The sequence below is a fragment of the Thioclava sp. PTB-PU3-1 genome (assembly GCF_055666785.1).
The window spans coordinates 549,696-659,754 of the sequence record NZ_JBVNVL010000002.1; the positions used below are offsets into that span (position 1 = coordinate 549,696).

The following is a 110,059-nucleotide window of genomic DNA, read 5'->3' on the forward strand; positions in this document are numbered from 1 at the left end:
TCCGCTTTGGACCGCGTGAGAGGGAGACCCGCATGAGCCAGAGATTTACCCGCCGTGAGAGTTTCGTCCTTGCCGCCGGTGCCGCCGCCTTGGCCGCGCCGCCTGTGCTGGCCGCGGAGCCCGAGGTCACGCTGCGCCTGCATCAATTCCTGCCGCTGACCAGCTTCGTGCCCGCCCATATCCTCACCCCTTGGATAAAGGCGGTCGAGAAGGCGTCGCAGGGCCGGGTGCGCATCCAGCATTACCCCTCGATGCAGCTTGGCGGGAAGCCGACCGATCTTATCGATCAGGTCACTGACGGGGTTGTCGACATCGTCTGGACGCTGCCGGGCTACACGCCGGGGCGGTTCCCGCGCACCGAGGTGATGGAGCTTCCCTTCCTCGTCGCCGAGGCCGAGGCCGCGTCTGCCGCACTTTGGGAGCTGGCGCAGGCGGAGATGGTGGACACCGATTTCCGCGACATTCACCTGCTGGGGACCTGGGTGCACGGGCCGGGCGTGATCCACGCGAACAAGTCCGTGCGCGCGATCCCCGATTTCGAAGGGCTGAAACTGCGTGGCCCGTCGCGGGTGACGACGAAGCTGCTTGAACATTTCGGCGCGACGGCTGTCGAGATGCCGGTCCCGGCTGTGCCCGAGGCGCTCTCGCGCGGGACGATCGACGGGGCGCTCCTGCCTTGGGAGGTCTCGGCCTCGCTGCGGATCGGCGAGCTGGTCCATCATCACACGCAATTTGCAGGCCCCTCGATCTACACGGCGAGCTTCATTCTCGCGATGAACAAGGACCGCTACGCCGCGCTCGACCCCGATCTGCAGGCCGCGATCGACAGCGTCTCGGGCGTTGAGTTCTCGGCGCAGGCGGGACATCTGCAGCAGGCCGAGGATATCCCCTCGCGTCAGGTCGCGATGGATCTGGGCAATGAGATTATCACGATCCCGGCCGAGGATACGTCGATCTGGAAAGACGCCTCGCAGCCGGTGATCGACGCATGGGTTGCCGAGATGGAAGAGAACGGTGTGCCGGGTGAGAAGTTGCTGACCTCCGCCCGTGCTTTGATCGAGAAACATTCGTTCTGAGGTTGGGGCGCAGTGAGCTGGTTCGTGGGCGCCGATCTGCTCCGCATCGCGCTGACCGTGGCGGTCCCGGCGCTGGCGCTTCTGCCACTCTGACGCAGCTCCGCAAAAGAGCGGTGATTTCTGCGCGCTTCTGTGCGAGCATGATGCCGAGGAGGACCGCCCATGACCGAGATTACCAGCGATTTCAAAGGGCAGACCGTGATCTGCACCTTCGAGATGACGCCCGCCACAGCCGATGAGTTGATGGAGAAGCTGCAAGCCGCCTATTCCGAGGTGATCTCGAAAGCGCCCGGTTTCATCGGCGCGGGCCTGCATATGAACGACGCGCGCACGCGGATCGCGACCTATTCGAAATGGAACGAGCGGGGCGACTATCAGGCGATGCTGCGCAGCCCCGAGATGATCTCGCGCAACCGCGTGATCTACACGCTGTGCCGCAACTTCGAGCCGGTGATGTACGAGGTTTCCGCCGATTTCTGACGGACCGGCATGCGTATTGCTGCGCTGCCGAATTGGTCGCGTGGAGAGGGAACTTCGGGGCGCTCTTCGCGTTGTTGTGAAAAGACATATCGGAGTGACATCATGGAAAGCGTTCTGCAAGCAATCGGCACGGTCGGGCTGATCTTTCTCGTGCTCGCAGGTCTTCTGGCGGGCTGGATCGCGAGCGTCGTATCGGGCGGGCGTCACAAGGCTGCCTATCTGGCGATCGGTGTGGTCGGCGCCCTCATCACCCCCTTCATCGTGGCCCTTCTGGGTGGGGCAGTGCTGGCTGCGGGCGGGCTGCTTGCAATCATTGCCATCGCGCTTGTCGGCGCGGTCGTCGTGCTGGTCATCGGCAAGATGATCCTCGACTGACTCAAGGCGCGCGCCTCAGGGCGAAGGCCCACCGCGCGCCAGCCACCATCCCAGCTTCAGATAGGCGAACCCTTCGCGGGCGCGGGCCTTCGCGCTCGCCCGATGCGGCGGGCAGTCCGCGCGCGCCCGCAGCCCCATCCGCCGCGCGATCATCACCGCGCGCGGAGCGTGATAGGGATCGGTGACGATGATCACCTCGTCGCTCTCCAGATGCGCCCGGGCGAAGCCGATATTCTCGTAAGTGCTGGTCGAGCGGTCTTCGAGAGAGATCGCCTCGGCCTCCACGCCTTCCGCGCGCAAGATCCGGGCCATCACCTCCGCCTCGCTCGGCGGATGCCGCCCGACACCCCCGCAACAGATCACCCGCTCCGCCGCGCCTTCGTGCCAGAGCGATGCCGCGTGACGGGTGCGCCGCTGCAAGCTGGGCGAGGGGAGGCCATCTGCCCAAACCGCTGCACCAAGGATCAAAATCGCTCTCATTTCGTTGAGCTAAAGGTCCACACCGCCGGCGACAAGGCTGGCAGTCGTGTTATGATCACGAAAAAGGGAGGTTAACATGCGTTTCATTTTTCTTGCCGCGCTGCTGGCTGCCGCGCCTGTTTTGGTCAAGCCCGCTTTCGCCGAGCCGGTCAATATTCGCCCCGACGTCATGTCCGTCACGGTCGACACTGCCAAGGGCCCGGTCGAGATCAAGCGGATTCAGGATAACGAGAACAAGCTGGAAGGTGACTGGGCCAAGACCTCGCGCCCCTGTCCGAGCTTCTGCATCCAGCCGATGATCCCGGCCCCCGGCGTGACCCCGGTGGGGGAGCTGGAGATGATGGAATTTCTCAAGGATCCCAATGTGGTTGTCATCGATGGGCGCGTGACGCGCGACTTCGAGGGCGGCGCGATCCCCGGTGCGATCAACATCCCCTATATGGAAGCGCCCGACCGTCTGGGCGAGCTTGGCTGCCAACCCGATTTCGAGGGCTTCATCTGCGACGGCGAGGACGTGAAATCGGTCGCGCTTTACTGCAACGGCCCGTGGTGCGGCCAGTCGCCCACCGCCGCCCGCCGCATGATCGAAGCCGGTTTTCCGGCGGAAAAGATCTATTACTACCGCGGCGGGATGCAGCAGTGGCGGCTGCTGGGGCTGACGGTCAGCGGGGGCTGAACCTCAGTCTCCGGGCTCTGTGCAAGGGTAGGCTTCGCCATCGGGTAGCCGGCAAAGCGCGTCGAAGAAGCTGCTGGAAAGCCGATCATAGCTGAGCATTCTGTGTTCCCGGTCGCGGGACTCGAGATAATCGCTGCACGACGCGAGGTAGTATAGCTCGCGTCGTGCATCTTTCGCGTACCACTGGGTGAAAGCGGCGCTGGCCGCGCTGATGAGATCGTCCGAGCGGCCCATTTCTGTCTCGAAGGCTGCGGCGATATCGTCCTGCATCGGCCATCCTGCAAGCGCGTCCCAGGCGTCGGGCATCCCGGCTTCGCGCAGATCCCAAGCCACAGCGAGGCTGAAGGTCGTCGCATCCGCCTCCATCGCGAAGATCGCGCGGGCATTTTCCTTCATCGACAGGTTCGGATCGGGACAGGAACCGTGGAATTTCTGCTCCAGATGGCGCAATTCGTGAATCAGAACTGCCTTTTGCAGGGCGGGTGCCATGTCGGTGGCGATCACGAGCCGGGAGGAGCGCGGCTCGAAATATCCCCGCGCATCGTGCAGCGTGTCGGCGAGACACAGCTCGCCAGCGTCTTGAAAGAGCGCGACATGCAGGCTCGGCCAGCGGTCGAGGGCGGGACGCAGCTGTGTGACGAGCGCAGCGATTTCGGGTGGCTTATCGAAGGGTGGGGCGGCACAAGTGAGGATCTGGGCGTGCGCCGGTCCGGTCATCACACCGAGCCAGGCGCTCAGGGCAATGTGCCGGGCGAGCCTCACCGCCCCTTCTTCCGCTTAACACCCCCGCGCTGACCCGGCCGTCCGGCAGTCGACCGGCCCTGCGCCTTGACCGCGGCCTCGCTGGCCGCCTCTACCGCCGATTGCCGCGCGAGCGGGTCGTCGTGGACGGCGAGGTCCACCGCCTCCAGACGTTTCACCTCGTCGCGCAGACGGGCGGCTTCCTCGAATTCCAGATCCTCGGCGGCCTTGCGCATCTTGGCGCGCATGTCGTCGAGATGCGCCTGCAGGTTCGCGCCGGGTTTGACCGCATCGACCTTGGCGGTAACCCGCGACATGTCTGTGTCGCCCTGATAGAGCCCGGCCAGAACGTCATCGACATTCTTCTTGATCGTCTCGGGCGTGATGCCGTGTTCCTCGTTATAGGCGATCTGCTTGGCGCGGCGGCGGTCGGTCTCGTCCATCGCGCGCTGCATCGAGCCGGTGATCCTGTCTGCATACATGATCACGCGGCCTTCGGAGTTCCGCGCGGCGCGGCCGATGGTCTGGATCAGCGAGGTTTCCGAACGAAGGAAGCCCTCCTTGTCGGCATCGAGGATCGCGACCAGCCCACATTCGGGAATGTCCAAACCCTCGCGCAAGAGGTTGATCCCGATCAGCACGTCGAAGGCGCCCAAGCGCAGGTCGCGCAGGATTTCGATCCGCTCGATCGTGTCGATGTCGGAGTGCATGTAGCGTACGCGAACGCCCTGTTCGTGCAGGTATTCGGTCAGATCCTCGGCCATGCGTTTGGTCAGCGTGGTGACCAATGTGCGATAGCCGCGCGCCGCGACGGTGCGGATTTCGTCCAGCACATCGTCCACCTGCGTCTCGACCGGGCGGATCTCCACGACCGGGTCCAAGAGGCCCGTGGGGCGAATGACCTGTTCGGTGAAGACGCCGCCGGTCTGTTCCAGCTCCCATGCCGCGGGCGTCGCCGAGACGAAGACCGATTGCGGGCGCATCGCGTCCCATTCCTCGAATTTGAGCGGGCGGTTATCCATGCAGGACGGCAGGCGGAAGCCGTGTTCGGCCAGCGTGAATTTGCGCCGATAGTCCCCGCGATACATGCCGCCGATCTGCGGCACGGTGACGTGGCTCTCATCGGCGAAGACGATCGCGTTGTCGGGGATGAACTCGAAAAGGGTGGGCGGCGGCTCGCCGGGTGCGCGGCCGGTGAGGTAGCGCGAGTAGTTCTCGATCCCGTTGCAGACGCCGGTCGCTTCCAGCATCTCCAGATCGAAATTCGTGCGCTGTTCAAGGCGCTGCGCCTCCAGCAGCTTGCCTTCCTCTTCCAGCTGCTTCAGCCGGAGCGCCAGCTCCTTGCGGATGCCCTTTGCGGCTTGCTGCAGGGTCGGGCGCGGCGTGACGTAGTGGCTGTTCGCATAGATGCGGATTTGGTCGAAACTGTCGGTCTTCGCGCCCGTCAGCGGGTCGAATTCGGTGATCGCCTCTAGCTCCTCGCCGAAGAAGGAGAAGCGCCAGGCGCGGTCCTCCAAGTGGGCGGGCCACAGATCGACCGTGTCGCCCTTCACGCGGAAGGCGCCACGCTGGAAGGCCGCATCGAGTCGCTTGTATTGCTGCGCCACCAGCTCGTTGATGAACTTGCGTTGCTCGATCAGATCGCCGGTCTTGAGGTCCTGCGTCATCGCCGAATAGGTCTCGACCGAGCCGATACCGTAGATGCACGAGACCGAGGCCACGATGATCACATCGTCGCGCTCCAACAGCGCCCGGGTGGCCGAGTGGCGCATCCGGTCGATCTGCTCGTTGATCTGCGATTCCTTCTCGATATAGGTGTCCGAGCGCGGCACATAGGCTTCGGGCTGGTAGTAGTCGTAGTAGGAGACGAAATATTCCACCGAGTTGTCGGGGAAGAAGCTCTTGAACTCACCGTAGAGCTGCGCGGCCAGCGTCTTGTTCGGCGCGAGGATGATCGCGGGGCGTTGGGTTTCCTCGATCACCTTGGCCATGGTGAAGGTCTTGCCCGTGCCGGTCGCGCCCAGCAGCACCTGATCGCGTTCCTGCGCCTCGACACCGGAGGACAGTTCCGCAATCGCGGTCGGCTGGTCGCCGGCCGGGTTGAACTGAGTCTGCATCACGAACCGCTTGCCGCCTTCCAGCTTGGGGCGGGTGAGCACGTCGGGGCGTTCGGAGGGCAGATTGGTATTGTTGTGAGGCATCGCGCAGACCTTTTGCTTGCCCCCCAAAGTTGTCCTCTTTTCGTTCGCATTCAAGGGTTTGCGAAAGGCGTTACGGAAGGCTTAACGCGGAGTTTCGAATTGTCTATATTTAACAGGGGCTTGCGTCTCAGTTTGGCTTGAATGCATGGCGGGTCGCGCGCATCTTGCCCTTTGCAAGCAGCATCAGACTGCCGGCCGGCGCACCACCCCCACCTCTTGCTCCCCAGCCGGTCGGCAGTTCCTCAACTTACGGGTGCTCCCGGTATCCTCCCGGCGCGGCGGGCGGCGGTGTTCTCTCCGGGTCCGGCATGTCATGCACAATCGCCTCGCATCTTTCGGCTTTGCGCTCCGGGGCTTGCGATTTGGCTCAGATGCACTAAGAAAAGCGAGAGGTATCGCAGAGGAGTTTGCCCATGCGCGCGCGCATCTACCAACCCGCCCGCAACGCCATGCAATCGGGCACCGCGAAAACGCGGTTCTGGTATCTCGACTATGTTGCCTCCGACGCGCGTGAGATCGACCCGCTGATGGGTTGGACCAGCTCCAACGACACGCAGGCCCAAGTGCGGCTGCGCTTCGAGACCCGCGAGGCGGCCGAAGCCTATGCCAAGGAAAAGGGCATCGATTACGTCGTGACCGAACCGCATAAGCGCGCTCCGAATGTCCGCGCCCGCGGCTATGGCGAGAACTTCGCCACCGACCGCCGCGCGAACTGGACGCACTGAATATTTGCGATTTCGGCGAAAGCTTTCCCGGCTGAGGGAGAGTTTTCCGTATCGCGATCACCCGTTTTCCACGTGAATGAAGCTGGGGCGTCAGGCTGCGTTTCGGTTTCTTCCTGCGTTCCAACCTGTGCCACCGACGGTCTCGCGCAGGTTCCAACGTGGCCCGAATTTCCGACGTAGCTCTGCGTTCCATCCAAAGAGCCCATCGTTTTGTTCCTTGGCATTATCGCGCTCACGATTTTCGACGTTTGAGCAGAGTTTTTCCGAGCCTGCTCGCGCTCAGGAACGGTGATCTTTCCGCAGTGTTCTCTCTCTGCCGGCTGACGGTCGGCGCATGAAATGCAAGGAGAACACTATGACCTACACCATCAAGTCGATCGCTCTCGCAGGTATTCTGGCCACTGCCGCGCCCGTTGCGGCCCTGGCTCAGGCTGACGTATCCACCGGAACGGACGCTGGCGCATCGGTCTCGGCGCAGGCTGCAGGCGCTGATGTCGGCGCAAGCGCGGATATGGGCGCATCGACGGACGCCGCAACAACTGCGGGCTCGAATGGTGGAATGGGCCAAGATGGGTCGGTGAAGACCTATGGTCAGCTCGTCGCGGACCTTCAGGCCAATGGCGCTGCGTCCACCGACCAGTTCGCCGATTATGAAGTGGGAACCGATGGCGAAGCCAAGATCGTCGCTCTGTCCGATCTGAAGGGCGAAGGCGCAGAGAACGGCTCCGCGGCTCTCGAGAACGCAATGGGCGCTGACGTGGATGCCGATTACAGCCAGCTTCCGTCCAGCGTCTTCGACGGCACCGACTACACGCCCGAGGATGTCGCTGCCGCGTATATCAACGCCGAAGGCAATCTGATCGTCGTGGTCGACAACAACGCCTGATCACCTTCGACGATACATGATCCCGAAGCCCCCTGTCCTCCGCGGCAGGGGGCTTTTTTGTGCCTGACATCTACTGATAATGCAGCGCATCGATCGGATCGAGCCGGGCCGCCCGCCGCGCAGGAAAGTAGCCGAAGACCATACCCACCACGGCGGAGAAGCCGAAGGCGAGGGCGATGACGTTCAGGCTGGGCGAGAAGGGGATCGCCATGATCTGCGCCGCGACATAGGCGAGGCCGAGGCCGAAGAGAATCCCGATGATCCCGCCCAGAACCGACAGCACCACCGCCTCGACCAGAAACTGCATCAAAACCTGATGCGCCTGCGCGCCGACCGAGAGGCGGATGCCGATCTCGCGGGTGCGCTCGGTCACCGAGACGAGCATGATGTTCATGATGCCGATCCCGCCCACGAGCAGGCTGACCGCCGCGACGGAGGAGAGCAGGCCGGTGAGAACCGAATTGACCGAATTCAGCATCGAACTCAGCTCGGCCATGTCGAAGACCGAGAAGTCGTCGTCTTCACCGATGGCGATGCGGCGGCGTTCGCGCATCAGGGCCTCGATATCGGAGGTCGCCCGCTCCACGGAGGCCGTCCGGGCCACCTGAAGCGAAATCGAAGAGACGTCCTGACTGCCCATCAGCCGCCTTTGCACCGTTCGGACCGGCATCAGCACGAGGTCGTCCTGATCCTGCCCGAAGGACCCGGCGCCTTTGGATTTCAGCACGCCGATCACCTCGCAGGAGATCGACTTGATGCGGATCTTCTCGCCGGTCGGATCGGTCGCGCCGAACAGGGTTGTCCGCACGGTCTCGCCGATGATGCAAAGATTGGCGCCGCTGCGGTCCTCCGCCGGGGTAAAGCTGCGCCCGAGCGCGATCGTCCAGCCTCCGATCTCGAGATAGGGCGACGTCGTGCCGGTGATCGATGTCGTGCGATTGTTGTTGCCGAAGACCGCCGTGGCTGCGGTCGAAACGACAGGTGCGACCGCCGAGAGGCTGCTCAGGTCCTCCAGCGCTTCTGCATCCGAAAGCTTGAAGGGCGGGGCGGTATCGCGCGATCCGGGCCCCATCATCCGCGCCCCCGAGCGCAGGACCAGCACATTCGTGCCGAGCGATTCCACATTGGCCGAGACCTGTTCGGAGGAGCCTTGCCCGACGGTCACCATCGCGATGACGGCTGCAACCCCGATCACCACGCCCAGCACGGTGAGAAAGGATCGAAGCGCGTTGCGGATGATCGCGGTGAGCGCGAGGCGGATGGTTTCCCAGAGCATCACAGTGCTCCTTCGTGCATCTTCTCGTCGCGCACGACGCGGCCATCGGTGAAGACGACGAGGCGGGAGGCATAGGCGGCCATGTCCTCTTCATGTGTGACCATCACGATGGTCAGCCCGGACTCGCGGTTGAGGTCCTGCATCAGGTTCATGATCTCGACGCTGCGTTTGGTGTCGAGGTTGCCGGTGGGCTCGTCGGCGAGCATCACCATCGGCTCGCCCGCCAGCGCCCGCGCGATGGCGACGCGTTGCTGCTGACCGCCCGAGAGCTGCGACGGCGTGTGATCCTCGCGCCCCTCGAGCCCGACCCGCGCCAGAGCCTGCCGGGCCCGCGCCACACGCTCAGCCTTGCGCATCCCCTTGTAGATCAGGGGAAGTTCGACATTTTCCAGCGCGGTGGTGCGTGGCAGAAGGTTGTAGCCCTGAAAAACGAAACCGAGGTAGTGCCTGCGCAGCAGCGCGCGTTGATCGCGGTTCAGGGTCGCGACCTCGACACCGTTGAACAGGTAATTCCCCGCAGTCGGCCGGTCGAGACAGCCGATGATGTTCATCGCGGTCGATTTTCCCGACCCCGAGGGCCCCATGATCGCAAGGAATTCCCCCGGTTCGACGCGAAGATCGACGCCGTCGAGGGCGCGCACGAGGGTTTCGTCGTGGCCATAGTGGCGCTCGATCCCGCGCAGCTCGAGAAGCGGCTCACTCATCGCGATGCATCCCGCTGATCGGTGATAACCTGATCGCCAATGGCCAGATCGCCCTCGGTGACGATCGTGAACTTGCCGTTCGTCGCCCCCGGTGTGACCGCCACTTCGACGGGGGTGCCGTCGCGCAGCACCCAGACGGATTTCCCGCTCGCGGTGCCGCTCTCCGAACTCGGTCGGCTCGGCATCACGAGGCCGACGAGCCCGCTCGCGCCATTGCCCGCATCTTCGACCTCTTGCGGGGGCGCGTAGCGCAGCGCCGCATTCGGGATCAGCAGCGCGTCCTTGGCCTCGTCCACGGTGATCGTCGCCGTCGCGGTCATGCCGGGGCGCAGGAGCAGATCGGAGTTGTCGACCGCCAGCACGCCCTTGTAGGTCACGACATCGTCGGTGGTCTCGGGGGCGTAGCGCACCTGTGTGATCGTCGCCGGGAAGGAGCGACCGGAATAGGCGTCGACGGTGAATGTCGCGTCATTGCCGACCGCGACCTGACCGATATCCGCCTCGTCGATATCGACGAGCAACTGCATCCGGCGCAGGTCCTCGGCCAGCGTGAACAGGGTGGGCGCGGACAGCGAGGCGGCCACGATCTGACCGGCCGAGACATTGCGGTCCAGAACGACGCCGTTGATCGGGGAGCGGATGACCGATTTCTCCAGATCGTCCTTCTCCAACGCCAAGTTCGCCTCGGCCAGCGTCAGCGACGCTTTCGCAGCCTGAACGGCGGCCACGGCGCGATCGCGCTGCGCGATATAGGTAACGAAGGTGCTATGGGTCGAGACGCCGCGCCGGTCCAGCTCGGCCTGTGTCTCATAAAGCGCCGTCGCTTCCTTCTGGGTGGCTTCGGCCTGTGCGAGCTGCGCCTTGGCGGCGGCAAGCGCGGCTTCGGCATTGGCGACCTGCGCCTTGAATTTCGTGTCGTCGAGCCGCGCGAGGACCTGACCCACTTCGACCTCGTCGTTATAATCGACATCGATGCTATCGAGCGTGCCCGACAGCTCCGAAGAGACTTCGACTTCCGTCGTGGGCTGCACCGTGCCGGTCGCGGTGACCGTGACAGTGAGATCGCCGCGCGCGACGGCTTGTGTTACATAGCTCGTGCCGGTGGTGTCGCCGGAGGGCGCGAGCCAAAGCCACGCGCCGATCGCGATCACAACAGCACCCGCGCCGAAAGCCCAGAATCGCCAAGGGCGTCCACTCTTCGCGCTGGACAGCATTTTTTCGATTTCATCGCGGCTCTGGCTTGGCATCGTTCATCCGTTCCGGTTTCTCTCCCCGCAAGCTCGGGCGGGAGTAATACGTCCGAGAAAATGAACCCCGTCGCCCGCTATGGCTTTGCTCTAGAACAAGAAAGGAAAAAGAAACGCGCTTGTGATCGCTGGGGCGATGAATTTGTGACCTGTCTTCGCCCGCTGCGCGGAAAGCCTGCGCAGGAGAGTGTCACAGGACAGTGCGCGTCAGTTTCCGGATCACCATCTCCGACTGACCGCCCAAGGTGCTCAGCTCCAGATCGAAGCGGCTGCGGCTCCCGTCGGGGGCGAGGACCGTGAGATCGTTGATATCCGAGGCGCGCTCCATCTGGTGGCGCGTATATTTCGCGCCGCGCAGGTTCGGTGGCAGCTTCGCGTTGATGAGCCCCGCGATCTCGTCCGCACCGGTCAGCACGCCGAAGGGAGAGGCGGTCGACCAGACCCCGTCGGGATGAAACAGCTTTGCGGCCGCCGCACCGTCGCGCCGGTCCACGCAATCCAGAAAGCGCATCAGCAGCGAGCGCTCGGAATGTCTGGCGGCGTAATGGGTGTGGAGCAGACGATGCGCCGTCGGGGAGTTCGGCGCGCCCAGTTCCGAGGCATAGAGCGCCTGCACATCCGCATTCTCATAGGAGCGGCGGCGCGGCGCCTTCGCATCCACACTGTAGATTGCCTTGGCGCGTTTTTGCAGAATATGCGGGTCCATGGATTTTGGTTCGCCGCCGCCGCCGAGGCAGCCGCCGACGCAGGCCATGACTTCGATCGCGACATAGTCGTCGCGCCAGGCCTCGTCTTCCAGCATGCGCTGGGCCGAGGCGATCCCGTTGCACACGGCCACGGTGCCGACGCCGGGAATGGTCGCGGTTTTCACGCCCTCACGGACGCCGCGCAGCGCCTCCCATTCCAGCGGCAGATCGTGCTCGACCCCTTTGAAATGCGCAGCCGTGCGGACCATCGCCTCCATGACGCCGCCGGAGGCGCCGAATATCTGGGCGGCCCCGGTGCTTTCGCCCAGCGGGCTGTCGAATTGCCCGTCCTCGGAGAGCGCCCCGAACGGGATGCCCCGCGACCGGATCATCCGCGCCAGCTCTCGGGTCGTGAGCACATGATCCACATCGCCGGAGATGCCGGGGCGCTGGGCCTCGTCCTTCTTGGCGGTGCAGGGCATCACGCTCACGACATAGGGCTCGGTTTTGCCGTCCGCGAAATCGGGCCCCAGAGACCGTGCAAAGCGGCCCCGTTTGGCGATCGCGCCATGCATCTGCTGGGGGGATTTGGTCGTGCTCAGATGCGGTAGAAGATCGGGACGGTTCAGCTCGACCCAATTCACCCAACCCGGACAGCAGGAGGTGAAAAGCGGCAACTTCGTCCCGGCTTCGAGCCGCGACAGCAGTTCGGTGCCTTCCTCCATGATCGTGAGATCGGCGGCGAAATTCGTGTCGAACACGTAATCGAACCCCAAAAGCCGCAGCGCATTGATCAAGCGCCCCGTGCTGACGGTGCCCGGTTCCAGCCCGAATTCCTCGCTGATGGCGATGCGGGTCGCCGGGGCCACCTGAACGACGGAGACGCGCCGATGGGCGTCGAGCGTTTGCAGCACCGCGTGCCAATGGGGCGCCTCGATCAGCGCGCCAACCGGGCAGACAAGCGTGCACTGGCCGCAGGAGATGCAATTGGTCTGCGACAGCGGCACGTCGAAGACCGTGACAGGGCGGCGGTCAAAGCCGCGATTGGCGAACCCGATGACATTCTGGTTCTGCACGCTGTCGCCGCAGACCTCCGCACACAACCCGCATTCGATACATTTCGACAGGTCGCGCCAGATGCTGGGGGAGGTGTGATCACTCGCGAGCTCTTCCGAGGCGGCGGGCGCCCCGGCGGGCATCTTCGGCCAACGCTCCTCCCACTGGTTCTCATGGACGAGGCGCTGGAGCTGGCACGCCCCGTTCACCTCACAGCGCATGCAGTCATTGGGGTGGCGCGCGAGCAGCCATTGCGCATCGGCTTTCCGAAAGGCCGCCAGCGCCTCGGTGTCCGTCGCCACGACATCGCCCTCCTTCGCCAGAGTGCGGCAGGCCGGTTGCGGATTATGGCTGCCCTCGATCTCCACGAGGCACATGCGGCACACGGCATGGGCGGGCAAGCCGGGGTAATAGCACAGGGTCGGGACATGGATGCCAGCCTGCTTCGCCGCCTCCAGCAAGCTGGTGCCGTCATCGACTTCGACGTGCCGCCCGTTGATCGTAAGCGTGATCATGCGAAGGGACCTCCCGTCTCATTAGTATAGCAGAGGCATGGCTCGCGGCAGAAGTCCCGCCTTCGGCCCGCCCGCAGTCGCGTCCTTTCCAGCAGTTTCCCAATTTTCGGGTCAGTCGTGCTACACTGAAAGCCGATGGTGCTCGAAAGGACGACGTAAATGGCCCGAGCCACCCGGATATTTCAGCCTGCCTCACACTGGGGTCTCGGCAGCTACTGGCAGGGCGACTGCCCGCCTTGGGTCGCGCTCGTGGTGGTGCTGATCGGCGGACGGTTGGCTGTCGCCGAGCTGTGGCAAGCCATGTCGTCGCCGCTCTTGATGCCGCTTTTCGCGTTGCTGTTCCTCGCGGATATGACACTGGCGCTGTGGCAGCTGGTGGGGGCGTGGCGCAGCCTGTCGCATTGGATCGATGCGCGGGCGCGGGGGCATGTGCTGCTCGCGGGGCGCGTGGCGGTGGTGGCGGTCGCGGTTGTGACGGTGACCCATGCGCTCGATCAGGCCGCGCGGCAGACCACTGCCCTGGCGCCGATCGCCTACGCGGGTCCGCAGCCGCTGGAGGTGCGCAACGGCGTCGCTTATCTGACCGGTGATATCGGCTACGATCTTCTGGCGCGGTTCGAGGCAACCCCGGCGACGGGCGTCTCGGCGGTCGATCTCGACAGTGCCGGCGGGCAGGTCTTCGCCGCGCGGGCGCTGGCGCAACGCGTGCTGGCGCGGGGGCTGAGCACGCAGGTGACGAGACGCTGCTATTCCGCCTGCACGCTGATCTTCATGGCGGGCGCGCATCGCGATCTTGGCCCGGAGGGCACGCTGGGCTTTCACGGTTATAGCTTGAAAGCCTATCCGCTGCCGATAGACGTCGCGAAGGAGGAAACGATCGACCGGGCCTTCCTGCGCGATCGGGGCGTGAGTGCCAGCTTCTCCACACGCGCCTTCGCGACACCGCATCGCGATATCTGGCGCCCGGACCGCGAAGTGCTGGCCGCCGCCGGTGTGCTGCGCGACTAAGGCTCGGCCTCGACGTCGCTCTGGCGCCATGCCGGAATTCCCGCTAATTTTCAGTGATGAAAACCCTCCTCTCAGCCCTGTTTTTCTGTGCCCTCGCGGGGGCGCTGAACGCGCAGCCTGCGCGGGCGATGATCGGGCCTCCGGCGCCCGATCTGCGCTGCACCGAGGACGGGCGCCGCTGCATCGGGTTGAAAGATTATTTCGCCGATACCTGCGGGCTTATCGAAAACGCGGCGCAAGAGGCGGGGATCGACCCGGGCTATTTCGCACGGCTTCTCTGGCGCGAAAGCCGGTTCGATCCGGCCGCGATCAGCCCGGCGGGGGCGCAGGGGATCGCGCAGTTCATGCCCGGCACGGCGCGGCTGCGCGCGCTTGCCGACCCGTTCAACCCGGCCGAAGCGATCGAAGCCTCGGCGCGCTATCTGGCGGAGATGGCCGCACGCTTCGGCAATCCCGGCCTCGCGGCGATCGGCTATAACGGCGGCGAGGACCGTGCGGCGGGGTTCATCGCCAAGACCGGCGGGCTTGCGGGCGAGACCCGCGCCTATGTGCGCGCGATCACCGGCCATTCCGCGGAGGCTTGGCGCGACACGCCGCCCGAGGAGGTGGATTTCCGGCTCGATGGGAAGACGCCTTTCCTTGCGGCCTGCACCAAATTGGCGAAGGGCAGGGCGATCCGGGAGTTCCGCGATCCTGTCCCGCCCTGGGGCGTGATCGTGGCCGCCGGGCGCACCCAGAGATCGGCTGAGGTGTTCGGGAAACGGGCCGCCGCGCGTCATTCCGGCGCGATTGGTGACGCCAAGCTGCGCTTCGTGCGCGCGGTGATGCCGGGTTTTGGGCGGCGCGCGCAATACACGGCGCAAGTCCCGGCAGGTTCGCGCAAAGAGGCGCTGGCGACCTGCGAGGAAATCCGCGGGCAAGGCGGGTTCTGCAAAGTCATCCGCAACTAAGGCGTTTTCGCGCTGGAGGCTCGCGCGCGCCGCGCCTAATCTGCCGCCGACACGGATGAGGACGCCCCATGGAAGACACGATCGAAATCGCGCGCGAGACCCCGCTGGGCGCGGATCTTGCAGAGCTTCACGCCCGCCACACGGCGGCGATGCACGAAGATACGCCGCCCGAGTCGATCCATATGCTGCCGCCAGATGCGCTGGCTGCGCCCGGCATTTCCTTCTTCGTGATGCGGCAGGCGGGGCGCCCGGTGGGCATGGGCGCGCTGAAGCGCATCGCGCCCGATGAGGGCGAGATCAAATCGATGCATATCCTCTCCGAGATGCGCGGGCGGGGTCTCGCGCGGCGGATGCTCGAGCAGCTGATCGACGCCGCGCGCACTGACGGCATTGCGCGCCTCTATCTCGAGACCGGATCGCAGGACTCCTTCGCCCCGGCGCGCCAGCTCTACCTACGGGCGGGCTTTGCGGAATGCGGGCCCTATGTCGGCTACCAGCCCGATCCGAATTCCGTCTTCCTGATGCGCGCGATCTGAACTTGCACCGCGCGCGCCGATCGCGCATTTAGGGGGCCACGCGGTCCCTTAGCTCAACTGGATAGAGCAGCTGACTTCTAATCAGCAGGTTCGGGGTTCGAGTCCTCGAGGGATCGCCAAAATCCTCGCTTCTTGCGACGCGGCCTCCGCCTGCGACTTATTCAACCTCATTGTCCGAAAACAAGGAAACGCGCTCTGAATCGCGGCAAGCTTCTTTTACGCCCGGATGTCAAAGACATGCGGCGGAGCTACCATGGAGGTTCAAAATGCGTATTTTTCTTCTTGTTCTGCCTGCGGCGCTGAGCGTTGCCGCCTGCAACCCGACGCCGGGTCCCTATGCGAACGGTCCCTATACCGGTCCGGGTCCCGGCCCGCGCACCACCTACAGCTATGACAGCATCGAATATGGTCGCATCGTTTCGGTGCAGCCGGTCACGATGCGCCGCACCAGCGACGGCGACCAGATCGTCGGCGCGGTCACGGGCGGCCTCGTCGGCGCGGTGATCGGGCACCAGTTCGGCTCCGGAACCGGCAAGGACGTGATGACCGGCGCGGGCGCGATCGCGGGCACAATTATCGGCAGCAACGTCGCCAGCCAAGGCGGCACCTACACGTCCTATGCGTGGACCGTGCGGCTCGACAATGGTGGCTCGATCACCGTCATCCAGATGTCGAACCAGTTCCGTGTCGGCGACAGGGTGAGCGTCGTGCGCAGCGGCAATCAGGTCTATCTGCGATAACGCCACTGGGCACAGGCTTGAGTGAGGGTGCGACGTCGTTTTGCGTCCTCACTTGGGCCTGATCCTAAGGGCGCGCAGGGCGTTCAGGATCACGGCAACGTCGATCGCCTCCTGCAAGATGGCGCCCTCCACCGGCGTGAGGTAGCCATAGGCGGCTGCGATCATGCCCAGCACGGAGAGGCCGATCCCGGCGGCGACGCTCTCGAAGGCGATCCGCCGCGAGGATGCGGCGATTTCGATGCCCGCGCGCAACTGATCGATCCGGTCGACGAGAAGCACCACATCGGCCGCTTCGGCCGAGGCGGCGGCCCCGCGCGCGCCCATGGCGACACCGACATCTGCCGCGGCAAGCGCGGGCGCGTCGTTCACGCCATCGCCCACCATCATGACCGGCCCGTGCTTGCGCTCGGAGAGCACGAGGAGAACCTTCTGGTCCGGTGTGAGCCCTGCGCGCAGCCCGTCGAGGCCGAGCCCCTCGGTCACGCGTTCGGCCACATCGGTCCGGTCGCCGGTGGCGAGCAGAATCCGTTCGATCCCCTCGTGGCGCAGCCCGTCGAGCATGGCGCCCGCATCGTCGCGCAGCGGATCGGCCATCACCAGATGCCCGGCCATGCGCCCGTCCACGGCGACCGCGACGAGAACCGCCCCGGCGGCCATCGTCGGGTGATCGCCCGGTTTGCGCCCGACACGTGCCGCCACGAAGTCGTCGCCACCCACGATGACCTTGCGCCCATCGACATGGCCCACGACGCCTTCGCCCGCGATTTCCGCCACATCCGACGGGACAGGCAGGGTGAAGCCGCGCTCTTTCGCGGCGGTGACGATCGCCTGTGCCACCGGGTGTTTCGAGGCCTGATCGAGGGCTGCGGCGAGGCGCAGGATCTCATCCTCCTCCATCCCGTCGTGGCTATCGATGGAGACGATCTGCGGGCGGCCTTCGGTCAGGGTGCCGGTCTTGTCGAGGACCAGCGTGCCGATGCGCGCCATCGTCTCGAGCGGTCCCGCCCCCTTGATCAGCACGCCGTAATGCGCCGCGCGCGAAAGACCCGCCACCAGAGCGACCGGCACTGCGAGGATCAGCGGACAGGGGGTGGCGACCACGAGAACCGCGACGGCCCGGATCGGGTCTCCGGTGAACCACCACGCCGCGAAGGCGATGGCGAGCGTGACCACGAGAAAGCCCAGCGACCAGCGATCCGCGAGGCGCGACATCGGCGCCTTGGAGGCCTGCGCTTCCTCGACCAGCCGGACGATCCCGGCATAGGTACTGTCCTTCGCAGGCCGCACTGCCAACAGATCGAACGCCTCACCTGCATTGGTCGAGCCGCTCATTATGTCGGCCCCATGCGCCAGACGTACCGGCAGAGACTCCCCGGTCAGTGCCGATGTGTCCAGAAAGGCCGTCTCGGAGGCCAATGTTCCGTCCACCGGCACCACGTCGCCTTGATGGATCAGCAGCCGATCCCCGGGGGCGATCTCGTCGAGTGGGATATCCTCCAGCCCGCCATCGCGATGCCGGGTCGCGGTCCGTGGAACACGCGAGAGAAGGTCGTGCATCTCGCGCCGGGCGCGGCCTTCGGCGAAGCTCTCAAGAAAGGTGCCGCCGGAATACATCACCGCGACGACCGCCGCGGCGAGGGTCTCGTCGAAGACAAGCGCGGCGGTCATCGAGAGCGCGGCCACGATATCCAGACCGACTTCGCCGCGCCGGAGGCTGCGGGAGATCTCAAAGACAAGCGCGGCGAGCGTGGGCACGACGCCGATGATCCAGCTGGCTTTCGCCAAGGCGTCCGCGCCAACCGCCCAGAAGGCGAGGCCCACCACCAGCGCCGCTACGGCGAGCGCGAGGAGGGCGAGTTTCAGACGGTCGGTTCCGCGCTGTTCCATCCGGTCTGTGGTCCTTCTGCACGTCTCACTGTCGGTGGCGCCTCACATCTCCAAAGCGTGCGCGCCGTCACCGTGATAGCGCATCCCGGTGATCGGTCCAGCCTCCAATTCGGTTTCGCGGGAGTGCTTCGGTCAGCGCAAGGGCGCGCGACTGCGATCGGGAGTGAAGACGAGCGCGATCACAGCGATCAAACCCGCCACGAGCATGTAAAGCGCGGGGGCGGTGACCATGCCGGTCGCGGCGATGAGGCTCGTGGCGATCATCGGCGTGAGGCCTCCGAAAATGCCGAGGCCGATATTGAAGGCGACGGAATAGCCCGAGAGCCGGTCCCGCTCGGGGAACATCTCCGCGAACAGGGCGGGGCCGGAGCCTAGCGGCACGGCCAACAGCAGGAAGGTTACCGCATGTGCGACGACCACGGGCAGCCATGCGCCGCCCGACACGAGCATCCACTCGTGCAGCGGCCATGCGACAAGTGCCAGCAACCCGATCGCCAGAGCGATCCAGACCCGGCGCGTCACCCACCGGTCGCCCACGATTGCCGCCAGCGGCATCGCGGGGATCACGAGGACCGTCATCGCGGTATTGATCAGCAGCGCCGTGTCCCGCGCCATCAAGCCTTGGCCGGATAGCCACTCCGGAAGATAGACGAAGGCGATGTAGTAGCAGGTGCCGTAACTGGCCGCGAAGGCCACCGCCAGAAGCGTTTCCCTGCGGTTCGTCGTGAAGGCTTCGAGCAGGGGCGATGTGTCGTCGCGCCCCTCCTGATGCTGCTGGAAATGCTCTGATGTGTGCAGGTTGCGGCGGATCAGGATCGCCACCGTGCCAAGGACCGCGCCGCCGAGGAAGGGCAGGCGCCATGCCCAATCTGCAAGCGTCTGCGCATCGAAGAGGTTCGTCACGAGCGCCGCCGCCCCGACCCCCAGTAGCGAGCCCGACATGGAGCCGATATTGGCCCAGCTCCCCGTCAGGCCGCGTTTCTTCAGGGGCGCGGTTTCGACAAGATATGTGGCCGAGGACGAGAACTCCCCACCGACCGACAGGCCCTGCAGCAGCCGCACCAGAACCAGAAGCGCCGGCGCCAGAACGCCGACCTGCTCATAGGTCGGCAATATGCCCAGAAACAGCGTCGGCATAGCCATCATCACGACCGAAATCTGCATCGTGCGCGCGCGCCCATAGCGGTCGCCGAACCAGCCGAACACCGCTGCGCCAAGCGGGCGCATCAGGAAACCGGCCGCGAAAATCCCGTAGGTCGCGATCAGGCCCGCGGTCGGGTCGTTGGACGGAAAGAAGACCGGGGCGATGACGCCTGCAAGATAGCCGTAGAGCGCGAAGTCATACCATTCGACCACGTTGCCGATGAAACCGGCCATGATCCGATGCCGAAGCTCCGCCGGTTTTGCTGTGCTTCCGTCCGGTGCCATGGGGCGAGCCTCGCGATTTTCTTTTTATCTTCGCGATATAGGTAGCCTTTTCTTCGGGCCGGACGCAAATCGTGGCCCAACAGCCTCGGACCGCAGGTGCAGCTCCGCGCCCGGCGGTCTCACGGCATCTGCGCTACCATGGTCAGATCGAGATCCAACGCCGCGACCAATCCTTCTGGCGTGAAATCGCGCGAGAAGCTACCGCCTAGCGAGGTGGACACGGTGAGCCGACAAAGCGATGTGCCGAACCCTTTGTTTTCGTCCTTGCCGGATCCCGCTTCGGTGATGCCGGGCTCTTTCCATGCAAGCCTGAAGCGCCCGTCCTCGATCTCCGCGCTAATCTCGACGCCGTGGCCGCTCTGCGACAGGCCCCCATATTTCACCGAATTCGTCGCAAGCTCGAAGAGAACGAGGGTCAGCGGCGTGATCGCAGCAGGGCGCACCTGAATATCCGGAAGCGAGGTCTGGACGCTCGCCCCTTCGCTGAAGGGTTTCAGGATGGTGCTGACGAGATAGGACAGCGGCATGCCATCGGGTTGTTCACCCGAAGGGTCGTTCACGGTCATCGAGTTGAGCGACGCGATCGCGTGAAGGCGGCTGCGCATCTCTCTACTGAGTTGCTCCGCGCTGTCCGCCTGTCGCGCGGCAACGGCAATCAGCGACGCGGCCACCGCGAAGGCATTGCCGACCCGGTGGCGCATCTCGGACAGCAGCAACCTTTGCTGCTCCGCCAGTTGATGCTGCAAGGTGATGTCGCGTGCGATCTTCGACGCGCCGACGACTTGGCCATCGGCGTCGCGCACGGGCGAGACGGTCAGCGACACCGGAACGGGGCTGCCGTCCTTGCGCTGCCGGATCGTTTCGTAATTGGCGATCCGCTCGCCGCGCCGCAGACGGGCGATGAAATCGACCTCTTCATCCATCCGGTCGTGGGGAAAGATGATCGTGATCGGCTGACCGATGGCTTCTTTGGCAGTGTAGCCGAACAGGTTTTCCGCGCCGCGATTCCAGCTCAGGATGATGCTGTTGAGGTCCTTGGTGACAATCGCATCTTCCGAGCCTTCCACGATCGCAGCCAAGTGCTGTTGGATGCTTTCTGGTGAGTCCATGACAGGTCTGGCCTCCGTGCTCCTCGGGGGACACACATACTAAAAGGTGCATATCAAGTATAGCCCATCGCGGTCGGGGCGGGAGCGCGCGCGATGGCTTTGAAAAATCACATCATTTCGCCGGGGTCAGCGGTGGTGCGCTCACGGCCGTTCCAGAACGAAATCCGGAACGATGCCGCAGGAGGAGATGGCCGCCTGCGCGTCCTCGCCGCCGAAGAAACCGTATCCCGCGATCAGGGCAGAGCGGATTCCGGTCGCCTGTGCGCCGAGAATGTCGGTGTGCAGGCTGTCGCCCACCATCAGCACGCGCGCGGGATCGACCGGACCGAGACGCGCGAAGGCGATGTCGTAGATATTGGTGAAAGGCTTGCCGTAGAACTCCGGCGCCACACCCGTCGCATCGGCGAGCCTATGCGCGAAGTGACCCGGCTCCTGCGAGAAACCGACCTCACGGGGGGCGACGATATCGGGATTGCCGACCCAGACCGGGCGCGGGTTGTCGCGGATGGACGCTTCGAGCAGGTCTTGCCGCTCTTCGGTCCAGTCCGCCGCGCCGATCAGCAGGAAGCCTTCGGCCGCGTCATAGGCGGCACGGTCTTCAGCGAGCCATGTGACGTCGAACTGATCCAGCTCGTCATCGCCCGTCGTTTGGCTCGCCATCAGGCCCCAGGCCCGGGCAGGCGCTTCGCGCAGGGCTGCAACGAGAGCGGTGCGACTGGTGACGACATCCTCGGGCGCGAAGTCATAGCCGAGCCGTGCGTATTTCCGCATCAGGCTGTCATGCGGGACGCCCGCCGCGTTCGACACGACCATCACCCGCTTGCCCTGCGCTTGCAGCGCCGCGACGCGCTCGGGCGTGCCTTCGATCGCGGTCTCGCCGATATTGAGCACGCCGAACGCATCGAGCAGGAAGACGTCGAACAGATCGGCAAGTTCCGAGAGATCGCGGGCCATCTGGCTTGTCGTGCCCGCGCCCGGGGAGGGCAGTCGATGGCGCGCGCGCTCATAAGCTACGAGCGCTTCCTGCGCTGTCATTGTCATCAGAGGGTCGTCCCTTGCACCTTCGCCGATATCCGTTCGCTTACCACTACTGCAGCAAGGATCACCAGCAGGTTCAGGCGTGCGGCGCGCTGGCATTCCTGCCCTTGTCAGAGGTGTCACTTCGCGAGTAACACCTCCACGGCGTTCTCGCGCAGCGCCTCTTTCAGATCGGCGGGCGGCGCGCGGTCCGCCACCACCGAGGCGAGCGCGTCGAGCGTGGCGGCGCGGGTGAAGCCGTGAATGCCGAATTTCGACCCAAGGATCAGCAGCATTCCGGCCTGCGCCTGCGCGAGCATAACGCGCTTGATCGCGGCGAAGCCCGGAATGGTCTCGGACACGCCCTCGGTCGAGAGCGCCGTGGCCCCGATCACTGCGCGGTCGACGTGATGGCGCGACAGGAATTCGAGCGTCTCTTCGCCCACGACCGCCGATTCCGTCGGCAGGTAATTCCCCGGGGCAAGGATCACCTCCGCCCCCTCGCTTCCGCCCAGAAGCATCGCGATGGGCAGGGAATTGGTGATGACGCGGCAGGGCGTGCCCGCCATGGCGAGAAACCGGGCCATCTGCTGCGTGGTCGAGCCGGAGTCGATCATCAGCGTCTCGCCGGGCGCGACCTGTGCTGCAGCCATGCGCCCGATCCGCTCGCGCTCCTGAAACTGGTCGCGTTCGCGCTCGTCCAGCGTCGGATAGTGACCCGGATGGGGGCGCGAGGCACCGCCATGCGCGCGGTCGATCAGCCCCTTCTCCTCGAGCGCATCGAAATCGCGCCGGATCGTCTCCGTTGAGACCCCGAACCGCGCCGCGAGTTCCGAGATCCGCAGATGGGGGCGCAGCTTCAACTCGAACAGGATCTGCTCGCGCCGGTCGCGTTTGCGCAGTCGCTGTCCCTCTTGTTTCACGCTCGCATCCATCGCTTTTCCCGAAGGTGAGAAAACTCACCGAACCTTAAAATTGATGTGGCCTATGTCGCATAAATTCAAGAAAAATGTTGCGAACCCCACATTTTGATGCAGTTTAACGGGGTAGAACCGCGTGGCCTTGGAGGACTTCCGAAGCCAAACGCGGGATTTGGGAGAGCTTATGATCTATTTCCTGATCAATCTCGCGGGCGCGGTGGCGCTGCTGCTCTGGGCGGTTCGTTTGATCCGCACCGGGGTCGAGCGCGCCTTCATGGCCTCGCTGCGCCAGTTCCTGCGCCGCACGGCCGGGACGCGGATCAGCGCGATGGCTGCGGGGACGGGGGCGTCGATGCTGCTGCAAAGCTCGACCGCCGTCGCGATCCTGACCGCCGGTTTCGCCGCGAGCGGGACATTGGCCGCCGTGTCGGGCGTGGCGCTGGTGCTGGGCGCCGATCTGGGCTCGTCGATCGTGGCGCAGATCCTGCTCTCGCCGATCCATGTTCTGGTGCCCGCGCTTCTCGTGATCGGGGTGACGCTGTTTCTCAAATCAAAAGCCCGCCGTCCGCGCCAAGCGGGGCGTATCTTCGTTGGTCTGGCGCTGGTGCTGCTCTCGCTCGGTCTGATCGGCGAGGCGACGGCGCCCCTTCGCGACAGCGAACTGGTAGACGCGGTGCTGACCCGGCTGGGCAGCGATCTCGTCTCGGCCTTCGTCCTCGGGGCGTTGCTGACTTGGGCGATGCATTCCTCGATCGCGGCGGTCTTGATGTTCGTGACTTTCGCGGGGCAGGGCCTTTTGCCGGGGACGGGCGCCGCGGCGATGGTGCTGGGCGCGAACCTTGGCGGGGCGATCATCCCGGTGATGCTGACGCTGTCGGCCGATCCGATCCCGCGCCGCATCATGGTCTCGAATTTCGTCCTGCGTGGGGGTGGAGCTGCACTGGTGCTTATCGGTCTGATGGCCTTCCCGCATGCGCTCGATTTTCTGGGCGCGACGACAGCGCGGCAGGTGATCAACCTGCATCTGGTCTTCAACCTCGGCGTCGCGATCCTGTCGCTCCCGCTGATCCCTGGGGTGTTGCGCCTTGCCGAGGCGGTCGTAGTCGAGCGCAAGGATCTGTCGCCCTCCCGGATCACCGCGCTCGATGAAAAGGGGCTGGGGGACGCGGGTCATGCCCTTGGCAATGCGGCGCGCGAGTTGCTGCGCATGGGCGAGCAGGTCTTGGAGATGCTGCAGCCGGCGCTCGGTCTTTTCGTCCGTTGGGACCCGGAGGTCGCCGCCCGCATCAAGCGCAACGAGAGCGAAGTCGATCGGATGCATTACGAGATCAAGCTCTATGTCGCGCGGCTAAACGAGACGCGGCTGAGCACCGAACAATCCCGGCGCGCGATGGAGATCGCGATGGTGGCGAACCATCTCGAGGATGCGGGCGATCAGATTTCGACCAATCTTGTCGATCTCGCGCAGCGCATCCACGAACGCGGCCTGACCTTCTCGGAAGAAGGGCTGCGGGAGCTGACCGATTTCCATGACCGCGTCACTTCGAACACGCGTCTGGCCCTAAACGTTTTGATGTCGGGGGAGATCGACGATGCGCGCCAGCTCGTGGAGGAGAAAGACCGCACCCGCGCCGCCGAGGCCGAGTTGCAGGCGGCCCACCTTGCGCGGCTGCGCGCGAATAACAGCGCCTCGATCGAGACCACGAATATCCATCAGGAAACCGTGCGCGCGCTGAAGCAGATCAATACGGACGTGACCTATGTCGCCTATCCGATCCTCGAACAGGCAGGCGATCTGCGCGCGACGCGCCTGACCGGGTGAGCTAAGCGGATGGAGATGTGGGGACGTGGCTGCTGTCTGCGATCAGCTTGCCTGCCCCGAAAGCTGCAGCAGCTCTTCGCGCAATCTAAGGGCAAGCGGCGAGAGCGGGCGGCGGCGCAGACCCAGCAGGTAATAGGACGACACCCGAAATTCCTGCTGGATGCGCAGAACCGCGAAGCCCGCATTGACCGGGTCCCGGATAAGAAGCTGCGCGACCTCTTCCGAGACGGCGGCCACGGCGTCGCTTTGCGCGAGATAGGCGATGGTGAACAGCAGTGACGGGCTGTTCACGCAGTCGCGCGGCTCGGACAGGCCAAGCGCCGCGAAGGCCTCGAAGGTCGCCTCGCGGATCGGCGCGCCGCGCTGTTGCAGGATCCATTCGTAATCCCCCAGTTCGGTCATCGTGACGAAGGGCGAGCGGGCCAGCGGGTGATTGGCGCGCACGAGAAAGACGATTTTCTCGTCGCGCATCGGGGTGATGTCGAAAAGCTCGCTGTCGAACTCGGGCAGAACCCGGGCGAGGATGAAATCCATTTCTCCCGCCGCGAGATAGCCCAACAGATCGCGTGACGGCAGAACCTCCACGGAGATATCGCTCTCGGGCGAGGCGCGTTTGACGGCGCGGATCGCGGGCACGAGATAGCCCACCGCAGGCCCGGTCACCGCGCCGATCCGCACGCGCCCGGCATGACCGCTGCGCAGCGCCTCGATGTCGGAGCCCATGCTCTCGAGTTCGCGCAGAACGGCGCGGGCACGGCGCAGGACAGCCAGCCCGATCTCTGTCGGCTCCATCCCCTTGGGCTGCCGGGTGAACAGCGGTGCGTCGACCCGCCGCTCCACCTCGGCCAGCATCCGGGACGCGGCCGGCTGGGTCATGGCGCAGCTTTCAGCGGCGAGCTGGAGTTGCCCGGACTCTGCGACCGCCCGGATCAGGCGCAGCTGCGCCGGTTTCAGCATCAGGTGAGAAAGAGGCATATCACTTTCGGTATGCAGATTGCGTTGAATGTAATTTTATCATCATGCTCCCACATTGCTAGTGTTTCTCCCACGCCCGGTATCGGGCTGCGCGAGGAGGACAGACGGGTCGCGCACCGTCATAGGGAGGACACCATGAAAATCAAAACCGCCGCCGCAGTGCTGGCGATCGGCACCGCTTTGCTCGGTTCCGGGGCTTGGGCCGAAACCGTCGGCATCTCGATGCCGACCAAATCGTCGGCTCGCTGGATTTCTGACGGCAACTCGATGGTCGAACAGTTCCAGGAAGCTGGCTACGACACTGACCTGCAATATGCGGAAGACGATATTCCGAACCAGCTCGCTCAGGTCGAGAACATGATCACCAAGGGCGTGGACGTTCTGGTGATCGCGGCGATCGACGGAACGACGCTGTCGAACGCTCTGGCCAACGCGAAGGCCGCCGGTATCAAGGTGATCGCCTATGACCGCCTGATCCGTGACACGCCGGATGTCGACTATTACGCGACCTTCGACAACTTCAAGGTCGGCGTGGAGCAGGCCAATTCGCTGGTGCAGGGGCTCAAGGAGCGTTTCCCCGACACGAAGCCGTGGAATGTCGAGCTGTTCGGCGGCTCGCCGGACGATAACAACGCCTATTTCTTCTATAACGGCGCGATGTCGGTGCTGCAGCCGCTCATCGACTCGGGCGATGTCGTGATCCCGTCGGGCCAGATGGGCATGGACACGGTCGGCACGCTGCGTTGGGACGGTGCCGTCGCTCAGTCGCGCATGGATAACCTTCTGTCGGCCAATTACACCGACAAGCAGGTGCAGGGCGTGCTCTCACCCTATGACGGGCTGTCCATCGGTATCCTGTCCTCGCTCAAGGGCGTGGGCTACGGCTCGGGCGACATGAAGATGCCGATCGTTACCGGTCAGGATGCGGAAGTGCCTTCGGTGAAATCGATCCTCGCGGGCGAGCAGTACTCGACCATCTTCAAGGACACCCGCGAACTGGCGAAAGTCACCGTGGGCATGGTCAACGCGATGCTCAAGGGCGGCGAGCCCGAGATCAACGATACCGAGACCTATGACAACGGCGTCAAGGTGATCCCGTCCTACCTGCTCCAGCCGGTGCCGGTGGACAAATCGAACTGGGAAAAAGTTCTGATCGGCTCCGGTTACTACACCAAGGATCAGATCGAGTAAGCCGGGCCTCCCCGCCTTGCCACTCGCTGGTCGCCCTTCGGGGCGGCCAGTCCCCCACTCGATTTGACGCCGGAGAGGTCGGATGACCACCCTTCTTGAAATGCGCAACATCACCAAGACCTTTCCTGGTGTGAAAGCGCTCGACGACGTCTCGATCGCGGTCCGTGACGGTGAAATCCACGCGATCTGCGGCGAGAACGGCGCGGGAAAATCGACCCTGATGAAAGTGCTCTCAGGCGTCTATCCCGCAGGCAGCTACGAGGGCGAGATCGTCTATGACGGCGCCGCTGCCGAATTCCGCGACATCCGCGACAGCGAAGATCGCGGCATCATCATCATTCACCAGGAACTGGCGCTCGTGCCGCTGCTGTCGATTGCCGAGAACATCTATCTGGGCAATGAACGCGCCCAGAGCGGTGTGATCAACTGGCAGGAAACCTTCCAGCAGACCGAGGGCCTGCTGAAGAAGGTCGGGCTGCGTGAAGCGCCCGGCACGCTGGTCGACAGCCTCGGCGTGGGCAAGCAGCAACTTGTCGAGATCGCGAAGGCGCTGTCGAAGAACGTGCGCCTCCTGATCCTCGACGAGCCGACCGCGGCGCTGTCGGAATCCGACAGTCAGGCGCTGCTGGATCTGCTGCTGGAACTGAAGGCGCAGGGCGTCACCTCGATCATCATCAGCCACAAGCTGAACGAGGTGAAGCGCGTCGCCGACAGCGTGACCGTGATCCGCGATGGCGCCACGATCTCCACCATCGACGCGCGCGGCGGTGACCTCACCGAAGACCGCATCGTGCGCGACATGGTGGGTCGCGACATGGCGCATCGCTTCCCCGACCGGACCCGTCGTGCGGGCGAGGTGCTCTTCGAGCTGAAGAACTGGAACGTGCGCCACCCCGAACATCGCGACCGCCAGATGATCCGCGACCTTTCGATGCATGTCCGCGCGGGCGAAGTCGTAGGGATCGCGGGGCTTATGGGCTCGGGCCGCACCGAACTTGCCATGAGCGTCTTCGGACGCAGCTACGGGCGCGATATTTCGGGCGAGGTGCTGATCCACGGCAAGCCCGCCGATGTCTCGACCGTTGACCGCGCGATCGCGGCAGGGCTCGCCTATGTCACCGAGGACCGCAAAAGCCTCGGGCTGATCCTCGAAGAGACCATCCAGCGCAACACCAGCCTCGCCAATCTCGGCGCGGTGGCGAAGAACGGCGTGGTCGAGGATTTTCGCGAAACCGAGGTGGCCGAGAAATACCGCCGTGATCTCAATATCCGCACGCCCTCGGTCTTCCAGAAGGTGATGAACCTCTCGGGCGGCAATCAGCAGAAGGTCGTGCTCGCGAAATGGCTCTTTACCGAGCCGGAGGTGCTGATCCTCGACGAGCCGACGCGCGGCATCGATGTCGGCGCGAAATACGAAATCTACGGGATCATCAATGAACTGAGCGCGGCCGGGAAGGCCGTCATCATGATCTCTTCGGAGATGCCGGAGCTTCTGGGCATGTCCGACCGGATCTACGTGATGAACGAGGGCAGCTTCGTGGGCGAGTTGAACGCCGACGAGGCCAGCCAAGAGCGCATCATGTCGTTGATCGTTAGGGAATAGGGAAAGTCATGGACCAGATCGAACAAGCGAATTCCGAGCCCTCGGGAGGCCTTGGGATCGGCGCCTATATCGCGCGCCACATCCGTGAATACGGACTGCTGTTTGCGTTGATCGCGATCATGCTGTTCTTCCAGATCGTGACGGGCGGCACGCTGCTCAAGCCGGTCAACATCACCAACCTGTTCCTGCAGAACAGCTACATCATCATCATGGCCTTGGGCATGTTGCTGGTGATCGTGGGGGGCAATATCGACCTCTCGGTCGGCTCGGTGATGGGCTTTATCGGGGCCTTTGCCGCGGTGCTGATCGTGTCGATGGACCTGCCGGTCGCGGTGGCGATCCCGGCGTGCCTCGTGATGGGCATGGCGATCGGCGCGGTGCAGGGCTATTTCGTGGCCTATTGGAAAATCCCCTCCTTCATCGTGACGCTGGCGGGGATGCTGGTGTTCCGCGGGCTGTCGCTCTGGCTGCTCGAAGGGCAGTCGATCGGCCCCTTCCCGAAATCGTTTCAGGCGCTCTCGACGGGGTTCATCGCGGATCCGTTCGGCGTGGGACGTCCGAACATGCTGGCATTGGCGGTCGGTGTCGCGGCTGTGGTGCTGCTCGTGTGGCTGGGCCTGCGGGCGCGGTCGCGCGATGCGCGCTACGGGATCGAGGGCGAACCCCTTGGTCTCTTCGTGCTGCGCAATGCGATCGTCGCCGTGGCGCTTCTCTTCGTGACGTGGAAGCTCGCATGGTTCCGCGGTCTGCCGAACGTGCTGCTGTCGATGGTGATCCTGACGATCATCTATGTCTTCGTGACCGAACGCACCACGCTGGGCCGTCGGGTCTACGCCGTGGGCGGCAACTCGAAGGCGGCCAAGCTGTCGGGCATCCGCACCGAGCGGCTGACCTTCCTGACCTTCGTGAACATGGGCCTTCTGGCCGCGCTCGCTGGTCTCGTCTTCGCCGCACGTCTGAATACCGCGACCCCGAAGGCGGGCTTCGCGGTGGAGCTCGACGTGATCGCGGCCGTGTTCATCGGGGGCGCCTCGATGTCGGGCGGCTCGGGCAAGATCATCGGCGCGGTTGTCGGCGCTTTCATCATGGGCGTGATGAATAACGGCATGTCGATCCTCGGGATTGGCATCGATTACCAACAGGTCATCAAGGGGCTCGTGCTGCTCGCCGCCGTCTTCTTCGATGTCTACAACAAGAACAAGGAAGCCTGAGATGTTGCTCTCGCAATTGACCCTTGCCGACGGATCGCGCGCCGTGGCCGTGCGCGACAACGGCCCCGCGCATCTGGTTCCGGGTGTCACCTCGACCCGCGATCTGGCGCTGGCCGCCATCGCCGCCGGGCACGATCTGGCTGCCGAGATCGCCGCGCGCGGGCAGGGGGACGAGGTGGACCTGGAGGCCGCCTATGCCGAGGGGCGGATGCTGGTGCCGCTCGATCATCCCGATGCCGCGCATCTGCATCTGACCGGGACGGGGCTGACCCATCTGGGCTCCGCCTCCACTCGCGATGCGATGCACACCAAGGTCACCGAGGAGATGACCGACAGCATGAAGATGTTCCGCATGGGGCTGGAGGGTGGCAAGCCCGCCGCTGGCTCGGTGGGTGTGCAGCCCGAGTGGTTCTACAAGGGCAACGGTTTGGCCGCCGTCGCGCCGGGGGCTGCGCTGACATCTCCGAGCTTCGCGCTCGATGGTGGCGAGGAACCGGAGGTCGCGGGGCTTTACGTCATCGCGCCCGACGGGCAGCCGGTGCGCGTGGGCTTCGCACTGGGCAACGAGTTCTCTGACCACGTCACCGAGCGCGGCAACTACCTGTGGCTCGCCCATTCCAAGCTGCGCCCGGCGAGCTTCGGCCCCGAGATGTTGGTGGGCGATCTGCCCGAAAGCGTCGAAGGCACCAGCCGCATCCTGCGTGATGGTGAGATGGTCTGGGAAAAGCCCTTCCTGTCGGGCGAGGCGAACATGTCCCACTCCATCGCCAATCTCGAACATCACCACTTCAAATACGCGCCCTTCCGCGATCCAGGCGATGTGCATGTGCATTTCTTCGGCACCGCGACGCTCAGCTTCGCCGACGGGATCAGCGCCGAACCGGGGGACGTGTTCGAGATCGAATGCCCCGCGTTTGGACTCGCGCTACGCAATCCGCTCGCCCGCAACTCCGACGCGTCGGCCCCCGTGGCCGTCGCCAGCCTCTGAGGTCCGATATGGCTTTCACACCCGCCCCTTGGCCCCGCAAACTGCGCTCGCAGGAATGGTATGGCGGCAATACGCGCGACACGATCTACCACCGCGGCTGGATGAAAAACCAAGGCTATCCGCATGACCTGTTCGACGGGCGCCCGATCATTGGCATCCTCAACACATGGTCGGATCTGACGCCCTGCAACGGCCACCTGCGCGAGTTGGCCGAGAAGGTGAAGGCGGGCATCTGGGAGGCCGGCGGCTTCCCCGTCGAAGTGCCGGTCTTCTCGGCCTCGGAGAACACGTTCCGCCCGACCGCGATGATGTTTCGCAACCTTGCAGCCCTCGCGATCGAAGAGACGATCCGCGGCCAGCCGATGGACGGGGCGGTGCTTCTGGTGGGCTGCGACAAGACCACGCCGTCGCTGATGATGGCAGCGGCGAGCTGTGATATTCCGTCCATCGTCGTGACCGGCGGGCCGATGCTGAACGGCTATTTCCGGGGCGAGCGCGTGGGCTCGGGCACGCATCTGTGGAAATTCTCCGAGGCCGTGAAGGCGGGCGAGATGACGCAGGAGGAATTCCTCGAAGCCGAAGCCTCGATGTCGCGCTCCTCGGGCACCTGCAACACGATGGGCACGGCTTCGACGATGGCGAGCATGGCCGAGGCGCTCGGCATGGCGCTCTCGGGCAATGCCGCGATCCCGGCGGTGGACAGCCGCCGCCGCGTGATGGCGCAGCTTTCGGGACGGCGCATCGTGCAGATGGTAAAGGACGATCTGAAACCCTCCGACATCATGACCAAGCAGGCTTTCGAGAACGCGATCCGCACCAATGGCGCGATCGGCGGCTCAACCAATGCGGTGGTGCATCTTCTGGCGCTGGCGGGCCGCGTGGGCGTGGATGTCACGCTCGATGACTGGGACCGCTGCGGACGCGACGTGAAGACCATCGTGAACCTGATGCCGTCGGGCAAATACCTGATGGAAGAGTTCTTCTACGCGGGTGGTCTGCCGGTCGTGCTGAAACGTCTGGGCGAGGCGGGGCAGCTCCACAAGGACGTGCTGACCGTGTCGGGCGGGGCGATCTGGGACGAGGTCAAGGACGTCGTGAACTGGAACGAGGACGTGATCCTGCCCGCCGACAAGCCGCTGACCGATCAGGGCGGCATCGCGGTGGTGCGCGGCAATCTCGCGCCGAAAGGGGCGGTTCTGAAGCCGTCCGCCGCCAGCCCCCATCTGCTGACCCACCGTGGGCGCGCCGTCGTCTTCGAGGATATCGACGACTACAAGGCGAAGATCAACGACGACGCGCTCGATATCGACGAGACCTGCGTGATGGTGCTGAAGAATTGCGGTCCCAAGGGCTATCCGGGCATGTCCGAGGTAGGCAACATGGGCTTGCCGCCGAAAGTGCTGAAGAAGGGCATCACCGATATGGTCCGCATCTCGGATGCGCGGATGTCGGGGACGGCTTACGGAACGGTCGTGTTGCACACCTCGCCCGAGGCGGCGGCCGGTGGGCCGCTGGCGGTCGTGCAAAACGGCGACATGATCTCGCTCGACGTGCCGAACCGGAGCCTGACGCTCGAAATCTCGGACGCGGAGCTGGCCGAGCGCCTTGCGAAGTGGCAGCCGAGCCATGAGCGGCCGGAAGGTGGCTATGCGTGGCTGCATCAGGCGCATGTGATGGGCGCGGATACCGGGGCCGATCTCGATTTCCTCGTCGGCTGCCGGGGCAACCCGGTCGGAAAGGACAGTCACTGATGAAACTCGCGCTCGTCGGTATCGGCAAGATCGCTCTGGATCAGCACGTGCCCGCAATCGCTGCCAGCCCCGATTGGGAACTGGCCGCGACGGTTTCGCGGCATGGCACGGTCGAGGGGGTGCCCGCCTATACGCAGATCGAGGGGATGCTCTCCGCCCATCCCGAGATCGAGGTGGTGAGCCTGTGTCTGCCGCCCGTGCCGCGCTTTCTGGCTGCGCGCGCCGCATTGGAGGCCGGACGGCACGTGATGCTCGAAAAGCCGCCCGGGGCGACCTTGGCCGAGGTGCATACGCTCGAGGCGATGGCCGCCGGTCGCGGTCTGACGCTGTTCGCCACGTGGCATTCTCGCATGGCCCATGCGGTCGCGGCGGCCAAGGCGTGGCTCGCGGAGCGTGAGATTCATTCGGGCCGGATCACATGGCGCGAGGATGTGCGCAAATGGCATCCCGGGCAGGATTGGGTGTTCGAGCCCGGCGGCATGGGCGTCTTCGATCCGGGCATCAATGCGCTTTCGATCCTGACCGAGATTCTGCCCGCGCCGGTTCACCTGACCTCGGCGGAGCTGGAGTTTCCCGCCAACCGACAGGCCCCCATCGCCGCGCGGCTGAACTTTACCGGCGCGATCGAGGCGGATTTCGACTGGCGGCAGGAAGGCCCCCAGACCTGGGATATCGCGCTGGAAACCGATGCCGGGCCGATGGCGTTGCGCCTTGGTGGCAACGTCCTTGAGATCGGCGGCACGAAAGCCGAGGGTGCCGAGAGCATCATGGAAGAATATCCCGCACTCTATGCCCGCATGGCAGAGCTGGTGCGGCAGGGCGCATCCGATGTGGATCTCGCGCCGATGGTGCATGTGGCCGATGCGTTCCTGCTGGGCCGCCGCACCGCTGTTGAAGACTTCGAATTCTGAAGGATACCAAATGACCTATACCCCGCATGGCAAGCATCTGATCGCAGGCGATTGGGTAAAGACCGAGACCCGTTTCACCTCTGACCCGGCGCATGGGCCCTCGCACGAGTTCTGCATGGGCACGGTCGAGATGGTGAATGCCGCCTGCGAAGCGGCCGAGGAGGCGTTCTGGGACTATGGCTATTCGAGCCGCGAGACCCGCGCCAAGTTCCTCGAGACGATTGCCGACGAGATCGAGGCGCGCGGCGAGGCGATCACCGAAATCGGCACGCAGGAAAGCGGCCTGCCCGAAGCGCGCCTGAATGGCGAGCGCGGGCGCACCACCGGCCAGCTGCGCCTGTTTGCGGATCACATCCGTAAGGGCGACTATCTGGATCGCCGCCACGACAAGGCGCTGCCCGATCGCCAGCCCCTGCCGCGCCCGGATCTGCGGATGATCCAGCGTCCCATCGGCCCGGTCGCGGTCTTCGGCGCGTCGAACTTCCCGCTCGCGTTTTCGACGGCGGGCGGCGACACGGCCTCGGCGCTGGCGGCGGGCTGCCCGGTCGTGGTGAAGGGCCATCCGGCGCATCCCGGCACCGGCGAGATCGTGGCCGAAGCGATCAAGGCCGCCGTCGAGAAATGCGGAATGCCCAAGGGGGTGTTCAGCCTCGTCCAAGGCGGCTCGCATGATGTGGGGCAGGGGCTGGTGCAGCACCCGCTGATCAAGGCGGTGGGCTTCACCGGCAGCTTGGGCGGCGGCAAGGCGCTTTTCGACCTCTGCGCGCAACGCCCCGAGCCGATCCCCTTCTTCGGCGAACTGGGGTCGGTCAACCCGATGTTCCTGCTGCCGGAAGCGATCAAAGCGCGCGGTGAGGATCTGGGCGTGGGCTGGGCGGCCTCGCTGATGATGGGCGCGGGGCAGTTCTGCACCAATCCTGGCATCGTGGTCGTTCGGGAAGGCTCCGAGGGCGAGACGTTCGTGAACGCGGCTCTCGCAGCGCTCGAGGCGGGCGGCTCGCAGGTCATGCTGACCGACGGCATTGCCGAAGCCTATAGCAAGGGCGCCGCGCGGTTCGAGGAGGCCGGGGGCGTTCAGCAACTGCTGACCCAGGTTTGCGACCGGCGCGAGGCGAAACCCTACCTGTTCCGCGTCTCCGCCGCCGATTGGCTGGAGAACGAAGTCCTCTCCGAGGAAGTCTTCGGCCCGCTCGGGCTGATCGTGACGGTCAAGGATGACGACGAGATGATGAAGGTCGCGCGCAGCTTCTCGGGGCAGTTGACCGCGACGCTGCATATGGATGACGGCGATGCGGCGCTGGCCGGACGGCTGCTGCCGGTGCTGGAGCGCAAGGCGGGCCGGGTGCTCGCCAACGGTTTCCCGACCGGCGTGGAGGTCTGCGACGCGATGGTTCATGGCGGGCCGTATCCGGCGTCCACGAATTTCGGCGCGACCAGCGTCGGCACGCTCGCGATCCGGCGTTTCCTGCGGCCCGTTTGTTTCCAGAACATTCCCGAGAACCTCTTGCCCGAAGACCTGCAGGGGTGAGAGGCTTCCGCAAATTGCGGGAGGATTCATATGAGCGTGTTCGATGACAGGGTTTGCGAACTGGGCGAGGGGCCGTTCTGGCATCCCGAGCGCAGCCAGTTCTTCTGGTTCGATATCCTGAACCGCAAGCTGCTGACGCGCGATGCCAACGGCCCGCTCGAATGGCAGTTCGAGGGCATGGCCTCGGCGGCAGGCTGGGTGGATCGCGAGCGGATGATCCTCGCGACCGAGACCGGCCTGTCGCTGTTCCACATCGGCGAGGGCACGCTCGAGCCGCTCGTCGAAGTGGAGGCCGACGATCCCGGCACCCGCTCGAATGACGGGCGGGCGGATCGGCAGGGCGGCTTCTGGTTCGGCACGATGGGCAAAGAGGCGGAGCGCGGGCGCGGCACGATCTATCGCTATTATCGGGGCGAGCTGCGCCGGCTCGTCTCGGGGATTTCGATCCCCAACGCTATCTGCTTCACGCTCGACGGTCGCACGGCCTATTTCGCGGATACGCCCAGCCGGAAGGTCTGGTGTCAGTCGCTCGATAAGGATGGCTGGCCCGAGGGCGAGCGTCGGCTGTTTCTCGATCTGTCATCCGAGGGCCTCTATCCCGACGGTGCGGTGGTGGATGCCGAGGGCGGTCTCTGGTGCGCGCTTTGGAGTTCGGGGCGAGTGGCCCGTTTCGATGCGGAAGGCCGCATGACCCATCATCTCGATCTGCCGGGGAAGAACAGCACCTGTCCGGCCTTCGGGGGCGCGGATATGCGCGACGTGCTGGTCACGAGCGCGCTTGAGGGGATGACCGATCCCGATGCGGATCAGGGTCTGTCCTATCTGCTGCGCGCGCCCTTTGTCGGTGTGCCCGAGCCGCACGTGATCTTGTGAACTCTGTCGCGAGTCAGCTCGTGCGGCGTTCGCTCGCCGCACGAGCTGAATCTGAGTCGCGAGGGCAGGGCAATCTGGCCTTCGCGACCGCTTCGTGACACCGAAACCGTCACAAAAATCGCCTGCGGACTGTCATTTTCTCGGCGAAATTTACGTAGGGGTCGGCTGAAAACATCCATGCCTCGCGACGTCGCGATTTCGGCGTGATGGTCGGGCGCGTGTGAAAGCGTCTTGTTCCCTGCCAGTTCAGGGGATTTCGCAAAGCGGGGAGCGTGATCCCGAAGCCCCTAAAACCGCCAGATTATCACGCCCTGTCACGCAATCGCGACTGTTACATAGCTGTCAAAAAGCCCCGTCATGAGTGCACCCAGCGGACGGGACGAGTTTCGTTACCGCGTTCATAGCTTCCGAATTCTGACAGCGAGGACTGTTCAATGTTCATCACCCGCCTCACCCTCACCGCCGCGATTGCCGGTGCGACGCTGGCTTCGGCCGCCGCGGTGCAGGCCGCCGACATCTCCGGCGCCGGCGCGACCTTCCCCTATCCGATCTACTCGGCCTGGGCGAAAACCTACAAAGAGAAGACGGGCACGGGCCTCAACTACCAGGCCATCGGCTCGGGCGGCGGCATCAAGCAGATCGAATCCCGCACCGTGACCTTCGGCGCGTCCGACAAGCCGCTGGGCGGCGACGAGCTGGAGAAGAACACGCTGGTTCAGTTCCCGACCGTCATGGGCGGCATCGTTCCGGTCGTGAACGTCGAAGGCATCAAGCCGGGCGAGCTGGTTCTCGACGGTGAGACGCTGGCGAAGATCTACGAAGGCAAGATCACCAAGTGGAACGATCCGGCCATTGCCAAGCTCAACGAAGGCGTGAAACTCCCCGACGCGGCGATCGCCGTTGTCCACCGTTCGGACGGTTCGGGCACCACCTTCAACTACACCTATTACCTCGCCTCGGTCGATGAGACCTGGAAGAACGACATCGGCGTCTCGACCGCTGTCGAATGGCCGGTGGGTCTTGGCGCCAAGGGCAACCAGGGCGTGGCTGCGAACGTCGATCAGACGAAGAACTCGATCGGCTATGTCGAATATGCCTACGCGCTGCAGAACAACATGACCTACACGGACATGATCAACAAAGCAGGCAAGAAAGTCGCGCCGAAGGCCGAAGCCTTCGCCGCTGCCGCCGCCAATGCCGACTGGTCGAGCCAGCCGGGCTTCGGCGTCATCCTCGCCAACCAGCCGGGCGACAAGACCTGGCCGATGACCGCGGCGACCTTCATCCTGATGCACAAGGACGCCAAGGACGGTGCAGCTTCGACCGAAGCGCTGAAGTTCTTCGACTGGGCCTATGCGAACGGTGGCGATGCTGCCGCCAAGCTGGACTACATCCCGATGCCCGAAAACGTCGTGGCTCAGATCAAGAAAGAATGGGGCCAGATCAAAGGCGAGGACGGCAACGCTGTCTGGTCGATGAACCACTGATCCTTCCTGCCATACACACCTTCGGGGGAGGGCTGCATCTGCGGCCCTCCCTTTCTGCGGTTTTGAGTGGAGTGCGCGATGACGGCGACAAGCGATTACGACAGCGGCGTGAAGAGCACGCGCCCGGTGGCCCAGTCCGACCGGATATTCGGCTCTTTGACGCTGGCCGCTGCGGTGGTGGTGCTGATGGTTCTTCTGGGCGTGTTCGCCTCGCTCGTCATGGGGGCGTGGCCGGCGTTTAAGGAATACGGGCTGCCGTTCCTGTGGACCGCGAAATGGAACCCGGTGACCGACAAGTTCGGCGCGCTGGCGCCGCTTTACGGCACGGTCGTCACCTCGATCATCGCGATGGTCATCGCGGTGCCGGTGGGGCTTGGCATCGCGATTTTCCTGACCGAGACCTGCCCGCGCGTGTTGCGCCGCCCACTTGGGATCGCGATCGAGTTGCTCGCCGGCATTCCCTCGATCATCTACGGCATCTGGGGCCTCTTCGTCTTCGCGCCCTTCATGCAGAGCTATATCCAGCCCTTCCTGATCGACACGCTGGGCCATGTCCCGGTGATCGGCACCCTCTTCGCGGGCCCGCCCTACGGGATCGGGATGCTGACCGCGGGGCTGATCCTAGCGATGATGATCCTGCCGTTCATCGCTTCGCTCGCGCGCGACATCTTCCAGACGGTGCCGCCGATGCTGCGTGAAAGCGCCTATGGCATGGGCATGACCCGCTGGGAGGTGAACCGCCATATCGTGATCCCGCATGTGCGCACCGCGCTGGTGGGCGGCATCATGCTGTCGCTTGGCCGCGCGCTGGGCGAGACGATGGCCGTGACCTTCGTGATCGGCAACGCGCATCGCATCTCGGGCTCGATCCTCGCGCCGGGCACCACGATCTCGGCGGCGATCGCCAACGAATTCACCGAGGCCACGACGCCGATCTACACCTCGTCGCTGATCGCGCTGGGCCTCGTTCTGTTCATCCTCACCTTCATCGTGCTTGCCGCTGCCCAATGGATGCTCAAGCGCATGAAGCAAAAGTCGGGAGCGTAAGACATGGCTTCGATGACCCGCAGAAAGACCGTCAACGCGGTGATGATGACGCTGTCCACGGGGGCGGCGGCGCTCGGCCTCTTCGTGCTGGCGGTGATCCTGCTCTACCTGCTCTACAAGGGGGCGAGCGCGCTGAACCTTTCCGTCTTCACGCAAGACACGCCTTCGCCGATGGAGCCGGGAGGCTTGCGCAATGCGATCCTCGGCTCGGTGATCATGTCGGTGATTGCAGTGGCGATCGGGACGCCGATCGGTATCCTCGCCGGAACCTACATGGCCGAATACGGGCGCTATGCGAAGCTGTCGAAGGTGATCCGCTTCGTGAACGACATCCTGCTGTCGGCACCCTCGATCATTGTGGGCCTCTTCGTCTATCAGGTGCTCGTCATCAGCCTCGGGCATTTCTCGGCGCTCGCGGGCTCGGTCGCGCTGGCGATCCTCGTGATCCCGATCGTCGTGCGCACCACCGAGGACATGCTGCGCCTCGTGCCCGACCAGCTGCGCGAGGCGGGGCTTGCGATGGGCTGGCCCCGCTGGATCGTGATCCGCACGGTCGCCTACAAGGCGGCGATGGCGGGGATCGTGACCGGCGTGCTGCTGGCCATCGCCCGGATTTCGGGCGAGACCGCGCCGCTTCTTTTCACGGCGCTGTCCAACAACTTCTTCAGCCTCGATCTGACACAGCCGATGGCCTCGCTGCCGATCACCATCTTCCAATTCGCGCTTTCGCCCTATGACAACTGGCAGTCCCTTGCCTGGGCTGGCGCGCTTCTCATCACCGTCGCGGTGCTGGCGCTGTCGATTGTCGCCCGCCTCGTCACCTCCAAGAAGGAGAAACACTGATGGATACCCTCACCCGCGAACGCTCGCCGATGACCTTCGACGGGGTCGATCCCGCGCCGAAATCGCGCATCTCGATCAAGAACCTCGATTTCTACTACGGTGATTTCAAAGCCCTGAAATCGATCAATCTCGACCTGCCCGAGAACCGCGTGACCGCCTTCATCGGCCCGTCGGGCTGCGGCAAGTCCACGCTCTTGCGCGTGCTCAACCGGATGTATGACCTCTATCCGAAGCAGACCGCGACGGGGGAGGTGCTGCTCGATGGCGAGAATATCCTTGGCAAGAAGGTTGATCTGAACCGGCTGCGCGCGAAGGTGGGCATGGTGTTCCAGAAACCCACGCCCTTCCCGATGACGATCCACGAGAATATCGCTTTCGGCCTGCGTCTCGCGAATTACGCGAAATCCGAGATCGACGACCGGGTGCAGGCGGCACTGAAGGGCGCGGCACTCTGGGACGAGGTGAAAGACAAGCTGCAAAGCTCGGGCCAGTCTCTCTCGGGCGGTCAGCAGCAGCGTTTGTGCGTGGCGCGCACCATCGCGGTGGAGCCGGAGGTGATCCTGCTCGACGAGCCGGCTTCCGCGCTCGATCCGATCTCGACCGGCAAGCTGGAAGAGACGATCCACCAGCTCAAGGAGCAGTTCACCATCGCCATCGTCACCCATAACATGCAACAGGCGAGCCGCGTCTCTGATCGCACTGCCTTCATGTATCTGGGCGAGCTGATCGAAGAGGGCGAGACCGCGCAGATATTCACCCGCCCGCGGGTCGAGCGCACCTCGGACTATATCACCGGGCGTTTCGGCTGACCGAACTGCTGCCTTGTTCTTGCAGGGACGTGGGCGTAGAACGCGCCCAGTATTCAGCGGAGTGGTGACATGGCTTTGAACAGACGGCGTCTTCTGCAACTCGGTGCGGCTTCGATGGCGCTGGCGGCGAGTCCGCGCGGCGCGATGGCCGCGTTCGACCCCAAGCCCACGGGCTGGCGCAGCTTCGAGCTGGTCACCAAGGTCAGCTTGCCCGGCGGTGGTGAGACGGCGCAGCTTTGGGTGCCGGTACCCTCCGTGCATGGCGACGGCTGGATGAAGCCCGGCGCGGTGAACTGGGAAAGCGATGCGGACGAAGTTCAGATCGTGAATGCGTCCGACACCGGCACGCCGATGGTGCATGCGGTCTGGGGCGCCTCCGACGGCCCGCGCGAGTTGACCCTGACGACGCAAGCGCAGACGCAGGACTTCGTGGTCGATCTGAGCAAGCCGGGCGACGTGGAGCCGCTCGACGAGGTCGAGCGTGCGCGCTTCACCGCCGCGACCAAGCTGCTGCCGACCGACGGGATCGTGAAGCAGACCGCCGACTCGATCACCCGCGGGAAGACTGGCGATCTGGAGAAGGCCCGCGCGATCTACGAATGGATCGTCGAGAACACCGTGCGCAATCCGAAGACGCCGGGCTGCGGTCTGGGCGATATCTCCTTCATGCTGACCTCGGGCGATCTGTCGGGCAAATGCGCCGATCTCAACGCGCTCTTCGTCGGGCTGTCGCGGGCTGCCGGTCTGCCCGCACGTGATGTCTATGGCATCCGCGTCGCGCCCTCGCGCTTCGGCTACAAGAGCCTCGGCCTGAAATCCGACGACGCCACCGGCGCGCAGCATTGCCGCTCGGAAGTCTGGCTCAGCGGCTTCGGCTGGGTGCCTGCGGACGCCGCCGATGTGCGCAAGGTGATGCTGCAGGAAGGCGAGGGCCATCTGGGCCTCAAAGACCCCAAGGTGGTCGACGTGCGCGCGAAGCTGTTCGGCGCATGGGAAGGCAACTGGATCGGCTATAACTACGCGCATGACGTGGATCTGCCGGGCTCGGACGGGCCGGAGCTGCCCTATCTGATGTATCCGCAGGCCGAGATCGACGGCAAACGCCGCGACTATCTCGACGCCAAGGACTTCACCTATCAGATCACCGCGCACGAACTGTCGGCCTGAAGTCTCTCGTATCGGTGACAATCGCGCACTTTCCCTTGGCGCCCTGCGGCGCTAAGGGCGTTTGCAGGAGGTGCGCCAGATGCGTGTTTTCATAAACGGGTTCGGACGGATCGGTCGCTCGGTGCTGCGCGCCTGGGCGGAGGTGCCTGCGCGCTGGCCGGGGCTCGAGATCGTGGGCGTCAACGATATCGAAGCGCCCGAGATGCTCGCTTACCTCTTCGAATATGACAGCGTCTTCGGCCCGTGGCGCGGGAGTGTCGGGCTGGAACAGGGTGCGCTGGTGATCAACGGCACCCGAATCGCGCTGCACCGCGCGGATGATATCTCCACGCTCGATCTGTCGCATGTCGATCTGGTGATGGAATGCACCGGCCGCGCCGACAGTACGCAGATTGCAGGGCAGGGGATCGCAGGCGGGGCAGCCCGCGTGCTGATCTCGGGACCTGCGAAAGCGGCGGAGATCACGGTGGTTCTGGGCGCCAATGACGCGGCGCTGAACGGGCAGAAGATCGTCTCGAACGCAAGCTGCACCACCAATGCGCTGGCGCCGCTTGCGCGGCTGATCGATGCGGAATTCGGGATCGTCACCGGCTCGATGACGACGGTGCATTGCTATACCGGCTCGCAGCCCACGGTCGACAAGCCGCGCGGCCCGATGGAGCGCTCGCGCGCGGCGGCGCTGTCGATGGTGCCGACGACGACCTCTGCGGGCAAGCTGATGGAAGAGGTGCTCCCCGATCTCGCCGGTCGCCTGATTGCGCAGGCGGTGCGGGTACCCACGGCCTCCGTGTCGGCGGTCGATCTGGCGGTGACGGTGAAAAACCCCGCCACGGTCGAACAGGTCAACGCGGTGCTGCAAGACGCGGGTGGCGTGATCGGCACGACCGGGAAGCCGCTCGTCTCCACTGATCTGCGTGCGCGCCCCGAGAGCATCGTCATGGCGCTGCCCGAGACACGCGCGACCCAGCACGGGCTGATCCGGGTCTTCGGCTGGTATGACAACGAGTGGGGCTTCTCCAACCGTATGCTCGATATGGCGCTGCGGATGGGCTGACATGAAAAAGCCCCGCCGGATGGGCGGGGCTTTCATTGTCTGGCTTGGGCGCGGATCAGTTCCGGTTGCCCATGAATTGCAGCAGGAACATGAACAGGTTCAGGAAGTCCAGGTAGAGCTGCAGCGCGCCGATGATGGCGGCCTTGCCCATGAACTCCGAGTCGCTGGCAGCAAGCTGCAGGTAGGTGTTCTTGATGTTCTGCGTGTCGTAAGCCGTGAGGCCCGCGAAGATCAGAACGCCGATCACCGAGATCGCGAAGGCCATCGCCGAGGAGGCGAGGAAGATGTTCACGATCGACGCGACGATCAGGCCGATCAGACCCATCATCAGGAACGAGCCCATCGCGCTCAGGTTGCGCTTCGTGGTGTAGCCGTAAAGCGAAAGACCCGCGAAGGAGATCGCCGTCACGAGGAAGGTCTGCGCGATCGAGATGCCGGTATAGGCGGCGAAGATGAAGCTGATCGACAGCCCCATAAGCGCGGCATAGACGAAGAACACGATCTGCGCCGTGCTCGTCGACATCTTGTTGATCATCGCACCGAAGGCGAAGACGATCGCCAGCGGAGCCAGCATCACAACCCATTTGAGGCCCGAGCCGAAGATCGCGGCAACGAGCGCCGGGTTCGTACCCACACCAAACGCCACGGCCCCAGTCACCAGCATCGCCAGCGACATAAGCCCGTAGACCTTGTTCATATGTGCGCGAAGACCCTCGTCAATCGCAGCCTGACGCGTGCCCGCCTGGGGGGTCCGCATCGTTTCGAAATCAGCCATCAGCACCTCCAACTATATCTCCCGGTCGTCCCTCGGACCGGTTTCGCTACCGATATTGGCAGAGCAGCCCCGAAATTCAAGATTTGGGGCTGCCTGAAAATGCGCCCTTTCACACTGTTTTCACGTCTTTTGTCTCAGCGGCCCGCGCGCCAGTGATCGGGGGCGTCCCAAATCCGGCGCCGTGCCTCGAATGCGGCCTCGGTCTCGCTCAGCCCGAGGTCGTCGAGAAGCCTTGAATCAAGGCGCTCGAGCGCCCGGCGCGACCGGTGATAGGCGGCCATGCGAGCGAGGGTCGCAAAGAGGCCCTGCCGTGCGGGACGGGCAGGGGCGCAGCAGGCGGCGTTGCGCCGGGTCAGGAAGGTCATCGTCTCATCCTCCGTGGCAGATCGTTCCTGCAAAGAAGGATGGCGCAAGTTTATTGATGATGAAAACGAATGATTGTGTTAATAAGCATCACGAAACGTGATGGATGGGCGGACATGGCGCAAAACCTCGATATCGCGGCGCTGCGGGCGCTCCTCACTGTCGCCGAGACCGGGTCGGTGACGCAGGCGGCGCGACTTCTGAACCTGACGCAATCGGCGGTCTCGATGCAGATCCGTCGGCTGGAGGAGGCGCTCGACAAGGGGCTCTTCGACCGGGCGAACCGCAAGATGGCGCTGACCCGTGCGGGGCGCTCGCTTCTGGACCACGCCCGCCGGATCTGTGCCGAGAACGATGCGGCGCTGGCGCGGCTGCGCGCGACAGATGCCGAGGTGACCGTGCGCTTCGGTCTGCCCTATGATCTGGTCAGCCCGCAAATGCCTGGCCTGCTGCGCGCGATGGCCGAGCAATGGCCGATGGTGCGCCTGCAGCTTGTCTCGCGCCGTTCGTCGGTGCTGCGCCGGATGTTCGATGCGGGGGAGCTGGATATTATCCTGACCACCGAAGATAAGCCCGGACACGAGGCCGAGGTGCTGGCTTCCGATGATCTGGTCTGGATTGGCGCGCAGCTCGGGCGGGCCTTTTGCGAGCGCCCGCTGATGCTGTCGATCGAGGAAAGCTGCGCCTTTTATGATGCGGCGCTGGAGGCGCTTGAATCGGTCGGGATCGAAGCGAAATCCGCTTTCGAGGGACAATCCGACGAAATGGCGAGCGCAACGGTGGCTGCCGATATGGGCGTCGCGGTGCGGCTGTCGCGATATATCCCGCTGGGCTGCGTGGCCTTGGGGCCCGAGAGCGGCCTGCCGGCGATCGGCCGCTCTCGCATCTGCTTTTATGACACGGGACGATTGACCGGCGACCCGGTCGACGCGTTTCGCGCCATGCTCCGCGAGGCCTATGCCTGAGCGCCGATCTCGATGACCAGCTTGCCGGTGGAGCGGCGCGCGCGCAGATCCTCCAGCGCGTCCGGGATCTGCTCCATCGGATAGGTCGCGCCGATATGCGGGTTGAGGCCGCCCTGCGCGAACCAGTCGAACAGCCGCGCCATCGAGCCGGTCAGCACCTGCGGGTCGAGCTTGAGATAGCCACCCCAGTAGAGCCCGTGGATCGCGATATTCTTCACCAGCGCGTGGTTGAGCGGCAGCTTCGGCTGGCTGCCGCTGGCGAAGCCGATCACGAGGTAACGCCCGCCGGGCTTCAGCGCGCGGAACGCCGCTTCGCCCGCCGGGCCGCCGATCGCGTCATAGACCACGTCACAGCCGCCAAGCGCCTTGATGGCCCCCTTGAGGTCGTCGCTCTCGCTGTCGAGCGTCTCATCGGCTCCGGCGTCCCGCGCGATTTGCTGCTTCGCCTCGCCGCGCGCGCAGGCGATCACTCGCGCGCCCATCTTCTTGCCGATCTCGACCGCGGTGAGGCCGACACCACCAGCCGCGCCCAGAACCACCAGCGTCTCGCCCTCGGCAAGCGCTGCGCGCGTCTCCAGCGCCACGTGGCTGGTGCCATAGGCGATCTGGAAGGCCGCCGCCTGCGCGTAGCACATCGCGTCCGGCATCGGGGTGCAGCGGCTTTCCGGGAAATTGCCCGCCTCCGCCAGCCCGCCTTGGCCCGCAAAGACCGCAACGCGCGTGCCTGGAGCGAGGGTGCAGCCTTCGCCCGCCGCGATGACCTCTCCCGCGAGCTCCATCCCGAGCGTGAAGGGCGGGGTGGGGGTGTCTTGGTATTTCCCCTCGATCATCAGCAGGTCGGCGAAGTTCAGGCCGCAGGCCCGGATGGCCACCTGAACCTCGCCGGGCCCCGGCGCGGGCAAGGGGGTTTCGGTCAGTTCGGGGCGTTGCCCGGGGGCGGTCTGAACATAGGCGCGCATCGAATGCTCCGGCAGGTTGTGTCTTGAGGCGGGTCGGCCAAGCGGGTGGACCCTTCGTTGCCCGTGATAAACCGCGCGAGAGATCAGGACCAGCCCGCACATCCGGCGTCGGAAACGGCCCCGCGGCAGGTCCGATCCGCGGGTTGACGCGCGAATCAATCCCTCGTGAAAGACCGGTTAGCGCCACCATCTTCCCCTACGGCACCTGAGTCGTTGATTTGCAAATCGCAAAACACGCGGAAGGCGAATAGCGGGCGACCTATCCTTTAGGTTAGGTGTGCTGCGGAAAGCCGCAAATTCCCTGTCTTTTTAGACAGGTTTGCGATTTTACCCGCGCAGGCCACACTCAGCGCACGGTAGTTTGCGGGTGAAATTGGCTTAAAGGGGAAAGAGTATGAAGCATCCGGTTGATGTCCACGTGGGCAAGCGGATCCGGCACCGGCGCTGGATGATTGGGATGACCCAACAACAGCTTGCGGACAAAGTTGGGATCAAATTCCAGCAGATTCAGAAATACGAAACCGGGATGAACCGCGTCTCGGCGTCGCGTCTCTGGGATATCGCGGATGCGCTCGAGGTTCCGATCTCGTTCTTCTTCGAGGGCCTCGCGGAAGACAGCGGGATGCAACCGGAAGTGGCGGGGGATATTCTGTCCGACAAGGAGGCGCTCGCGCTCGTGCGTTCCTATTACGCGATCCCGGAGGCGCAGCGCCGCCGGCTGTTCGAACTGGCCAAGGTGCTGTCCGACGCGGCCTGAGCGCCACGCAGACGAGTTTAGGCGCAACTGGCGACCGAATGTGGGGCGGTCGGCAGCTTGACCCGGAGAAGGGGGGCGGTTACCGCTCCCCTTATCTCATTTCTGGGGGGCGGTTGCGGTGACGGCACGGCCCGGGGAGGACACCGATGCTTGATCTCGACACCGATACCCGTGCGGCGCTCGCCGCGCTGGCCAATGACCTTGCCGATTGCGCGCGTCGCGAGACCCTGGCGCAGTTCCGGCCCGTGGGCGGGATCGGCGCGGATAACAAGCTCGAAGGTGGTTTCGATCCGGTGACCGAGGCCGACCGCTCTGCAGAGGCCGCGATGCGCGCCTTGATCGCGGAGCGTCGCCCGCAAGACGGAATTTATGGCGAAGAGCACGGCGTGACCCGCGGCGAGAGCGGCCTGACCTGGGTGCTCGACCCGATCGACGGCACGCGCGGCTACCTGTCGGGCACGCCGACATGGGGCGTGCTGATCGCGCTATGCGCCGAGGAAGCGGATGGTCCTGGCGCGCCGATGATGGGCGTGATCGACCAGCCCTATATCGGAGAGCGTTTCACCGGCGGCTTCGGCCGCGCGACGCTGGAGGGGCCGCATGGCGGGCGCGATCTCGGCGTGCGCAGCGGGCGCGGGCTCGACAGCGCGACGCTTTTCACCACCTTCCCCGAAGTCGGCACGCCCGACGAAGGCGCGGCCTTCGCGCGGCTGTCGCAGCAGGTGCGGCTGACGCGCTACGGGATGGATTGCTACGCCTACGCGCTGCTCGCCGCCGGTCAGATCGATCTGGTCGTCGAGGCGGGGCTGCAGCCCTATGACGTGGCGGCCCCGATCGCCGTAATCGAGGCAGCGGGCGGTCTTGTCACCAACTGGCAGGGCGGTCCGGCCCATCGCGGCGGGCAGGTGCTTGCTGCGGCGTCGCCCGAGATCCACGCAGCCGCGCTCGACGTGCTGAACGGCTAACGTCTTCCTCTTGGCTTAAATATCCCGGGGGGCTTGCGCAGCAAGCGGGGGCAGCGCCCCCTCCGCCCTCAGTCCTTGCGCTTGCGGAACAGCTTCTCGCGTCCGATCCGGTCCAGCAGTTCGCGCGTGGCTTCCGTGCCAAAATGCTGACGATGGGCGAGGTCGGGCAGGCGGTTCGAGATCTCGCGGCCCAGTTCCTCGGGAAGCAGCGAGAGCGTTGCCTCCGAGACCATCAGGCTCTCCACCGGGATGCCCTCGGCATAGATGATTTCGTGCCGGTCGAAGACCAGCGCGTAGTAATCGACGAACCCGCCCTCGCGCTGCCAGACATTCTCGCCATCGACGAGGTGCTTGGCCTGCACGAGGATTTCCGACGTGTCGCCCAGCTTGTGCACGCCGCGGCGATAGAGGAACACGCGGTGATGGGGCGAGATCACCAGATCGCCCTCATTGCCCAGCACGCCCGCCGAAATCACGACCGGCGCGAAAGATCCCAGTGCCCGCATCGTCGCCTTCGCCACCAGCTTCACCGGTTGCGGGCCATTGTCGCGGGTCAGCACGCGCGCGCCCGGAGTGAGTTGCTCGATCGGCATCTGCGCGCCACCTGCCAGCGTGATCATCGTCCCGGTGGTGAAGGCCACACAGACGAGGTCCGACAGCAGCGCCTCGCCGGGGTCTTCGCTGGCTTCCAGAAGCGTGTAATCGAAGCGCGCCGCCATCGGTGAAAGCGGCAGCGCATAGAGCGCATCCGTGGCGTCGTGGCGGATCATCAGAATGTCGACCGTGTCGCCCTCGGGCGTGATCAGCAGGTGCCGCGCGATCAGCGCGAGCGCATCGCCCGGCGCGCCGATCTCGGAGCCCTGCGCCACGATCGGCGCGGCGCCTTGCTGGGCCAGCACGAGGCGAAGCGGTTTGGCGGCGCGATGAAGCTGATAGATGTCGCCGGGTTCGCAGTCTTCGGCAAGGCCGAGCGCGTCGCCATGATTGGCCCCGGAGGTCACCCAGATATCCTCGGCCTCGAAGACGTGAACGATCTGGCTCGGGTTGGACACGCGCTCTCCCTCGCCCTGCCGGGCAGTCTGAAACTGATGGATCGCATCGGCTTACCGCGGGCTGCTCCCGATGGTCAAGCGGCGACAGCGCGCTTGTCCTCCCCCGCGCGCAAGCTACTGTCCGAGGCGAAGCTGGCAGGGCGGCGCGCGGTGTTTCGTGCGAAGGTCCCCGCCAGATCACGCCGGAGAATGACAGTAAAGGAGAGGGCGCGATGGATCTTGGGATCAAGGGCCGCAAGGCGATCGTATGTGCGGGGTCGAAAGGGCTTGGACGGGGCTGCGCGATGGCGCTGGCGCAGGCGGGCGTCGAGATCGTGCTGAACGCGCGGGGTGCCGATGCGCTGGCCGCGACCGCGAACGAGATCATGGCTGCGACCGGGGTGACCGTGACGCCCGTGGCCGCCGACATCACCACGCCCGAGGGGCGCGCGGCGGTGCTGAGCGAAGCGGGCGAGGTCGACATTCTGGTGACCAATGCGGGCGGCCCGCCCCCGGGCAACTGGCGCGACTGGTCGCGTGACGATTTCATCGCGGCGCTCGACGCGAACATGCTCGCCCCGATCGCGATGATGCAGGCGGTTTTGCCTGCCATGATCGAGCAACGCTGGGGCCGGGTGGTCAACATCACCTCGCAATCCGTGCGCGCGCCGATCGCGCAGCTCGGCCTGTCGAACTCCGCGCGCTCGGGCCTGACGGGCTTCGTTGCGGGCACCTCGCGGCAGGTCGCCGAATATGGCGTGAACATCAACAACCTGCTGCCGGGCCTGCATGCGACCGACCGTGCGGTGTCGCTCGATACGGCGGCGGCGAAGACGAAGGGCATCTCGGTCGAGGAGGCGAAAGCGCAGCGCGAAGCGACGATCCCGGTGCGCCGCTACGGCACGCCCGAGGAGTTCGGCGCGACCTGTGCCTTCATGTGTTCGGCTCATGCGGGTTTCATGGTCGGGCAGAACGTGATGCTCGATGGCGGGCTGAACAACATCTCGATCTAAGCCGGTCTGGCGGACCTGCCGGGCTTGCTTGGGGGGCGGGGGGCTGCTATCTCCCGCCCTGCATTGCCTGACACTTTCGGTCGAGATTTCGCTGCATGAGCGCACAATTACCCCCTCCGCGGCTTGAAGTTCGCGCGCTTGGCCGCGTGTTCGACGGGCTGGCCGTCGTCGATGACGTGTCCTTCGCGATCCCCGCTGGGCAGGTGACCTGTCTGCTGGGGCCTTCGGGCTGCGGCAAGTCGACGACGCTGCGGCTGATCGCGGGCGTCGACATGCAGGATACGGGCGAGATCTACGTCGATGGTAAGCTGATCTGCGACACGGTGTTTCGCATCCCGCCCGAGCAACGCGCGATCGGGCTGATGTTTCAGGATTTCGCGCTGTTTCCGCATCTGACGGTGGCCGAGAATATCGCCTTCGGCCTCAAGGGCGACGCGGCAGCGAAGCGCGCCCGCGTGACGGAATTGCTCGAGAAGGTGCGGCTCACGCGGCATCGCGACAGCTATCCGCACGGGCTTTCGGGCGGCGAGCAGCAGCGCGTGGCACTGGCCCGTGCGCTTGCGCCCCGGCCGCGTATCCTCTTGATGGACGAGCCTTTCTCGGGACTGGACGAGCGCCTGCGCGACGATATCCGCGACGAGACGCTGGCGCTTCTGAAAGAGGAAAACACGGCCGTTCTGCTGGTCACGCATGAGCCGCATGAGGCGATGCGGATGGCCGATGAGATCCTGCTGATGCGCGGCGGGAAGATCGTGCAGCGCGGTGCGCCCTATAACCTCTATAACGCGCCGGTGGACCGGGCGGCGGCAGCGTTCTTCTCGGATGTGAACGTGCTCAAGGGCCAAGTGCAAGACGCGCTGACCGTGACCGCGTTCGGCGATTTCCTGACGCCGGGCCATGCGGACGGGACCGAGATCGACATCGTGATCCGCCCGCAGCATCTAAAGATCGATTTCGACCGGGCAGGGCGCGGCCCCGCTCCGACGCCGCAGGACGGCACGCCCGCGCGTGGCGTCGTTGAACGCGCGCGCTTCCTGGGCCGCGAGAGCCTCGTCGAGTTTCGGATGGATTTCGACGGCACGATCCTGCGCGCCAGCGTCCCGAACGTCTTCCTGCCGAAGCCCGGCACGCCGATGTGGCTGATGATCCGCCGTGATCGCTGCTTCGTCTTCCCGGCGAAAGGGGCTGGCGCTTAAGCGCTCAGCGGTCCTGCCGCCCCGCGCGTCCGCCCCGGCGTTTGCGCAGTTGCGGCGCGCGCTCGGGCAGCTCCGCCATCACTTCGCGGCGCGCCTCGGGCGTCATCCGCGACCATGCGCCGATTTCTTCCATCGTGCGGTAGCAGCCGATGCAGATCCGCGCCTCGGGGTGGATCTGGCAGAGCTTGACGCAGGGGCTCTCGATCTCGGCGCGTTTCCAGATGTCGTCGGTGTTTTGCGGATCGTTCATGCCGCCCCCAGATAGCGCAGCCGATCCAGCGCGCCTTGCAGGATGAAACTGGCCGCGACGTGGTCGATCGCTTCGGCGCGCTTGGCGCGCGACATATCGGCCTCCAGCATCGCGCGTTCGGCGGCGACCGTGCTCAGCCGCTCGTCCCAATAGCTGATCGGCAGATCGGTGAGACGGCTCAGGTTGCGAGCGAAGGCGCGGGTCGATTGGCAACGCGCGCCCTCGGTCCCGTCCATGTTCTTCGGCAGGCCGAGGATCAGGCCCTTCAGCTCGCGCTCCGCCACGATCTTCAGAAGCGCCTCGGCATCGACGCCGAATTTCTTGCGTTTGATCGTCGAGAGCGGCGTCGCGACCGAGCGCAGCCCGTCGGACACCGCGACGCCGATGGTCTTGGTGCCCAGATCGAGCCCCGCGACCCCGCCCATGCGGGGGATCGCTTCGGCGAACTCTTCGATCGTCTCGCAGATCATTCCGCCACACCTGCCGATTTCGCCGCCGCCTCGACCTGAGCTAGCGCGTCCGGGTTGTCCGCCAGCGCCTTTTGCGCCTCGCCCCAGGCTTCCTTGGCGCGTGCGTTCTCGCCCAGAGTCGCGAGCGACGAGATCACGCGGGCCCATTCCTGCGGCGTGCCGCCGTCGGTGGTCAGCCGGTCAAAGAGACCGTCGACCATCCCCTGGATCATCTGCTGGCGCTCCTCGGGCGTCATGGACTGCGCGTCCTTCATCTGCTGGGCGCTCGGGCCGGGGAGGGCGGGTGCCGCTTGCGGTGCGCTTTGCCCCGCCGAGGCGCCGCCCATATCCTTGAGCGCCTGACCAGCGGGCGCCTGATGGGCCGCGTCGATCTTCGCCATGTCTTCCGGGCGCGAGCTGAATTTGCCCTTCGCTTCGCCATAGATCGCATCGGCACGGTCGACCTCGCCGATCATGCGCAGCGAGGAGATCAGACGTGCCCAATCATCCGCGCTGCCGCCTTCCTGCGCGAGCCGGTCGTTCAGCCGCTCCACCATCGAGCGGATCATGTCCTGACGGGCCTCGGGCGACATATCCGCCGCCGCCGCGACATCGGCCTGCGACGGGCCGGGGGCGCCGCGCGGTCTGGGCGGGGTGTAGTCCTTCTCGCCCGCGAGCCATGCCAGTTCCTCGATGTTCTGCCGCATCATCGGCACCCAGGGGTCGCTATTCTCCGAGTTGCGCAATGCGCTGTCCCAGAAGCGGAACGCGCGGTCGGCACGCCCGTTCTGCAGCATCATCAGGCCGACATAGTAGAGCGACAGCCCGTTCTTCGGATCCATCGTCAGTGCGGTCGCGAAGACTTTCTCCGCCTCGGGCGTGATCATTCCGCCTGCCGCCACGGCCATCATGTCGCCCAGTTCGGCGTAATCCTGCGCCGTCGCAGAATCTCCCTTAGTCGCAACGAGACGCTGCTGCGCCTTCCATGCGGCATCGAAGTTGCCCAGCGTTGCCTCGTTGCGTGCCAGCAATTCGAGACCTTTCGGATCGTTGGGCTTTTTCGCCACGGCTTCGCGCAGCTTCTTCATCAGTGCGAGGAATTGTGGGTCCGGGTTGGATTGGGGGGCGGTCGCGCGGGCTTTTGCCATTTTCTCGGCTTCGGCCTGCGAGGGGCGGCTGTCATAGAGTTTGTCTGCATCTGCAAGACGCACGCCGATGGGCTGGTCCTCGTACCCGTCCTGCCCCACGTAATCGTAAAGCGCGAATGCCCCGCCGAAAATCACGACGACGCCAAGCACGACTGCGATGGTCGCCCCTTTCGGCGCGCGGCCGAGATCGGAGCCTGCCTGTGCCTTGCGGTCGGCCTCGAGCATCCGGCGCGAAATCTCCAGCTTCGCGCGGTCGGCTTCCTCGCGCGAGGTGACGCCGCGTTCGACGTCGCGCTCCAGATCGCGCAGCTGGTCGCGATAGACCTGCACGTCATACGAGGCCGCAGGGGCCATCTCGTCCTCGCCGCGCCCACGCAGCAGCGCAAGGGCGAACAAAAGCGCGATGACCGCAACGAGCGCGGCGGCGATAATCCAGAACAGCATGGCGTCTCCTCATCCTTCGTTCCCCATTTAGGCGAGATGACGCCGCGCCGAAAGGGTCTAGCGCGTGAATGGAACTCGATGTCGCAGGCCCATGTCGCTTTTTTCCCTGCGATGCCGCAACAGGGGGGCTTTCGTCCGCCGCCCCGGTCCATCACAAAGGCGAAAGAGTCGAGACTGCTCGGAGGCGCGCTCATGAAACGCTATTCGATGTTTGCCGTTGCACGTGAGGCGATGCGCTTCCATCGCGGCTGGGAACGAGCCTGGCGCTCCCCCGAGCCGAAGAAACGCTATAAGGTCATCGTCGTTGGGGCGGGCGGGCATGGCCTCGCCACCGCCTATTACCTCGGCAAGGTGCATGGCATCACCGATGTCGCGGTGATCGAGAAAGGCTGGCTGGGCGGCGGCAATACGGGCCGCAACACCACGATCATCCGCTCGAACTATCTGCAGGATCCCTCGGCGGCGATCTACGAGAAAGCCCGCGCGCTCTACGAAGATCTGAGCCAGGATCTGAACTACAACGTGATGTTCTCGCCGCGTGGTCTTCTGATGCTGGGCCAGACCGAGCATGAGGTGCGCGGCTACAAGCGCACGGTGCACGCCAACCGCCTGCAGGGCATCGACACGGAATGGATCGGGCCGCAGCAGGTCAAGGATCTCGTGCCGATCATCAATATCGACGGGCCGCGCTACCCGGTGCTGGGCGCGCTGCTGCAAAAGCGCGGCGGCACGGCACGGCACGATGCGGTGGCCTGGGGCTATGCGCGGGCCTGTTCCGATATGGGCATGGATATCATCCAGAAATGCGAAGTGACCGGCGTGCGCACCGAAGGCGGCAAGGTGCAGGGTATCTCGACCAGCAAGGGCGAGATCGACTGCGAACAGCTCGCCATCGTCGTCGCGGGGCACTCCTCGGTCATGGCCGAGATGGCGGGCTTCCGTCTGCCGATCGAGAGCGTGGCGCTGCAGGCTTGGGTCTCCGAGCCGATCAAACCCTGCATGGATGTGGTCGTGATGGCCAACACCGTGCACGGCTACATGTCGCAATCGGACAAGGGCGAGATGGTGATCGGCGGCGGCACGGACGGGTTCAACAACTACACCCAGCGCGGCTCGTGGCACCATGTCGAGGAAACCACCCGCGCGCTGGTCGAGACCTTCCCGATCATCTCGCGCCTCAAGATGCTGCGCCAATGGGGCGGCATCGTGGACATGACCGGTGACCGCTCGCCCATCCTGTCGAAAACCCCGGTCGAGGGCATCTTCGTCAATTGCGGCTGGGGCACCGGCGGGTTCAAGGCGATCCCGGGCTCGGGCTATGGTATGGCCGAGCTGATCGCACGCGGCCACTCGCCGCTGACCGACCAATTCGGCCTCGACCGTTTCAAGGAAGGCCGCTTCATCGACGAAAGCGTCGCCGCAGGGGTGGCGCACTGATGAAGACGACCTCCCTTTCGACCTGCTTCAAATCCCTCCCGGCGCTCTCCAACTGCGAGGTGCATCCCAAATGCTGACCCTCACCTGTCCCTGCTGCGGCGTCATTGCCGAGGAAACCGAATTCGCCCCGGGCGGCGAGGCGCATCTCAAGCGCTTCGGTCCGGGCTCGTCGGATGACGAGTTCGAGGGCTACCTGTTCGCCCGCAAGAACCCGAAAGGCGTCCATTTCGAGCGCTGGCGCCACGCCTATGGCTGCGGCAAGTGGTTCCTGGCTGCACGCGACACCAACACGCTCGAGGTGTTTGCGACCTACAAGGCGCAGACCACCGAGCCCCCCGCCGATGTGATCGCGAAGATCAAAGCGAAACGCCCCGACTGGGAGGGCTATAAATGAGCACGCGTCTTTCCAAGGGTGGTCGTCTGATCGACCGCGCGAAACCGCTCGCCTTCACCTTCAACGGCAAGCCGATGCGCGGCTTTGCGGGCGATACGCTGGCCTCGGCTCTGCTGGGCGGCGGTCAGGTCATGGTGGGTCGCTCGTTCAAATATCACCGCCCGCGCGGCATCGTGGCGTCGGGCGCGGAAGAGCCGAACGCGCTCGTCGGTCTGGGTCGTAACGCGCGGTTCGAGCCCGATCAGCGCACCACCACGACCGAGCTGTTCGAAGGGGCCGAGACCACCAGCCAGAACCACTGGCCGTCGCTCGACTTCGATATCGGCGAGATCAACAACACCTTCTACAAATTCCTGCCCGCAGGTTTCTACTACAAGACCTTCATGGCGCCGCGGGCTGCGTGGAAGCACCTGTTCGAGCCGATCATCCGCAAATCCGCAGGTCTTGGCGGCGTGCCGAAAGAGGCCGACCCGGATCGCTACGAACAGGTCTATGCCCATTGCGACGTGCTCGTCGTGGGCGGCGGCGTGGCGGGTCTTGCCGCGGCGCTGAAAGAGGGCCGCGCGGGCAAGCGCGTCTGGCTGATCGAGCAGACCCCGAACTGGGGCGGGCGCACGCCCGTCGATGGCGGTCAGATCGACGGTCACGACGCACAGAACTGGATCGACAGCGCGCTGGTCGAACTGTCCTCGATGGAGAACGTCACGATGCGCACCCGCCTGATGGCGGCGGGTCTGCACGATCATGGCTATGTCATCGGCTACGAGAACCTCGCCGACACCACCCCCGGCGATGGCCGTCCGCGCCACCGTCTCTGGCGCATCCGTGCAGGCCACACGATCACCGCGACGGGCGCGATCGAGCGTCCGCTGGCCTTCGCGGGCAATGACGTGCCTGGCGTGATGCTGGCCTCGGCGGTGCGCGATTACATCGTGAACTGGGCGGTTTCGCCCGGTGATCGCACGGTTCTCGTGACCAACAATGACGACGCCTACCGCACGGCGCTCGCGATCCTCGATGCAGGTCTGACGGTCTCGGCCGTGGTCGATGCGCGCGAGGAAACCCATGGGGCACTGCCCGAAGCCGTGAAGGCGCGCGGCGTGCGTGTCCTCGAAGGGCGCGGCATCGCGAAAGTGCTGGGCCGCAAGGGCGTCTCCGGCGTCGAGATCTGCGCACAGGCAGGCGAGGGCGGTGCGGTCGAGATGATCGACTGCGATTGCGTCGCGATGTCGGGCGGCTGGTCGCCGGTCGTGCACCTGTGGTCCCATTGCGGCGGCAAGCTAACCTGGGACGATGCGCGCGCGATGTTCCGCCCCGATCCCAACCGTCCGCCGACCGGCGCGGACGGGACCGGCATGGCGACGGTCGTGGGGGCCGCCAATGGCGATCTGACGCTCTCCGAGGCGATGGGCGGTCTGGGTATCGGCGCAGCTTCCGAGGAAGAAGCGCCGCTCGCCCCGGTCTGGATGATGCCCGCAGGCGCGCCCGACGCGCTGCGCTTCAAGAGCTTCCTCGACTACCAGAACGACGTGAAAGTCTCCGACGTGCAACTCGCTGCGCGCGAGGGCTACGAGTCGGTCGAACATACCAAGCGCTACACGACGCTCGGCATGGCGACCGATCAGGGGAAACTGAGCAATATCAACGGGCTTGCGATCCTCTCGGATGCGCTTGGTCAACCGATCCCGGCCACTGGCACGACCACCTTCCGCCCGCCCTACACGCCGATTTCGCTTGGCGCTGTGACGGCGGAGGCCAAGGGCGAGCTGTTCCAGCCGCTGCGTCGCACCCCGATCCAGTCCTGGCACGAGGCCAAGGGCGCGCATTGGGAGCCGGTCGGCCATTGGCGTCGCCCCTATTGCTACCCGAAATCGGGCGAGAGCCACCGCGACGCGGTCAATCGCGAGATCACCAATACCCGCAAGAATGTGGGCATGCTCGACGCCTCGACGCTGGGCAAGATCGTGGTGAAAGGGCCGGATGCGGGGAAATTCCTCGACATGCTCTACACGAACATGATGTCGACCCTGCCGGTGGGCAAATGCCGCTACGGGCTGATGTGCAACGAGAACGGCTTCCTGATGGATGACGGGGTCGTGGCGCGGCTCGACGAGGATACGTGGCTGTGCCACACGACCTCGGGCGGGGCCGATCACATCCACGGCTGGATGGAAGACTGGCTGCAATGCGAGTGGTGGGATTGGAAGGTCTACACCGCGAACCTGACCGAGCAATACGCGCAAATCGCCGTCGTCGGTCCGAAATCGCGCGAGCTGTTGGAGCGTTTGGGCGGCATGGATGTCAGCAAGGAGACGCTGCCCTTCATGAAATGGACCGAGGGCAAGCTGGGCAGTTTCGACGCGCGCATCTTCCGCATCTCCTTCTCGGGCGAGCTGAGCTACGAGATCGCGGTGCCTGCGAGCCAAGGCCTCGCGCTGTGGAAGGCACTCATGGCCGAGGGCGAGGCGCTTGGCGTGATGCCCTACGGCACCGAGGCGCTGCATGTGATGCGCGCCGAGAAGGGCTTCATCATGATCGGCGACGAGACCGACGGCACGGTGATCCCGCAGGATCTGGGGCTGAACTGGGCGCTCTCGAAGAAGAAGACCGACTATCTGGGCAAGCGCGCGCAGGAGCGGTCCCACATGACCGACCCGAACCGCTGGAAGCTGGTCGGCCTTGAGACGCTCGACGGATCGGTGATCCCCGATGGCAGCCACGCGCCCGCCGACGGGTTCAACGCCAACGGTCAGCGCCACACACAAGGCCGCGTCACCTCGACCTATTACTCGCCGACGATCGGCAAAGGGATCGCGATGGGGTTGGTGCTGAACGGGCCCGACCGTATGGGCGAGGTGATCGAATTCACCGGCGAGGGCGAGGAAATGGTTAAGGCGCGGATCGTCGATCCGGTCTTCTACGACAAGGACGGGGAGAAGCAGAATGTCTGAGGCTGTCAGCGCCCTTTCCGGGCAGACCCACGAAGGTTTCGTCACCGTGTCCGAGGCCGGGCTGGTGGGCATGATCTCGATCCGCTCCGATCTGGAGGCCAAGGGGCTCGCCAAGGCGCTCAAGGCCGAGGGGCTACCCGTCCCCGGCCCGCGCCGGATCGAGACCGTTGACGGGCGCTCCATCGCCTGGATGAGCCCCGATGAGCTGTTGCTGATCTGCGCTCATGACGAGGCCCCCGCGCTGACCGATCGGCTGGCCAAGGCGCTTGCCGCAGACCACGCGCTGGTCGTCAACGTCTCCGACGCCCGCGCGATGTTTACCATCCGCGGCGAGAGGGCCGATCAGGTGGTGATGAAGCTCTCGCCCGCCGATATCGCGACGCTTCCCGCAGGCGAGATCCGCCGCTCGCGCACCGCGCAAGTGGCGGCGGCGTTCTGGCGCTCCGGGGAAAGTGAAATCTCACTCATATCTTTCCGCTCGGTCGCCGGCTATGTTATGGGACTGCTTGAAGTTTCCGCCCGTGAGGGCAGCGATCTCTTTTAACATCCGGGCGTTGGTCTTGCATTAATCGGGCCGCTTCGTGCCCGATTAATTTGTCGAGGCCATATGTTCCGTCCATTTCTTTTCGCAGCTTTCGTCGTCATTTCCGCTGGCCCGGTTCTGGCCAATCCCGAGCAGCCGAAGCTGCCGCGCGGGACGCAGGTGATGCGTTGCACCTTCGAGACCGGCCATCTGTCGAATTCGACACCCGGCGAGGTCGATCTGCTGAAAATCCCGGGCGGGGAATGGAAGGTCTATGACACGTTCCTCCATCATTTCGACTTGCCGTTGCAGCCGGTGCAGGTGCTTGTCGACAATCCAAAGCGCACGACGTTTGGCTGGAAGGTCGACAGGCTCAAGACCAAGCGCAACTACTACACCCCGCGCGTCGAGTTTCGCGTGACCCGTTTGAAGGCCAGCGGTAAGGCCTCGATCGCGGTGCGCCCGCGGGGCTATCGGTCTGAGACGGCTTGGGGCTCCTGCGACCCGATCCATGAGATCCAGGTCGGGGCACGCGGCGCGGCCTCTTCGTCGTAGAATTCCGACAAGACATCGCAATCGGAGGCGGGCGCCCCTGAGCGTCCGTCATCTGTCGAACGTGCAGAGGGTGTTTGGCGGCACGTCTGGCCGTTGCCGACGTCTGGATGCGCGCGGACACGCTTTGCGACGCCGCGAGACGGAAGTTCAGCCCTCTACGGTGACCCTCGTCCCTCGAGCTTCATGCGCGAGTTCGTCGCTCAGGGCACAAGGACGTCCTCGGACGCCGCCAAATCTGGGTGCTGCGTCCTGAGTGCGACGCGCGTTTCGCTGGCTTTGCGGCGCGCGGCTGTCAGCTCCGCCATCGCCTGTTGGTCGTCGATGCGCCCGAGATTGGCTCCGCCAAATTCATAATCGAACGGGACGTCGTGAAGCTCAGGATCAACCTGGAAAATAATATCGTTAACCGCAAAGCTGTTTTTGCGATAACCCTCTTCGATTGAAAGAGACAGGGATATCAGATGTCGACTGTTGAAGGGCGACATGAAGAAGTTTCGCGTAAGTGCCGGGAAAATGAGCCCGATTGTCGAGCTATAGTATATTTCGAGGAACATAAGGTCGACTTGGCGTTTCGCAGCGTTTTCCGGAAGCGTTTCGACCCAGTTCTGATACTCGGGTAGAAACGTCCTGTATGTCTTGCGGTCGAACGCTTTGCCCGGCACGATCAGCAGGCGTTTGACTTGCCAGCGTAGGTTATTTCTTCCGTCCTCGCCCAGTTTGTCGATGAACACGGCACGCAACAAGTCGGTTTGGTGGCCGCGCAGGATCACCATCCTATCCTCGAGGCATTCATGCAGCCCGTGAGCGACTTCCCGGGTCAGCTTTTTCTTGAACCCGAGCGCGGCATGGAATTCGGCTTCGAACCGCGAAACATCCTCTTCAGAGACCTTGATATTCCGCTTGTCGTGGATTTCATGGTCGACCTGCAGGACCTTCGCGAGTGTTCGAGCGATCGTTGCGTCGATCCTGCTCGCGTAATTATGGATATGGGTGAAAAATTGGTCGAAGCCCGCGAGGTTCGTGCGCGATATCGAAGCGAGCAAGCGGCTATCCTGCCCTCCCGATAACGGGAGCGCAGTTTTGAAGTTAGCGTTGATCTCTCCGATAACCTTCGAGGTTCGTTGAATTATTTCTCCGTAAATATCGTCATGCGATCGATCCGTCGTGAAATCCTCGTCGCGCGGCCAAAAGCGAGTTTCGGAAAAGTCATTGAGATCGAGATAGAAATTCGGATTACCGCGACGGACATCCTTGTCGTAAGTGTGGAACAGGCTGTAATTGCCTTCGCCGCGCTCGATGAGAGAATGGTCGTATAGCGGATGAGGTGTTGTGTCGCGCTCGATGCAAAGGGCAAGGCTCGACGCGACCTGTCGCTCTTCACGGTCATAGACCATGCCATTCATGCCGACCGCGTCACTGTAAAATCGCTTTGAAGCGCCTTTGGCAATAAATACATTATACCGACCGGAAACGTAAAAGAGCCAGTCTTCGAAATCCTCAAAGAAGCTATCGCGATCCAAATCGAGTGACGGGATTTTATGGGTGCCCTTCACCAAGGTCTCGTTATCGACTCCGATACCGATGAAAAGGCCGATCGCACGGCCCTTGGCATCTTCCAGCTTCGAAACGCATACTCCGTCGCCGACATGAAGGTGCCAGCCGCCGAAACTGTAACGCTTCAGGATCGTGTCCGTAATCTCACGTTGTGTCAGGAGATATTGCCAGCGCGAAATTTTCTCGAAATTGATGCCTGCTTTCGCGCAGTCGGACTCCGCTCTAATCGTCGTCATTCACAAATCTTTCTGAAAATTATGAATAGATTTAGATACTGATAAAACTCTCAGCGATACTATGAACCCGGACGTTCTTGTCAACGCTGCCGGTACGGCGGTCGGCAAGAAACAGGGCTTCCGTGTCCCCACCTTCGTTCAGGCCCTAATCTTGCCAATAGACACAAAAGCGCGCCGGGGCGGGGCCTCGGCGCGCGTTTTGTTCAATGCTGCGACGATTACTCCAGTTCGACCAGCAGATCCTTCGCGTCGATCTGCGCCCCCGGCGAGACATGGATCGCCTTCACCGTGGCTTCGCGGTCGGAATGGATGCCGGTCTCCATCTTCATCGCTTCGATGGTCAGGAGCATATCGCCCGGTTTCACCTTCTGGCCGACATTGACCGCGATCGAGGCGATCGAGCCCGGCATCGGCGCGCCGATATGGTTCGCATTGCCCGCCTCGGCCTTCGGCTTCGCCGCCGTCGTCGCCTTCACCGCGCGGTTCGGGACGCGCACGGCGCGGGGCTGGCCGTTGAGTTCGAAATAAACCTTCACCTCGCCCAGCTCGTCGGTTTCGCCGGTGGTGAGGTAGCGGATCTCCAGCGTCTTGCCGGGGTCGATCTCGGCGGAGATCTCGTCCTGCGGCTCCATCCCGTAGAAGAAGACCGGGGTCGGCAGGGTGCGCACCGGGCCATAGGCTTCGTGGCGGCTCGCGTAATCGGTGAAGACTTTGGGGTACATCAGGTAGCCCGCGAGATCTTCATTGTCGATTTCGCGCCCGTCGAGCTGATCGGAGACCTCCTTGCGGGCGGCTTCCAGATCGACCGGGGGCAGGTTCTTGCCGGGGCGCTCGGTCGAGGGATGCTCGCCCTTGAGCACCTTCTTCACAACCCCCTCGGGCCAGCCGCCGGGCGGTTGGCCGAGATTGCCGCGCATCATGTCGATGACCGAATCCGGGAAGGAGACATCCTTGGCCGGATCGAGCACGTCTTCCTTCGACAGGCCCTGCGCGACCATCATCAGCGCCATGTCGCCCACGACTTTCGAGGACGGCGTGACTTTCACGATGTCGCCGAAGATCTGGTTGGCATCGGCATAGGCCTGGGCCACCTCGTGCCAGCGCTCCTCCAGCCCCAGCGAGCGCGCCTGCGCCTTGAGGTTGGTGAATTGGCCGCCGGGCATCTCGTGCAGATAGACCTCGGAGGCCGGGGCTTCGAGGCCGCTCTCGAAGGCCGCATATTGGTGACGCACGGCCTCCCAGTAGTTAGACATCATGCGGATCGCGTGGATATCGAGGCCGGTGTCGCGTTCAGTATGGGCCAGGGCCTCCACGATCGAGCCGAGGCAGGGCTGCGAAGTGCCGCCCGAGAAGGCGTCCATCGCCGCATCCACCGCGTCGACGCCAGCATCTGCCGCCGCGAGAATGGTCGCGCCCGCGATTCCGCTCGTGTCATGCGTGTGGAAGTGGATCGGGATATCGACCTCTTCCTTCAGCGCCGCGATCAACTTGCGGGCGGCGGCGGGTTTCAGAAGGCCCGCCATATCCTTGAGACCCAGCACATGTGCGCCCGCGGCCTCCAGCTCTTTCGCCATGCCGATATAGTATTTCAGGTCATACTTGGCGCGGTCCGGATCGAGGATATCGCCGGTGTAGCAGATCGTGCCTTCGCAGATCTTGCCGCTTTCGATAACCGCATCCATCGCGACGCGCATGTTCTCGACCCAGTTGAGCGAGTCGAAGACGCGGAACACGTCGACGCCGCTCTCCGCCGCCTGCTTCACAAAGAACTGCACCACGTTGTCGGGGTAGTTCGTGTAGCCCACGCCGTTCGAGGCGCGCAGCAGCATCTGCGTCAGGATGTTGGGCATTTCCTCGCGGATGTCGCGCAGGCGCTGCCACGGGCATTCCTGCAAGAAGCGATAGGCCACGTCGAAGGTCGCGCCGCCCCAGCATTCGACCGAGAACAGGTCGCTGAGGTTCGAGGCATAGGCGGGCGCGGCCTTGATCATGTCGATCGAGCGCATCCGCGTCGCCAGCAGCGACTGGTGGCCGTCGCGCATCGTGGTGTCGGTCAGCAGAAGCTTCTTCTGCGCCTTCATCCAGTCGGCGACCGCCTTCGCGCCCTCTTTCTCGAGCAGGTTCCGGCTGCCCGGTTTTGCCTCATCCTTGTAGGCGGGCAGGCGCGGCGGTTTCGCTTCGGCATGGGGCTTGTTGCGACCCGCAGTCTCGGGGTGACCGTTCACGGTGATATCCGCGATATAGGTCAGGATCTTGGTGCCCCGGTCGCGGCGCTGCTTGAAGTCGAACAGCTCCGGCGTCGTGTCGATGAACTTCGTCGTGTAGCTCATGTCGAGGAAGGTCGGGTGCTTGAGCAGGTTGATGACGAAGTCGATATTCGTGCTCACGCCGCGGATACGGAATTCGCGCAGGGCGCGGTCCATCCGGCGGATCGCCTGATCGGGATCCTGCGCCCAGGCGGTGACCTTCACCAGAAGCGAGTCGTAGTAGCGGGTGATGACGCCGCCCGCATAGGCCGTGCCGCCGTCGAGGCGGATGCCGTTGCCGGTGGCCGAGCGATAGGCGGTCAGGCGGCCGTAATCGGGGATGAAGTTGTTCTGCGGGTCTTCGGTGGTCACGCGACACTGCAGCGCGTGGCCCGACAGTTCGATCTCGTCCTGAGATTTCGCGCGGGTGGCCTCGGCCAGCGTCGCGCCCTCGGCGATCTTGATCTGGGCCTGCACGATGTCGATGCCGGTGACCTCTTCGGTCACGGTATGCTCGACCTGAACGCGCGGGTTCACCTCGATGAAGTAGAACTTGTCCGAGTCCATATCCATCAGGAATTCGACCGTGCCGGCGCATTCATAGCCGACCGCCTGACCGATCTTCAGCGCGAGCTGGCAGACCTCTTCGCGCTGCTCGTCCGAGAGATAGGGGGCGGGGGCGCGTTCGACGACCTTCTGGTTGCGGCGCTGCACGGTGCAGTCGCGCTCGTAGAGGTGATAGAGATTGCCATGCGTGTCGCCCAGCAGCTGCACCTCGACGTGGCGCGCGCGGATGATCATCTTCTCGAGATAGCCCTCGCCATTGCCGAAGGCGGCTTCGGCCTCGCGACGGCCCTCGCGGACCTTCTCGACCAGTTCGTCCTCGCCGAGGATCGGGCGCATGCCGCGACCGCCGCCGCCCCAGCTGGCTTTCAGCATCAGCGGGTAGCCGATCTCGGCGGCCTCTTTCTTGATCGCGTCGAAATCCTCGCCCAGCACTTCGGTCGCGGGGATGACCGGCACACCGGCCTTGATCGCCACGCGCCGCGCCGAGGCCTTGTCGCCGAGCGCGCGCATCGTCTCGGCCTTCGGGCCGATGAAGGTGATGCCGGCGGCGTCGCAGGCTTCGACGAAATCGGGGTTCTCCGAGAGCAGGCCATAGCCCGGGTGGATCGCATCGGCACCGCTTTCCTTGGCGACGCGGATGATCTCTTCGATCGAGAGATAGGCGCCGACGGGCGAAAGACCCTCGCCGATGCGATAGGCTTCATCGGCTTTGAAGCGGTGCAGGCCCAACTTGTCCTCTTCGGCGTAGACGGCGACCGTCTTCTTGCCCAGCTCGTTGGCGGCGCGCATCACCCGGATGGCGATCTCGCCACGGTTGGCCACGAGGATCTTGTTGAACATAGCGTTCTCCCTGTTGTCGAAAGTGGCCGCTACGGTACAGTTGCCGCGCCGCAGCGCAAGGGCCTACCTGCAAAGTTGGGCAAATTTACTGACCAAACCGCTCGGGTTTGCAAAGTCACGCTACGCGACCGCAGCTCCGTCCCGGCCCGTCTGGGATTGACTAGACCGGCGCTCTGGGCAAGGTGGGGCGCATGATCGATCTGCGCCCGGTTGGATATATCATCGGAATGCTGACATCCGTGCTGGGGCTGACGATGCTTATCCCGGCAGCGGTGGATTTGGGTTATGGCGCAGCGCATTGGCTGGTTTTCGTCGAAAGCGCGGTGCTGACGACGACGGCGGGGGCGCTGCTGGCGCTCGCCTCCCGCGACGGGTTGGCTCGGACGCTGTCGATCCATCAAAGCTTTCTGCTGACCTCGCTCGTCTGGCTGACGCTGCCCTTCTTCGGGGCGCTGCCTTTCATGCTGGGCGTGCCGCACCTGTCGCTGGTCGACGCTTATTTCGAGGCGATGTCGGGCCTGACCACGACCGGCACCACCGCGATCCCGCATCTCGATACGCTGCCGCCGGGGGTGAACCTGTGGCGCGGGCTGCTGCAATGGCTGGGCGGTCTGGGGATCATCATCGTCGCGATGATCTTCCTGCCGGTGATGAAGGTCGGCGGGATGCAGTTCTTCCGCTCGGAAGGGTTTGATACGCTTGGGAAAATCCTGCCGCGCGCGATGGATATCTCGACCGCGCTGATCCGCATCTATGTCGGGCTGACGATCGCCTGCGCGCTGACCTATATCGGCCTCGGCATGAAGGGGTTCGACGCGATCATGCATGCGCTCACCACGATGAGCACCGGCGGGTTTTCCAATTACGACGCCAGCTTCGCCGCCTATAAGGGCGCGCCGGAATACGCGGCCTCGGTCTTCATGGCGCTGGCGGCGATGCCGTTCATCCGCTTCGTGCAGGTGATGCGCGGCGATACGATGCCGCTCTGGCGCGACCCGCAGGTGCGCGCCTTCCTACGCTGGATGGGCTATGCGATCGCGATCATCGTTCTTTACCGCATGATCCGCCACGAGGCGTCTTTCTGGCCGACGCTGCGCGAGGTGACGTTCAACGTGGTCTCGACCTTCACCGGGACGGGCTATGCCTCGGAGGACGTGACCCAATGGGGGCATCTGGCCTTCACGATCCTGCTGATTTCCGGGCTGATCGGGGGCTGTACGGCCTCCACCGCCTGTTCGATCAAGGTGTTTCGCTACCTGATCCTTCTCGAAGCGATCAAGGCGCAGATTCAGCGTCTCTACTCGCCGCACCGTTTGCTGAAGGTGCAATATGACGGCCGCCCGGTCGAGGATAGCGTGGTTAACTCGGTGATGGCCTTCTTCTCGCTGTTCATCCTGATTTTCGGGATTCTGATAATCGCGCTGACCTTCACCGGGCTCGGGACCGAGACGGCGATGACCGCCGCCTGGACCTCGATCGCCAATATCGGCCCCGCATGGGGGCCGGAGATCACCGCGAACGGCTCGGTCGCGGATTTCCCGGACAGCGCGAAATGGCTGATGAGCGCGGCAATGTGCCTCGGGCGGCTCGAATTGATGAGCGTGCTCGTGCTGTTGCTGCCGCGCTTCTGGCGGGGCTGATTACTTCCAGCAGGAAATCTGCACCACCATCCCGTCCGCGATCTGCTGCAGGTCTTCCGGGTCGCGATTGGCCGAGATGCCTGCGGCTTTCGGGGTGAAACCGTTGTCCGACAGGCCCGGCGCCATCGCCTTCGCCTGCAGCGCAACAGTCAGGTTGTCGGGCAGCACCCGGTTCGCGTCGCCGCCCGAGGGCAGCAACATCCCCACGACCGCGCCCGTGCCGTCGAGCACCGGCCCGCCCACATCGCCTGCACGGGTCTGCGCCTCGATCCGGGCCTGACTGTCTTGCCCCTCCAGCCCCTTGAGCGCGGAGAGCGTGCCGAAATTCAGCACCGGCGCGGAGAGCGCTTCGGGATAGGAGAAGCCCGCCACCGCCACCTTGCTCCCGGCCATCGGCGCATCGGGGTTGAATTTCGCGACTTCCTTCGGCGCCAGCGTGTCTTTCGGGGTCAGGACCGCATAGCCCTTGGCGCCGCCGTCGAAGCTGAGCGAGGCGGGGTGATCCTCGATGGTGATCCGTCCGCATTGGTCGAGTCCCTCGGCGGCGGTCAGCACATGGCCATCGGCATCGATGAAGAAGCCCGAGCGCGAGAAGATCGGCGCGCGCTTCTCGATCCCCGCCATCAGGGCGGCCCGCGTCACCGACATCGGCTGGCCGAGCGTCGCGTCGAGCGACGAGGTGCCGATGGGCGTGAAGCTCTTTTTCATCGCGTCGAGCACGCGGGCCCGGCGCGTGTCGTCCCCGGCGGGCCAAACCAGCGTGAAGCCCTTGATCTGCCCGCGCGAGAGTTCCGCATGGGTGTAGGACTGCACAGCAGTGTTCTGGCCTTCGATGGTGAAGCTGTTGCCGCGAATGTTGCGCTCGCCCCCCGTCGGCACGATTTCGAGCGTCTGCATCGCGTCATAAAGACCGCGCAGCCGCGCGGCGTCGCCGGGCTGCGAGATCAGCAGAACCTGCACGCCGCTGCCATCCTTGGGCGCGTAATTCACGAAAGGCGCGTTGTAGCGGTCGAATTTCACCAGCCCCATCGGCAGGTCGATCCGGATGCCGGCCTGATCTTCGGTCACGGTCTGCAGCCCCAGCGCTGCGCGCTCGGAGGCGACCTTGTCCAGAAGGGCCGCCTGCTGGGTCGAGGACAGCACGCCGGTCGGCTCGTAATCGTTCTTCATCTGCCAGTCGGCGATCGAATTGCGGGTGCCGCCGCCGAAAATTCCGTCGATCGCGCCCTGATAGCTGCCTTCCCATTCCAGCGCGGTCTGGATGTCGCGCTTGGTCTGCGGATCGAGTGCAGCTTCCAGTCGGCGCGAATCCCGCAGCGTTTCCACAGGTTCGGGCGCGGGCGTGACCTCTTGCGGAGCGGGAGTGTCGGCGGTCGCGGTGGTGTCAGGGCTCACCGGCTCTGGCGCGGTGGCGGTGTCTTGGGCGGGCGTGTCCGGGGGCGTGGTCTGGCCATCCGTTTGCGCGGCCGCATCCGGCCCGTCCAGCGGCTCCACGTCGATCGGGGCGGGCATCGGCGCGCCGCGCACGTCGCTTTGGGTGTCGGCTTGCGGGGCGGGTTGTTCGGGCGCCTGCGCGGGGGCGTTCAGGGTCGCGCCGACCGGCCAGAACTGCTGGCGGAAGTTGTTGCCATCGGCCACGAAACTGTCGCGCGGGATCAGACCCTCGCGGCGCAGAACCCGGCGGCGCGCATTCGCCTCCGCATCATCGGCAAAGGGGCCAAGCGCGATCGCGTACCAGCCGGAATCGAGCCGGAAGCCGGTGGTGTCGGGGAACATGCCCGCCCAGTCGCGGGCGCGCGCTTCGGCTTGGGCAAGCGAGCTTTTCGCCTCGATCTGCACCCAGGCTTCGGCCCAGGCCGTGCCGGTCCAGATCATGCCGGTGAGGCTGGCTCCGACGACGATCGAAACTGTCCGTGAAATTGCCCGCATTGCTGCCCCCGTAAAATATGCTTTTCCCCCGACCTTAGCGAAACGCGGGCGGAGGTCACCCCCCAAACGCCCTCTTTTGAGTCATGAAATCCGCCGTTGTGGGGCGGGGGCCGCAGCATTGCATGTCGAGTTGCGCAGATCGTCCGCCCTAATCCTTGCAGGGCGTTGACGCCCCCGCGCCCCTTGCCTAGAGAGAAGGCGCTTCAACGGAAGGTGCGAAATATGGCAAACCCGGACGCCCCGAAATCCTTTCAGGAAATCATCCTGCGCCTGATGAGCTATTGGGCCTCGAAAGGCTGCGCGGTGATGCAGCCTTATGACATGGAAGTGGGGGCAGGCACCTTCCACCCGGCGACGACGCTGCGCGCGCTCGGCTCCAAGCCGTGGGCGGCTGCCTACGTCCAGCCGTCGCGCCGTCCGACCGATGGCCGCTATGGCGAGAACCCGAACCGCCTGCAGCACTACTATCAGTATCAGGTGCTGATCAAACCGAGCCCGCCGGACCTGCAGGAGCTGTATCTCGGCTCGCTCCGCGCGATCGGGATCGACACCGAACTGCACGATATCCGCTTCGTGGAAGACGACTGGGAAAGCCCGACGCTCGGCGCGTGGGGGCTTGGCTGGGAGGTCTGGTGCGACGGTATGGAAGTCAGCCAGTTCACCTATTTCCAGCAGGTCGGCGGCCATGACTGCAAGCCGGTCTCGGGCGAGCTGACCTACGGGCTCGAGCGTCTGGCGATGTATGTGCTGGGCATCGATCACGTGATGGACATGCCCTATAACGACCCCTCGGCCCCGATCGCGTTGAAATACGGCGACGTGTTCCGCCAGACCGAGCAGGAATATTCGCGCTGGAATTTCGACGTGGCAGATACCGAGACGCTGCTGCGCCATTTCGAGGATGCCGAGGCCGAATGCGAACGTATCCTCGCCTCGCCCGAGGCGGACGATGCGGGCCGCAAGATCATCATGGCGCATCCCGCATACGATCAGTGCATCAAGGCGTCGCATCTCTTTAACCTTCTGGATGCGCGCGGCGTGATCTCGGTCACCGAGCGTCAGGCCTATATCGGTCGCGTCCGTGCGCTGGCCAAGGCCTGCGCCGACGCTTTCGTGCAGACCGAAGCGGGCGGGGCCTCGCAGAGTGAAGCCAACGAGGCTGTCGCGTGAATGGTAAGCTCATCGGAGGCGGCATCGTGGTAATCGCGCTCGTCTTCGGCGCGGTGGTCTATTATTCGCAGGAATACGGCTATTACGACGAGATCGCGCCGGGCTCCGACGCGGCGAAAGTCTCGCTGATGGAGCTGGACGGCACGACGCAGGACCAGCTGCAGGCCGAAGGCTACAAAGGGATCGACGCGGACAGCTCGCCCCTGCGCTACCGGGCCTGCTTCGACACCGATCTGTCGATTGCAACGGCGACCGAGACCTATGAGGTCTACGACCGACCGACCCCGCTGATCGGCCCGAAATGGTTCGACTGCTATGATGCGAAAACCATCGGCGCGGACCTCGAGGCAGGCCGCGCGGTGGCCTTCCTGTCGCAACACAATATCCACCCCGGCGTTGACCGCGTCGTGGCTCTTTATCCCGATGGCCGGGCCTATGTCTGGCACCAACTGAACGACGAAGCGGAGAAATGACATGCCCGATCTTCTGATTGAACTGTTCTCCGAAGAAATCCCCGCGCGGATGCAGCCGAAGGCCCGCGAGGATCTGAAGAAACTGATCACCGATGGCGTGGTCGAGGCGGGTCTGACCTATGCCTCCGCCGGCGCTTTCTCGACCCCGCGCCGCCTGACGCTGACCGTCGAGGGACTGACCGCCAACTCGCCGACGCTGCGCGAAGAGCGCAAGGGTCCGCGCACCGACGCGCCCGAGAAGGCGATCGAGGGCTTCCTGCGCTCGACCGGGCTGAGCATGGATCAGCTCGAGGCGCGCGACGACAAGAAGGGGCAGGTCTATTTCGCCGTGATCGAAAAGCCGGGCCGCCCCGCGACCGAGATCGTGGCCGAGGTGCTGGAGAAGACGATCCGCAACTTCCCGTGGCCGAAATCGATGCGCTGGGGCGAGGGCTCGCTGCGCTGGGTCCGCCCGCTGCATTCGATCCTCGCGATCCTGACCGACGAGGCCGGCGCGACCGTCGTGCCGCTCGACGTGGACGGCATTAAGGCGGGCGACACCACGCGCGGTCACCGCTTCATGGCGCCCGACGTGCTTCAGGTCTCGGGCTATGAGAGCTACGCCAAGCAGTTGAAGGCCGCCAAGGTCATGCTCGACCCCAATGAGCGCGCCGAGGCGATCGACCACGATGCCGCGCAGATGGCCTTCGCGAAGGGCTGGGAAGTGGTGCCGGACAAGGGCCTTCTGGCCGAGGTCTCGGGCCTCGTCGAATGGCCCGTCACGCTGATGGGCGAGATCGACGGCGAATTCCTCGACCTGCCGCCCGAGGTGCTGCAGACCTCGATGAAAGAGCATCAGAAATTCTTCTCGGTGAAGAACCCCAAGACCGGCCGGATCGAGGGGTTCGTGACCGTCGCCAACCGCGAGACCGCCGATCACGGCGCGACCATTCTCGCGGGCAACCAGAAGGTGCTCTCGGCGCGTCTGTCGGATGCCAAGTTCTTCTGGGAAAACGATCTGCGCACCGTTCAGGCCCACGGGCTCGAAGGGATGGGCGCGGGGCTCGACGCCGTGACCTTCCACAACAAGCTGGGCTCGCAGGGCGACCGTATCCGCCGCATCGAAAACCTCGCGCGCGAAATCGCGCCGCTGGTTGGCGCGAAGCCGGACCTCGCCGCCGAGGCCGCCCGCGTCGCCAAATCCGATCTGCGCTCGGAAATGGTCTATGAATTCCCCGAGCTACAGGGCGTGATGGGCCGCTACTACGCGCAAAAGGCGGGACTGTCGGACGCCGTCGCCGATGCCTGCCGCGACCACTACGCTCCGCTGGGCCCGTCCGATGCTGTGCCGTCCGAGCCCGTCTCGGTTGCGGTCGCCTTGGCCGACAAGATCGACACGCTGACCGGCTTCTGGGCGATCGACGAGAAACCCACGGGGAGCAAAGACCCCTTCGCACTGCGTCGCGCGGCGCTGGGCGTGATCCGGTTGGTGCTGGCGAATGATCTGCGAATTGAGGTTTCCAAAACGATCCGTGTCGGTCTCGCGCTGAACGCCGCAGTTGACACCGTGACTACCCGAGACGACCTCCTCTCCTTCTTCCACGACCGCCTCAAGGTTCACCTGCGCGATGCGGGCATCCGTCACGACGTGATCGACGCCGTGCTCGCCATGCCGGGCAGCGACGATCTCACCCTCGTGGTCAAACGCGCCGAGGCGCTGTCGGACTTCTTCAAGACCGACGATGGCGAGAACCTGATCCAGGGCTTCAAGCGCGCGAATAACATTCTCACGCAGGCCGAGGAAAAGGATGGGGTGGAATACAGCTTCGGCGCCGATCCGAAATTCGCGGAAACCGACGAGGAAAAAGCCCTCTTTGCCGCGCTCGACGCCGCCGAGGCCAAGATCGCCCCGGCGATGGCAGACGAAGATTTCGCCGCCGCGATGTCCGCGATGGCGGACCTGCGTGCGCCGATCGACGCCTTCTTTGAAGCGGTGCAGATCAACGCCGACAACCCGATCCTGCGGCGCAACCGTCTGAACCTGCTTTCACGCATCCGGCAGATCTGTCTCGATGTGGCCGACCTCACCAAGATCGAAGGCTGATCCTTCCTCTTGGTGTAAATATCCCCGCCGGAGGCGCCCCCACGGCGCCTCCTGTCGCAAGGCCGAAACAGGGCGGGCCAGTGACGCCACGTCTTCTGTCCGAATGTCACACTTGCGAGGGCGGGGAATCAGCCTATCCTGCGTCGAGATAGAAGGCGCGCTGCAATGCAGAAACCCGTTGAAAACGCTGATTTTGTGACCCTTACGCCCACGGCGTCGGTCGATAAGGCGCGCCACGGCTGGCGCGCGAAATGCCTTCAACGGCTGATCCGGCTCGACCTTCCCGTCCCGAAAACCGTCGCTCTGCCCGCCGAAACCGTGCGCGCGATCGCGTCGGGACAGGTTTTCGACATGGCCGCGATCGCGGATTGCTTCGGGCCGCAGATGCTGGTCTCGGTGCGACCGAGCCCGGAAAATCCCGAATGGGGCGGGCCGGGCACGGTGCTCAATGTCGGCATGAATGACGACATGCATGCGGTGCTGTCGAACACGCATGGCAGCGAGGCCGCCGACGCGCTCTATCTGCGCTTCGTGCAGCTCTACTCGCTCCATGTGGCGCGGCTCGATCCGGACATGTTCCAGCAAGAGCCCGGGCCGGGCGCGCTGGAAGCCGCGCTCGACGCCTATGAAGAGGAAACCGACGAGCGGTTCCCGCAATCGGGCGCCCAGCAGCTGGCCGAGGTGTTGCGTTCCATGGCGCGGGCCTGGGAGGGCACGACGGCGCGGCTCCTGCGGCAGGCCAAGGGCGCGCCGCCCGATGCGGTGCTGGGGCTTCTGGTGCAGGAGATGGCGCTGGGGATCGGGCCGGGCCTGTCGGGCTCGGGCACGATGCAATTCGTCGATAGCGTAACCGGCGCGCCGCAGATCACCGGGCGGTTCCGCGGCCAGAGCCAGGGCCGCACCAGCGCGGTCGAGACGCTTTATCTCACGCGCGACCCGCGCGGGGCCTCGCTCGAAGAGGCGGATGGCCGCGTCTTCGACACGTTGAAGGATTACGGCGCGCGCTGCCGGGTGAAGCTGCGCGAAGAGATGCAGATCGAGTTCACCATCGAGAGCGGCAAGGTCCATGTGATCGACGCGGTGCGGGTGCCGCGCTCGTCGCGGGCTGCCGTGCGCATCGCGGTGGCGCTGGCCAATGACGATGTTATCTCTCGCGAGGATGCGCTGCTCCGCGTCGAGCCGCGCGCGATCACCGAACTTCTGCACTATCAGGTCGATCCGCGTGCGCCCCGCGACGTGCTGGCGCGCGGGATCGCGGCCTCTCCGGGGGCGGCCACCGGCAAGATCGTGTTCTCGGCCGCCGCCGCGCAGGCCTCTGCCGCGCGCGACGAGCCCTGTATTCTCGTGCGCCGCGAAACCTCGCCCGAGGATATCCGCGGGATGCATGCCGCCGTCGCCGTGCTGACCGAACGCGGCGGGATGACCTCCCACGCGGCGGTGATCGCGCGCGGTCTGGGCCTGCCCTGCATCGTCGGCGCCGAGATCGAGATCAACAGCCGCGAGCGCCAGTTCCGCGGCCCCAAGGGACGGCTCTTCCGCGAGGGCGACACGATCACGCTCGACGGGACCAATGGCGAGGTGCTGGTGGGGACGGCGGAGATGCTCGCGCCCGCGCTGGATGACGGGTTCCGCACGCTTCTGAGCTGGGCCGATCTGGTGCGCGATATCGGCATCCGCGCCAATGCCGACACGCCGGAGGACGCGCGCACCGCGCTGATGTTCGAGGCCGACGGGATCGGGTTGTGCCGGACCGAGCATATGTTCTTCGACGAAGACCGTCTGACGGTGATGCGCGAGATGATCTTCGCCGACGGGCCGGAAGATCGCCGCGCCGCCCTCGACCGCTTGCTGCCGATGCAGCGGGACGATTTCGGCGCGCTGTTCGAGCTGATGAAGGGCGAGCCGGTCTGCATCCGTCTCTTCGACCCACCGCTGCACGAATTCCTGCCGCATGACCGCGAGGGGATGCGCGAGTTGGCCGAGGCGCTGGACCGTCCGCTGTCCGAGGTCACGCGCCGGGTGGAGGCCCTGTCCGAGTTCAACCCGATGCTGGGGATGCGCGGCGTGCGCTTGGGCGTGACCGTGCCCGAGATCTACGACATGCAGGCCCGCGCGATCTTCGAGGCCACCGTGGAGGCGCTCCGCCGGGGCGCCGAGGTGGTGCCCGAGATCATGATCCCGCTCGTCTCCGCCTCGCGCGAGGTGGAGATCGTGAAAACTCGGGTCGATGCGGTCGCCGCCGCCGTGCGCACCGAGACCAAGGAAGATTTCACCTACCGCCTCGGCGTGATGGTGGAGACGCCCCGTGCGGCCCTGCGCGCCGGTGAGATCGCCGAACACGCGGCCTTCCTGTCCTTCGGGACCAATGACCTTACTCAGATGACCTACGGGCTCTCACGCGACGATGCGGGGCGCTTCATGTCGACCTATGTGAACCAGCAGGTCTATAGCGAAGACCCGTTCCATATCCTCGACGTCGAAGGGGTAGGGGAGTTGCTGCTGATCGGGGCCGCGCGCGGACGCTCCGCCCGGCCCGATGTCACGATCTCGGTCTGCGGCGAACATGGCGGAAATCCCGAATCAATCGCCTTCTGCCGGGCGGCGGGATTCGATTATGTCTCCTGTTCGCCTTTCCGGGTGCCGGTCGCTCGTCTCGCCGCTGCCCATTTCGCACTCCTTGCGCCGCGTGGACGATCCTTTCCCTAGAGGTAAGGTCACAGAGGCGAAAATTTGGCCGTTTTTCTCAAATACCATTGGCAAATCTTCGCGCGTCGCGATATGCGATTCGACAGGGACATAGCACGCAAATCACCGTGCATTTTGGCAAGATTCCGCCGTGACTCCGTAGGGGGTCGCGCATTTTTTCGTGAAAACCTAGACATGGATAGCTCGCTCGGGTAAGCGATGCGCCGTCGCGGCTCAATGGGGGGTGCGCGGCGATTGACCTTATCGGAAGAAAACCATGTCACTGCTGAAAAGCTGGACGGGGGGTGCTGCCATCCTCCTCGCCCTCGCCGGAGGCTTGCGTGCCGAAGTCACGGTAAGCCAGTCGAACGACCCCACTGAGGTCGCCGAACAAGGACTGATGTCGGTCCTGTGGACGGAGCGCTCCGCGATGAGCGCGATCGACAAACGACGCGTCACCGCGCTCACCATGGCGCCAGAACGCTCGAAAAAACACGCGACTCTGCCGGAAGTCCTTTCGGCCAAGTGGCTGGCCGCGCAACCCGCTGCCAAGGGTGGCGAGCAGTTCCAATGCCTCTCGCAGGCGCTTTACTTCGAAGCGCGTGGCGAAGGCGTGAAAGGCCAGCAGGCCGTCGCCGAGGTCATCCTGAACCGTGTCGACGATCCGCGCTTCCCCGGTTCGATCTGCGGCGTTGTCCATCAGGGCAATTCGCGCGCCTGCCAGTTCAGCTGGTATTGCGACGGTCGCTCCGACACCGTCCGCAACAAGGGGGCCTACGCCGAAGTCGCGAAAGTCGCCCGGGCGATGATCGATGGCGCGCCGCGCTCGCTGACCGATGGGGCGACCTACTTCCACACGCGCGCCGTGCGCCCGAGCTGGTCGCGCCGCTTCGCGAAAACCGCGTCGATCGGCCATCACATCTTCTACGCCAACCCGGTGCGCACCGCCTCGAACTGAGGCCGCGCTTTCAGGGGCCCGCGTCGCGGGCGGGCGATGAAATGACGGTTGAGGGTGGGCTTCGGTCCGCCCTTTTTCTATGCTCGACATGACTGAAAAATTCCCGAGGCGCGCATGAGTTCCGATATTTCCCTCGCCTTCTCGCATCCCGAAGCGCGGGCGGCGGCCTCTGCGCCGACCGACCCCCGGGATCGCATCTCGCTGCGCGACCATGTGGTGGAGGCCGATATCGGTGCCTTCCAGCAGGAGCGCGGACATACGCAGCGCCTGCAATTCAACGTGGTGGTGGAGGTGCGGCCCACGCCGGAGCCGCTCGAGGACGACGTGGATCGCATCCTCTCCTATGACCGGATCACCGAGGCGATCGCGGCGGAATTGGCCGAAGAGCGGGTGAACCTGCTGGAGACGCTCGCGGCCGGCGTGGCAGAGCGTATCCTCGCCAGCCCGCAAGCGATGCGCGTCTTCGTACGGATCGAAAAGCTCGACCGCGGCCCCGGCGCGCTCGGCGTCGAGATCGTGCGCTCCCGTGCCTCCGTCCCGGTCAAAAGCGTGGACGAGAGCGGGGTGGAGGAAAGCCTGCACCCGGTCGTCGCCTATCTGTCGAACGCGGCCATCGACGCGCCGGACCTTTCGGCGCGGCTCGATGTGCTGCAGGAGACGGGCCATCCGGTGATCCTCGCCGTGGGGCTGCCCGACGGCGCCGTGCCTGAAAGCGGGCAGGGGCCCACGCAGCGCCGCATCGACCTTCTCGCGATCGAGCAGAACGCATGGCGGCTCGCGGCCCGCGATCCGCGCTGCGTTGTGGTGGCGACCCGCACCGAGATCGACTGGGCGATGCGCCATGGTCAGATGGTCGTCTGGGCGCCCTCAAAGATCGTGCTGGACGCGACCGACGGCCCGAAAAGCCCCGCGCGCGACGCGATGGCGCTGGCGCTGTGGCTGGCCGAGCAGATGGCCGCGACACGTCTGGAAGTTCACGGGACTGTTTCAGCCCCGGCAGGAAGCCGCGTGCCGGTCGAGACGCGCCCGCTCTGAACGGCTTGAACTCTCGGGCGCAATCGGGTGAATGGTGCGCATGGAGAAGCTCTATTATCGACCCGTCGCCCGAACCGACTCCGCCCGCCCCGACACAGCCCTGACCCTCGCGGGGGGCTGGTGCTGGTTCGATGAGATGGAGATTCTGCGCCGCGATGGCGAGCCCGAGATCATCCCCGCAGCCCATCTTCCCGAAGAGGTGATGGAGCGGCTGTGCGCCCCGCGAACGCCGGTCGCCGGGATCACGCTCGATGCGCCCCGGATCATGGGCATCCTGAACGTCACGCCTGACAGCTTCTCCGATGGCGGGCGCTTCGACGTCGAGGACGCCGCGATCGAGCGCGCCGTCGCGCTGCGCAAGATGGGTGCCGACATTCTCGATATCGGCGGCGAGTCGACGCGTCCCGGCGCCACGGAGGTCGAAGAGGACGAAGAGATCGCCCGCACCGCGCCCGTGATCGCGGCGCTGCGCGATGCCGATTTCGACGCGCCGATTTCCATCGATACCCGCAAGTCGCTGGTCGCCGATCAGGCGCTGGAGGCGGGGGCCGCGATGCTCAACGATGTCTCCGCGATGGAATTCGATCCGGCCATGGTCGAGGTGGCGCAGGTCTCCGGCGCACCGATCTGCCTGATGCATGCGCAGGGGCTGCCCGAGACGATGCAGGACGATCCGCGCTACACGGATGTGCTGCTCGACGTCTACGACTATCTCGAAGACCGCATCGCGCTGGCCGAGGATTACGGCATTGCGCGCGAGGCGATCATCGCCGATCCGGGTATCGGTTTCGGCAAGACCGCGCAGCACAATCTCGCCCTGATCCGCGGTCTCAGCCTGTTTCACGGGCTGGGCTGCCCGGTGCTGCTCGGCGTGTCGCGCAAACGCTTCATCGGGGCCGTGGGCGGCGCCGAGGAGGCCGATAGCCGCGCCCCCGGCACTTTGGCCGTGACGCTCGCCGGGCTCGATCAGGGCATTCAAATTCACCGCGTCCACGATGTGGCCGAGATCGCCCAAGGCATCCGGCTCTGGGACGCGATCAAAAGAGGTTTCGAGGAATGAGCAGGAAGCTTTTTGGCACCGATGGCGTCCGCGGCGAGGCCAATTCCGGCAACATGACCGCTGAGATGGCGCTGAAACTGGGCGCTGCGGCGGGCCGCTATTTCCGGCAGGACGACTCACGCGGCCACCGCGTGGTGATCGGCAAGGACACCCGGCTCTCGGGCTATATGTTCGAGAATGCGCTGACCGCGGGTCTGACCTCGACGGGGATGAACGTGCTGCTGCTCGGCCCGGTGCCCACGCCCGCCGTGGGCTACCTGACCCGCTCGATGCGCGCGGATATGGGGATCATGATCTCCGCCAGCCACAACCCGGCCAAGGATAACGGGATCAAGTTCTTCGGTCCCGACGGGTTCAAGCTCAGCGACGAGGCCGAGACCGAGATCGAGGCGATGCTGGACACCGATATCCGTCTCGCGCGCCCCGAGAATATCGGCCGCGCCAAGCGGATCGACGACGGTTTGGGGCGCTATGTCGAATATGCCAAGACCACCTTCCCGAAGCTGCGTAAGCCCGACTTGAAGGTGGTCGTCGATTGCGCCAATGGGGCGGCCTATCGTGCGGCGCCGGCGGTTCTGTGGGAGCTTGGCTGCGAAGTGATCCCGGTCGGCGTTTCGCCCGACGGGCGCAACATCAACGACGGCTGCGGCTCGACCCATGTCAGCACCTGCGCCGAGGCCGTGGTGGCGCATGGCGCCGATCTCGGGATCTCGCTCGACGGCGACGCGGACCGGGTGATGATCATCGACGAGACCGGCCATGTGGCCGATGGCGATCAGATCATGGCGCTGTTTGCGAAACGCTGGGCTGAATCCGGTCAGCTTTCGGGCGGCGCGCTGGTGGCGACCGTGATGTCCAATCTGGGGCTGGAGCGTTTCCTTGAGGCCGAGGGGCTGCGGCTCGAGCGCACCAAGGTCGGCGACCGCTACGTGGTCGAGCGGATGCGCGAAGGGGGCTTCAACTTGGGCGGCGAGCAATCGGGTCATATCGTCATGACCGATTACGCCACGACCGGCGACGGCCTGATGGCGGGGCTGCAATTCCTCGCAGCGATGGTCGAGACCGGGCTGCGCGCCTCCGACCTCGTGCGGCAATTCGAGACTGTGCCGCAAATGTTGAAAAATGTAAGGTATCAGGCGGGACAGGAGCCTCTGAGCGCCGATAATGTTGCAAAAGCGATATTGGACGCGGAGACCCGTCTGAACGGTCAGGGCCGTCTGCTGATCCGCAAATCCGGCACCGAGCCGCTGATCCGCGTGATGGCGGAATGCGAGGACGAGGGGCTGCTGGAAGCGACCGTCGACAGCATCGTCGCCGCCGTCGAGGCCGAAACCGCGTAAGGGGGGGCGCTGCCCAGCCGCCGTAGGGCGACAATCACCGGAGAATGAGGGGGCTCTGCCCCCGGCCTGCGGCCGTCCCCGGGATATTTTGAAAGAGCGAAGCAGGGGGCCGCGCGCCCCCTTTTTTCTTACCCGCCGAAGAGGTCCAGCCCCAGCCAGATCAGGGCGACCGCTTCGAACACGGTCCAGAGCACGCCGACCCAGCGCCAGAATGTCGGTCCCGCCTCCGCGCGCCAGACCGAGCGGGTCAGACCGATCAGCACCGCGATCCGGTAAACGCCGGCGGCCACGGCGAAGCTTCCGAAGAACGCACCAAGATGGCCCGGCGAGATCAGCGCGGTGAACAGCGCCAGGATCACGATCAACGGCACCACCACCAGCGCGGGCCCGTAATTGCCCGCCCAGAACGTGTCCCCCGGCGCGAGCCGTCCGGCGAAGAGATCGCCGAACCATTTCGGGGTGAAGAATTTTGCGCGCTCCTCGAAGATCGCTTCGAGTTCCTCGTGGTCGGGTTCGGCCATCTGCTTCCCTTTCAATTCGCGGAACTGTGACAAGAAACCCGTAGCCCCGCAAGGCGACGCGCTGCCGCGGTCAGCGTCTGGAGTGACCAAAACGTGACTGAACTTCAAGGCCTTCCGCGGCTTTGGAGCAATGGAGGGGCGATATTTACCGGAGGTGCGTCATGGACCAATCATCCATTTTTCCCACATCAGATTTCTGGCCGCTCGCGATCGGCTTCCTATCGCTCTCGATCAACTATTTCGTCCAGGGCGGCGCGGCCGTCGCGAACGGCCCGAGCTGGTCCGGCGACCCGCTGGCGCAGGAGCGAACCTTGGGTCTCTGGGGTATCTTCCTTGGCGGGTTCGGCCAGCTTCTGACCGGCATCTACCTGATGATCGGCCTGACATGGTTTCCGGTCTTCGCCAATGCCGCGCCGCTCTACATGGCGGCTGTCGCCTTTTCGCTCTACGGCATCCACTGGTTCGTCATCGGCCTGCGTCGCTACACCCATTCCGATCCCGGGCCCGAGGCGTGGATGGCGATCCCGCTGTTCGGGTTGAGCGCGATGGGCACGATCTCGTTCTGGGGCAATGGCGACATTCCCGCTGCGATCCTCTTCATCGGCCTGATGCTGATTTATCTCGCCGAATTCGGCGCGCGTTGGACCAATAGCGAGACGGCGGAAAAGGCGGGCGGCGTGTTCCAGCTGCTGACCGGCGTGTGGCTCTTCTACCTCGCCTGGGGCGTGACGATGAACATGGCCAACGGCGCCAGCTACTGGGTGTAACCCCCGCAAAAAAGAACCCCCGGCGCATAGGCCGGGGGTCCTATCTCGTCGCTGTCGTGCAGATCAGTTGCGCGACTTGTCGACCATCTTGCCCTTGGAGATCCAGGGCATCATGGCGCGCAGCTTCTCGCCGACTTGCTCGATTTCGTGCTCGTCGTTGATGCGACGGGTCGCCTTGAAGAAGGGCTGGCCGACCGCGTTTTCCTGCATGAAATCACGCACGAATTTGCCGGTCTGGATGTCGGTGAGGACGTCCTTCATGCGCTTCTTGGTTTCCTCGTAGGGGAGGATGCGCGGACCCGAGACATACTCGCCGTATTCGGCGGTGTTCGAGATCGAGTAGTTCATGTTCGCGATGCCGCCTTCATAGATCAGGTCGACGATCAGCTTCACTTCGTGGAGGCACTCGAAATAGGCCATTTCCGGCTCGTAACCGGCTTCCACGAGGGTCTCGAAGCCCATGCGGATCAGCTCGACGAGGCCGCCGCAGAGAACCGCTTGCTCGCCGAACAGGTCGGTTTCGCATTCCTGACGGAAGTTGGTCTCGATGATGCCCGAGCGGCCGCCACCGATGGCCGAGCAGTAGCTCAGCGCGATGTCCTGCGCCTTGCCGGTCGCGTCGTTTTCGACCGCGAAGAGGCAGGGCACGCCGCCGCCCTTGGTGTATTCGCCACGCACGGTGTGACCCGGGCCTTTCGGCGCCATCATGATCACGTCGATGCCGGGCTTCGGCTCGATCAGGCCGAAATGCACGTTCAGGCCGTGGGCGAACGCGATCGCCGAGCCGTCTTTCAGGTTGTCATGGACGTACTTCTTGTAGGTCTCGGCCTGAAGTTCGTCGGGCATGGTGAACATGATCACGTCACACCAGGCAGCCGCTTCCGCGATACCCATCACCTGCAGGCCTTCGGCTTCGGCTTTCGCTTTCGAGGGCGAGCCGTCGCGCAGCGCAACGGCCACGTTCTTCGCACCCGAGTCGCGCAGGTTCAGCGCGTGGGCGTGGCCCTGCGAGCCGTAGCCGAGAATGGCGACTTTCTTGTCCTTGATCAGGTTCACATCGCAATCGCGATCATAATAGACGCGCATGGCGTTCCTCCTTCTTGTCTGAGGGTGAGAATAGAAGGTTCTGCGCGAATGTGCGTTCAGAAGTTGAGTGTATCCGCTATAGAGGATAAAAGTCATTCGCGTTTTTGGATAAAATCGGAAAAATCATGCAGATCGACGATACCGACCGGCGGATATTGCGTCAGATGATGGCGGAGCCGGGTCTCCCCTCGGCCGAGCTGGCCGAGCGCGCAGGCGTCACACCCGCAACCTGTTGGCGCCGGATCGAGAAGCTGCGCGAAGGCGGCGTGATCCGTGGCGAAGAGGCGCTGATCGACTGGCACGCGCTCGGCTGGGCGGTCGAGGTGTCCCTGCGCTTCACCTTGGATAAGACCAACCCGCGCGCCTTCGACGAATTCACCGCCGCCGCGCGAGAGGTTCCGGAAGTCATTGAAATCCAAAGCTTCCTCGGCTCCACAGATATGCGCCTGCAGGTCATCGCCCGCGATATGGCGCATTATCAGGAGATCTACCGCAACCGCATTCTGACCCTGCCGCATATCGCCGAACTCGACGCCCTGATGCTGATCTCGACGATCAAATCCAGTGCGGAGCTGCCGATATGAGCCTCGATCTCGACGATTTCGACCGCCAGCTGCTGCGGGCGCTGAGCCGCGATTCCACGCAGAGCGCGGGCGCGTTGGGGCGCAAGCTCGGGCTCTCTCAGCCCGCGACATGGCGCCGAATCCGCCGGATGCAGGAGGCGGGCGTGATCGCGGGGCGCCGTGTGATCGTCGATCCCGAGGCGCTGGGCTTCGGCGTGACGGTGTTTCTGGGCGTGAAGCTCGCCGCGAAAGGTCGCGTCAGCCTTGAGGATTTCGAACGCGCAGTGACCGCGATCCCGGAGGTGCAGCTTGTGCAGCACGTCCTCGGGCTCTTCGATTACCGGCTGCGCGTCACTGCGCGCGATCTGCCCGATTTCGAACGGGTTTTGCGGCGTCGGATCATGACCTTGCCCGGCGTCGGGCAGGTCGAGGCGAATGTACTGCTCAACGAAGAACGTCGTCCCGGCCCCCTGGGTTGATTCATTGCGGTTGAAAAATTGGGCAAACTGCGCGTGAAATGGGCGCAGCTGCCGTTGTGCCTTGGTCAAAGCCAAATCTGCGCGAGCAAGGCATGGACCGCTCCGTTGGTGCGGTTTTGGATCGGGAGGGAGGGACCCATGTTCGACGCGAAAATTCAGACCAAAGCTGCGGTAGAGATGCAGCGTTCGCGCGGCGTGGCGCGGGCCGCTTTCTCCGGTGCACGGCTGACCGGTCTCCATCAAAGCGGGTCCGCGAAAGCCATTCTGCCGCGCGTTCCGGGCGCGGCAGAAGTTGTTTTTCTGAATACTTCCGGTGGCTTGGCTTCTGGGGACCGGCTTTCCTACAAGACCGATCTGGAAGATGGCGCGAAGCTCGTGGCGACGACCCAAGCCGCCGAGCGCGCCTATCGCGCCGACGGTGATCAGGCGCAGGTCGAGGTGCATCACAACGTAGGGACCGGGTGCCATCTCGATTGGCTGCCGCAGGAGACGATCCTGTTCGATCGCTCGAAACTTGCGCGCGACACGACGATTTCGCTGGCCGCCGATGCTTCCTGCTTGATGCTCGAGGCGGTGGTTCTGGGCCGGATCGCGATGGGTGAGCAGGTGCAGGACTTGCAGTTTTTCGACATGCGCCGGATCGATCGCGCTGGAAAGCCTGTGTTTTTCGAGCCCTTCTTGCTGAATTCCAACATTTTGGCCAAAGGCGCCCGCAGCGCGGTTCTGGGCGAGGCGCGCGCTTTTGCGACGCTCGTCCTGTGTGAGCAAGGTGCGGAAGACGCGGTAGAGCCCGTACGCGCGGTGCTCGATGAGCCGGGCGTCGAGGGCGCGGCTTCGGGGTTCGACGGGAAATGCGTCATTCGCCTGCTCGCGCGGGACGGTTGGCCGATGCGGCGACAAATTATACGACTTTTCAATACGTTGCGACGCGGTGAAGCGGCGCCGCGCGTGTGGCAGATCTGAGGGAATACGATGAACCTGACACCGAGGGAAAAGGACAAGCTGCTGATCAGCGTTGCCGCGATGGTCGCGCGCAGTCGGCTGGAACGCGGCGTGAAGCTCAATCACCCGGAAGCCATTGCAATCATTTCGGATTTCGTCGTCGAGGGGGCCCGCGAAGGCCGCTCTGTCGCCGATCTGATGGAGGCGGGGGCAGGGGTGATCTCAGCCGATCAATGCATGGAGGGTATCCCCGAGATGATCCATTCCATTCAGGTTGAAGCGACCTTCCCGGACGGCACGAAGCTCGTCACCGTCCACCATCCGATCCGCTGAGATAAGTTCAGCTTATACAGACCGACCCGAAATAAGTTTTTCTAATGAAAGGCCGTCCGATGAAACTTGTAGCTGCTCTCGCCGTTCTCGCGCCCACTGCCGCGCTGGCCCATCCCGGCCATAGCGCGGGGAGTACATGGTTCTTCCACGACGGTCCGCTGATCGGGCTGCTCGCGCTCGCAGCGGTCGCCTATGTCGGGCCGGAACTGGCGCGCGCCCTGCGTCGCAACAAGGAGTGAGCCGATGATCCCCGGAGAAATCCTGCCCGCGGCGGGCGAGATCACGCTGAATGAGGGCTGCGAGGCGATCACGCTGATGGTCGCCAATACCGGCGACCGCCCGGTGCAGGTCGGCTCGCATTACCATTTCGCGGAGACCAATCCGGGGTTGGAGTTCGACCGGGACGCCGCGCGCGGTTACCGTCTGGACATCGCGGCCGGAACGGCGGTGCGGTTCGAGCCGGGCCAGAGCCGCGAAGTGCGGCTGGTGCCCTATCGCGGCTCGCGTGAAGTCTATGGATTCAATCAGAAAGTTATGGGGGCGCTCTGATGCCGGCCACGATCTCGCGTAGCACCTATGCCGATATGTTCGGCCCCACCACCGGCGACCGGGTGCGGCTCGCCGATACCGATTTGATCATCGAGGTCGAGCGCGACCTGACCACCTATGGCGAGGAGGTCAAGTTCGGCGGCGGCAAGGTGATCCGCGACGGCATGGGCCAGAGCCAGATTTCCCGTGCGGGCGGCGCGGTCGATACGGTCATCACCAATGCGCTGATCGTGGACCATTCGGGGATCTACAAGGCGGATGTCGGCCTGAAGAGTGGGCAGATCGTGGCGATCGGCAAGGCGGGCAATCCCGACACCCAGCCGAATGTCGACATCATCATCGGGCCGGGGACGGAAGTTATTGCCGCGGAAGGGAAAATCCTGACCGCTGGCGGGTTCGACGCGCATATCCATTTCATCTGCCCGCAGCAGATCGAGGATGCGCTGGCGTCGGGGATGACGACGATGCTGGGCGGCGGCACGGGCCCCGCGCATGGCACGCTGGCCACGACCTGCACGCCGGGGCCTTGGCACATCGCGCGGATGCTGCAGAGCTTCGACGCGCTGCCGGTCAACCTCGCGCTGTCGGGCAAGGGCAATGCCTCGCGCCCCGAGGCGCTGGTCGAGATGGTCGAGGGCGGCGCCTGCGCGCTGAAACTGCACGAGGATTGGGGCACGACGCCGGGCGCGATCGATTGCTGCCTGTCGGTGGCCGACGACATGGACGTGCAGGTGATGATCCACACCGACACGCTCAACGAGAGCGGCTTCGTCGAGAATACGCTCGCCGCGATCAAGGGACGTACGATCCACGCCTTCCACACCGAAGGCGCGGGGGGCGGCCATGCGCCGGACATCCTGAAAGTGGTGAGCGCGCCGAATGTGATCCCGTCTTCGACGAACCCGACGCGGCCTTATACCGGCAACACGATCGAAGAGCATCTCGATATGCTGATGGTGTGTCACCACCTCGACAACAAGGTGCCCGAGGATGTGGCCTTTGCCGAAAGCCGTATCCGGAAAGAGACGATCGCGGCCGAGGATATCCTGCATGACATGGGCGCGATGTCGATCATCAGCTCGGACAGTCAGGCGATGGGGCGTGTGGGCGAGGTGATCATTCGCTGCTGGCAGACGGCGGACAAGATGCGCAAACAGCGCGGGCGTCTGCCGGAAGAGCAGGGCGACAATGACAACGTGCGGGTGAAGCGGTTCATCGCGAAATACACGATCAACCCGGCGATCACTCATGGGATGAGCCAGCATATCGGCTCGATCGAAGTGGGGAAGCGCGCCGATCTGGTGCTGTGGAACCCGGCCTTCTTCGGCGCGAAGCCCGAGATGGTGCTGATCGGGGGCTCGATTGTCTCGGCGCAGATGGGCGATCCGAACGGGTCGATCCCGGCACAGCCTTTCTATACGCGCAACATGTTCGGGGCGCTGGGTGGCGCGCGGCATGCGAGTTCCGTCACCTTCGTCAGTCAGGCGGCGCAGGCCAACGGGCTGGCGGCGAGCCTTGGTCTGCAAAAGCAGACGCTTGCCGTCGAGGGTACGCGCGGCATCGGCAAGGCGCAGATGATCCACAATGCGGCGACGCCTGAGATCGACGTGCATCCCGAGACCTACGAGGTGCGCGCGGATGGCGAATTGCTGACCTGCGCGCCCGCGGAGGTTCTGCCGCTGGCACAGCGATACTTCCTCTTCTGAGGATGGCGTCAGCCGCCCGATACGAGGCGCAGCCCGACGTTGACGGGTCTGTCCCGGACGAGTTCGGGCAGGCGGTTCCGCGTCGGATCATGCGGTCGGGTCTGCAGCGTGCGGGTCACTTTCTCGCGCTGAAAGGCCGGGTCGGAGCGGATTTCGGGCGGCAGCAGGCGCGGCTCCAGCACCTGGCGGCGGCTGGTGACGATCTCCACCTTCGTCCAGCGGCCGAGACAGGGCATGTCTGGCTGGGTAAGATAGGCCTGGCGCAGCTCTGCCTCGCGGCGTTTGAGTTGTGCGATCTGCGCGCGGATCTGGGCCAGCTCGTCCGCGGGAGTGCGCGGTTCGAAGCAATGGTGGAACATTGAAAGACTCCTTTGCTGCAGAGCAGTCTGCGGTCGGAGGTTTGAGAAAGCGTTAAGGGGAGCCGAGAGAATGAGCGATTATCCCAAGGCCGAGAAAGTGGCGCCGAAAGGTGCCTGGCAGGCGGCGGTCGATTATGTGGCGCTGGATTACGAGGGGCGGTTTCTGCGCCGCAAACGGCTGGTTGCGGGCTCGGGCGCGGGATTTCTCGTGGATCTGCCGGAGGTTACGAACCTCACGGGCGGAGAGGCCTTCGTGCTGGAGGACGGGCGGTTCATCGAGGTGCGCCCGGCGCTGGAGCCGGTGCTGGTGGTGACGGGCGATCTGACGCGTCTGGCTTGGCATATCGGCAATCGTCACACGCCCTGCCAGATCGAGGCGGAGCGGCTGGTGATCCGCGCCGATCATGTGCTGGAAGCTATGCTGAAGCAGTTGGGCGCGGAGGTGTCGCCCGCGGTCGAGACCTTCCAACCCGAGGGTGGCGCCTACGGGATGGGGCGCACGATGGGGCATGAGCACGGGCATTCGCATCACCATGGGCATTCCCATGACCACGACCATTCGCACAGCCACGACCACCATCACGACCATGCCTGATCCGACCGCGCCTCTGTCCCTGATGCAATGGCTCTCCCCGGCCTTTCCGACCGGGGCGTTCGCCTATTCGCATGGGCTGGAGCAGGCGGTGGCGGCGGGCGAGATCGGGGATGCGGCGGGGTTCGCGATATGGCTGGGCGATGTGCTGGAGCATGGCGCGGGTTGGTCGGATGCGGTGCTGCTGGCCCGCGGGCTGCGCGGCGGCGATCTCGACGAGCTGGATGCGCTGGGGCGTGCGATGGCAGGCTCGGCCGAGCGGCTGCGCGAAACGGCAGAGCAGGGGGCGGCCTTCACGCTGGCGCAGGCGGGGTTGCGGGGCGTCGAGCTGCCGCCGCGGATCTTGCCGGTCGCACTGGCCGAGGCGGCGCGCGATCTGGACATGCCGGCCGCGCAGGTGATTTCCCTTTTCCAGCATTCTTTCGCGTCGAACCTTGTCTCTGCGGCGATACGGCTTGTTCCTTTGGGGCAAATCGCGGGACAAACGGTTCTGAGCGAGCTGCACGGGAAAATCGCCGAGATCGCGGCACGCGCGGCGCAGGCAGAACTGACGGAGCTGAGCTTCAGCGCCTTTCGCGCCGAGGTCTCGGCCATGAAACACGAGACGCTCGATGTGCGTCTCTTCAAGACTTGAGGTGAGGATATGGGCAACGGACCTTTGCGCGTGGGAATTGGCGGACCGGTGGGCGTGGGCAAGACCACGCTGACCGAGCAGCTGGCGCGGGCCTTGGCCGCGCGCGTGTCGATGGCGGTTGTCACGAACGACATCTATACGCGCGAGGATGCCGAGGCGCTGATGCGCGCGCAGGTGCTGCCGGGCGAACGGATCCGCGGGGTCGAGACGGGGGGCTGCCCGCATACCGCGATCCGCGAGGATGCGTCGATCAACCTTGCGGCCATTGCCGATCTGACCGCGCAACTCCCCGATCTGGAACTGGTGCTGATCGAGAGCGGCGGCGACAATCTGGCCGCGACCTTCTCGCCGGAACTGGCCGATCTGACGATCTATGTGATCGACACGGCGGCGGGGCAGGACATCCCGCGCAAGCGGGGGCCGGGGCTGACCAAGTCCGACCTTCTGGTGGTGAACAAAGTGGACCTCGCACCGCATGTGGGGGTCGATCTGGCGCAGTTGGAGGCGGATACGCAAACCGCGCGCGGGTCGAAGCCCTATGTCATGGCGCGGCTGCGCCAAGGTGCGGGCATCGAGGAGATCGTTGCATTTCTCGAGCGCGAGGGTGGTTTGGCACTGAAACCGATTCCAGCCTGATAACGAAATAGTTGCCCGTTTATTGGGCAAAAAGTCACAATTTGTGCGAAAACTTCGGCAGACCCGCCCATTCGGCGGGTTTTTTGCTGCGTGATGCGGGAATTTTTTGCCGCGTCGCAGCGCGAGGGATTGGATGTCGGAGGCGCTCGGCTGTGCGCCCCTGGTCGGAGGGATGGCCTCGACCGTTACCAATAGTGGAGGTTCGGCACCTGCAGAATGAGCCCATGAAGGGCCGCGCAGGGTCGACGCTAACGAGGGAAATGAAATGATCAATCGGCGTAAACTTATGATGTCTGCGGCTCTGGCCGGGGCCATGTCGATGAGCGGGGGCTTCGCCTTCGCGCAGGAGGACGACAAGATCAAAGTTGGCGTTCTGCACTCGCTGTCGGGCACGATGGCGATCTCGGAAACCACGCTGAAGGACACGGTCCTGATGCTGGTCGAAGAGCAGAACAAGAAAGGCGGCATCAACGGCAAGATGCTCGAGGCGGTCGTGGTCGACCCGGCCTCCGACTGGCCGCTGTTCGCCGAAAAGGCGCGCGAGCTGATCACCGTGGACAAGGTCGACGTGATCTTCGGTTGCTGGACCTCGGTGTCGCGTAAATCGGTTCTGCCGGTCCTCGAGGAACTCAACGGTCTGCTGTTCTACCCGGTGCAGTACGAGGGCGAGGAAAGCTCGCGCAACGTGTTCTACACGGGTGCGGCCCCGAACCAGCAGGCGATCCCGGCGGTGGACTACTTCCTCGAAGAACTTGGCGTCGAGAAATTCGCGCTGCTGGGCACCGACTATGTCTACCCGCGCACCACGAACAACATTCTTGAAGCCTATCTGCAGGACAAGGGCATCGCGAAGGAAGATATCTTCGTGAACTACACGCCCTTCGGTCAGTCGGACTGGTCGAAGATCGTCTCCGACGTGAAGGCGCTGGGCGCGGACGGCAAGAAGGTCGGCGTGATCTCGACGATCAACGGCGACGCGAATATCGGCTTCTACAAAGAGCTCGCAGCGTCGGGCATCACCGCCGAGGACATCCCCGTCGTGGCCTTCTCGGTCGGCGAAGAGGAACTGTCCGGTCTGGGTGAGGCGGATCTCAAGAACCTTGTCGGTCAGTTGGCCGCGTGGAACTACTTCGAGAGCGCCGATACGCCCGAGAACGCGGCCTTCATCAAGCAGTGGCACACCTTCACCGGCGACGACAGCCGCGTGACCAACGACCCGATGGAAGCCACCTATATCGGCTTCAACATGTGGGTGCAGGCGGTCGAGCAGGTCGGCTCCACCAATGTCGACGAAGTCATCGCCGCGATGCCGGGGCAGGAATTCCCGAACCTCACCGGCTCCACCGCGAAGATGCTGCCGAACCACCACCTGACCAAGCCGGTCCTCATCGGCGAGATCATGGAAGACGGTCAGTTCGACATCATCTCGCAGACCGACCCCGTGCCGGGCGACGCCTGGACCGACTTCCTGCCGGAATCGGCGGTGCTCAAGTCGGATTGGCCGGGTCTCGATTGCGGCATGTACAACACCGAGACCGAAACCTGCGTTCAGAAGAAATCGAACTACTGATCGTGTCTTGGCCGGGAGGGGTGCGCCTCTCCCGGCCGTTTCATCCTAAGGGGACGGGATGCGCAAGTTTTTGATCGCGCTCGGGATTGTTCTGGCATTGGCTCTGCCGGGGCTGGCGCAGGACGCGGGCGACGCGCCGCAGGCGGAGGCCACGCAAAGCGAAGCCACGGGGCTGCGCGCCGTTCTTCAGGACTATGCCAAGCAGATCGCCAAGCCGTCGCGCCGCACTGTCGGCCCGGTCATCGAGGCGGTCGCCGGTTCGGGCGAGGGGGCCTCGCGCTTCCTGCAGGCCTGGTCCGACAAGCGCGTCGGGCTGCGCGAAAGCGACGGCGCCTTCTTCATCGTGAAGAAATCCGGCAGCGAATACGAGCTGAGCGATCCGGTCACCGGAGAGCCTGCCGGCACCGCGCCGAAATCCGACATCAAGGAAGTGAAGCCGAATTCCGGTGTGCGGGCCGAGATTGGCGTGGCGCTGGTGCGGTTTCTGCTGAGCGATCCCGATCCGAAGAAACGCCGCGAGGCGCTGACCGCGATCGACCGCAATGGCGAGGCCTCGCATCTGGAGCCGCTGCGCGCGTCGATCCCCGACGAGCCCGATCCCGCGATCAAGGCGCAGAAACAGCGTCTGGAACGCCTGCTGACGATCCGCTTCGGCAAGGATGCCGAGGAGCGCGTCGCGGCGATCGACAGTTTCGGGGCCGATCTGGGGCTGGATTTCCGCGCCACGCTGAACCCGCTGGTGGCGACGACCCGCAAGGTGTTCGAGGGCGCGCCCGAGGGCAATGTCGCGGAGACGCTCAAGCCGGGTCGCGATATCCCGGAGGATGAGGCCTATGAGATGCTGGTAAGCGCCGATTTGGCGCCCGCGCGGATATCGGCCTCTCAGATGCAGCAGACTTTGGCCGCGCATGTCGAGAACGGTCAGGTGGGCGGGCTGCCGCTGGCCGCGATGGCCGATCCGGTCAAGCGCGAGGAGGCCTATGCGACGCTGGCCGCTGCCGGCGAGGTGCCAACACGTCTGACCGATGCAGAGGCTGAGAAACTCGTCGCCGATCACCAATACGCCGATATCTATGCCGAGCCAGACCCGGAGGTGACCACCGCCGCCGAGGCCGCGCTGACCCGGGTGAGCCGCACGGTGGCGGGGATGCAGACGGTCGATCTCGGCCTCGATGCGCTCTCGCTGGCCTCGATCTATTTCCTCGCGGCCATCGGGCTCGCGATCACCTTCGGGGTGATGGGGGTGATCAACATGGCCCATGGCGAGTTCATCACGATGGGCGCCTATACCGGCTATGTGGTGCAGCTTTTCGTGCCGGACTACACGCTGTCGATCCTGATCGCGCTGCCGCTGGCTTTCGCGATCACCTTCGGCGCCGGGGTCGCGATGGAGCGGTTGGTGATCCGGTACCTCTACAAACGCCCGCTCGAGACGTTGCTGGCGACCTTTGGCATTTCGATCGCGCTCCAGCAGCTGTTCAAGAACATCTTCGGCACGCAAGCCCGTCCGCTGACCTCGCCGCCGTGGTTGGAAGGGGCGTGGACGCTCAATGACGTGGTGTCGATCAGCTATATCCGCATCGCAATCTTCGTGCTCGCGCTGATTTTCCTCGCCCTCTACCTCTGGGTGATGCGCAAGACCCGCCTCGGGCTGGAGGTCCGCGCGGTCACGCAGAACCCGTCGATGGCGGCGTCTATGGGCATCAACCCGGATCGCATCAACATGCTCGCCTTCGGGTTTGGGTCTGGCATCGCCGGGATCGCGGGCGTCGCCATCGGGCTTTTCGCGAAAGTCACCTCCGAGATGGGGCAGGACTATATCGTGCAGTCGTTCATGACGGTCGTGGTCGGCGGCGTCGGTTCGATCTTCGGCACGCTGGCGGGCGCCACGCTGATCGGCGTGCTGCAAAAGGGGATCGAATGGCTCAACCCGTCGAATACGCTCGCGGCGCAGACCTACATGATCCTCTTCATCATCATCTTCATCCAGTTCCGCCCGCGCGGCATCATCGCGCTCAAGGGCCGGGCCGCGGGGGATTGAGTATGAGACAGACCGCTTTCCCTTCCAATTGCCTGAAATATCCCGGGGGGTCTGGGGGGCTGGCCCCCCAGCTTGGGCGCGAGGTGCAGATATGAAATCCGGATTTCTCGCCAAGAACCCCTCCGTTTTGTGGTTCCTGCTGATCCTCGCGGTCTTCACGCTGGGCGTCACCTTCCTCTCCCATGCCTACGGGCCGGGGGCGATCTCGACCTCGATGGTCAAGACGCTGGGCAAGACGCTGTGCCTGTGCCTGATCGCCATCGCGATGGATCTGGTCTGGGGCTATACGGGCATCCTCAGCCTCGGCCATTTCGCCTTCTTCGGGCTGGGCGGCTACATGATCGGCATGTGGCTCATGTATGAGCGCACCCGCGACATCGTGCTGAAATCCGCAGGCGAGTTCCCGATGACGCCGCAGGAGGTCAATGACGCGATCGGCACGCAGATTTTCGGCGTGGTCGGCGGCTCCGATCTGCCCGCGATCTGGACCTTCGCGGGCAACCTGCCGATGCAGCTGTTGTTCGTGGTGCTGGTGCCGGGGCTCTTGGCGCTGATCTTCGGCTGGCTCGCGTTTCGGTCGCGCGTGACGGGCGTGTATCTGTCGATCCTGACGCAGGCGATGACGCTCGCGCTGTCGCTCTACCTGTTCCAGAACGAGAGCGGGCTGCGCGGCAATAACGGGCTTTCGGGGCTGCAGAACATTCCGGGCGTAAGCGCCGGGCAGGATCATCTGTCGATCTGGTTCCTCTGGGCTTCGGCTTTGGCGCTGGGGCTGGGCTATATCGCGGCGTCGCTGATCGTGTCGGGCAAGTTCGGCTCGGTTATTCGCGGCATTCGCGATGACGAGGCGCGGGTGCGCTTCCTTGGCTATTCGGTCGAGGGCTACAAGCTGTTCGTCTTCACCCTGACGGCGGTGATCGCGGCCATCGCGGGGGCGCTTTATTATCCGCAGGCGGGGATCATCAACCCGGGCGAGATGGCGCCCATCGCGTCGATCTACCTTGCGGTCTGGGTCGCGATCGGCGGGCGCGGGCGGCTCTATGGTGCGGTGATGGGGGCGGCCTTCGTCTCCATCGTCTCGAGTTGGTTCACCGGCGGGCGTGTGCCCGATCTGCCGCTGGGTTTCTACACCATCGACTGGGTCGATTGGTGGCAGGTGCTGCTGGGGCTCGCCTTCGTGCTGGTGACCTTGTTCGCACCGAAGGGGCTGTCGGGGCTGATCGATCTGTTCGAGGGCATTCGCCGTCCGAACCGCCATGGCGCGCCGCTCGGGCCGGATAAGGGCTCCTTCCGGGAAGAGGAGGCGCAGGAATGAATGTCGCGATCAAACCGGGGGCAGGGGCGCAGACCCTGTTGGAGGTCTCGGGCATCTCCGTCAGCTTCGACGGGTTCAAGGCGATCAACAATCTCAGCTTCAATATCGGCCCGACCGAGCTGCGCGCGGTGATCGGGCCGAACGGGGCGGGCAAGACGACCTTCATGGATATCGTGACCGGCAAGACCCGGCCCGACGAGGGCTCTGTGCTGTGGGGGGAAAGCTCCACCAATCTGCTGCGTTTGAACGAGGCGAAGATCGCGCGGATCGGGATCGGACGGAAATTCCAGAAGCCCACTGTCTTCGAGGATCAGACCGTGACCGAGAACCTGATGATGGCGCTGAAGGCCAATCGCAGCCCCTTCGCGGTGCTGGGCTGGAAGGCCGGCGATGCCGATCGTGCGCGCGTCGAAGAGATCGCGGCGCAGGTGGGTCTCGCCGATCAGCTGCCGCGCAAATCAGGCGAGCTAAGCCACGGGCAGAAGCAATGGCTGGAGATCGGGATGCTGCTCGCGCAGGAGCCGAAGCTGCTGCTGGTCGACGAACCCGCCGCCGGGATGACCTTGGCCGAGCGCGAGCAGACCACCGCGCTGCTGGTCGATCTGGCGCGCGATCATGCGGTGGTCGTGGTCGAGCACGATATGGAATTCGTGCGCCGTCTGAACTGCAAGGTGACGGTGCTGCATGAGGGGTCGGTTCTGGCGGAAGGCTCGCTCGACCATGTGACCGCCGACAAACGCGTGATCGAGGTGTATCTTGGCCGCTGATCTGACAAAACCCGCGATGCTGAAGACCGAGGGGCTGACGCTCCATTACGGGGGCAGCCAGATCCTGCACGGGATCGACATGGTGGCGCGTGCGGGCGAGGTGACCTGCATCATGGGCACGAACGGGGTGGGCAAGACCTCGCTGCTGAAGGCGATCTCGGGGACGCATCTGCGCTCGGGCGGGTCTGTCACGCTCGATGGCGCCGAGATGGGCCGCGTGCCGCCGCAGGCGATGGCGAAGGCGGGGCTGGGCTATGTGCCGCAGGGCCGGATGATCTTCCCGCTGTTGACGGTGCGCGAGAACATGGAGACGGCTTTCGCCTGCCTGCCGAAATCCGAGCATGTCATTCCGGACGAGATTTACGAGCTCTTCCCGATCCTGAAGGACTTCCTCAATCGCCGGGGTGGGGACCTCTCGGGCGGGCAGCAGCAGCAATTGGCGATTGCCCGCGCGATGCTGATGAAGCCGAAGCTGCTTCTCCTGGACGAGCCCACCGAGGGCATTCAGCCGAACATCATCCAGCAGATCGGGCGGGTGATCTCCTATCTGCGCGAGAAGGGCGATATGGCGATCGTGCTGGTCGAGCAGTACTTCGACTTCGCGCATGATCTGGGCGATAGCTTCTACGTGCTCAAACGCGGCGCGGTCGCGATGGAGGGGACGAAAGAGACTCTGACGCGCGAGGCGTTGCGCGAGGTTGTCAGCGTCTGAGGCAGACGGCGCAGCCCGCTCCGCGGCGCCTTCGCGAGGTTTGTGCCTCATCGCTGTCCGTTGCCTGAGTACGGCTGCGAGGCCCTGTCTTTTATCTAATTGCCCGACTCGCCCCTTTGGGCGCATCCTTTCCGCAAGGTCAGGTCTGTTTGGACGTAAGGCCGGACCTCAGGGAGAGGCGCGCCGGGAGGGGCGCGTCTGTTAGGGAGGGAGAAACCCATGAAACGCGTTCTTATTCTGGCCGCGCTTGGCGCGCTGGCCAGCTCTTCGGCTGTGGTTGCTCAGGAGGTCTCGGTGGAGCGGGGCAAACTGGTCTCGATCACCTCGGGATGCCACGACTGCCACACGGCCGGGTATAACGAGTCCGGTGGAAAGATCGACCCGGAGGCGGCGCTCAAAGGCGTGCCACTTGGCTGGCAGGGGCCGTGGGGCACGACCTACGCGGTCAATTTGCGCCTCGAGATCAAGGACATGGACGAGGACGGTTTCGTGGAATACGCGAAGACCTTCGACGCCAAACCGCCGATGCCGTTCTACAACGTGCATGCGATGCCCGAGAGCGATCTGCGCTCGCTTTACCAGTATATCAAATCGCTCGGGGAGCCGGGGGAGCCAATGCCCGAGGCCTTGCCGCCGGGGGAGGCCCCGACGACGCCCTATATCGTGATGGCGCCGCCGATGATGCCGCAATAGGGCGGCGCTGTTTGCGCTGTCGACACGAATGATCGGCATCAATTCCGAGATCCGCACGCAACTGCTATCCTGTCAGGAGAGGAGGCGTGATGATCCGAGCCATCGTCATAGGGCTTGCACTGTTATGTCCGGCAGCGGGCGGGGCCTGTCCCGCGCCGCTGCCGATGTCTGTGCCCGATGCCGTGACGGAGGCGCTCGCCGCTTGGATCGAGGCGCATAGCGACTACACGTTGCCGCAGGGCGCGCCTGCGATCTTCATGTGCCAGAGCGGGGAGGTCATCACCTATGAGGGACACGATCTTCTGGTCGATTCCGATCTGCGCGCGGCCTATGATCTGGTGGAGGATCGAATCTTCCTTGTCGGGCCTTGGTCCGAAGGCGATCCGATGCAGCTTTCCTCGCTGTTGCATGAGTTGATCCATCGTGCTCAGTTTCATGCGCGCGACTGGCCCTGTCCGGCAGCGGCCGAGCCGGAGGCCTACCGTCTGCAGGAGGCGTGGCTGGCCGAGCGGGGAATCGATCCGGGCTTTGAATGGGTCGAGATTTACCTGCATGCGCGCTGTCCCTCGGACCGTCACCCGTAGTACGCGCATCGCGAGATCGCAAAAGGTTCCCAAGATTACATTCCTGTAAGCGGATTGTTGCCAACCCGCTGATGCGCGGCGAAATTCTCCTTCGGCGAAGAGGGTATTCGAGGCTATGGAGGAGGTAACGAAGACGCAACAATTCGACATCGACAGTGATCGCCCATGCTCTCTATCTCTGACCTTGCGGGCCGCGCGGCCCCTCTTTCGCTTGTTCTGATCGCGGCTCTGACCGTCTCGGCCTGTACCCCGACCACCGGCGACCGGATGGGCTTTGCCAGCGCGCGGGATCAGGCGGGTGCGGTCAATCTCGAACGCCGCGCCTACGCGGTCGAAGTGGCCAAGCAGATGCGTGCCAAGCGGCAGCGCGTCTGGTGCGTGCCGTTTGCGCGCAATGCCTCGGGCATCGACATTCGCGGCAATGCCAAGACGTGGTGGTCGCAGGCCAAGGGGCTCTATGCACGCGGTCATCAGCCGAAGGTCGGTGCGGTGATGGCGTTCTCGGCGACCGGTCGTAATCCGCTGGGTCATATCGCGGTGGTCTCGGGCGTCGACTCGCCGCGTCAGATCCGCGTCGATCACGCGAATTGGGAGCGCAACAAGGTGTCGCTCGACATGGTCGTGGTGGATGTCTCCGAGAAGAATGACTGGAGCCGCGTGCGCGTCATGAGCAATCCCGGCGCGCTGGGCCGCGTCTATCCGATCACCGGGTTCATCTCGAAAGGCTGAGGCCGGAGAGGGCGGGGGCGCTCAGCCCTCGCTGGTCAGTCGCTCTGCCTTCTTGCGCACCAGAACGCTGCGCAGGTCGTGCATCGTCAGCAACAGCGTATCCGTGATCTCTTCGAGCTGGGCATCGGTCGCCTTCGACTGCGCCCATTGCGTGACGAGATTGAGGTGATCGACCGCGCGCAGAATGTCGTCGACATCGCGCTGGGCGAGCACCTCGCGGCGATGCGCCATCCACGTCTCGATCTCGGCGCGGTCTTCCTCGGTCAGAACCCGGTCGCCCTGCGGTTTGATCTCGCCATTGCGGATGTTGATGTTGGCGATCGGGTCCATTTCGATCCGGCGCTGACGGTTCTCGGTATCGACGCGAAACACCGTCGCGCCGTTTTCCTTCACCCGGAAGTAATACTCGGGCAAGTCAGTCATTCGCCAGTCTCCCTCGGCCGTTCCGCCTTATGAAAGCCCTTCGCAGAAGGCCTTGATCCGGGCGCAGGCCTCGGTCAGGGCCGCGTCCGATGTAGCGTAGCTGATGCGGAAATTCGGTGAAAGCCCGAAGGCCGCGCCGAAGACCACCGCGACGTTGTTTTCCTCCAAGAGCGCATTGGCGAAATCCTCGTCGCTCTCGATCTTGCGCCCGCCAGCGGAGGTCTTGCCGATGCAGTCCCTGATCAAGGGGTAGACGTAGAACGCGCCCTCGGGCGTCGGGCAGGAGATGCCGGGGCAGGCGTTGAGCCCGGCCACCACCAGATCGCGCCGCCGCTTGAAGGCGGTGCGGAAGGTGTCGATGAAATCCTGCGGGCCGTTCAGCGCCTCGACGGCGGCCCATTGCGAGATCGAGCAGGGGTTTGAGGTGGATTGCGATTGCACCTTGCGCATCGCCGCGATCAGCTCTTTCGGGCCGGCCGCATAGCCGATCCGCCAGCCGGTCATCGCATAGGCTTTCGAGACGCCGTTGACCGTCAGCGTGCGATCATAGAGCGCGGGCTCGACCTGCGCGGGCGTGGTGAATTCGAACCCGTCGAAGGTGAGATGTTCATACATGTCATCGGTCATCACCCAAACATGCGGGTGGCGCATCAGCACGTCGGTCAGCGCGGTCAGTTCTTCGCGCGAATAGGCAGCCCCCGAGGGGTTCGAGGGCGAGTTGAACAGGAACCATTTGGTGTTCGGCGTAATCGCGGCTTCCAGCGCCTCGGGGCTGATCTTGTAGCCCATCGCGGGATCGCCCTGAACGAAGACAGGCGTGCCGCCGCCGATCAGCACCATATCCGGGTAGCTGACCCAGTAGGGGGTCGGGATCACTACCTCGTCGCCGGGATTGAGCGTCGCCATCAGCGCGTTGAACAGCACCTGCTTGCCGCCCGAGGAGACGGAGACCTGCTCGGGCGTGTAGGACAGTCCATTCTCGCGGGCGAACTTGGCGCAGATCGCCTGTTTCAGCTCGGCGATGCCGTCCACGGCGGTGTATTTGGTCTTGCCTGCGTCGATCGCGGCTTTCGCGGCGTCCTTGATCGACTCGGGCGTGTCGAAATCGGGCTCGCCCGCCGAAAGGCCGATCACATCGCGGCCTTCGGCGCGCAATTCGGCCACCTTCCCGGTCATCGCGACCGTCGGCGAAGGTTTCACCCGTGCAAGCGTGTCGGAAAGGAATGCCATCGCGTCGCCCTTGATTTGTAACTCGTTCGGCAAACTTCTAGGCTCGGCACCAGAAGCGTTCAAGCGAAAGCGGGAGAGAGACATGGTCGACGATTGGTATGGCGAGGCGAGCGCAACGTTCGGCGACCGGCTTGCGGGCGCGCGCGAAGCGGCAGGGTTGAGCCAGGAGGATCTGGCGACGCAGTTGGGCGTCCGGCTCGAGACGCTGCAGGCCTGGGAAGAAGACGTGCTGGAGCCGCGCGCGAACCGGCTGCAGATGCTGTCGGGGATGCTCAACGTGACGCTGATGTGGCTGCTGACCGGATCGGGCGAGGGGCTTGACGGCCCGCCCGAACAGGGAGAAGAGGCACAGGCGGAACGCGCCCTCGTGCGCGAAATCCGGGAAGTGCGGTCCGGGCTCGAAGACCTCGATGTCCGGCTGGCACGGCTGGAGAAGCGCTTGGTGGCAGGAGAGAGTTGATGACAGAGACGCGAGAGGCGCGGCTGAAACGGATGAAGATGCGCAGCTGGCGGCGCGGGATCAAGGAAATGGACCTGATCCTCGGGCCTTACGCCGATGCGTGCCTGCCCGATCTCGATGCCGCCACTCTCGATCTCTATGACCAGCTTCTCGAAGAGAACGATCAGGACCTGTATCCGTGGGTGTCTGGCGCACAGCCTTGCCCGCCGAAATACCTCGAATTGCTCTCCGTAATCGGCCAGTTCGCCCGCGAACGGCACATTACGAAAACCTGAAAACGGCGCGGAATCCCTAGATTTCATAGGGTTTTGCGCGAATTTTCGGAGAATTCGGGCCGCTTAACGGTATCTTTGCCATTTCCCGCCACTGTCTTGCGTCAGGGGCAGCGAAACTGGCGGAGAATGCTATGACCGTGCAGAAATCTGCAAGCGACATGACGCCCGTCCCGGCGACGCCGGGGCTGATGGCGGGATACTTGGACAGCCTTTCGCTGCTGGAGCGGTTGCATCGCTTGCTGCTCGACGTCATCAAGGACGAGTTCGAGCGGCTGGGCATCCTCGAGATCAACCCGGTGCAGGCGCTTTTGCTGTTCAACGTGGGCGAGAACGAGGTGACCGCGGGGGAGCTGAAGACCCGCGGCTATTATCAGGGCTCGAACGTCTCCTACAATCTCAAGAAGCTGGTGGAGGCAGGCTACATGCACCACCAGCGCTGCGAGATCGACCGCCGCTCGGTGCGGGTGCGCCTGACCGCGAAGGGGCGCGAGCTGCGCGAGAATGTGGCGACCCTGTTCGAGCGCCACGCCTGCGGTATGGAGACGCGCGGCGTCATCACCTTCGACGCGATGGAGGAGATGAACCACACGCTGCGTCGGATGGAGCGCTATTGGACCGACCAGATCCGCTATATCTACTGACCCTTGCGCAGGTCGCGTTTGCGCGATGACGCCCGGTTCTCCTTGCCGCATCGGCGTGGGGCGTGCTTCCTTGCCGTGACGATATGCGGCGAGGGGACGCGCGATGAAACAGCTTGGACAAAAGGCGATGCGGGGCGCGATCCGGGTCGGAATGGCAGCGGCGCTGCCGATCGCGGGGCTCGCATGGTGGAAGCGCGACGAGATCGCCCGGCTGCGCGCGGTGAACCGCCTGTTCGAGCCCGACCGGATCGTCGGCAATTTCTCCAACATGCCCGCGCTGTTTCATTCGCGCGAGATTGCGCGCGGCGACGGGCCGGTGTCGGACTTGGCCCGCGGTGCCGAGGAGGCGCTGCCCGACGGCGTCGAGGATTGGATCGAGCGGCGCTGGGTCACCGCGCTGGTGAAGCTGCGCCACGGCCAGATCACCCATGAACGCTATTTTCGCGGCACCGCGCCCGAGGATCTGCGCATCTCCTGGTCGATGGCGAAGAGCTTTCTCTCGGCCACGCTGGGCATCCTGCACCATCAGGGCGTGATCCCCGATCTCGACGCGCCGCTCACCCGCTTTGCGCCGCAGCTGAAGGGCTCGGGCTATGAGGGCGTGACGATCCGCGATGCGCTGGTGATGTCCTCGGGTGTGGCCTTCAACGAGGACTATCTGGATTTTCATTCGGATATCAACAAGATGGGCCGGGTTCTCGCGATGGGGCGGTCGATGGACGCCTTCGCCGCCTCGCTCAAGATCCGCGAGGCGGAGCCGGGCGCGCGGATGCTCTATGTCTCGATCGACACGCATGTTCTGGGCATGGTGATCGTGGGCGCGACCGGGGCCGATCCGGCGGAGGTGATGCACGAATTGCTGATCGCGCCGATGGGTCTGGAGGCCGCGCCGGTGATGCTGACCGACGGGCTGGGCGTCAGCTTCGTCCTTGGCGGGCTGAACCTGCGGACGCGGGACTATGCGCGCTTCGGCCAGATGTTCCTGCAAAAGGGCTTCTGGAACGGGCGCCAGATCGTGCCCGAGGACTGGGTTGCGAAATCGACCGCGCTGCAGGCGCCGAAGGGCGAGGGATACGGCTACCAATGGTGGGTGCCCGTCGATACGGCGGATCACGGCGGCGATTATTTCGCGCGCGGCATCTATGGCCAGCACATCTATGTCAGCCCCGCGACCGACACGGTCATCGCGATCAACGCTGCCGACTGGCGTTTCAAGGAGGAGGGCGTCGAGGAGGAAAACCTTGCCATGCTGCGCCGCATCGCAGAGGTTTCCTGAAAGGGAGGGCCGCGCGATGCAGATGTATGAGGCGATCAACGTGCTGGGCGGAACCTTGCAGCCCTGTTCGCTCAAGCCCCGGACCGGGTTCTTCCGCGATGGCAGCTGCAACACCTGCTGGGAGGATAGCGGCTCGCATACGGTCTGCGCTGTGATGACGGCGGAGTTTCTCGCCTTCTCGAAATATCTCGGCAACGATCTGAGCACGCCGCGCCCGGAATATGATTTCCCGGGGCTGAAACCGGGCGACCAATGGTGCCTGTGCGCCTCGCGCTTTTTGCAGGCGGTGCAGGAGGGCTGCGCGCCCGAGGTGATGCTGGCTTCGACCCATCGCGATGCGCTGCGGGTGGTGCCGTTCAAGGTGCTGGCCGATCATGCCGCCGAGAAGAAGGGCGGGAAGGGCTGAGCCTCAGCCCGTCGCGCCGCCCACCGGCACCCAGAGCACATCCTCGATTTTCGGCGCGCCGGTGGCGAGCATCACCAGCCGGTCGAAGCCAAGCGCAATCCCGGACGCCTCGGGCATGATCTCGAGCGCTGCGAGGAAATCTTCGTCGAGCGGGTAGCGCTCTCCGTAGAGCTGTTCCTTCAGATCCATATCGCCCTCGAAACGGCGGCGTTGTTCGGCCGGATCGGTGAGCTCGCCGAAGCCGTTCGCGAGTTCGACCCCGCAGGCGTAAAGCTCGAACCGTTCGGCGACGCTTCCGTCATCCGGAGCAGGGCGGGCCAGCGCCGCCTCGGCCAGCGGGTAGCGATCCAGAATCGTCGCGCGGCCATGGCCCAGATGCGGCTCGACCTTCGCGACCAGCAGTTTCGAGACGATGTCCGACCAGCTATCCGCGTCGGCCACCGCAAAGCCGATCGCCTCGCATTGCGCGCGCAGGGCTTCCGCGTCGGTCTTCGCCCCGTCGCAGGTGGCGAGCAGATCGATCCCGGCATGGCGCTGGAAGGCGTCCGCGACCGACAGTCGTTCGGGTTCGGCGAAGGGATCGCATTCGGCGGTGCCATAGCGCAGCACCGACGATCCCGCGGCTTCGGCTGCCAGCCGCAGCATCGCCGCGCAATCGGCCATCAGCGCCGTGTAGTCTTTGCCCGCGCGATACCATTCCAGCATGGTGAATTCGGGCGAATGGCGCTTGCCCGCCTCGCGGTTGCGCCAGACATGGGCGAAGGCGGCGATGCGTGGCTCGCCCGCGGCCAACAGCTTCTTCATCGCGAATTCGGGCGAGGTGTGCAGATACATCCGCCGCGCCGCGCCGTCATTGCCGATCATGTCGGTAGCGAAGGCGTGCAGATGCGCCTCGTTGCCGGGCGAGACCTGCAGCGCGCAGGGATCGACCTCGACGAAATCCTCCGCCGCCAGCCAGCCGCGGATCGCGGCCTGAATGCGGTTGCGCGCGAGAAGGGCGGGGCGGCGGTCGGCGTGGCGCTCGGGCGTCCAGAACGGGGGCATGGAAGGCCTTTCAGGCTGGAAATCGGGGCGCAAATGGTTTAGGCGCTCTGCAATCCGGGCGCCAGAGCCTGTTTTATCCGAATTCAAAGGGGTCCTTTCATGGCGAAAGTCATCGCTTCCTCTGTCCGCAAGGGCAACGTGCTTGAAATCGACGACAAGCTCTACGTCGTGATCACCGCGCAGAACATCCATCCCGGCAAGGGCACGCCTGTCACGCAGGTCGATATGCGCCGCATCTCGGACGGCACGAAGGTGTCCGAGCGTTGGCGCACGACCGAGCAGGTCGAGCGCGCCCATGTCGAAGAGCGCGAGTACGATTTCCTCTACGAGGATGGCGAAGGCTATCACTTCATGGACCCCGAGACGTATGAGCAGCTCGCGGTGCAGGATGACGTGATCGGCGACGCGAAGGTGTTCCTGCGCGACGGCATCCGCGTCCATCTCAAGACCTTCCAGGAGAACGCGATCGCGATCGACCTGCCGCAGAAAGTCACCGTCGAAGTCGAAGAGACCGAGCCGGTCGTGAAGGGTCAGACCGCGTCGTCGAGCTACAAGCCCTCGATCTGCACCGGCGGGATCCGCGTGATGGTGCCGCCGCATATCGGCGTGGGCACCCGCATCGTGATCAACACCGAAGACACCACCTATGTGGAGCGCGCGAAGGACTGATCCTCGCCGCGATTTTATGAAAAAGGCGCCCTTCGGGGCGCCTTTTTTGTTTGCGGATTGGGCAGGTCAGGCGGGGCGTTGCGTGGCGCGCGCAGGCCAGACCTCCAGCAGGCCAGCGCCCAGCACCAGCGCGCCGCCTGCGATTTCCAGCGCGGCGAGCCGTTCGCCCGCGATCAGCGCGGCGGAGACCGCGCCCACCAGCACCTCGCCCATCAGCAGGATTCCGATCCGCGCCGGTTCGAGCCGTACGGTCGCCCACATGAGCCCGGCCGTCGCTGCGCCCCACCAGAACACACCGGCGGCACCGATCAGTCCAACCGACGCGGCCCAATCGACGCCGCTCGAGGGAAGGGGCGCAAGGAAGGGTGCGAGGCAGAGCGCGGTAAGGGCCGCGCCTGCCGCGAAGACGAAGGTGGCGGGGCCGGACGAGAGCGTCGATCTGGTGCGCATCCCCGTGGTCGCGACCGACCAGATCACGCCGCCTACAAGCGTCATCCATTCGCCCAAGCTGCTGGGTAGCGGCAGGCCGCCGCTTGCGCCCAGCATCAGGCCGAGCCCTAAGAGGCCGATCACGATCGCGGCCAGTCGCAGGCGCGAGACCGGCCAGCCTAGCACGAACCGTCCGATCAGCACTGACCAGACCGGGGTGAGGAACCACAGCAGGATCACCAGCGCGACGCGGCCATAGAGAAAGCCGATCGAATAGAGCGCGAAGGCCGCCCCGCCGAGCGCGACCGAGATCAGCGCGGCTGGCGTGGCGGCGGCGAGTTCATCGCGTTTAGCCCAAGCGACGGGCGCCATCGCCACGCAGGCGACCAGGGTGATCGCGACGGTGCCCCAGGCGCCCGCCAGACCATGCCCGTCCAACGCGCGCACCGGGAGCCAGTATAGCCCCCAGAGCGCGCCCGTGATCAGCGTGATCGCGCTGGCGATGAAGGTGACACGGGCTTCGCTCACCCCTTGATCCGTTCGACCCACGCTTCGAGGGCCGCAAGCGACTCAGGTTCGTCGAGGAAGGGGATGTGGGCGCGGTCGGCGACGCGGGCATAGATCATGTCCGGGCGGCGGCGCTGCATCTCGTCCACCGTGGCGTCGCTCAGCAGATCGGAATTCGCGCCGTGGGTCAGGACGATGGGCAGCCCCTCGGTGGCCTCGAAGAGCGGCCAGGCTGGCTCCACGCCGCCCTTGAAAGCGCCGAGGAAGGCATCGCGCAGGGCCGGGTCGTAATTGATCTTCAATCCGTCATCGGTCTCCACGTAATGGTGGCGGACCTCCATCGCCCAGCGATTGGGCGGCACCTTGTCGAAGCCGATCATCGCCTCGGGCAGCTTTTCGGCCATTTCCGCATAGCTTTTCGCCGCCGGGTTGCGCCCGATATAGTCGAAGATCTTGTTCAGCCCCTTCTCGTCAAGAACAGGCCCGACATCGTTCAGCGCGAGCCCGGTCATGCGCTCTTTCGCGGTCAGCGCCAGATACATCCCAACGAGCCCCCCGCGCGACGTGCCGAGGATCGCGGCCTTCTCGATCCCCAGATGATCGAGCAGTTGCAGCGCATCCGCCGCTTCGCGCGGCACGGTATAGGTTTTCTCGCCGGTCCAGTCGCTCTCGCCACGGCCGCGATAGTCCATGCAGATCAGACGCACGTCCTTGAGATGCGGCGCGACGTAGTCGAAGTCGCGGGTGTTTCGCGTCAGCCCGGACAGGGCCAAGACCGGCACGCCGCTGCCACTGTCGCGATAGGCGATCTTCGCGCCATCATCCGCGGTAAAGAATTCCATTACGCCGCTCCTCTCTGGATTGCTGACCTGTCAGCGATCATAGTGCGTTAGAGGGAGATCGCCATGGCTGACACGCTGGAAAGATTACACGAAAGACTGAGTGCGCTCGAAGACGAAATCGAAGCGGAATGGGAGCGCAGGCGCGAGGCGATGGCGTTCCGGCTCGACCATAACCGGGTGGTGTTCGAGGCGGGCGTTCGCGATGCGCATCGGCAGGCGCGGGTGGGGCTGTTGCGCTTCCTGTCCTATGCGCGCCCGATGGTCATTCTGACCGCCCCGGTGATCTATTCGCTGATCGTGCCCTTCGTGCTTCTCGACCTCTTCGTAAGCCTCTATCAGGCGATCTGTTTTCCGATCTACCGCATCGCCAAGGTAAAGCGCTCCGATCATATCGTGGTCGACCGTCAGCATCTGGCCTATCTCAACACGTTGCAGAAGCTGAACTGCGTCTATTGCGGCTATTGCAACGGACTTCTGAGCTATGCCTACGAGATCGCCGCGCGGACCGAGCAATATTGGTGCCCGATCAAGCACGCGCATCGGGTGAAGGGGCCGCATCTGCGCTACCGCGATTTCGTGGAATACACGGATGCGGAAGGGTTTCAGGCGCAGACGATGCGGCTGCGGCGCGCGCTGCGCGAGATGGACGAGTGAGCGCTTCTCAGAGGTGGTCGGGCACCGCGCGCAGGTCCGTCAGGATCGCCGCGGGTTTATAGGGCAGCCGCTCGACCGGGGCGCCCGCGCGGTTGACCCAAAGGACGTGGAAGCCCGCCTTGGCCGCGCCCGCCGCATCCCAGCCGTTAGACGAGACGAAACAGGTCTTCTCAGGTTCGACGCCCATCTTCTGCGCGATCATGTCGTAGACGGCGGCGCGCGGCTTGTAATGGCCGATCTCGTGGATCGAGAGCACCTCATCGAGCAGATGCCCCACGCCCGCCGCATGGACCGCAGCGCCCAGCATGTCCGGCGCGCCATTCGACAGGATCGCACGTCCGACACCGCGATGATGCAGCGCGTCGAGCATCTCGGGCACTTCGGGGAAGGCGGGCAACTCGCGGTAAAGCGCCATCAGCCGCTCGGCCAGATCGGGATCGTCGAGGTCCTGCGCCGCCATCGCCCAGTTGAGCCCGTCGCGGGTCAGCTGCCAGAAATCGACGTAATCGCCCATCACCTCGCGCAGCCAGCTATATTCGAGCTGCTTGCGCCGCCAATCGGCAGCAAGGCGCGGCCAGATCTCGGTCAGACGCGGCTCCTCGGCGGCCAGATTGCGCGCGGCGGCGTCGACGTCGAAAAGCGTGCCGTAGGCGTCGAAGACGCAAAGCTGAATGGACATGATATTTCCTCCCGAGCCTCACCCTAGCGTCGGCGGGGCCGGGTGCAAGGGTCAGTAGATCTCGCGCGAGGCTTGCGTCGCGGCGCGCAGTCCTTCGGCCAGACGCTCGGCAAAGCCATTGTCGCGCAGCGTGGTGAGGCCCTTGGCCGTCGTGCCCGCGTAGTCGATCATCTCCTGCACATGGGTCTGAGGCGTCGGGCCCTCGCCCATCATCTGCCCGGCCGAGAGGAATAGCTGGCGCACGGCGCGATCGGCGATCTCGGGCGGGACGCCCTGATCCTCGGCATGACGCGCCATCGCGGCGGCGCAGGCGGCGACGAAGCCCGGCACCGGGCCGGTCATCGCGGTGAAGAGGTCGATCTGGGCCTCGTCGTGCAGTACGTCCGTCTGCCCGCAGGCCTCAAACAGGGCGCGAGTGCGGGCGCGGTCGTCCTCGGTCACAGCATCGCTCGCGATCCATGGGCTATAGGCGAGGCCCATCGCAGCCGCCGGGCTCGACATGGCGCGGATCACGCGGGGGCTGGCGCTGATGCGGGTGAGCTCGGAGAGCGGCACGCCCGCCATGACGGAGATCACCAGCTTGTCTTTCGCGTCGATAGTGAGGTCTCTCGCTGCGGCGGGCGGCACGCAGAGGATCACCACGTCGCAAGCCTCTGCCAGCGCCTGCGGATCGGTCAGGACGTTCTCCGGCGGGAAGCCCTCAATGTCAGGCCGCGCGCCGGAGCGGTTGGCCATCAGAAGCGACTTGGGCTCCGCGCGCCAGAGCGCCTCGGCAATCGCTGCGCCGAGCATCCCTGAGCCGATGATGCCGATAGAGAAATCGAGTGCCATGCGCGCCTCCCTGCGTGTTCGGGAAAGCCTAACGCGGGGCAGGGGATGGGGGAAGGGAGGGAATGGTTCGCAGGGCGCGCGGCGGCCCGTCCCTGCGGGCTGGCGCCTTGGCCAACCGCGCGAAACGCAGCCATGTTCGAGGTATGTGGCTTGGATAAAGCGCTGCCGCACAGAGCGAGGACTGCGCCACCCCATGGGCCGGCGCGCGCCCTGCTTGCGATTGGCTGAGCTTACAGGTTCTCCGCCGCGGGCATGCCCATGACGTGATAGCCGCTATCGACCGAGATGATCTCGCCGGAGGTGCAGGCGCCATAGTCCGAGAGCAGATAGACGGCCGTGCCGCCAATCGCTTCCAGCGTCGCGTTATGGCGCAGGGGCGAATTGTGCTCGGTGTGGCGGAAGGTCTTGCGCGCGCCGCCGATGGCGGCACCGGCCAGCGTCTTCATCGGGCCGGGCGAGATCGCGTTCACGCGGATGCCGTCGGGGCCCAGATCGGCTGCCAGATAGCGCACCGCCGATTCCAGCGCCGCTTTCGCCACGCCCATCACGTTGTAATAGGGCGTCACGCGCTGCGAGCCCATATAGGTCAGCGTGATCATCGAGCCGCCTTCGTTCATCAGTTCCGAGGCGCGCTTGGCCACGTCGATGAAGCTGTAGCAGGAGATCGTCAGCGAGTTCTTGAAGTTCTCGCGGGTGGTGTTGATGAACCGGCCCGCAAGCTCGCTCTTGTCGGAATAGGCGATGGCGTGCACGACGAAGTCGATCGAGCCCCATTCCTCTTTCAGCTTGGCGAAGGCGGCGTCCATCGAGGCGTCGTCATTCACGTCCACATCCAGCAGGAATTTCGAGCCCACGCTTTCGGCCAGCGGTTCGACTCGCTTGCCGAAGGCTTCGCCCTGATAGGAGAACGCCAGTTCCGCGCCTTGCTCGGCCAGTGCCTTCGCGATCCCCCAAGCGATTGAGCGCTCGTTGGCGACCCCCATCACGAGGCCGCGCTTACCCTTCATCAGTTCCGCCATTCCCGTCCCTGCCGCCGTTTCTGTCGCCGTTTGTTCTTGCCGTTAGTCTCGATACTTGCTCATCACGAGCGACGCGTTGGTGCCGCCGAAGCCGAAGCTGTTCGAAAGGACCGAGTCGAACTCGACATTGTCGATCCGCTCCATCGCGATCTCTTCGGGTTTGATCTCCGGGTCGAGCTCGGTGATGTTGGCCGAGGCCGTGATGAAGTTGTTTTCCATCATCAGCAGCGAATAGATCGCCTCATGCACGCCGGTCGCGCCGAGCGAGTGCCCGGTGAGCGATTTGGTCGAGGAGATCTTCGGCACGTTTTCCTCGCCGAAGACGCGGCGCACGGCCTGCACTTCGGTCACGTCGCCTGCGGGCGTCGAGGTGCCATGCGCGTTGATGTAGGAAATCTTGCGGCCTTCCGGAAGGGTGCCGACCGCGAGCTTCATCGACCGCTCGCCGCCTTCGCCCGAGGGGGCCACCATGTCGTGGCCGTCCGAGGTCGCGCCGTAGCCGGTGACTTCCGCGTAGATCTTCGCGCCGCGCGCCTTGGCGTGCTCGAGTTCCTCCAGCACGACGACACCGCCGCCGCCTGCGATGACGAACCCGTCGCGGGTCGCGTCGAAGGCGCGCGAGGCCAGCTCGGGCGTGTCGTTATATTTCGACGACATCGCGCCCATCGCGTCGAACAGACAGCTCAGCGTCCAGTCCAGTTCCTCGCCGCCACCGGCGAAGACGATGTCCTGCTTGCCCATCTGGATCAGCTCGGTACCGTTGCCGATGCAATGCGCCGAGGTCGAGCAGGCCGAGGTGATCGAGTAGTTCACGCCCTTGATCTTGAACGGCGTGGCCAGACAGGCCGAGTTCGTCGAGCTCATGCAGCGGGTGACCATAAACGGCCCCATCCGCTTGGGCGAGCCCTTCTCCATGACGATGCGATGCGCCTCGAAGAAGTTCGAGGTGGACGGACCGCCCGAGCCCATGATCAGGCCGCTGCGCGGGTTCGAGATGTCGCTCTCTTCGAGACCGCTATCGGCCAGCGCCTGCTCCATCGCGATGAAGTTGTAGGCGGCACCCGGACCCATGAAGCGCAGGTTGCGCTTGTCGATATGGTCCTCGAGCGTGATCTTCGGCTGGCCTTTGACCTGGCTGCGGAAGCCGCGCTCGGCGTAATCCTCGGCGAATACGATGCCGGATTTGCCGGCCTTCAGGCTGGCGGTGACTTCTTCGGCATTGTTGCCGATGGGCGAGACGATGCCCAAACCGGTGATGACGACGCGGCGCATGCGGGCCTCCTGTCTTGTCTGTCTTTGGGGGTCAGCTCTCGGAGAGCGCGACCTTCATGTCCTTGACCTCGTAGATCACGTCACCGTCGGCCTCGACGATCCCGTCGGCGACACCCATGGTCAGGCGACGGGTCTGAATGGCCTTGGTGAAATCGACCTTGTAGGTCAGCATTTTGCGATCCGGGCGGACCATGCCGGTGAGCTTAACCTCGCCCACGCCAAGCGCATAGCCGCGACCCTGCCAGCCACGCCAGCCCAGGTTGAAGCCGGTCAGCTGCCACAACCCGTCGAGGCCGAGGCAGCCCGGCATGATCGGATTGCCGGGGAAATGGCATTCGAAGAACCACAGGTCCGGGGTGATGTCGAACTCGGCGACCACATGGCCCTTGCCGTGCTTGCCGCCATCGCCCGAGATGTCGGTGATGCGATCCATCATCAGCATCGGCGGCGCCGGAAGCTGTGCATTGCCGGGGCCAAACAGCTCCCCGCGTGCACATTTCAGAAGATCTTCTTTCCCGAAGCTCGTCGGAAACCCAGCCATCGGCGCTCCTTCCCGGTTTTGGCGTGCTTTTGCATCCCTCTATCACCGCGTGGCCGCGTGGCGCAAGGGCGACGGTGACAGGCCGCGCCCCTGCGCGGTTGCATTGAAACCTGAGTGGAAAAGTCTCATATAGGGAACAAGGAGACATGACATGGCTGTGACGAATTCGACCGAACAGCGCCGCGGGCAGGACTGGCTGAGCCGTGGCGGGCTGCGCCCCACCCGTCAGCGACTGGCGCTGGCCACATTGCTCGTGGGCGATGGGGAAAATCGTCATGTCACGGCCGAAAGCCTTTACGCGGCCGCCTGCGATGCGGGCGAAAAGGTCTCGCTCGCCACCGTGTACAACACGCTCAAGGCGTTTTGCGATGCCGGGCTGATGCATGAGATAACGGTGGACGGCGCGCGGAGCTATTTCGACACGCGCATGGACGATCATCCGCATTTCTTCTGGGAAGACGACAACCGTTTGTCGGATGCCCCGGCCGAGGAGTTGAAACTCGCCTCGATCCCGCAGGCTCCTGAGGGCGCCGAGATCACCCGCGTCGACGTTGTGATCCGCGTCCGCAAGGCCTGATTGCCCCTTCCTCTTGGTGAAAATATCCCGGGGTGAATGGCCGCAGGCCAGAGGGGCAGAGCCCCTTTTTTCCTTGTTTCGTCGCCCTCCGGCGCCAGAGAGGCAGAGCCCCGAAACCTCACGGCAGGATCGCGAGCCAGCCCCAGATCGTCAGAATCGACAGCGCCGTCGCGATCAGCACGGCCGAGGCCGCGACCCTGCGCGCCACCCCGTAGATATTCGCGAAGAGATAGGCGTTGACCCCCGGCGCCATCGCTGCCGTCAGTGTGGCCGAACGTAGCGCGGAGGTGTCCACCTTGAAGGCGAAATGCGCGAGCCCGTAAGTGATCGCCGGATGCAGCATCAGCGACAGGCCGGTGACCATCGCGATCGCTTTCGCATCGCCTTCGGGACGATAGCGATAGAGCACGCCACCCAGCCCGAACAGGGCCGCAGGCAGTGCTGCGCGCGCCATCATATCCATCCCCTCGCGGATCGGATGGGGCAGGGGCTGGCCGGTCAGCGTGGTGAGGATCTTGATAGCGAAGCCCGTCAGGATGCCGATCACCAGCGGGGTCCGCAGCACGCCGATCAGTGCGTTGAGCCCGACACGCCCGAGCGAGGTGCCGGTGCCCGACGAGCGCACCATCTCCATCGCGAGGATGCCGATCGTATAAAGGAAGGGCGAGTGCACCGAGATGATCGCGAAATTGCCCGATAGCGCATCGGTACCATAGGCGCGCTCGGTGATCGGCAC

General features: G+C 64.6%; 108 protein-coding genes and 1 tRNA gene (1 of these 109 running past the window's edge). 72 read left to right on the forward strand and 37 right to left on the reverse strand.

What is annotated here, in order from left to right; translation table 11 throughout:
- The first annotated feature begins 32 nt into the window (after positions 1-32).
- From ACZ7GB_RS08125 to ACZ7GB_RS08135, 3 genes are all read left to right on the forward strand, one after another.
- Positions 33-1,076: a TRAP transporter substrate-binding protein gene (locus ACZ7GB_RS08125; protein ID WP_472158241.1), complete on the forward strand. Its 1,044-nt coding sequence runs from the start codon at positions 33-35 to the stop codon at positions 1,074-1,076.
- 162 nt (positions 1,077-1,238) lie between these two features.
- On the forward strand, positions 1,239-1,556 hold the full coding sequence (locus tag ACZ7GB_RS08130; protein WP_078520328.1) for an antibiotic biosynthesis monooxygenase family protein: 318 nt from the start codon (positions 1,239-1,241) through the stop codon (positions 1,554-1,556).
- Between the two features lie 102 nt (positions 1,557-1,658).
- A complete protein-coding gene (locus ACZ7GB_RS08135; RefSeq protein ID WP_472158243.1) occupies positions 1,659-1,931 on the forward strand; it encodes a GlsB/YeaQ/YmgE family stress response membrane protein in 273 nt (90 codons plus the stop codon).
- Positions 1,932-1,946: 15 nt separating this feature from the next.
- Here the strand turns inward: ACZ7GB_RS08135 and ACZ7GB_RS08140 are convergent, their stop codons facing one another.
- Positions 1,947-2,411: a YdcF family protein gene (locus tag ACZ7GB_RS08140; RefSeq protein WP_472158244.1), complete on the reverse strand. Its 465-nt coding sequence runs from the start codon at positions 2,409-2,411 to the stop codon at positions 1,947-1,949.
- A 76-nt stretch (positions 2,412-2,487) separates the two neighbouring features.
- Between ACZ7GB_RS08140 and ACZ7GB_RS08145 the strand changes: the two genes are divergently transcribed.
- Positions 2,488-3,087: a rhodanese-like domain-containing protein gene (locus ACZ7GB_RS08145; RefSeq protein WP_472158245.1), complete on the forward strand. Its 600-nt coding sequence runs from the start codon at positions 2,488-2,490 to the stop codon at positions 3,085-3,087.
- A 3-nt stretch (positions 3,088-3,090) separates the two neighbouring features.
- On the opposite strand, the gene ACZ7GB_RS08150 is transcribed toward ACZ7GB_RS08145, so the two are convergent.
- On the reverse strand, positions 3,091-3,804 hold the full coding sequence (locus ACZ7GB_RS08150; protein WP_143595001.1) for a DUF6782 family putative metallopeptidase: 714 nt from the start codon (positions 3,802-3,804) through the stop codon (positions 3,091-3,093).
- 41 nt (positions 3,805-3,845) lie between these two features.
- On the reverse strand, positions 3,846-6,029 hold the full coding sequence (gene uvrB, locus ACZ7GB_RS08155) for an excinuclease ABC subunit UvrB (protein ID WP_286789398.1): 2,184 nt from the start codon (positions 6,027-6,029) through the stop codon (positions 3,846-3,848).
- Positions 6,030-6,442: 413 nt separating this feature from the next.
- On the opposite strand from uvrB, the gene ACZ7GB_RS08160 reads away from it, so the two are divergent.
- Both ACZ7GB_RS08160 and ACZ7GB_RS08165 read left to right on the forward strand, forming a co-directional pair.
- Positions 6,443-6,754: an ETC complex I subunit gene (locus ACZ7GB_RS08160; protein WP_078520323.1), complete on the forward strand. Its 312-nt coding sequence runs from the start codon at positions 6,443-6,445 to the stop codon at positions 6,752-6,754.
- Between the two features lie 355 nt (positions 6,755-7,109).
- The gene (locus ACZ7GB_RS08165; RefSeq protein ID WP_078548129.1) at positions 7,110-7,640 is read left to right on the forward strand and encodes a hypothetical protein; all 531 of its coding nucleotides are present in this window, start codon (positions 7,110-7,112) and stop codon (positions 7,638-7,640) included.
- Between the two features lie 70 nt (positions 7,641-7,710).
- On the opposite strand, the gene ACZ7GB_RS08170 is transcribed toward ACZ7GB_RS08165, so the two are convergent.
- The 4 genes from ACZ7GB_RS08170 to ACZ7GB_RS08185 all read right to left on the reverse strand — a co-directional run bounded on the left by ACZ7GB_RS08170 (position 7,711) and on the right by ACZ7GB_RS08185 (position 13,124).
- Complete coding sequence (locus ACZ7GB_RS08170; protein WP_078520321.1) at positions 7,711-8,916, reverse strand: ABC transporter permease; 1,206 nt, start codon at positions 8,914-8,916, stop codon at positions 7,711-7,713.
- Positions 8,916-9,620 (reverse strand): ABC transporter ATP-binding protein, encoded by a 705-nt coding sequence (locus ACZ7GB_RS08175; protein ID WP_078541903.1) that lies wholly within the window; start codon positions 9,618-9,620, stop codon positions 8,916-8,918. The genes ACZ7GB_RS08170 and ACZ7GB_RS08175 overlap by 1 nt, the downstream gene beginning before the upstream one ends.
- Complete coding sequence (locus tag ACZ7GB_RS08180) at positions 9,617-10,867, reverse strand: efflux RND transporter periplasmic adaptor subunit (RefSeq protein WP_472158246.1); 1,251 nt, start codon at positions 10,865-10,867, stop codon at positions 9,617-9,619. Before ACZ7GB_RS08180 ends, ACZ7GB_RS08175 begins: the two co-directional genes overlap by 4 nt.
- A gap of 190 nt (positions 10,868-11,057) precedes the next feature.
- The gene (locus tag ACZ7GB_RS08185) at positions 11,058-13,124 is read right to left on the reverse strand and encodes a [FeFe] hydrogenase, group A (RefSeq protein ID WP_472158248.1); all 2,067 of its coding nucleotides are present in this window, start codon (positions 13,122-13,124) and stop codon (positions 11,058-11,060) included.
- A gap of 159 nt (positions 13,125-13,283) precedes the next feature.
- On the opposite strand from ACZ7GB_RS08185, the gene ACZ7GB_RS08190 reads away from it, so the two are divergent.
- From ACZ7GB_RS08190 to ACZ7GB_RS08210, 5 genes are all read left to right on the forward strand, one after another.
- Positions 13,284-14,132, forward strand: a complete 849-nt coding sequence (locus ACZ7GB_RS08190) for a COG3904 family protein (RefSeq protein WP_472158249.1) — start codon at positions 13,284-13,286, stop codon at positions 14,130-14,132.
- 56 nt (positions 14,133-14,188) lie between these two features.
- Complete coding sequence (locus ACZ7GB_RS08195) at positions 14,189-15,082, forward strand: lytic transglycosylase domain-containing protein (protein WP_472158251.1); 894 nt, start codon at positions 14,189-14,191, stop codon at positions 15,080-15,082.
- A 68-nt stretch (positions 15,083-15,150) separates the two neighbouring features.
- The gene (locus tag ACZ7GB_RS08200) at positions 15,151-15,618 is read left to right on the forward strand and encodes a GNAT family N-acetyltransferase (protein ID WP_274963130.1); all 468 of its coding nucleotides are present in this window, start codon (positions 15,151-15,153) and stop codon (positions 15,616-15,618) included.
- A gap of 42 nt (positions 15,619-15,660) precedes the next feature.
- Positions 15,661-15,737 (forward strand) — tRNA-Arg (locus tag ACZ7GB_RS08205).
- Between the two features lie 147 nt (positions 15,738-15,884).
- Positions 15,885-16,358 carry an outer membrane lipoprotein gene (locus ACZ7GB_RS08210; RefSeq protein ID WP_083078996.1) on the forward strand — a complete coding sequence of 158 codons (474 nt, stop codon included), beginning with the start codon at positions 15,885-15,887 and terminating at the stop codon, positions 16,356-16,358.
- A 48-nt stretch (positions 16,359-16,406) separates the two neighbouring features.
- Here the strand turns inward: ACZ7GB_RS08210 and ACZ7GB_RS08215 are convergent, their stop codons facing one another.
- The 5 genes from ACZ7GB_RS08215 to ACZ7GB_RS08235 form a co-directional block, all read right to left on the reverse strand.
- Positions 16,407-18,245, reverse strand: a complete 1,839-nt coding sequence (locus ACZ7GB_RS08215; protein WP_472158252.1) for a heavy metal translocating P-type ATPase — start codon at positions 18,243-18,245, stop codon at positions 16,407-16,409.
- A gap of 132 nt (positions 18,246-18,377) precedes the next feature.
- Positions 18,378-19,673 (reverse strand): MFS transporter, encoded by a 1,296-nt coding sequence (locus ACZ7GB_RS08220; RefSeq protein WP_472158253.1) that lies wholly within the window; start codon positions 19,671-19,673, stop codon positions 18,378-18,380.
- Between the two features lie 119 nt (positions 19,674-19,792).
- Positions 19,793-20,782, reverse strand: a complete 990-nt coding sequence (locus ACZ7GB_RS08225) for a PAS domain S-box protein (RefSeq protein WP_472158254.1) — start codon at positions 20,780-20,782, stop codon at positions 19,793-19,795.
- Between the two features lie 141 nt (positions 20,783-20,923).
- The gene (locus tag ACZ7GB_RS08230; RefSeq protein ID WP_348638977.1) at positions 20,924-21,823 is read right to left on the reverse strand and encodes an HAD-IIA family hydrolase; all 900 of its coding nucleotides are present in this window, start codon (positions 21,821-21,823) and stop codon (positions 20,924-20,926) included.
- Positions 21,824-21,939: 116 nt separating this feature from the next.
- Positions 21,940-22,722 carry a DeoR/GlpR family DNA-binding transcription regulator gene (locus ACZ7GB_RS08235; RefSeq protein WP_472158255.1) on the reverse strand — a complete coding sequence of 261 codons (783 nt, stop codon included), beginning with the start codon at positions 22,720-22,722 and terminating at the stop codon, positions 21,940-21,942.
- 181 nt (positions 22,723-22,903) lie between these two features.
- On the opposite strand from ACZ7GB_RS08235, the gene ACZ7GB_RS08240 reads away from it, so the two are divergent.
- A complete protein-coding gene (locus ACZ7GB_RS08240) occupies positions 22,904-24,541 on the forward strand; it encodes a Na/Pi cotransporter family protein (RefSeq protein WP_472158257.1) in 1,638 nt (545 codons plus the stop codon).
- A 42-nt stretch (positions 24,542-24,583) separates the two neighbouring features.
- Here the strand turns inward: ACZ7GB_RS08240 and ACZ7GB_RS08245 are convergent, their stop codons facing one another.
- Positions 24,584-25,516, reverse strand: coding sequence for a LysR family transcriptional regulator (locus tag ACZ7GB_RS08245; RefSeq protein ID WP_078520308.1), 933 nt, complete (start codon positions 25,514-25,516; stop codon positions 24,584-24,586).
- Between the two features lie 135 nt (positions 25,517-25,651).
- Here ACZ7GB_RS08245 and chvE point away from each other — a divergent pair, with 135 nt between their 5' ends.
- The 14 genes from chvE (at position 25,652) to ACZ7GB_RS08315 (ending at position 41,979) form a co-directional block, all read left to right on the forward strand.
- Positions 25,652-26,707 carry a multiple monosaccharide ABC transporter substrate-binding protein gene (gene chvE / locus ACZ7GB_RS08250; protein ID WP_078520307.1) on the forward strand — a complete coding sequence of 352 codons (1,056 nt, stop codon included), beginning with the start codon at positions 25,652-25,654 and terminating at the stop codon, positions 26,705-26,707.
- Positions 26,708-26,789: 82 nt separating this feature from the next.
- Positions 26,790-28,310, forward strand: a complete 1,521-nt coding sequence (mmsA, locus tag ACZ7GB_RS08255) for a multiple monosaccharide ABC transporter ATP-binding protein (RefSeq protein WP_078520306.1) — start codon at positions 26,790-26,792, stop codon at positions 28,308-28,310.
- 8 nt (positions 28,311-28,318) lie between these two features.
- On the forward strand, positions 28,319-29,521 hold the full coding sequence (gene mmsB / locus ACZ7GB_RS08260; RefSeq protein ID WP_078520305.1) for a multiple monosaccharide ABC transporter permease: 1,203 nt from the start codon (positions 28,319-28,321) through the stop codon (positions 29,519-29,521).
- Between the two features lies 1 nt (position 29,522).
- Positions 29,523-30,509 (forward strand): AraD1 family protein, encoded by a 987-nt coding sequence (araD1, locus tag ACZ7GB_RS08265; protein WP_472158258.1) that lies wholly within the window; start codon positions 29,523-29,525, stop codon positions 30,507-30,509.
- An 8-nt stretch (positions 30,510-30,517) separates the two neighbouring features.
- Positions 30,518-32,260 carry an L-arabinonate dehydratase gene (gene araD, locus ACZ7GB_RS08270; RefSeq protein WP_472158260.1) on the forward strand — a complete coding sequence of 581 codons (1,743 nt, stop codon included), beginning with the start codon at positions 30,518-30,520 and terminating at the stop codon, positions 32,258-32,260.
- Complete coding sequence (locus ACZ7GB_RS08275) at positions 32,260-33,171, forward strand: Gfo/Idh/MocA family protein (RefSeq protein WP_472158261.1); 912 nt, start codon at positions 32,260-32,262, stop codon at positions 33,169-33,171. The genes araD and ACZ7GB_RS08275 overlap by 1 nt, the downstream gene beginning before the upstream one ends.
- Before the next feature lie 10 nt (positions 33,172-33,181).
- Entirely contained in the window at positions 33,182-34,699 is a 1,518-nt protein-coding gene (locus tag ACZ7GB_RS08280; protein ID WP_472158263.1) for an aldehyde dehydrogenase (NADP(+)), read from the forward strand.
- 24 nt (positions 34,700-34,723) lie between these two features.
- Complete coding sequence (locus tag ACZ7GB_RS08285) at positions 34,724-35,572, forward strand: SMP-30/gluconolactonase/LRE family protein (protein ID WP_472158469.1); 849 nt, start codon at positions 34,724-34,726, stop codon at positions 35,570-35,572.
- 434 nt (positions 35,573-36,006) lie between these two features.
- On the forward strand, positions 36,007-37,059 hold the full coding sequence (gene pstS / locus ACZ7GB_RS08290; RefSeq protein WP_078548091.1) for a phosphate ABC transporter substrate-binding protein PstS: 1,053 nt from the start codon (positions 36,007-36,009) through the stop codon (positions 37,057-37,059).
- 78 nt (positions 37,060-37,137) lie between these two features.
- On the forward strand, positions 37,138-38,106 hold the full coding sequence (gene pstC / locus ACZ7GB_RS08295) for a phosphate ABC transporter permease subunit PstC (protein WP_078601616.1): 969 nt from the start codon (positions 37,138-37,140) through the stop codon (positions 38,104-38,106).
- A 3-nt stretch (positions 38,107-38,109) separates the two neighbouring features.
- Complete coding sequence (gene pstA, locus ACZ7GB_RS08300; protein WP_472158265.1) at positions 38,110-38,949, forward strand: phosphate ABC transporter permease PstA; 840 nt, start codon at positions 38,110-38,112, stop codon at positions 38,947-38,949.
- A gap of 29 nt (positions 38,950-38,978) precedes the next feature.
- Complete coding sequence (pstB, locus tag ACZ7GB_RS08305) at positions 38,979-39,758, forward strand: phosphate ABC transporter ATP-binding protein PstB (protein ID WP_253732416.1); 780 nt, start codon at positions 38,979-38,981, stop codon at positions 39,756-39,758.
- 69 nt (positions 39,759-39,827) lie between these two features.
- Positions 39,828-40,925 (forward strand): transglutaminase domain-containing protein, encoded by a 1,098-nt coding sequence (locus tag ACZ7GB_RS08310; protein ID WP_472158266.1) that lies wholly within the window; start codon positions 39,828-39,830, stop codon positions 40,923-40,925.
- Between the two features lie 79 nt (positions 40,926-41,004).
- Positions 41,005-41,979 carry a type I glyceraldehyde-3-phosphate dehydrogenase gene (locus ACZ7GB_RS08315; RefSeq protein WP_472158268.1) on the forward strand — a complete coding sequence of 325 codons (975 nt, stop codon included), beginning with the start codon at positions 41,005-41,007 and terminating at the stop codon, positions 41,977-41,979.
- A 55-nt stretch (positions 41,980-42,034) separates the two neighbouring features.
- Here ACZ7GB_RS08315 and ACZ7GB_RS08320 read toward each other — a convergent pair whose 3' ends face one another.
- Together ACZ7GB_RS08320 and ACZ7GB_RS08325 are read right to left on the reverse strand one after the other, a co-directional pair.
- Positions 42,035-42,754, reverse strand: a complete 720-nt coding sequence (locus tag ACZ7GB_RS08320) for a Bax inhibitor-1/YccA family protein (RefSeq protein ID WP_078541880.1) — start codon at positions 42,752-42,754, stop codon at positions 42,035-42,037.
- Positions 42,755-42,888: 134 nt separating this feature from the next.
- Positions 42,889-43,119 (reverse strand): DUF1127 domain-containing protein, encoded by a 231-nt coding sequence (locus ACZ7GB_RS08325; RefSeq protein WP_078541879.1) that lies wholly within the window; start codon positions 43,117-43,119, stop codon positions 42,889-42,891.
- Between the two features lie 114 nt (positions 43,120-43,233).
- Here ACZ7GB_RS08325 and ACZ7GB_RS08330 point away from each other — a divergent pair, with 114 nt between their 5' ends.
- Positions 43,234-44,082: a LysR family transcriptional regulator gene (locus ACZ7GB_RS08330; protein ID WP_168173857.1), complete on the forward strand. Its 849-nt coding sequence runs from the start codon at positions 43,234-43,236 to the stop codon at positions 44,080-44,082.
- Here ACZ7GB_RS08330 and ACZ7GB_RS08335 read toward each other — a convergent pair.
- A complete protein-coding gene (locus tag ACZ7GB_RS08335; protein ID WP_472158269.1) occupies positions 44,073-45,041 on the reverse strand; it encodes an NADPH:quinone oxidoreductase family protein in 969 nt (322 codons plus the stop codon). The genes ACZ7GB_RS08330 and ACZ7GB_RS08335 overlap by 10 nt on opposite strands.
- A 394-nt stretch (positions 45,042-45,435) precedes the next feature.
- Between ACZ7GB_RS08335 and ACZ7GB_RS08340 the strand changes: the two genes are divergently transcribed.
- Both ACZ7GB_RS08340 and ACZ7GB_RS08345 read left to right on the forward strand, forming a co-directional pair.
- Positions 45,436-45,798 carry a helix-turn-helix domain-containing protein gene (locus tag ACZ7GB_RS08340; protein ID WP_078541876.1) on the forward strand — a complete coding sequence of 121 codons (363 nt, stop codon included), beginning with the start codon at positions 45,436-45,438 and terminating at the stop codon, positions 45,796-45,798.
- 146 nt (positions 45,799-45,944) lie between these two features.
- A complete protein-coding gene (locus ACZ7GB_RS08345; RefSeq protein WP_083079015.1) occupies positions 45,945-46,763 on the forward strand; it encodes an inositol monophosphatase family protein in 819 nt (272 codons plus the stop codon).
- Between the two features lie 68 nt (positions 46,764-46,831).
- On the opposite strand, the gene ACZ7GB_RS08350 is transcribed toward ACZ7GB_RS08345, so the two are convergent.
- Positions 46,832-47,815, reverse strand: a complete 984-nt coding sequence (locus ACZ7GB_RS08350) for a Hint domain-containing protein (protein WP_472158271.1) — start codon at positions 47,813-47,815, stop codon at positions 46,832-46,834.
- A 212-nt stretch (positions 47,816-48,027) separates the two neighbouring features.
- Here ACZ7GB_RS08350 and ACZ7GB_RS08355 point away from each other — a divergent pair, with 212 nt between their 5' ends.
- Both ACZ7GB_RS08355 and ACZ7GB_RS08360 read left to right on the forward strand, forming a co-directional pair.
- Positions 48,028-48,807: an SDR family oxidoreductase gene (locus ACZ7GB_RS08355; RefSeq protein ID WP_472158272.1), complete on the forward strand. Its 780-nt coding sequence runs from the start codon at positions 48,028-48,030 to the stop codon at positions 48,805-48,807.
- Positions 48,808-48,902: 95 nt separating this feature from the next.
- A complete protein-coding gene (locus ACZ7GB_RS08360) occupies positions 48,903-50,003 on the forward strand; it encodes an ABC transporter ATP-binding protein (protein WP_472158273.1) in 1,101 nt (366 codons plus the stop codon).
- Positions 50,004-50,007: 4 nt separating this feature from the next.
- Here ACZ7GB_RS08360 and ACZ7GB_RS08365 read toward each other — a convergent pair whose 3' ends face one another.
- From ACZ7GB_RS08365 to ccmI, 3 genes are read right to left on the reverse strand one after another with little or no spacing between them, the layout of a single operon-like run.
- Positions 50,008-50,253, reverse strand: a complete 246-nt coding sequence (locus ACZ7GB_RS08365) for a DUF1289 domain-containing protein (protein WP_078548071.1) — start codon at positions 50,251-50,253, stop codon at positions 50,008-50,010.
- Complete coding sequence (ruvX, locus tag ACZ7GB_RS08370) at positions 50,250-50,723, reverse strand: Holliday junction resolvase RuvX (RefSeq protein ID WP_078604559.1); 474 nt, start codon at positions 50,721-50,723, stop codon at positions 50,250-50,252. The genes ACZ7GB_RS08365 and ruvX overlap by 4 nt, the downstream gene beginning before the upstream one ends.
- Positions 50,720-52,294 carry a c-type cytochrome biogenesis protein CcmI gene (ccmI, locus tag ACZ7GB_RS08375; RefSeq protein ID WP_472158274.1) on the reverse strand — a complete coding sequence of 525 codons (1,575 nt, stop codon included), beginning with the start codon at positions 52,292-52,294 and terminating at the stop codon, positions 50,720-50,722. Before ccmI ends, ruvX begins: the two co-directional genes overlap by 4 nt.
- A 192-nt stretch (positions 52,295-52,486) precedes the next feature.
- On the opposite strand from ccmI, the gene ACZ7GB_RS08380 reads away from it, so the two are divergent.
- The 5 genes from ACZ7GB_RS08380 to ACZ7GB_RS08400 all read left to right on the forward strand — a co-directional run bounded on the left by ACZ7GB_RS08380 (position 52,487) and on the right by ACZ7GB_RS08400 (position 58,154).
- Complete coding sequence (locus ACZ7GB_RS08380) at positions 52,487-53,731, forward strand: sarcosine oxidase subunit beta family protein (protein ID WP_078520286.1); 1,245 nt, start codon at positions 52,487-52,489, stop codon at positions 53,729-53,731.
- Positions 53,732-53,801: 70 nt separating this feature from the next.
- Positions 53,802-54,125, forward strand: coding sequence for a sarcosine oxidase subunit delta (locus ACZ7GB_RS08385; protein WP_078548063.1), 324 nt, complete (start codon positions 53,802-53,804; stop codon positions 54,123-54,125).
- Positions 54,122-57,076, forward strand: coding sequence for a sarcosine oxidase subunit alpha family protein (locus ACZ7GB_RS08390; protein WP_472158276.1), 2,955 nt, complete (start codon positions 54,122-54,124; stop codon positions 57,074-57,076). Before ACZ7GB_RS08385 ends, ACZ7GB_RS08390 begins: the two co-directional genes overlap by 4 nt.
- Positions 57,069-57,620: a sarcosine oxidase subunit gamma gene (locus tag ACZ7GB_RS08395; protein ID WP_472158277.1), complete on the forward strand. Its 552-nt coding sequence runs from the start codon at positions 57,069-57,071 to the stop codon at positions 57,618-57,620. Before ACZ7GB_RS08390 ends, ACZ7GB_RS08395 begins: the two co-directional genes overlap by 8 nt.
- Before the next feature lie 63 nt (positions 57,621-57,683).
- Positions 57,684-58,154: a hypothetical protein gene (locus ACZ7GB_RS08400; RefSeq protein ID WP_472158278.1), complete on the forward strand. Its 471-nt coding sequence runs from the start codon at positions 57,684-57,686 to the stop codon at positions 58,152-58,154.
- 200 nt (positions 58,155-58,354) lie between these two features.
- On the opposite strand, the gene ACZ7GB_RS08405 is transcribed toward ACZ7GB_RS08400, so the two are convergent.
- Both ACZ7GB_RS08405 and ACZ7GB_RS08410 read right to left on the reverse strand, forming a co-directional pair.
- Entirely contained in the window at positions 58,355-59,944 is a 1,590-nt protein-coding gene (locus ACZ7GB_RS08405; RefSeq protein WP_472158279.1) for a hypothetical protein, read from the reverse strand.
- A gap of 218 nt (positions 59,945-60,162) precedes the next feature.
- Positions 60,163-63,597 carry a pyruvate carboxylase gene (locus ACZ7GB_RS08410; RefSeq protein WP_472158281.1) on the reverse strand — a complete coding sequence of 1,145 codons (3,435 nt, stop codon included), beginning with the start codon at positions 63,595-63,597 and terminating at the stop codon, positions 60,163-60,165.
- 191 nt (positions 63,598-63,788) lie between these two features.
- Between ACZ7GB_RS08410 and ACZ7GB_RS08415 the strand changes: the two genes are divergently transcribed.
- Positions 63,789-65,237: a TrkH family potassium uptake protein gene (locus ACZ7GB_RS08415; protein ID WP_078548050.1), complete on the forward strand. Its 1,449-nt coding sequence runs from the start codon at positions 63,789-63,791 to the stop codon at positions 65,235-65,237.
- On the opposite strand, the gene ACZ7GB_RS08420 is transcribed toward ACZ7GB_RS08415, so the two are convergent.
- Positions 65,238-67,166: a trypsin-like peptidase domain-containing protein gene (locus tag ACZ7GB_RS08420; RefSeq protein ID WP_472158282.1), complete on the reverse strand. Its 1,929-nt coding sequence runs from the start codon at positions 67,164-67,166 to the stop codon at positions 65,238-65,240.
- A 222-nt stretch (positions 67,167-67,388) separates the two neighbouring features.
- Between ACZ7GB_RS08420 and ACZ7GB_RS08425 the strand changes: the two genes are divergently transcribed.
- The 8 genes from ACZ7GB_RS08425 (at position 67,389) to glmM (ending at position 77,970) form a co-directional block, all read left to right on the forward strand.
- On the forward strand, positions 67,389-68,336 hold the full coding sequence (locus ACZ7GB_RS08425) for a glycine--tRNA ligase subunit alpha (RefSeq protein ID WP_078541862.1): 948 nt from the start codon (positions 67,389-67,391) through the stop codon (positions 68,334-68,336).
- Complete coding sequence (locus ACZ7GB_RS08430) at positions 68,333-68,809, forward strand: DUF6446 family protein (protein ID WP_078520276.1); 477 nt, start codon at positions 68,333-68,335, stop codon at positions 68,807-68,809. Before ACZ7GB_RS08425 ends, ACZ7GB_RS08430 begins: the two co-directional genes overlap by 4 nt.
- A gap of 1 nt (position 68,810) precedes the next feature.
- On the forward strand, positions 68,811-70,892 hold the full coding sequence (glyS, locus tag ACZ7GB_RS08435) for a glycine--tRNA ligase subunit beta (protein ID WP_472158284.1): 2,082 nt from the start codon (positions 68,811-68,813) through the stop codon (positions 70,890-70,892).
- Positions 70,893-71,057: 165 nt separating this feature from the next.
- A complete protein-coding gene (locus tag ACZ7GB_RS08440) occupies positions 71,058-73,598 on the forward strand; it encodes a putative PEP-binding protein (RefSeq protein WP_472158285.1) in 2,541 nt (846 codons plus the stop codon).
- A 256-nt stretch (positions 73,599-73,854) separates the two neighbouring features.
- Complete coding sequence (locus ACZ7GB_RS08445) at positions 73,855-74,535, forward strand: cell wall hydrolase (protein WP_078541858.1); 681 nt, start codon at positions 73,855-73,857, stop codon at positions 74,533-74,535.
- 114 nt (positions 74,536-74,649) lie between these two features.
- Positions 74,650-75,570 (forward strand): dihydroneopterin aldolase, encoded by a 921-nt coding sequence (locus ACZ7GB_RS08450; RefSeq protein ID WP_078520272.1) that lies wholly within the window; start codon positions 74,650-74,652, stop codon positions 75,568-75,570.
- A gap of 40 nt (positions 75,571-75,610) precedes the next feature.
- Complete coding sequence (folP, locus tag ACZ7GB_RS08455; RefSeq protein ID WP_472158287.1) at positions 75,611-76,630, forward strand: dihydropteroate synthase; 1,020 nt, start codon at positions 75,611-75,613, stop codon at positions 76,628-76,630.
- On the forward strand, positions 76,627-77,970 hold the full coding sequence (gene glmM / locus ACZ7GB_RS08460) for a phosphoglucosamine mutase (protein ID WP_078548038.1): 1,344 nt from the start codon (positions 76,627-76,629) through the stop codon (positions 77,968-77,970). Before folP ends, glmM begins: the two co-directional genes overlap by 4 nt.
- Positions 77,971-78,098: 128 nt before the next feature.
- Here glmM and ACZ7GB_RS08465 read toward each other — a convergent pair whose 3' ends face one another.
- Entirely contained in the window at positions 78,099-78,491 is a 393-nt protein-coding gene (locus tag ACZ7GB_RS08465; protein ID WP_472158288.1) for a hypothetical protein, read from the reverse strand.
- 161 nt (positions 78,492-78,652) lie between these two features.
- On the opposite strand from ACZ7GB_RS08465, the gene ACZ7GB_RS08470 reads away from it, so the two are divergent.
- Positions 78,653-79,258: a hypothetical protein gene (locus tag ACZ7GB_RS08470; RefSeq protein WP_078604543.1), complete on the forward strand. Its 606-nt coding sequence runs from the start codon at positions 78,653-78,655 to the stop codon at positions 79,256-79,258.
- A gap of 63 nt (positions 79,259-79,321) precedes the next feature.
- Here ACZ7GB_RS08470 and ilvC read toward each other — a convergent pair whose 3' ends face one another.
- Positions 79,322-80,440, reverse strand: a complete 1,119-nt coding sequence (gene ilvC / locus ACZ7GB_RS08475; protein ID WP_472158290.1) for a ketol-acid reductoisomerase — start codon at positions 80,438-80,440, stop codon at positions 79,322-79,324.
- Between the two features lie 29 nt (positions 80,441-80,469).
- On the opposite strand from ilvC, the gene ACZ7GB_RS08480 reads away from it, so the two are divergent.
- From ACZ7GB_RS08480 to ureC, 7 genes are all read left to right on the forward strand, one after another.
- The gene (locus ACZ7GB_RS08480; RefSeq protein WP_078520268.1) at positions 80,470-80,928 is read left to right on the forward strand and encodes an Lrp/AsnC family transcriptional regulator; all 459 of its coding nucleotides are present in this window, start codon (positions 80,470-80,472) and stop codon (positions 80,926-80,928) included.
- Complete coding sequence (locus tag ACZ7GB_RS08485) at positions 80,925-81,386, forward strand: Lrp/AsnC family transcriptional regulator (RefSeq protein ID WP_078520267.1); 462 nt, start codon at positions 80,925-80,927, stop codon at positions 81,384-81,386. Before ACZ7GB_RS08480 ends, ACZ7GB_RS08485 begins: the two co-directional genes overlap by 4 nt.
- A 138-nt stretch (positions 81,387-81,524) precedes the next feature.
- The gene (locus ACZ7GB_RS08490; protein ID WP_472158292.1) at positions 81,525-82,349 is read left to right on the forward strand and encodes an urease accessory protein UreD; all 825 of its coding nucleotides are present in this window, start codon (positions 81,525-81,527) and stop codon (positions 82,347-82,349) included.
- A 9-nt stretch (positions 82,350-82,358) separates the two neighbouring features.
- Positions 82,359-82,661, forward strand: coding sequence for an urease subunit gamma (locus ACZ7GB_RS08495; RefSeq protein ID WP_152844785.1), 303 nt, complete (start codon positions 82,359-82,361; stop codon positions 82,659-82,661).
- A 59-nt stretch (positions 82,662-82,720) separates the two neighbouring features.
- Entirely contained in the window at positions 82,721-82,900 is a 180-nt protein-coding gene (locus ACZ7GB_RS08500; protein WP_152844786.1) for a hypothetical protein, read from the forward strand.
- A gap of 4 nt (positions 82,901-82,904) precedes the next feature.
- Positions 82,905-83,210, forward strand: coding sequence for an urease subunit beta (locus tag ACZ7GB_RS08505; RefSeq protein WP_078520264.1), 306 nt, complete (start codon positions 82,905-82,907; stop codon positions 83,208-83,210).
- Positions 83,210-84,916, forward strand: a complete 1,707-nt coding sequence (ureC, locus tag ACZ7GB_RS08510) for an urease subunit alpha (RefSeq protein WP_472158294.1) — start codon at positions 83,210-83,212, stop codon at positions 84,914-84,916. Before ACZ7GB_RS08505 ends, ureC begins: the two co-directional genes overlap by 1 nt.
- 8 nt (positions 84,917-84,924) lie before the next feature.
- Here ureC and ACZ7GB_RS08515 read toward each other — a convergent pair whose 3' ends face one another.
- Positions 84,925-85,275 (reverse strand): hypothetical protein, encoded by a 351-nt coding sequence (locus tag ACZ7GB_RS08515; RefSeq protein WP_472158295.1) that lies wholly within the window; start codon positions 85,273-85,275, stop codon positions 84,925-84,927.
- 70 nt (positions 85,276-85,345) lie between these two features.
- Here ACZ7GB_RS08515 and ureE point away from each other — a divergent pair, with 70 nt between their 5' ends.
- The 11 genes from ureE to ACZ7GB_RS08570 all read left to right on the forward strand — a co-directional run bounded on the left by ureE (position 85,346) and on the right by ACZ7GB_RS08570 (position 95,548).
- Positions 85,346-85,870: an urease accessory protein UreE gene (gene ureE / locus ACZ7GB_RS08520; RefSeq protein WP_472158297.1), complete on the forward strand. Its 525-nt coding sequence runs from the start codon at positions 85,346-85,348 to the stop codon at positions 85,868-85,870.
- Positions 85,821-86,501: an urease accessory protein UreF gene (locus tag ACZ7GB_RS08525; protein ID WP_472158298.1), complete on the forward strand. Its 681-nt coding sequence runs from the start codon at positions 85,821-85,823 to the stop codon at positions 86,499-86,501. The genes ureE and ACZ7GB_RS08525 overlap by 50 nt, the downstream gene beginning before the upstream one ends.
- Positions 86,502-86,510: 9 nt before the next feature.
- Positions 86,511-87,137, forward strand: a complete 627-nt coding sequence (gene ureG / locus ACZ7GB_RS08530) for an urease accessory protein UreG (protein WP_472158299.1) — start codon at positions 86,511-86,513, stop codon at positions 87,135-87,137.
- Between the two features lie 265 nt (positions 87,138-87,402).
- Positions 87,403-88,707 (forward strand): urea ABC transporter substrate-binding protein, encoded by a 1,305-nt coding sequence (gene urtA / locus ACZ7GB_RS08535; protein WP_472158300.1) that lies wholly within the window; start codon positions 87,403-87,405, stop codon positions 88,705-88,707.
- Between the two features lie 58 nt (positions 88,708-88,765).
- The gene (gene urtB / locus ACZ7GB_RS08540) at positions 88,766-90,748 is read left to right on the forward strand and encodes an urea ABC transporter permease subunit UrtB (protein WP_472158301.1); all 1,983 of its coding nucleotides are present in this window, start codon (positions 88,766-88,768) and stop codon (positions 90,746-90,748) included.
- Between the two features lie 91 nt (positions 90,749-90,839).
- A complete protein-coding gene (urtC, locus tag ACZ7GB_RS08545; RefSeq protein WP_078601645.1) occupies positions 90,840-92,063 on the forward strand; it encodes an urea ABC transporter permease subunit UrtC in 1,224 nt (407 codons plus the stop codon).
- Complete coding sequence (gene urtD / locus ACZ7GB_RS08550) at positions 92,060-92,830, forward strand: urea ABC transporter ATP-binding protein UrtD (RefSeq protein WP_078541842.1); 771 nt, start codon at positions 92,060-92,062, stop codon at positions 92,828-92,830. The genes urtC and urtD overlap by 4 nt, the downstream gene beginning before the upstream one ends.
- Before the next feature lie 16 nt (positions 92,831-92,846).
- Positions 92,847-93,542 carry an urea ABC transporter ATP-binding subunit UrtE gene (gene urtE / locus ACZ7GB_RS08555; RefSeq protein ID WP_075776995.1) on the forward strand — a complete coding sequence of 232 codons (696 nt, stop codon included), beginning with the start codon at positions 92,847-92,849 and terminating at the stop codon, positions 93,540-93,542.
- Between the two features lie 219 nt (positions 93,543-93,761).
- Positions 93,762-94,235, forward strand: coding sequence for a c-type cytochrome (locus ACZ7GB_RS08560; protein WP_472158302.1), 474 nt, complete (start codon positions 93,762-93,764; stop codon positions 94,233-94,235).
- An 89-nt stretch (positions 94,236-94,324) separates the two neighbouring features.
- Positions 94,325-94,819 (forward strand): DUF6647 family protein, encoded by a 495-nt coding sequence (locus ACZ7GB_RS08565; RefSeq protein ID WP_472158303.1) that lies wholly within the window; start codon positions 94,325-94,327, stop codon positions 94,817-94,819.
- 165 nt (positions 94,820-94,984) lie between these two features.
- A complete protein-coding gene (locus ACZ7GB_RS08570) occupies positions 94,985-95,548 on the forward strand; it encodes a CHAP domain-containing protein (RefSeq protein ID WP_078520252.1) in 564 nt (187 codons plus the stop codon).
- Between the two features lie 21 nt (positions 95,549-95,569).
- On the opposite strand, the gene ACZ7GB_RS08575 is transcribed toward ACZ7GB_RS08570, so the two are convergent.
- Both ACZ7GB_RS08575 and ACZ7GB_RS08580 read right to left on the reverse strand, forming a co-directional pair.
- On the reverse strand, positions 95,570-95,971 hold the full coding sequence (locus ACZ7GB_RS08575) for a hypothetical protein (protein WP_472158304.1): 402 nt from the start codon (positions 95,969-95,971) through the stop codon (positions 95,570-95,572).
- Positions 95,972-95,998: 27 nt separating this feature from the next.
- A complete protein-coding gene (locus ACZ7GB_RS08580) occupies positions 95,999-97,201 on the reverse strand; it encodes a pyridoxal phosphate-dependent aminotransferase (protein ID WP_472158306.1) in 1,203 nt (400 codons plus the stop codon).
- Between the two features lie 82 nt (positions 97,202-97,283).
- Here ACZ7GB_RS08580 and ACZ7GB_RS08585 point away from each other — a divergent pair, with 82 nt between their 5' ends.
- From ACZ7GB_RS08585 to ACZ7GB_RS08605, 5 genes are all read left to right on the forward strand, one after another.
- Complete coding sequence (locus ACZ7GB_RS08585; protein WP_078601650.1) at positions 97,284-97,661, forward strand: helix-turn-helix domain-containing protein; 378 nt, start codon at positions 97,284-97,286, stop codon at positions 97,659-97,661.
- The gene (locus tag ACZ7GB_RS08590) at positions 97,661-97,936 is read left to right on the forward strand and encodes an FAD assembly factor SdhE (protein WP_078604532.1); all 276 of its coding nucleotides are present in this window, start codon (positions 97,661-97,663) and stop codon (positions 97,934-97,936) included. The genes ACZ7GB_RS08585 and ACZ7GB_RS08590 overlap by 1 nt, the downstream gene beginning before the upstream one ends.
- A gap of 131 nt (positions 97,937-98,067) precedes the next feature.
- Positions 98,068-98,577, forward strand: a complete 510-nt coding sequence (locus ACZ7GB_RS08595; protein ID WP_078520247.1) for a MarR family winged helix-turn-helix transcriptional regulator — start codon at positions 98,068-98,070, stop codon at positions 98,575-98,577.
- A 103-nt stretch (positions 98,578-98,680) separates the two neighbouring features.
- Positions 98,681-99,853 carry a serine hydrolase domain-containing protein gene (locus ACZ7GB_RS08600; RefSeq protein ID WP_472158307.1) on the forward strand — a complete coding sequence of 391 codons (1,173 nt, stop codon included), beginning with the start codon at positions 98,681-98,683 and terminating at the stop codon, positions 99,851-99,853.
- A gap of 16 nt (positions 99,854-99,869) precedes the next feature.
- Positions 99,870-100,259, forward strand: coding sequence for a DUF2237 family protein (locus ACZ7GB_RS08605; RefSeq protein WP_274963555.1), 390 nt, complete (start codon positions 99,870-99,872; stop codon positions 100,257-100,259).
- Between the two features lie 3 nt (positions 100,260-100,262).
- Here the strand turns inward: ACZ7GB_RS08605 and epmA are convergent, their stop codons facing one another.
- Positions 100,263-101,303 carry an EF-P lysine aminoacylase EpmA gene (gene epmA / locus ACZ7GB_RS08610; protein WP_472158308.1) on the reverse strand — a complete coding sequence of 347 codons (1,041 nt, stop codon included), beginning with the start codon at positions 101,301-101,303 and terminating at the stop codon, positions 100,263-100,265.
- Between the two features lie 99 nt (positions 101,304-101,402).
- Between epmA and efp the strand changes: the two genes are divergently transcribed.
- Positions 101,403-101,972, forward strand: a complete 570-nt coding sequence (gene efp, locus ACZ7GB_RS08615) for an elongation factor P (protein ID WP_078520244.1) — start codon at positions 101,403-101,405, stop codon at positions 101,970-101,972.
- Between the two features lie 66 nt (positions 101,973-102,038).
- On the opposite strand, the gene ACZ7GB_RS08620 is transcribed toward efp, so the two are convergent.
- Positions 102,039-102,929, reverse strand: a complete 891-nt coding sequence (locus ACZ7GB_RS08620) for a DMT family transporter (protein WP_472158310.1) — start codon at positions 102,927-102,929, stop codon at positions 102,039-102,041.
- Positions 102,926-103,750, reverse strand: a complete 825-nt coding sequence (locus tag ACZ7GB_RS08625; protein WP_078541831.1) for an alpha/beta fold hydrolase — start codon at positions 103,748-103,750, stop codon at positions 102,926-102,928. Before ACZ7GB_RS08625 ends, ACZ7GB_RS08620 begins: the two co-directional genes overlap by 4 nt.
- A 63-nt stretch (positions 103,751-103,813) precedes the next feature.
- Here ACZ7GB_RS08625 and ACZ7GB_RS08630 point away from each other — a divergent pair, with 63 nt between their 5' ends.
- Entirely contained in the window at positions 103,814-104,404 is a 591-nt protein-coding gene (locus ACZ7GB_RS08630; RefSeq protein WP_078604528.1) for a hypothetical protein, read from the forward strand.
- Positions 104,405-104,411: 7 nt separating this feature from the next.
- Here the strand turns inward: ACZ7GB_RS08630 and ACZ7GB_RS08635 are convergent, their stop codons facing one another.
- From ACZ7GB_RS08635 to fabA, 5 genes are all read right to left on the reverse strand, one after another.
- Positions 104,412-105,083 carry a haloacid dehalogenase type II gene (locus ACZ7GB_RS08635; RefSeq protein ID WP_472158312.1) on the reverse strand — a complete coding sequence of 224 codons (672 nt, stop codon included), beginning with the start codon at positions 105,081-105,083 and terminating at the stop codon, positions 104,412-104,414.
- A 51-nt stretch (positions 105,084-105,134) separates the two neighbouring features.
- Positions 105,135-105,914, reverse strand: coding sequence for a pyrroline-5-carboxylate reductase family protein (locus ACZ7GB_RS08640; protein ID WP_472158313.1), 780 nt, complete (start codon positions 105,912-105,914; stop codon positions 105,135-105,137).
- A gap of 230 nt (positions 105,915-106,144) precedes the next feature.
- A complete protein-coding gene (locus ACZ7GB_RS08645) occupies positions 106,145-106,933 on the reverse strand; it encodes an enoyl-ACP reductase FabI (RefSeq protein ID WP_075776916.1) in 789 nt (262 codons plus the stop codon).
- A gap of 42 nt (positions 106,934-106,975) precedes the next feature.
- Positions 106,976-108,205 (reverse strand): beta-ketoacyl-ACP synthase I, encoded by a 1,230-nt coding sequence (gene fabB / locus ACZ7GB_RS08650; protein ID WP_078520237.1) that lies wholly within the window; start codon positions 108,203-108,205, stop codon positions 106,976-106,978.
- 31 nt (positions 108,206-108,236) lie between these two features.
- The gene (gene fabA, locus ACZ7GB_RS08655; RefSeq protein ID WP_078520236.1) at positions 108,237-108,746 is read right to left on the reverse strand and encodes a bifunctional 3-hydroxydecanoyl-ACP dehydratase/trans-2-decenoyl-ACP isomerase; all 510 of its coding nucleotides are present in this window, start codon (positions 108,744-108,746) and stop codon (positions 108,237-108,239) included.
- A gap of 151 nt (positions 108,747-108,897) precedes the next feature.
- Here fabA and irrA point away from each other — a divergent pair, with 151 nt between their 5' ends.
- The gene (gene irrA, locus ACZ7GB_RS08660) at positions 108,898-109,323 is read left to right on the forward strand and encodes an iron response transcriptional regulator IrrA (RefSeq protein WP_078520235.1); all 426 of its coding nucleotides are present in this window, start codon (positions 108,898-108,900) and stop codon (positions 109,321-109,323) included.
- Between the two features lie 118 nt (positions 109,324-109,441).
- Here the strand turns inward: irrA and ACZ7GB_RS08665 are convergent, their stop codons facing one another.
- Positions 109,442-110,059, reverse strand: partial view of an AEC family transporter gene (locus ACZ7GB_RS08665; protein WP_472158314.1) — the 3' portion only. It continues 330 nt past the right edge of the window; the window shows 618 of its 948 coding nt (coding positions 331-948); the start codon falls outside the window, past its right edge; it ends in the stop codon at positions 109,442-109,444.

Excerpts from the sequence above, each read along its gene's own strand:
- ACZ7GB_RS08125 (WP_472158241.1), top strand. The coding sequence starts at position 33 with ATGAGCCAGAGATTTACCCGCCGTGAGAGTTTCGTCCTTGCCGCCGGT.
- ACZ7GB_RS08130 (WP_078520328.1), top strand. The coding sequence starts at position 1,239 with ATGACCGAGATTACCAGCGATTTCAAAGGGCAGACCGTGATCTGCACC.
- ACZ7GB_RS08135 (WP_472158243.1), top strand. The coding sequence starts at position 1,659 with ATGGAAAGCGTTCTGCAAGCAATCGGCACGGTCGGGCTGATCTTTCTC.
- ACZ7GB_RS08140 (WP_472158244.1), bottom strand. The coding sequence starts at position 2,411 with ATGAGAGCGATTTTGATCCTTGGTGCAGCGGTTTGGGCAGATGGCCTC.
- ACZ7GB_RS08145 (WP_472158245.1), top strand. The coding sequence starts at position 2,488 with ATGCGTTTCATTTTTCTTGCCGCGCTGCTGGCTGCCGCGCCTGTTTTG.
- ACZ7GB_RS08150 (WP_143595001.1), bottom strand. The coding sequence starts at position 3,804 with ATGACCGGACCGGCGCACGCCCAGATCCTCACTTGTGCCGCCCCACCC.
- uvrB (WP_286789398.1), bottom strand. The coding sequence starts at position 6,029 with ATGCCTCACAACAATACCAATCTGCCCTCCGAACGCCCCGACGTGCTC.
- ACZ7GB_RS08160 (WP_078520323.1), top strand. The coding sequence starts at position 6,443 with ATGCGCGCGCGCATCTACCAACCCGCCCGCAACGCCATGCAATCGGGC.
- ACZ7GB_RS08165 (WP_078548129.1), top strand. The coding sequence starts at position 7,110 with ATGACCTACACCATCAAGTCGATCGCTCTCGCAGGTATTCTGGCCACT.
- ACZ7GB_RS08170 (WP_078520321.1), bottom strand. The coding sequence starts at position 8,916 with ATGCTCTGGGAAACCATCCGCCTCGCGCTCACCGCGATCATCCGCAAC.
- ACZ7GB_RS08175 (WP_078541903.1), bottom strand. The coding sequence starts at position 9,620 with ATGAGTGAGCCGCTTCTCGAGCTGCGCGGGATCGAGCGCCACTATGGC.
- ACZ7GB_RS08180 (WP_472158246.1), bottom strand. The coding sequence starts at position 10,867 with ATGCCAAGCCAGAGCCGCGATGAAATCGAAAAAATGCTGTCCAGCGCG.
- ACZ7GB_RS08185 (WP_472158248.1), bottom strand. The coding sequence starts at position 13,124 with ATGATCACGCTTACGATCAACGGGCGGCACGTCGAAGTCGATGACGGC.
- ACZ7GB_RS08190 (WP_472158249.1), top strand. The coding sequence starts at position 13,284 with ATGGCCCGAGCCACCCGGATATTTCAGCCTGCCTCACACTGGGGTCTC.
- ACZ7GB_RS08195 (WP_472158251.1), top strand. The coding sequence starts at position 14,189 with ATGAAAACCCTCCTCTCAGCCCTGTTTTTCTGTGCCCTCGCGGGGGCG.
- ACZ7GB_RS08200 (WP_274963130.1), top strand. The coding sequence starts at position 15,151 with ATGGAAGACACGATCGAAATCGCGCGCGAGACCCCGCTGGGCGCGGAT.
- ACZ7GB_RS08210 (WP_083078996.1), top strand. The coding sequence starts at position 15,885 with ATGCGTATTTTTCTTCTTGTTCTGCCTGCGGCGCTGAGCGTTGCCGCC.
- ACZ7GB_RS08215 (WP_472158252.1), bottom strand. The coding sequence starts at position 18,245 with ATGGAACAGCGCGGAACCGACCGTCTGAAACTCGCCCTCCTCGCGCTC.
- ACZ7GB_RS08220 (WP_472158253.1), bottom strand. The coding sequence starts at position 19,673 with ATGGCACCGGACGGAAGCACAGCAAAACCGGCGGAGCTTCGGCATCGG.
- ACZ7GB_RS08225 (WP_472158254.1), bottom strand. The coding sequence starts at position 20,782 with ATGGACTCACCAGAAAGCATCCAACAGCACTTGGCTGCGATCGTGGAA.
- ACZ7GB_RS08230 (WP_348638977.1), bottom strand. The coding sequence starts at position 21,823 with ATGACAATGACAGCGCAGGAAGCGCTCGTAGCTTATGAGCGCGCGCGC.
- ACZ7GB_RS08240 (WP_472158257.1), top strand. The coding sequence starts at position 22,904 with ATGATCTATTTCCTGATCAATCTCGCGGGCGCGGTGGCGCTGCTGCTC.
- ACZ7GB_RS08245 (WP_078520308.1), bottom strand. The coding sequence starts at position 25,516 with ATGCCTCTTTCTCACCTGATGCTGAAACCGGCGCAGCTGCGCCTGATC.
- chvE (WP_078520307.1), top strand. The coding sequence starts at position 25,652 with ATGAAAATCAAAACCGCCGCCGCAGTGCTGGCGATCGGCACCGCTTTG.
- mmsA (WP_078520306.1), top strand. The coding sequence starts at position 26,790 with ATGACCACCCTTCTTGAAATGCGCAACATCACCAAGACCTTTCCTGGT.
- mmsB (WP_078520305.1), top strand. The coding sequence starts at position 28,319 with ATGGACCAGATCGAACAAGCGAATTCCGAGCCCTCGGGAGGCCTTGGG.
- araD1 (WP_472158258.1), top strand. The coding sequence starts at position 29,523 with ATGTTGCTCTCGCAATTGACCCTTGCCGACGGATCGCGCGCCGTGGCC.
- araD (WP_472158260.1), top strand. The coding sequence starts at position 30,518 with ATGGCTTTCACACCCGCCCCTTGGCCCCGCAAACTGCGCTCGCAGGAA.
- ACZ7GB_RS08275 (WP_472158261.1), top strand. The coding sequence starts at position 32,260 with ATGAAACTCGCGCTCGTCGGTATCGGCAAGATCGCTCTGGATCAGCAC.
- ACZ7GB_RS08280 (WP_472158263.1), top strand. The coding sequence starts at position 33,182 with ATGACCTATACCCCGCATGGCAAGCATCTGATCGCAGGCGATTGGGTA.
- pstS (WP_078548091.1), top strand. The coding sequence starts at position 36,007 with ATGTTCATCACCCGCCTCACCCTCACCGCCGCGATTGCCGGTGCGACG.
- pstC (WP_078601616.1), top strand. The coding sequence starts at position 37,138 with ATGACGGCGACAAGCGATTACGACAGCGGCGTGAAGAGCACGCGCCCG.
- pstA (WP_472158265.1), top strand. The coding sequence starts at position 38,110 with ATGGCTTCGATGACCCGCAGAAAGACCGTCAACGCGGTGATGATGACG.
- pstB (WP_253732416.1), top strand. The coding sequence starts at position 38,979 with ATGACCTTCGACGGGGTCGATCCCGCGCCGAAATCGCGCATCTCGATC.
- ACZ7GB_RS08310 (WP_472158266.1), top strand. The coding sequence starts at position 39,828 with ATGGCTTTGAACAGACGGCGTCTTCTGCAACTCGGTGCGGCTTCGATG.
- ACZ7GB_RS08315 (WP_472158268.1), top strand. The coding sequence starts at position 41,005 with ATGCGTGTTTTCATAAACGGGTTCGGACGGATCGGTCGCTCGGTGCTG.
- ACZ7GB_RS08320 (WP_078541880.1), bottom strand. The coding sequence starts at position 42,754 with ATGGCTGATTTCGAAACGATGCGGACCCCCCAGGCGGGCACGCGTCAG.
- ACZ7GB_RS08325 (WP_078541879.1), bottom strand. The coding sequence starts at position 43,119 with ATGACCTTCCTGACCCGGCGCAACGCCGCCTGCTGCGCCCCTGCCCGT.
- ACZ7GB_RS08330 (WP_168173857.1), top strand. The coding sequence starts at position 43,234 with ATGGCGCAAAACCTCGATATCGCGGCGCTGCGGGCGCTCCTCACTGTC.
- ACZ7GB_RS08335 (WP_472158269.1), bottom strand. The coding sequence starts at position 45,041 with ATGCGCGCCTATGTTCAGACCGCCCCCGGGCAACGCCCCGAACTGACC.
- ACZ7GB_RS08340 (WP_078541876.1), top strand. The coding sequence starts at position 45,436 with ATGAAGCATCCGGTTGATGTCCACGTGGGCAAGCGGATCCGGCACCGG.
- ACZ7GB_RS08345 (WP_083079015.1), top strand. The coding sequence starts at position 45,945 with ATGCTTGATCTCGACACCGATACCCGTGCGGCGCTCGCCGCGCTGGCC.
- ACZ7GB_RS08355 (WP_472158272.1), top strand. The coding sequence starts at position 48,028 with ATGGATCTTGGGATCAAGGGCCGCAAGGCGATCGTATGTGCGGGGTCG.
- ACZ7GB_RS08360 (WP_472158273.1), top strand. The coding sequence starts at position 48,903 with ATGAGCGCACAATTACCCCCTCCGCGGCTTGAAGTTCGCGCGCTTGGC.
- ACZ7GB_RS08365 (WP_078548071.1), bottom strand. The coding sequence starts at position 50,253 with ATGAACGATCCGCAAAACACCGACGACATCTGGAAACGCGCCGAGATC.
- ruvX (WP_078604559.1), bottom strand. The coding sequence starts at position 50,723 with ATGATCTGCGAGACGATCGAAGAGTTCGCCGAAGCGATCCCCCGCATG.
- ccmI (WP_472158274.1), bottom strand. The coding sequence starts at position 52,294 with ATGCTGTTCTGGATTATCGCCGCCGCGCTCGTTGCGGTCATCGCGCTT.
- ACZ7GB_RS08380 (WP_078520286.1), top strand. The coding sequence starts at position 52,487 with ATGAAACGCTATTCGATGTTTGCCGTTGCACGTGAGGCGATGCGCTTC.
- ACZ7GB_RS08385 (WP_078548063.1), top strand. The coding sequence starts at position 53,802 with ATGCTGACCCTCACCTGTCCCTGCTGCGGCGTCATTGCCGAGGAAACC.
- ACZ7GB_RS08390 (WP_472158276.1), top strand. The coding sequence starts at position 54,122 with ATGAGCACGCGTCTTTCCAAGGGTGGTCGTCTGATCGACCGCGCGAAA.
- ACZ7GB_RS08395 (WP_472158277.1), top strand. The coding sequence starts at position 57,069 with ATGTCTGAGGCTGTCAGCGCCCTTTCCGGGCAGACCCACGAAGGTTTC.
- ACZ7GB_RS08400 (WP_472158278.1), top strand. The coding sequence starts at position 57,684 with ATGTTCCGTCCATTTCTTTTCGCAGCTTTCGTCGTCATTTCCGCTGGC.
- ACZ7GB_RS08405 (WP_472158279.1), bottom strand. The coding sequence starts at position 59,944 with ATGACGACGATTAGAGCGGAGTCCGACTGCGCGAAAGCAGGCATCAAT.
- ACZ7GB_RS08410 (WP_472158281.1), bottom strand. The coding sequence starts at position 63,597 with ATGTTCAACAAGATCCTCGTGGCCAACCGTGGCGAGATCGCCATCCGG.
- ACZ7GB_RS08415 (WP_078548050.1), top strand. The coding sequence starts at position 63,789 with ATGATCGATCTGCGCCCGGTTGGATATATCATCGGAATGCTGACATCC.
- ACZ7GB_RS08420 (WP_472158282.1), bottom strand. The coding sequence starts at position 67,166 with ATGCGGGCAATTTCACGGACAGTTTCGATCGTCGTCGGAGCCAGCCTC.
- ACZ7GB_RS08425 (WP_078541862.1), top strand. The coding sequence starts at position 67,389 with ATGGCAAACCCGGACGCCCCGAAATCCTTTCAGGAAATCATCCTGCGC.
- glyS (WP_472158284.1), top strand. The coding sequence starts at position 68,811 with ATGCCCGATCTTCTGATTGAACTGTTCTCCGAAGAAATCCCCGCGCGG.
- ACZ7GB_RS08440 (WP_472158285.1), top strand. The coding sequence starts at position 71,058 with ATGCAGAAACCCGTTGAAAACGCTGATTTTGTGACCCTTACGCCCACG.
- ACZ7GB_RS08445 (WP_078541858.1), top strand. The coding sequence starts at position 73,855 with ATGTCACTGCTGAAAAGCTGGACGGGGGGTGCTGCCATCCTCCTCGCC.
- ACZ7GB_RS08450 (WP_078520272.1), top strand. The coding sequence starts at position 74,650 with ATGAGTTCCGATATTTCCCTCGCCTTCTCGCATCCCGAAGCGCGGGCG.
- folP (WP_472158287.1), top strand. The coding sequence starts at position 75,611 with ATGGAGAAGCTCTATTATCGACCCGTCGCCCGAACCGACTCCGCCCGC.
- glmM (WP_078548038.1), top strand. The coding sequence starts at position 76,627 with ATGAGCAGGAAGCTTTTTGGCACCGATGGCGTCCGCGGCGAGGCCAAT.
- ACZ7GB_RS08465 (WP_472158288.1), bottom strand. The coding sequence starts at position 78,491 with ATGGCCGAACCCGACCACGAGGAACTCGAAGCGATCTTCGAGGAGCGC.
- ACZ7GB_RS08470 (WP_078604543.1), top strand. The coding sequence starts at position 78,653 with ATGGACCAATCATCCATTTTTCCCACATCAGATTTCTGGCCGCTCGCG.
- ilvC (WP_472158290.1), bottom strand. The coding sequence starts at position 80,440 with ATGACTTTTATCCTCTATAGCGGATACACTCAACTTCTGAACGCACAT.
- ACZ7GB_RS08480 (WP_078520268.1), top strand. The coding sequence starts at position 80,470 with ATGCAGATCGACGATACCGACCGGCGGATATTGCGTCAGATGATGGCG.
- ACZ7GB_RS08485 (WP_078520267.1), top strand. The coding sequence starts at position 80,925 with ATGAGCCTCGATCTCGACGATTTCGACCGCCAGCTGCTGCGGGCGCTG.
- ACZ7GB_RS08490 (WP_472158292.1), top strand. The coding sequence starts at position 81,525 with ATGTTCGACGCGAAAATTCAGACCAAAGCTGCGGTAGAGATGCAGCGT.
- ACZ7GB_RS08495 (WP_152844785.1), top strand. The coding sequence starts at position 82,359 with ATGAACCTGACACCGAGGGAAAAGGACAAGCTGCTGATCAGCGTTGCC.
- ACZ7GB_RS08500 (WP_152844786.1), top strand. The coding sequence starts at position 82,721 with ATGAAACTTGTAGCTGCTCTCGCCGTTCTCGCGCCCACTGCCGCGCTG.
- ACZ7GB_RS08505 (WP_078520264.1), top strand. The coding sequence starts at position 82,905 with ATGATCCCCGGAGAAATCCTGCCCGCGGCGGGCGAGATCACGCTGAAT.
- ureC (WP_472158294.1), top strand. The coding sequence starts at position 83,210 with ATGCCGGCCACGATCTCGCGTAGCACCTATGCCGATATGTTCGGCCCC.
- ACZ7GB_RS08515 (WP_472158295.1), bottom strand. The coding sequence starts at position 85,275 with ATGTTCCACCATTGCTTCGAACCGCGCACTCCCGCGGACGAGCTGGCC.
- ureE (WP_472158297.1), top strand. The coding sequence starts at position 85,346 with ATGAGCGATTATCCCAAGGCCGAGAAAGTGGCGCCGAAAGGTGCCTGG.
- ACZ7GB_RS08525 (WP_472158298.1), top strand. The coding sequence starts at position 85,821 with ATGACCACGACCATTCGCACAGCCACGACCACCATCACGACCATGCCT.
- ureG (WP_472158299.1), top strand. The coding sequence starts at position 86,511 with ATGGGCAACGGACCTTTGCGCGTGGGAATTGGCGGACCGGTGGGCGTG.
- urtA (WP_472158300.1), top strand. The coding sequence starts at position 87,403 with ATGATCAATCGGCGTAAACTTATGATGTCTGCGGCTCTGGCCGGGGCC.
- urtB (WP_472158301.1), top strand. The coding sequence starts at position 88,766 with ATGCGCAAGTTTTTGATCGCGCTCGGGATTGTTCTGGCATTGGCTCTG.
- urtC (WP_078601645.1), top strand. The coding sequence starts at position 90,840 with ATGAAATCCGGATTTCTCGCCAAGAACCCCTCCGTTTTGTGGTTCCTG.
- urtD (WP_078541842.1), top strand. The coding sequence starts at position 92,060 with ATGAATGTCGCGATCAAACCGGGGGCAGGGGCGCAGACCCTGTTGGAG.
- urtE (WP_075776995.1), top strand. The coding sequence starts at position 92,847 with ATGCTGAAGACCGAGGGGCTGACGCTCCATTACGGGGGCAGCCAGATC.
- ACZ7GB_RS08560 (WP_472158302.1), top strand. The coding sequence starts at position 93,762 with ATGAAACGCGTTCTTATTCTGGCCGCGCTTGGCGCGCTGGCCAGCTCT.
- ACZ7GB_RS08565 (WP_472158303.1), top strand. The coding sequence starts at position 94,325 with ATGATCCGAGCCATCGTCATAGGGCTTGCACTGTTATGTCCGGCAGCG.
- ACZ7GB_RS08570 (WP_078520252.1), top strand. The coding sequence starts at position 94,985 with ATGCTCTCTATCTCTGACCTTGCGGGCCGCGCGGCCCCTCTTTCGCTT.
- ACZ7GB_RS08575 (WP_472158304.1), bottom strand. The coding sequence starts at position 95,971 with ATGACTGACTTGCCCGAGTATTACTTCCGGGTGAAGGAAAACGGCGCG.
- ACZ7GB_RS08580 (WP_472158306.1), bottom strand. The coding sequence starts at position 97,201 with ATGGCATTCCTTTCCGACACGCTTGCACGGGTGAAACCTTCGCCGACG.
- ACZ7GB_RS08585 (WP_078601650.1), top strand. The coding sequence starts at position 97,284 with ATGGTCGACGATTGGTATGGCGAGGCGAGCGCAACGTTCGGCGACCGG.
- ACZ7GB_RS08590 (WP_078604532.1), top strand. The coding sequence starts at position 97,661 with ATGACAGAGACGCGAGAGGCGCGGCTGAAACGGATGAAGATGCGCAGC.
- ACZ7GB_RS08595 (WP_078520247.1), top strand. The coding sequence starts at position 98,068 with ATGACCGTGCAGAAATCTGCAAGCGACATGACGCCCGTCCCGGCGACG.
- ACZ7GB_RS08600 (WP_472158307.1), top strand. The coding sequence starts at position 98,681 with ATGAAACAGCTTGGACAAAAGGCGATGCGGGGCGCGATCCGGGTCGGA.
- ACZ7GB_RS08605 (WP_274963555.1), top strand. The coding sequence starts at position 99,870 with ATGCAGATGTATGAGGCGATCAACGTGCTGGGCGGAACCTTGCAGCCC.
- epmA (WP_472158308.1), bottom strand. The coding sequence starts at position 101,303 with ATGCCCCCGTTCTGGACGCCCGAGCGCCACGCCGACCGCCGCCCCGCC.
- efp (WP_078520244.1), top strand. The coding sequence starts at position 101,403 with ATGGCGAAAGTCATCGCTTCCTCTGTCCGCAAGGGCAACGTGCTTGAA.
- ACZ7GB_RS08625 (WP_078541831.1), bottom strand. The coding sequence starts at position 103,750 with ATGGAATTCTTTACCGCGGATGATGGCGCGAAGATCGCCTATCGCGAC.
- ACZ7GB_RS08630 (WP_078604528.1), top strand. The coding sequence starts at position 103,814 with ATGGCTGACACGCTGGAAAGATTACACGAAAGACTGAGTGCGCTCGAA.
- ACZ7GB_RS08635 (WP_472158312.1), bottom strand. The coding sequence starts at position 105,083 with ATGTCCATTCAGCTTTGCGTCTTCGACGCCTACGGCACGCTTTTCGAC.
- ACZ7GB_RS08640 (WP_472158313.1), bottom strand. The coding sequence starts at position 105,914 with ATGGCACTCGATTTCTCTATCGGCATCATCGGCTCAGGGATGCTCGGC.
- ACZ7GB_RS08645 (WP_075776916.1), bottom strand. The coding sequence starts at position 106,933 with ATGGCGGAACTGATGAAGGGTAAGCGCGGCCTCGTGATGGGGGTCGCC.
- fabB (WP_078520237.1), bottom strand. The coding sequence starts at position 108,205 with ATGCGCCGCGTCGTCATCACCGGTTTGGGCATCGTCTCGCCCATCGGC.
- fabA (WP_078520236.1), bottom strand. The coding sequence starts at position 108,746 with ATGGCTGGGTTTCCGACGAGCTTCGGGAAAGAAGATCTTCTGAAATGT.
- irrA (WP_078520235.1), top strand. The coding sequence starts at position 108,898 with ATGGCTGTGACGAATTCGACCGAACAGCGCCGCGGGCAGGACTGGCTG.